Raw genomic sequence first — 93486 nt, forward strand, 5'->3', positions numbered from 1 at the left:
CAACGGGGCCTCCCTGGCAGTCTGTGTCGTGTCGCAACTACCAGTGTGTCAGACCGTCCCGTTGTCCGCCCCTCCCCGATTTTCCGTCATGAACCCGTTTTTTTGGGTCATCACGGAGGTTCGGGGTCGGCGGCCGTCGTCACGCCGACGCCACAACTCGGCGCGGGGCTCTTATCCTGTGTCGCCGGTCGCCGGCCGCCGGTCGGCGGATCAGGGGTCAGCGGGCCTGATTGTAGCTCTTGACCAGCTCGGTCAACGTCACGCCGATCTTGTCGCCTTCGGTGATGACCACCTCGCCGCGGGCGACCAGGATGTCGTTGGCGTAGATCTCGACCGGCTCGCTGGTCTTCTGTTCCAGCTCCACCACGGCGCCACGGCCGAGCTTGAGGAGCTGGTTGACCCGCAGGTTGGCCTTGCCCAGCACCACCGCGATTTCGACCGGGACGTTGTAGACGGCCTGGTGCTGGCCCGTGGGTCTGGTCTCGCTGGCCATGGCGGGGTCCGGTCTGGGGCGCCGCGTGGGGCGCCGGGGCGACAGGGAACGCGCGGTGCCCGTGGCCCCGCGTCCCTGCCACTGTAGTCCGAAAGCGTTAACGCCGCCTTACAGCCGATCGCTACAAACCGACATCGCGCCGCGAGTCCGGGCGCCGCGAGTCCGGTTTGTCGCAATCGGCTGCATCGCTGGTGACGGTCGGGTCCTGTCCGGGACCCGGCGCGACGGCGGCGGTCTGCTTATCACATGGGGGCCGGCGTGGCGCTCAGGCGCCGCCGGCACCCTCCAGCTCCTGCTTCAGCGCGGTCGCGTAGGAGCCCCGCGCGACCTGGAACATCGCCGCCTGGGCCTGGGCGCGGGCGATTTCCTGGTCGGCGGTGCGCAGGGCCTGGATCAGGCCCCGAGCCTTCTCCGACAGGCTGTCCAGCGGGTAGTCCTTGCCGTCGATCGTCACCGTCTGCTGTTCGGCCATGGTGCGGTCCTTTCGTCTCGATGGGGCTGGGATGATGCAGGGTGGGGACAGGTCCGCCCCGCCCCGACCAACCGGCGTGCGAAACGGCCCCCGGGAAGGGTCCCGGAGGCCGTCGGTCGGAGCGCGGGGCGACCGGAGGCCCGACTCGCGGCCGCCACGATGCGGCCGTCCGGGTCGGGCCGGCGCCTACTTGAGGCCGAAGCCGGCGAACCGCTTGTTGAACTTCGCGACCTGGCCGCCCGTGTCGACGAGGCGCTGGACGCCGGTCCAGGCCGGGTGGCTCTTGGGGTCGATGTCCAGGCGCAGCGACTCGCCCTCGTAGGTCGACCGGGTCTTGAACTCGGTGCCGTCGGTCATGACGACGGTGATCTCGTGGTAGTCCGGATGAATATCGGCTTTCATGGTGCTCTCCCGCGCAAGAAGCGGCCCTTATAGCGGCCCGCCGGCACGGCTTCAAGACCGGATCCCGGCGTTCGGCGCCGGCCGCCGATCGCAAGCGGGCGTTCCGCTCTGAAACCAACAGATCGCGCCGAGTCACGCTCGAAATCGGCCCCACCCCGGTGGTTCCGATTTCGAGCGATCGGCGCTAACGCGCCTGTGGGAGAGTTGTCGCTGGGGCCGGGGGTGCCTACACTCAAAGGAACGACCTGCGAAGGAGTGACGAGGATGGGCGCGTTCGCGCGCGGCGACGGCGCATCTGGTGCCGTTGCGGTCCGCAAGCCTGGCACGATGAAGACTGGAACGGGTGTGGTCGCCGTGGTTGCGGCCGCCCTCTGGGTGGTCGCGCCGGGCGCGGCGGCCCGGGCCGCGGACACGGACACGGACACGGACACGGGGGCGGTCGCATCAAGCGCCAACCCGGCTGCCGCACCGTTGGCGGGGCCGACCGGGGCGCCGACGGACGGCCTGCGGCTGGTGACGCCCCTCGACGTCCCGGGCGCGGGGGCCGGGACCAGGACCGCCGCGCCCTGTGCCGGCGGCGGTGTGACGCCGCTGGCCGGCTGCCTGAGCCTGGGCGGTGGCCTGGAGCGCGCGCCGGGGGCGTTCGGCGTCGGCCTGGCCTACGGCCTGGACGGCTGGTTGTCGGTCGGTCTGGGCGTCGGCCTGGCGCCGGGCGTGGGTCCGGCGGATGGCGGTGCGGTCTCCAGCGCGGCGCCGCGACAGGCGCTCGCCCCGGCCACCGAACGGCTGGCCGGCAGCCTCAGCGCTCTGGTCGACCTCAACGCCGCCACCGGCCTGGACCTCTGGGGCTTCCGCTCCTATGTCGGCGCTGGTCTGGCGGCCGGGACCGTCAGTACCGCCGGCGGCATCCACCGCGACGACGCCGGGGGCGCCGTTGCGGTCGCGCCGCAGGACGGCATGGGCGTGGCCTGGGGTGCCGCCGCCGGCACCAACCTCAGTCTCGGCGACGGCCTGAGCCTCGACTTCGCCGTCCGCTACACCGACCAGCGCGCGCAGGGGTCGCTGGCGCAGGGCCTCACCCTCGGCGCCGGCGGTGGCCCGCGGTCCGCCGCCGGCGGCGACTCGGAGGGCGGGGATCACGGCATGTCGCTCGGGCTTCGGTTGCGGTTCTGAGTTCGTCGTGTGTTTCACGGCGTGTGGGCGGGGGCCGCCGCCAGCGCGGCGGCCTGCGTGCGGCACAGGTCGGCTATGCCCTGTTGGGCCAGCGCCAGCAGGGCCAGGAACTGGGGTTCGGCGAAGGGCGCCGTTTCCGCCGTGCCCTGGATCTCGACGATGCCGCCGGCCTCGGTCATCACGAAGTTGGCGTCGGCCTGGGCCCCGGAGTCCTCGGCATAGTCCAGGTCCAGCACCGGGATGCCGTCCACCAGGCCGCAGGAGATGGCCGCGACCTGCCCGGTCAGCGGCACCGTGGCGATCATGCCGAGCGCCTGAAGGCGGCGCAGCGCCAGGGTCAGCGCCACATAGCCGCCGGTGATGGCGGCGGTGCGGGTGCCGCCGTCGGCCTGCAGCACGTCGCAGTCCACCTTGATCTGAATCTCGCCGAGCGCCGCCAGGTCGGTGACCGCGCGCAGGCTGCGCCCGATCAGGCGCTGGATCTCCTGGGTGCGGCCGGTTTGCCGGCCGCGGGCCGCCTCGCGGTCGGTGCGGGTGTGGGTGGAGCGGGGCAGCATGCCATACTCGGCCGTGACCCAGCCCTTGCCGCCGCCGCGCAGCCAGGGCGGCACGCGCTCGTCGACGCTGGCGGTGCACAGCACGTGGGTATCGCCGAAGCGGGCCAGGCACGAGCCTTCGGCGTGCTTGTTGACCCCGGTCTCCAGGGCGATGGGGCGGAGCTGGTCGGGCCGGCGGCCGGACGGTCTCATGCGGGCGTCCTCCGTGTACGGGAGCCGGTCGCGTGCAAACGGACTCACAAAGGTGAGAGGGTCTGGCCCGTGAAACGGCCCCAAGACGAATCAGTCAGAGCGGCGGCGGACGCTAATGCAGAACGCGGCCGCTGGGAACCCGTGCCGGACGCACGTTGCCGTACGCGACCCGCCGCGCGCGACACACCGGCCGGGGCACGTTGACGGGGTTCGAGGGGCTCCCTAGATTTTCGCTCGGCCCGACTTCCCGGGTCCGATCCAGCGGGATCGGCCCGGATCAAGGGGATGGTACCATCCGATGGTCACCCACACGACACCCCTCAAGGACCTGGACGCCCGCTCGCGGGAGGTGTTTCAGCGTCTCGTCGACACCTTCGTCGAGACCGGCGAGCCGGTGGGCTCGCGCACGCTCTCGCGCATGATGTCGGTCAGCCTGTCGCCGGCCACCATCCGCAACGTCATGGCCGACCTGGAACACGAGGGCCTGCTGTACGCACCGCATGCCTCGGCCGGCCGCCTGCCCACCGAACTGGGCCTGCGCATGTTCGTCAACGGGCTGCTGGAGGTGGGCGCGCTGGACAGCGACGAGCGGGTGCGCATCGAGACCATGTGTCAGGCCGCCGGGCGCAGCCTGGAGGGCATGCTGGAGGAGGCCACGACCCTGCTGTCGGGCCTGTCGCGCTGCGCCGGGCTGGTGATCGCGCCCAAGACGGACGCCGCGGTCAAGCACATCGAATTCGTCCACCTGGGGCCGGGGCGCGCCCTGGTGGTCATGGTCGGGGCCACCGGGGTGGTCGAGAACCGCGTCGTCGAGGTGCCGCGCGGGGTGCCGCTGTCGGCGCTGGCCGAGGCCACCAACTATCTGAACGCGCGGTTGTGCGACCGTACGCTGGACGAGGCGCGCGAAGCCATCCTGGACGACCTGGAGTCGGACCGCAGCCTGCTGGATGACCTGTCGCGCAAGGTGGTGGCGGCCGGGCTGGCGACCTGGTCCGACGACAAGCCCGGCGCCGCGCTGATCGTGCGCGGTCAGGGCAACCTGTTGACCGAGGTGAGCGCGGCCCGCGACCTGGAGCGCATCCGCGCCCTGTTCGAGGTGCTGGAGACCAAGGAGCAGGTGCTGCGCATGCTCGACCTGGTGATCGGCGCCGAGGGCGTGCAGATCTTCATCGGCGCCGAGAACGACCTGTTCACGCTCGCCGGCTGCTCGCTGATCGTGGCGCCCTACCAGAACAGCCGCGAGGAGATCGTGGGCGCCATCGGTGTCGTCGGCCCCACGCGCATCAACTACCGGCGCATCGTGCCGCTGGTGGACTACACCGCCAAGGTGATCGGCCGCCTGCTCGGCTGAGGGCCGATCACCGGCCGGCGCCGCCTTCTTCCCTGCATTTCTGGATACGGACACGCGATGACCCAGAACACCGCCAAGGACCAGACGCAGCGCGAGGCTCCCGCCGCCGGCGCCGATCCCGACATCGTGGTCGGCCCCGAGGACATGCTGAACTATGACCGTCCGGGCGCGGATGCCTCCGCGCCGGGCGCCGACGCGGGGGCGAGCGACGGGACCGCCGACTCGGGCGAGGCCGCGCCCGCCGACCCGGCGGCGCGCATCGCCGAGCTGGAGGCCGAGGTGGCGCGGTTGAAGCGCGACCATCTGAACGCCCTGGCGGAGGCGGAGAACGCCAAGCGCCGGGCCGACAAGCGCATCCAGGACAACACCAAGTACGCGGTCGCCAACCTGGCCAAGGCCATCCTGCCGGTGGCCGACAACATGGAGCGGGCGCTGGCCGCCGCGCCGGAGCAGGCCCGGGTGCTCGACCCGCACCTGAAGAACCTGGCGGTCGGGGTCGAGATGACGGCCAAGGAGCTGATGAACGCCTTGGCGCAGTACGGCGTCCAGCGCATCGAGGCGCAGGGCCAGCCGTTCGACCCCAACCTGCATCAGGCCATGCAGGAGATGGAGAACCCCGACGTGCCCGCGGGTACCGTGGTGCAGGTCTACCAGGAGGGGTACGTCATCCACGACCGTCTGTTGCGGCCGTCGATGGTGGTGGTCTCCAAGGGCGGCCCCAAGCGCACCGCGCAGACGCCGCCGCCGGGGGGTGATGCGGGCACCAGCGGCTCGACGGGTGGCGGTGGCGGCGGGCGCGTCGACACCAGCGCCTGACGGCGCCGCGCCGCGGCGTCCGACCCTTTGGACGCGGGGGCAAGGGGTCTATACTGGACCGACTCCCAGGCGGTCCCAACAGCAGGGAGACCCCGACCCATGACCACAGCGCCCGTTGCCTCCGGTGCCTCCGGTGTCGCCCCCGGCCCGGTGCGGCCGCCGGCCATCGCCGGCGCCTTCTATGCCGGCGACGCCGCCGCCCTGCGGCGTGACGTGGCCGCCATGCTGGAGGCCGGCCGCGCCGCGCGCGCCGCCGAGGCCCCGGTGCCCAAGGCGGTGATCGCGCCGCATGCCGGCCACGTCTACTCGGGCGCGCTGGCGGCGCGGGCCTACGCCCGGCTGGAGCCGGCGCGCGAACGCCTGCGCCGTGTTGTGCTGATCGGCCCCGCGCACCGGGTGCCGTTCCACGGAATAGCTCTGTCCGGTGCCGCCGCCTGGCGCACGCCGCTGGGCGACGTGCCGCTGGACCAGGCGTGGGCGCGCGAGCGGCTGGCGGGGATTGCGGGCGTGGCGGTGCGTGACGAGGCCCACGCCGCCGAGCATTGCCTGGAGGTGCATCTCCCGTTCCTTCAGGCGACGCTGGGGGATGCCGCCCTGGTGCCGCTGCTGGTCGGCCGGGCGGAGCCGGCCCAGGTCGCGCGCGTGCTGGAGGCACTGTGGGACGGCCCGGAGACGGTCCTCATCGTCAGTTCCGACCTCAGCCATTTCCTGGACTACGACCGCTGTTGCAGCCGCGACGCCGGCACCGCCGCCGCCATCGAGGCCCTGGACAGCGCGGTGATCGGTCCGCACGAGGCCTGCGGCTGTACGCCGGTCAACGGCCTGCTGAGCCTGGCGCGCGCGCGGGGCCTGCGGGTCGAGCGGCTGGGGCTGTGTAATTCGGGGGATACCGCCGGGCCGCGCGACCGTGTGGTCGGGTACGGCGCCTGGGCGTTCCACGATCCCGACGGCGACCGCGCCCGTGTCCCCGGCGCGGCCGCGGCCGCGGCGTCCGAGCCGGGGGACGCGGCCGCCGCGCACGCGGATCCCGCGGCGGGCACGGAGGCGCTGGTGCGCGCCCATGCCGCCGCCCTGATCCGCCTGGCCGCGGGCGGGCTGGAGCACGGGGTGCGTCACGGCCGCGCGCCGGGGCTGGATCTCGACCAGGTGCCGGCAGCCCTGCGGGCGCCCGGCGCCGCCTTCGTCACCCTGACCCGGGCCGCGGACGACCGCCTGCGCGGCTGCATCGGCTCGGTCGAGGCGGCGCGTCCGCTGGCCCTGGACGTGCTGGCGCATGGCTACAACGCCGGCTTCCGCGACGGCCGCTTCCCGCCGGTGACCGCGGAAGAGCTGGCGGGGCTGTGCGTCTCCGTGTCGGTGCTGACGCCGGCGGTGGCGCTGCCGGTGGCCGACCGGACCGACCTTCTGGGCCGCATGCGGCCGGGGGTGGACGGGCTGATCATCGAGGACCGCGTGGGCGGGCAGGTCCGGCGTGGCCTGTTCCTGCCGCAGGTGTGGGAGCAGCTCCCCGATCCGGCCCTGTTCCTGGCCCACCTGATGCGCAAGGCCGGCCTGCCGGAGACGCATTGGTCGGCCAGCGTGCGCGTCTCCCGGTTCGAGACGCGCGGCGTGAAGGCCACCCCGTGGGCCGGCTCTGGGGCCGGCTCTGGGGTCGGCCCCGGGGTCGGCTCTGGGGCCGGCTCTGGGGCCCTGAAGGCGACGGCATGATCCAGCCCCAGCGCAGCGGCCCGCCCCTGTGGCAGATGATCGTGGGCACGGCGGTGGCGCTGGGGGCGTCGGCGGGGCTGGTGTTCTGGCTCGATTCCGTGTCCCAGAAGACCGCCGACTCGGCGTCCGGGGAAGGGGTCGAGAGCGCCGACGGCTGGACCACGGAACTGCCGGCCCGGTTCGAGGGCACCTGGGTCGTGGGCGGGGCCTGCGACAGCGACAGCGCGCCGCTCATCGTGCTGTCCAACGGCGGCTACCGCTGGCGCGACGGGCCGACCAACTGGGGCTTCGCGCGCGGCCGCTACCACTACGACAGCCCGGCCTCCAACCGGGTGATGTTCCGGCTCAACAAGCTCAACAGCCCGCACGACGGCACGGCGGACTACGTGCTGACGGTGTCGGGACCGCAGCTCAAGAAGTACAACCTGAAGAGCCGGACCACGGTCGAATACGAAAAGTGCGATTAGAGCCGATTGTTCGAAATCGGACCCGCAGATGCGGTCCGGTTTCCAACGTGAATCGGGTCTAAATTATTGATTCTACAGCCGATTATCGCGACGAACCGAAATCGTGCCGCGAGGCCGGTTTGTCGCAATCGGCTGTAGGGGCGCCGCCTCAGGCCCGATGGTAGGGATGCCCGCCCAGGATCGCCTGGGCGCGGTAGATCTGCTCCGCCAGCATGGGGCGCACCAGCCGGTGCGGCCAGGTCATCGCGCCCAGTGAGAGGGTGAGGTCGGCGCGCGCCAGGACCGCCGCGTCGTGGCCGTCGGCGCCGCCCACCAGGAACGCGACCGTGCGCGTGCCCCGGTCGCGCACGCGGCCCAGATGGGCGGCGAACGCGGCGCTGGACAGCGTGCGGCCGCCGCCGTCCAGCACGACCACATGGGCGCCCTCCGGCACCTGGTCCAGCACCAGCCGGCCCTCGCGGGCGATGCGTTCGGCCGTGGGGAGGGGGCGGCGCTCGTCCACCTCGCGCAGCGTGAGTGACCAGCCGCGCAGCCGGCCGGCATAGTCGCGCAACAACGCCACGTCGGGGCCGTCCTTGACGCGCCCAACGGCGATCAGAAGCAGGTTCACGCCTCAACCCAGCGCGCGGCTCAGCGCGACGCCGCCATCATCAGGGGCGTCGGCGGGGCGGCCATCCCGGGCACGGCGGCACCGGGCGTCGCCCCGTAGGGCGCGGTCGCGCCGCCGGCGGCCCGGGTCGGTCCGGGGACGCCCCACATCTTTTCAAGGTTGTAGAAGGCCCGGACTTCCGGTCGGAAGACGTGCACCACGACGTCGCCGGCGTCGATCAGCACCCAGTCGCACTGGGGCATGCCCTCGACGGTGGGCCGCAGGCCCTCGCCCTTCAGGGCCTCCACCAGATAGTCGGCGAGGGCGCCGACATGGCGGGCCGACTGGCCGGAGGCGATGACCATGGCGTCCGCGTAGTCGCTTTTGCCCGCCAGGTCGATGCGGACCACGTCCTCGGCCTTGTGGGAGGCCAGATTGGTTTCGATCGCGTCGACGATGTGGTCCACGCTCGTCGGATCGAAGGCTGCGGTAGCGATGGGTCGGTCCTTTCTCGCTTATCGGGTCTCGCCGTTGGGATGCAGGTTCTTGCTCAATGTGCGCCAGAGGATCACGCCACGCCTGCGTGGGGGCGCGCCACGGCCCGCATCGCCGGCCCCGCACCTCACGCAACCCAGCCATCCCGTGCGCGGATGGCGGTGGCGGACGCGCTGTGGCGCCGGATCGGCAGAAACACCCACGCCGGTGGAGGGGCGAGCGCCAGCCGAGTCGCGGCCCGCTCGGGCCGGCGGCCGGCCGCATAACGCCGCGCCGCCCGCGCGGACACCGGTACCAAAGAGTACCCTGGGCGGTCGAAGACCGCAACCGGAACGATTTCCATGAGCGTGGTCCAGGACCGCCAGCGTGGCAACTGGGCCAGGTTGTCGGCCCCCATCAGCCAGACGAAGCGGACGCGCGGGAAGCGCCGCTGCAACAGCCGCACCGTGTCGACGGTGTAGCGCGTGCCCAACTGGGCCTCGATCCCGGTCGGCACGATACGCGGGTGGCGCTGCACCGCCTGGGCGCGGGTCAGCCGGCGCGCCATCGGGGCCATGGGCTGGCCGGTTTTCAGCGGGTTGCCGGGCGAGACCAGCCACCAGACCTGATCCAGGTCGAGCCGGCGCAGCGCCTCCAGGCTGACGTGGCGGTGGCCGGCGTGGGCGGGGTTGAACGAGCCGCCCAGCAGGCCGATGCGGACACGGCGGCGGTCGCCGTAGGGCGGCGGGGTCAGGAAACGCGGCATGGCGACCGGGTGTGGAAGCATCGGGGCGAGCGGGTACAGGCCGGGATCGAACCACGCCCGCGACCGCCCCGGCAAGCGAAAGCGGGCGGCGCACGGAGGCAGACCCTGTTCGCGCGCGGGGCGTACCGGCCGTCCGCCCGCCTTGCGCGGCGGCGCGCCTGGGATTAGGTCAAAGGGCACCAATCCCTTTCTCGCGCCGGCCCGGGGCCGTTCCCCGGCCCGGACCGGGCGCGCCCCGACCGCGAGATCCGCCCCGATGAGACAGCCGTGAGAAAACGGACCCCCGAGATGCCCCCGCGCGCGCCCGAGGGTGTGCGCGGCGACTGGCGTGTGCTGCGCCGCCTGCTGCCCCACCTGTGGCCCAAGGATGCCCCCGCCCTGCGTGCCCGCATGGTTCTGGCCATGGGGCTGCTGCTGCTGGCCAAGGTGGCCACCGTCTATGTTCCCATCTTCTACAAGGAGGCCGTGGACGCGCTGTCGGTGCCGGCGACCATCACCGCCGTCCCGGTGCTGATGATCGTGGCCTACGGGCTGGCGCGGGTCGGGGTGGTGCTGTTCAACGAACTGCGTGATCTGGTGTTCGCCCGCGTGGTCGAACGCGCCATGCACGTGGTCGGGCTCGACACCTTCCGCCACCTGCATGCGCTGTCGCTGCGCTTCCACATGGACCGCCAAACCGGCGGCCTGTCGCGGGTGATCGAGCGCGGCACCCGGGGCATCGAGATTGTGCTGCGCCTGTTCGCTTTCCGCGCCGGTCCGGCGCTGATCGAACTGGCGATGGTCTGCGGCATCCTGTGGTGGTTGTACGACTGGACCTTCGCCGCCGCCATCGTGGTCACCATCGCCGTCTACATTCTCTGGACGCTGGCGATCACGGACTGGCGGCTGGCGTTCCGGCGCACCATGAACACCCACGACGCCGAGGCCAACACCAAGGCCATCGACAGCCTGCTGAACTACGAAACGGTCAAGTATTTCGGCAACGAGGAGCACGAGGCGCGCCGCTTCGACCGCGCCCTGACCGCCTACGAGGACGCCGCGGTCAAGTCACACAGCTCGCTGTCGCTGCTCAACATCGGACAGGGGGCGATCATCTCCGTCGGCCTGGTGGTCATCATGTCGATGGCCGGGCGCGGCATCGTCGCCGGCACCATGACTCCGGGCGACTTCGTGCTGGTGAACACCTACCTGCTCCAGCTCTATCAGCCGCTGAACTTCCTCGGCATGGTCTACCGGGAGATCAAGCAGGCCCTGGTCGACATGGAGGTCATGTTCGGCCTGCGCGACCAGCCGCCGGAGATCGCCGACCCGCCCGGCGCGCCCGCCCTCGACGTGACCGGGGGCACGGTGCGGTTCGAGGGCGTGCGCTTCGCTTATGGGCCGGAGCGCGACGTGCTGCGCGGCATCGACCTGGAGGTGCCGGCCGGTCGCACCGTGGCCATCGTCGGGCCGTCGGGGGCGGGCAAGAGCACCATCGGCCGGCTGCTCTACCGCTTCTACGACGTCACCGGCGGCCGCGTGACCATCGACGGCCAGGACGTCCGCGCCGTCTCCCAGGCCTCGCTGCGCCGGGTCATCGGCGTGGTGCCGCAGGATACGGTGCTGTTCAATGACACCATCGGCTACAACATCGCCTACGGCAATCCGGACGCCCCCTGGTCAGAGGTGGAGCGGGCGGCCAAGCTGGCCTCCCTGCACGACTTCGTGCGCATGCTGCCGAAGGGGTACGACACCACGGTGGGGGAACGCGGGCTGAAGCTGTCCGGCGGCGAGAAGCAGCGCGTCGCCATCGCCCGCGCCATTCTCAAGGATCCGGCGATCCTGCTGTTCGACGAGGCCACCAGCCAACTCGACAGTCACACCGAAAAGGACATCCAGGCCGCCTTGCGGCAGGTGTCGAGCGGGCGTACCACCCTGGTGATCGCGCACCGTCTGTCGACGGTGATCGACGCCGACCGCATCGTGGTCCTGGACGGCGGCCGGGTGGCGGAAAGCGGGACCCACGAGGACCTGCTGGCCCTGGGCGGACGCTATGCCGCGCTGTGGCGCAAGCAGCAGGAGGCCCAGGCCCTGGAGGCGCGCCTTGAAGTGGCGGCGCGCGATCCCGACACCGACCAGGAAGCGCGCGCGCACGACGCCCCCGCCTGAGCCCACCCGGGGGCGGGGCCGCACCCTGCGGCGGTCGCGGCCCGTTGGCGCGGGCCGGCGATCGGGCTACCATGCGGTCCACCGGTCGGCCCGCGGCGCGGTGGTCGTGGTCCGGCGTCGCCGAGGGGGAAGAGCCATGCGTCGCCTTGTTCCGTTCCCGAACGCCCGCCGTCCCCGGCCGGGCCGCGCCATCGCCCCCGCGCTGCTGGTCGCGCTGACGGTCGCACTGACGGTCGCGCTGACGGTCGCCGCGGTCCCCACGCTCGCCGCCGACCCGCCCCGCAAACAGCCGGCGTTGCCGCCGCTGCCGACGCTGGACCGCACCCTGGACCCGGAGATCGGCATCGGCCGCATCGCCGATCTGGTGCGCCAGCGGGTGGTTGGCGCGCTGAGCCTGCTCGGCTCGCTGACCGAGGGCGATATCATCGCCACCGAGGGTCCGATCACCGCCAGCGAGACGCCCGACGGCGGCGCCCGGGTGCTGTTCGAGGACCTCACCATGCGGGCCGGCACGGCGCAGGGCGTGCCGGTGGTGATCGCCTTCGGCGATGTCAGCGTGGACGCCACCGACGCCGGCGGGGGCCGGGTCGCCTACCGCTCGTCCGTGCCCGGGCCGATCCTGATCTATCACGAGGGGGCGCCGGTCGCGGAACTGACGATGGGCACCCTCGACCTGCAGGGCGAGATCGACCCCGAGACTCCACTGTTCGGCCGCGACCGCATCCGCATCGGCGATGCGCGGCTGCGCCTCGACGATCAGGCCCGCGACGCGCTGCTGCTCACGCTCACCGCCGCGGACCTGGAGTCCCGCTCGGACGTGGCCGAGGACGGGACCCTGGAGGCGACCCTGACCATGAGCGGGAACGGGCTGGGCGTGGCGCGCGGCGAGCGCGACCCGACCATCGCCGTCGCCACCCTGGAGGCCACCAACGTCTACGACGGGGTGCCGGGGGCCTGGCTGGAGGTGCTCGACTTGATGGCGGCCACGGAGCGGCTGCCGACGCTGGAGGCGATGACCGCCACGGTGGCCCGGGTGATGGGGCAGAACGAACTGGGCAACAACGACTCGCGCCTGGAGACCACCGGCATCGAGGTGTTCGTCTCGCCGACGGAGTCGGTCACCATCGACCGGCTCGGCGTCGACATGGTGATGGACGAACCGATCGGGGGAACGCCGCGCGGGCGGTCGGTCCTGACGTTGGACGGGCTGCGCACCCGCGGCCGCGATCTGCCGGTGGCCATCGACCTCGGCGCGCTGCGTCTGACCAGCGAGGGCCAGGGCCTGGAGGTGGGACGGCTGCGGGCGTTCATGGCGGAGACCATGCAGACGGTCTCTGCCCTCGACCTGGACCCGCAGGCGCCGCCGCAGCCGCTGCCGCCGGCGGTGGAGGCCCGCCTGATCGACGGCATGCTGGCGCTGGTGCGCGACCTGGGGATCGGCGACGCCGAGGTGACGATGGCGCTCTCCGGCCTGTCGGTGCGTCAGGCCCGCACCCAGGTTCTCGGGCTGGAGCGGCTCCAGATCGGGGGCGGCTGGACCGAGACCGCGGCCGGGCGCCTGGACGGACCGGGCACCCTCGACCTGCGCGGGCTGAGCGTCAACGACCCCAGCCTGGGCCTGCCCTGGCGGGTGGACCGGGTGGCGGTGGACAGCGTGACCCGCGGCTTCGATCTGCGCGCCGTCCGGGAGTTGATCGTGCTGTTCGCAGAGGCCGGCAGGGTCACCGGCGGACCGCCGACCGCCGGGGATCTCGCGGCGCTGGCCGACGGCATGGCGATCGCCGGCGGGTCGCTGCGGGTCGGCCTGGAGGGGGTGGCCGTGGGCTCCGAGATGAACCCCATGGGTGGCCTGGGTCGCGCCGACCTGACGGTCGAGATCGACCCGGCGGAGCCCGGAGAGCCGGTGTCCGACGCCCGGCTCACCTTCGACCTCGCGGCCCTGGACGCGGGGCCGAGCGCCGCGCGCACGCTGCCGCCGGCGCTGATTCCGTCCGAGGCCGGCCTGGCCCTGCGCGGCGATGACCTGCCGCTGCCGGCCCTGACCCGGCTGGGCATGACGACGCCGGCCGACCCGATGGCGGCGGACGCCGCCATGGAGCGCGCCACGGCGGCGCTGATGGCCGAACACAGCCCCGAGGTCACGCTGGAGACCCTGGGCGTGGCGGCGCCGGCCTATGGGGTCGAGGGCCAGGGGCGCCTGACCATGGCCGGGGTCGGTCCGCAGGCCATGGAGGGCGCCATGTCCCTGGCGATCCAGGGGCTCGACGACACCATGACCCTGTTGCAGGAGCGCGCCCGCACCGACCCTGCGATGCAACAGCCGCTGCTGGCCCTGCTCGCGCTGCGCGGCCTGGGTCGGGTCAGCGCCCCCGGCACCCATGTCTACGATATCGTGATGACGCCGGACGCGGGCCTGCTCATCAACGGTACACCGGCGGCCGCGCTGCTGGCCGCTCCGCCGGGCGAAGCGGCGCCGCAACCTGGGGACGCGCCGGACGCCCGGCCGGACGAGCCGCCGGCGGAGTCCACCGGCCCGCAGAAGCCGCGTCGGACACCCGAGTAGAGGGCCGGACGAGGGGCGCGCGTGACGGCGGATTGTCACGGTTTTACGGTGAGTTGACTGGCAAAGTCTGATATGGTGATGGAAACTCGCCGTGGCCCCGCCAGGCGCGCACCGGTCAGGCGTGACTCGCGCCCGGCCCACGGTTCGCGGGTCGGGGCCGACGGGCGCGGGATCCATCGCATCAGCAAGCCCTCACCCCTCCGGCGACGGGGGCGGGCGGGAAGACGGCGGCCATGACAGCGTCCACTCTCGACCACTTCGCCTTTGCAGAGCAGCCCTTCGCGCCGAGTCCGAATCCGGCCCACCACTTCGTCGCCGAGGGCGGGACCGACGTGCCGGCGACCATCATGGCGGCGCTGGATCGGGGCGAGGCCCTGATCAAGCTCACCGGCGACCCGGGCACCGGCAAGACCCACACCTGCCAGGTTCTGGAAACGAAGCTGCACGGGACCTGGCCGGTGGCGCTGGTGACCGCCCCGCCCAACGACGAGGGCCGGTCGCTGCTGGGCGCCGTGTGCCGCGGCTTCGGGCTGTCCGAGCGGGACACCTGGGCCGAGATGACGGGCACGCTGGGCACCTTCCTGGAGGATATCGAGGCGCGCGGTGAGAACGCCGTGCTGATCGTGGACGAGGCCCAGGTCCTGGACGTCACCGGCCTGGAGGCGCTGCGCCTGCTGACCACGCTGGAGGTGCGCGACGCCCGGGTGCTGCGGATCGTCATGGTCGGCCAGCCGGCGTTGGACGACCTGTTGGAGCGTTCGGCGCTGCGCCAGCTCGCCGAGCGCGTCGACCTGGCGCTGACCACCGAGCCGTTCACGCCCGACCAGGCGTTGGCCTATATCGACCACGAGATCGACCTGTGCCGGCGCGAGGGCGTCGATTTCGACCCCATGACCGCCGACGCGAAACAGAAGATCGCGGCCGCCTCCCGCGGTGTCCCGCGGGCCCTCAACGCGCTGTGCGACCGGGCGCTGAATCTGGCCGCCGAAGACGGGGTGCCGCGCGCGACCGGCGCGCATGCCGAGGCCGCGATCGCCGCCGTGGCCGAGCCGGCGCCCGGCGCCGCCGCCAGCTCCCGAGACCGCGCTGGGCGGCGGGGTGGGCGCCGCCTGGCCCTGGTGGCGTCGCTGCTGGGCCTGCTCGCGATCGGCGGGGGTGCGCTCTGGGTCGCCGGCCACTCGGACTCCATGGGTGTGCTGCTGCCTCCGGCCCCGGGCGACAGCGACGGGGCCGACGGGGACTCGGCGGTGCCCGTGCTGAGGGGGATCCCGTCGGAGGCGCGGCCGGAGGCGGATCCCTTGCCGCGCCGCGTTGATGCGGCGGCGCGGGACACGGAGGCGTCCGAAACTGTGGCCGCCGAGACCGCGACCGCAGAGGCCCCGGATGAGACCCCCGCTGAGACCCCCGCGCGCGAGGCCCGCCCGGCGGACGCGATGCCAGAGGATGACACGGGCACGGCGCCCCCGGAGCCCGTCACCGGGCGCGAGGCCCCCGCGCCGACCGTGCCCGCGACATCGGCGCCGCCGGAGACGGCCATGGCGACGTCGGCCCGACCTGAGCCGGACCCTGACTCTGAGCCGGAGCCTGAGCCGGCCGCCCCGGTCCCGGAGCCGGCCGACCTGTCGCCGCCGGATATCCCGCTGTCGCCCGGAGCTACCGCCGAGGACGCGCGCGTGGCCGAGGCCCTCGCCCGCCTGCGCGGCCTGCGCGCCCGCCAGGCCGAGTCCGAGGGGGCGGCCGGGGGGGCGACCGCCGTGGCCCCGTCCGTACCGACGGATCCCGGGACATCGAGCGGGCCGGTTGCCGGGACCGGGGCGGCGACACCGGCGCCGGCGCAGCCGAACGGCGACCCGGGAGCTGTGGCGGGAGCCGTGGCGGGATCCGAGACGGACGCGCCGCCGCCAGCCGGAACCGAAGGGCCGCCGCCCACGGCCGTGCCGGGACCCGACACCGCCCCCGGGTCCGTGGCCGAGCGGGCGCGGACGCAGACCGCCCCGGTCCGGCCGGACGGCGCCGCGTCCGAGCCGGGGGCCTCGCTTCCGGGTGTGCTGCAACTCGTGCCGGGCGCCCTGCGCGCGGCCGGGGCGCCCGAGACCGCGCGGCCCGACCAACTCGCCCGCGCCGCCGCGATCGTGCCGCCGCCCCCGCCCAAGCCGCCGGTGCCGGCGCGGCCCGCCGCCGAGCGAACGCCCGCACCAGCGCCCGCGTCCGCGCCGGCTGCGGTTTCTGCTCCTGCTGCGGTGCCGCAGGGTCGCGACGCGGCGGCGCACGCCGCCGCCCGCGAAGCCGATGCACGTGATACCGCGACCCTCAACAGCCTGAGCCTGCGAGCGGCCCGCGAAGGCCGCACGCCGCCGGTCCAACCGCAGCGCCCGAATGGCACCGGCGCGGTGCCCCAGGACCCGGCACGAGTCGGGTCGGCCCCCTGGTCTCCGGGGACGTCGGCCCCGCAGCCGGCGCGGCCGGCGGAGGCCCGGCCGGACGGCATCGAGATCCCGCCCAATCCGCCGTGGCCCGGCGCGGTGCGGCCGTGATCCGATCGCGCCACGCCGCGCCGCGCGGTCCCGGGGGCGCCCAACCTTGAGATATTTTAGTCGTTGGGATGCCCTGAATACGTAGAGGCGTTGAAACAATAATCGGTCCAGGTCGGACCCGCCTTGCGGATCATTGCTTTTCGGTGTCCCGGAATCGCACTATCGTGACCCGTGATCGACGCGGGGCGTCTGGCGGGCGGCGCCGACCCTGGCCGGATGTTCCCCCGGATGCCCGCGTCGCCCTGGATCAGTCTGCCCGTGCGGCGGCCGGCCAGAGCCTGTCCGGCTCGCCGGTGGTGCGTGTCGCCGCGCCACCGCGCCACAGCCTGTCCGGTGTCGCGGGCCGGTCGGCGGCCGTCCGGGGGGCGGCAACCGGTCGGCACCAACCGGTCGGCACCAACCGGTCGGCACCAACCAACGAAGTCGTAAGGGAGGAACCATGATGAACCGTGTCATGACCACGCTGGCCACCGCCGGCGTCGCCGTCGGTCTGGCCCTGACCACGTCGGCGCCGGCCTGGGCGGCCTGCGATGACGGCGAAATCGTCATCAAGTTCAGCCATGTCACCAACACCGACAAGCATCCGAAGGGCATCGCCGCGTCGCTGCTGGCCGACCGGGTGAACGCCGAGATGGACGGCCAAGCCTGCATGGAGGTCTTCCCGAACTCCACCCTGTACAACGACGACAAGGTGCTGGAGGCGATGCTGTCCGGCGACGTGCAGCTGGCGGCCCCCTCGCTGTCGAAGTTCGAGAAGTTCACCAAGCAGTTCCGCCTGTTCGACCTGCCCTTCGTGTTCGAGGATATCGAGGCGGTCAACCGCTTCCAGACCTCCGAGCACGGCCAGGCGATGCTGGACTCCATGCAGCGTCGCGGCCTGCAGGGCCTGGCCTTCTGGCACAACGGCATGAAGCAGATGTCGGCCAATCGGCCGCTGCTGGCGCCGGAGGACGCCGAGGGCCTGAAGTTCCGCATCCAGCAGTCCGACGTGCTGCAGGCCCAGTTCGAGGCGCTCGGCGCCAACCCGCAGAAGATGGCCTTCTCCGAGGTGTACGGCGCGCTGCAGCAGGGCGTGGTGGACGGCCAGGAGAACACCTGGTCCAACATCTACGGCCAGAAGTTCTTCGAGGTGCAGGACGGCATCACCGAAACCAACCACGGCATTCTCGACTATCTGGTGGTCACCTCCACCGAGTGGCTGGACGGCCTGGACCCTGAGGTGCGCGATCAGTTCCTGACCATCCTCGACGAGGTCACGGAAACCCGCAACGCCGAGTCCTTCGCCGTCAACCAGCGCAACAAGGACCTCATCGTCGAGGCCGGCGGCGTCGTGCGCACCCTGACGCCGGAGCAGCGCCAGCAGTGGGTCGCGGCCATGCAGCCGGTGTGGGATCAGTTCATGGACGACATCGGCGAGGACCTGCTGAGCGCGGCCCTGTCGTACAACTCGACCAACTGACCGACCCCACCCAACCAGACCAGAGACGGACCGAACCGATGGCCCGGCCACCACGCCGGGCCATCGTGCCGTTTGCCGTCCGCCCATGGTGCGCTGCACAGGGGAGGGTGGGCGCGCGGCCGGTTCGGGGACCCGTCACCGCCGGGAGGACGCGTTCATGCAGGCCAGACCCACCGAAGGGACGGGTGGGGTGATCGACGACATCGAGCGCATCGGCATCGCCACGGTGCTGGGCCTGATGACGCTGGTCACCTTCGCCAACGTGGTGGCGCGCTATGTCTTCAACTCGAACATCCTGTGGGCCCTGGAGACCACGGTCTTCCTGTTCGCCTGGCTGATCCTTCTGGGCGCCTCGCACGGCGTCAAGATTTCGGCGCATATCGGCGTTGACGTGATCCTGAACCTGCTTCCCCCAGGTCTGCGCAGGGCCATGGTGCTGCTGTCGGTGGGTCTGTGCCTGGTGTTCAGCGGCCTGTTGCTGGTCGGGGCCTGGCAGTACTGGTGGCCGTTCGCCACCACGCGGGCCTGGTTCGAGGTCAATGACATTCCGATGGTCTTCTTCCCCGATCTGATGGCCGAGCTGTTCAACGAAGGGGAAGAGTACGAGAAGATGCCGCGCTTCATCCCCTACGCGGCCCTGCCCATCGGCCTGTTGCTGTTGACGCTGCGGTTCCTCCAGGCCGGCTGGCAGATCGCCACAGGGCGCCGGGACATGCTGATCGCCAGCCATGACTCCGAGAGCGAAGAGATGATGGCCGAGATGAGCCGCGAGGCCGACGCCGGCACGCTGGACCAGGCCTTGCACCCCTCACGCCGGGACGGGGAGCGCTGAGCCATGTCCGTCGTCCTTCTCTTCGTCATGGTGATCGGCTTCATGCTGCTGGGCGTGCCGGTCGCCGTCTCCCTGGGCCTGTCGAGCACCATCTTCCTGCTGGTCTATTCGGAGGCCTCGCTCGGCTCCATCGCCCAAACGCTGTTCAGCGCCTTCGACGGCCACTACACCCTGCTGGCCATCCCGTTCTTCGTGCTCGCCTCGGCCTTCATGTCGACCGGCGGCGTGGCGCGACGCATCATCCGCTTCGCCATCGCCTGTGTCGGCCATTTCAAGGGCGGTCTGGCCATGGCCTGCGTGTTCGCCTGCACGCTGTTCGCCGCCCTGTCGGGGTCGTCGCCCGCCACCGTGATCGCCATCGGCACCATCGTCATCGCCGGCATGCGCGAGGTGGGCTATACGCGCGACTTCGCCGCCGGCGTCATCGCGAACGCCGGCACACTGGGGATCCTGATTCCGCCGTCCATCGTCATGGTGGTCTATGCCGCGTCGGTCGATGTGTCGGTGGGGCGCATGTTCCTGGCCGGCGTCATCCCGGGGCTGATCGAAGGCCTGATGCTGATGACCGGCATCTACATCATCGCGCGCATCCGCAATCTGCCGTCGCAGGACTGGGCGGGATGGCGCGAGATCCTGGCCTCGGCCTGGGACGCGCTGTGGGGTCTGTTCCTGATCATCATCATCCTCGGCGGCATCTACGGCGGTGTCTTCACGCCCACGGAGGCCGCCGCCGTCGCGGCGGTGTATGCCTTCCTGATCGCCCACTTCGTCTACCGCGACATGGGGCCGTTCAAGGACGGGCTCGGCCGGCTGTCGCTGGTCCCGGTCAAGGCGCTCAGCGTGCTGTGGCACAAGGACACCCAGCATGCGCTGTACGAGGCCGGCAAGCTGACCATCATGCTGATGTTCATCATCGCCAATGCCTTGATCCTGAAGCATGTGCTGACCGAGGAACGGATCCCGCAGATGATCGCGGAGGCGATGCTGGGCGCCGGCCTGGGCCCGATCCTGTTCCTGGTCATCGTGAACATCATCCTGCTGATCGGCGGCCAGTTCATGGAACCGTCGGGCCTGATCGTCATCGTCGCCCCGCTGGTCTTCCCGATCGCCATTGAACTGGGGATCGACCCCATCCACCTGGGGATCATTATGGTGGTGAACATGGAAATCGGCATGATCACCCCGCCGGTGGGGCTCAACCTGTTCGTCACCTCGGGGGTGGCGAACATGCCCATGCTCGACGTGGTCCGGGCACAGCTCCCGTTCCTGATCATCTCGTTCATCTTCCTCATCCTGATCACCTACTTTCCGGTGCTCTCCACGTGGCTGCCGACCACCCTGATGGGACCGGAGTTGATCACGCAATGATGCGGCGATGGGGCAGGGGGGCGGTGCCGCTGCTGGCGGCGGCCCTGACCCCGGCCCTGGTGGCCGGGTGCAGCCCGGTCGGCATGGCGGTCGGCGCCGGCGCGGTGGCCGCCACCGCCGCGTCGGAGGAACGCGGCCTGGGGGGCGTGGTGGACGACGCCGCCATCCAGGCCGAGATCAACCGGCTGTGGCTGGAGCACGATCTGGATCTGTTGCGGCGCGTCGACATGACGGTGCGCGAGGGGCAGGTGCTGTTGACCGGGGCGGTCGCGGCGCCGCGCACCCGGGTGGACGCGGTGCGGCTGGCCTGGCGGGCGCGCGGGGTCAAGGCGGTCATCAACGAAATCGAGATCGACGAGGGCGCCACCGTGGTCGATCAGGCCGCGGACGCCGCCATCGCCCAGAAGATCGAGGCGCGGCTTCTGTTCGACCGCAAGGTGCGGTCGATCAACTATACCGTCGATGTGGTGAACGGCACCGTCTACCTGCTCGGTGTGGCGCAGAGCCGGGAAGCCCTCGACCGGGCCATCGCCTATGCGCGGGATACCCGGGGTGTACGCCGCGTCGTCAGCCACGTGCGCATCAAGGGCGAGGACGCGCCCGCCGGAACCGGCGCCGACCCCTCGGCACCGATGCTCTGAGGGGCGCGAACCGGTTCCACGCCGGAGCGTGGGACCGAGAAAGGGGGCTCGCGCCCACGCTCCCGTGGGGGCGCCGGTCTTGGGATGACACGGTGCGATCAGCGCAAAGGATAGCGGGCCAGCGGCGTGTACTGGGCGCCGTCGCGCGTCAGGTGACTCTCGAAGAGCACCACCGCCTCGGCCGTGAACGGCGGAAAGGCGCGGTCGTTGTGGGCGCCGATGAAGCCCGCCAGCCGCGTCGGATCCGGGTTGCGCAGGCGGGCGAGGGTGACATGCGGCGTGAACTTGCGGCCCTCCGGCGGGAAGCCGGCGCGCACCGCGGCCCCCTCGACCCGTTGCTGTAGGGTCAGCAGGGCCGGGTCCTTCGCCGCCGCCACCCACACCGCCGTGACCTTGCGGCCCTGGCCGAAGGTGCCGATGCCCTGCAGGTGGACCGGCGCGGGTGGCCCGCGCAGGGTTGCCAGCTCGGCGTCCAGGTCCTCCGCCTGGGCCGGGTCGGTCTCGCCCAGGAAGCGCAGCGTCAGATGCAGGTTGTCGGCCTCGACCCAGCGCGCCCCGGGCAGGCCGATGGCCAGGGCGGCCAGCGTCTGGCGCAAGTCGTCCGGTGGTTCGATGCCGAGGAACAGGCGCATCACTCCACCCGATCCAGCAGGGCCTCGACCTGGGGCAGGATGCCCTCGACCATCACCGCGACGCCGTCGGCGGTGGGGTGGATGCCGTCGGGCTGGTTGAGCGCCGGATCGGCGGCCACGCCCTCCAGGAAGAACGGATAGAGCAGGGCGCCGGTTTCCTCCGCCACGTCGGGAAAGACGCTGTTGAACGCCTGGCCGTAGTCGCGGCCCAGGTTGGGCGGCGCCTTCATGCCGGCGATCAGGACCGGGATGCCCGCGTCCTGGAACCGCGTCACGATGGCGGTCAGGTTGGCGCGCGTGTCCGCGGGATCGAGCCCGCGCAGCCCGTCGTTGCCGCCCAGCGCCACGATGGCGGCGTCCGGATCCTGGGCCAGCACCCAGTCCAGCCGCGCCCGCCCGCCGGCGGTGGTGTCGCCCGAGACGCCCCCGTTCAGGACCGTGACATCGTGGCCGCGGTCGCGCAGGGCCTGTTCGAGCTGCACCGGGAACGCGGCCTCCTGGGGCAGGTTGTAGCCGGCCGTCAGGCTGTCCCCGAACGCCAGCAGGCGCACCGTGTCGGCCCAGGCCGGTCCCGGCCGGCCGATCAGCCCGGCCAGAAGCACGAGCGCGACCGCCAGGCCGCCGGCGCGCGCCCGCCGCGCGTTGATCCCGGGGTTATGGAGCCCATATGCCGGCTGTGCGTTTCCGGTATGGGTGGCGTCCTGAGCCGCCCCGCCGCGTGATCGGCGCGCGGGCGGGCGCACGTATACCGTCTTGCCCGGACCCGTTTTCCGCTGACGAAGGACTGCCAGGACCATGAGCCACTCCCCGACGCCGCCGACCATCCGCCTGCGCGGCCTGGACCTGACCCTGACGGGTCCGGCCGGCGCGGTCAACATTCTGCGGGGTGTCGACCTGACCGTGGATCAGGGCGCGGCGGTCGGCGTCGTCGGCCCGTCCGGGGCCGGCAAGTCCAGCCTGCTGATGGTCATCGCCGGACTGCAACGACCCACCGCGGGCGCCGTGACGGTCGCCGGGCACGATCTGGGCGCGATGGACGAGGACGCGCTGGCGCGCTGGCGGCGCGCGCACGTCGGCGTGGTGTTCCAGGGCTTCCACCTGATTCCGACCATGACGGCGGAGGAGAACGTGGCCGTGCCGCTGGAGTTCGCCGGCCGCCGGGATGCCTTCGACGTCGCCCGCGGTCAGCTTGAGGCGGTCGGTCTGGGACACCGCCTCGGCCATTACCCGGGGCAGCTCTCCGGCGGCGAGCAGCAGCGTGTGGCGCTGGCGCGGGCCTTCGCGCCCGGCCCCCGCCTGCTGCTGGCCGATGAGCCGACCGGCAACCTCGACGGCGAGACCGGCGCGCTTGTCATGGACCTGCTGTTCCGCCTGCACGCCGAACAGAACACCACCCTGATGCTCATCACGCATGACCTGGCCCTGGCACGGCGCTGCGACCGGACCATCCGCATCGAGGACGGCCGCCTGACGGATTCGGGCGCGAGCCGGGCGGCGGCGGAATGAGCGGCGCGCTGCCCCTCTCGGTCCGGTTGGCGCTGCGCGAGATGCGCGGTGGCTTGGCCGGGTTCCGTGTCCTGGTCGCCTGCCTGGCGCTGGGGGTGTTCGCCATCGCCGCCGCCGGCTCGCTGAACCGGGCCATCCAGGCCGGCCTGGAAGCCGACGCCCAGGCCCTGCTCGGCGGCGATCTGGAGGTGGAGCGGCGCTATCAGCCGCCCGACGCCGAGCAGATGGCGCTGATGCGCGCGGTCGCCACGGTCGCCGAGACCGTGGACATGCGCGCGATGGCGATTGCGCCGGGGCCGGACGGGGCGCGGGCGCTGGTGGAGCTGAAGGCCGTGGGCGACGGCTACCCGCTCTACGGCCGCATGGTCCTTTCGGGCGGCGGGGCGCTGGCCGACGCGCTGGCCGAACGCGAGGGCACCTGGGGCGCCGTGGCGGATCCGAACCTGCTCGACCGCCTGGGGCTGTCGGTGGGCGACCGCCTGCGCATCGGCGAGGCCACGGTGCGGGTGCGCGACAGCATCGTGCGCGAGCCGGACCGGGTGGCGAGCATGTTCACGCTCGGGCCGCGCCTGATGATTCACCGCGACGCGCTGCCGGCTACCGAGCTGATCCAGCCCGGCAGCCTGGTGACCTTCGACACCCTGTTGCGTGCCGACCAGGGCGTGACGCCGGCCGAGATCCGGACCCGTCTGACCGACGCCTTCCCCGACGCCGGGTGGCGCCTGCGCGGCACCGACCAGGCCGCGCCCGGCCTGACCCGGTTCCTTGAGAACCTGACCCTGTACCTGACCCTGGTCGGGCTGACGTCGCTGTTGGTGGGCGGCATCGGGGTGGCGAACGCGACCCGCGCCTATCTGCAGGGTCGCATGACCACCATCGCCACGCTGAAGTGCCTGGGGGCGCCGGCGGGCGTGATCTTCCGTATCTACTTCATCCAGATCGGGTTGCTCGCGCTGCTGGGCATCCTGCTTGGCGTCACCGCCGGCGTGGCGGCGCCGTTCCTGGCCCAGGCGGTGGCCGGGGACTGGCTGCCGGTGCGGCTGCGGGTGGCGGTCTACGCCGAGCCGGCGCTGCTGGCGCTGGCGAGCGGCGCGCTGGTGGCGTTGGTGTTCGCGGTCTGGCCGCTGGCGCGGGCGCGCGATATCCCGGCGCTGGCGATCTTCAAGGGCGCCCTGGCCGAGGCCGGCGGCTGGCCGCGGCGGCGCTATCTGGTGCTGCTGGGGGGGGCGCTCGCGGCGTTGGTGGCGCTGACCATCCTGACCGCCGTCGATCCGCGCTTCGCCGCCGTGTTCGTCGCCGGGGCGGCGCTGTCCATGGCGCTGTTCGGGCTGGCGGCGCTGGCGGTGCGCGACCTGGCCCGCCGCGCCGGGCGGTTGGCGCGCGGCCGGCCGGGCCTGCGGCTGGCGCTGGCCAACCTGCACCGGCCGGGGGCCGCCACCGGCTCGGTGGTGCTGTCGCTGGGTCTGGGGCTGTCGGTCCTGGTGATCGTGGCGCTGATCCAGGGCAACCTCAACCGCCAGATCGACGAGCGCCTGCCGGCGGAGGCGCCGTCGTTCTTCTTCATCGACATTCAGCCGCCGCAGCTCGACGGCTTCAAGGCGGTGCTGGCCGAAACCGAGGGGGTGGGGCGCACCGCCTTCGCCGACATGGTGCGCGGCCGCATCACCGCGCTCGACGGGGTGCCGGCGGCCGAGGCCGAGGTCCACCCCGACGCCCGGTGGGCGCTGCGCGGTGATCGCGGCTTCACCACGGGGGACGCCGCGCCGGAGGACGCCGAGATCGTGCGCGGGGCCTGGTGGCCGGCGGACTACGACGGCCCACCGCTGTTCTCCCTGACCGAGGAACTGGCGCAGGGCTTCGGCCTCGACATCGGCGACACGCTGACGGTCAACATTCTGGGCCGCGAGATCACGGGCGAGGTGGCGAACACCCGCAAGGTCGACTGGGGCTCGTTGCGCATCAACTTCACCTTCATGGTCTCGCCCAGCGCGCTGGCCGGGGCGCCGCGCACCTGGATCGCCACGGTGCGGGTCGACGAGGCCCATGAAACCGCCCTCGAACGCGCCGTCACCGATGTCTTCCCCAATGTCTCCGCGATCCGGGTGAAGGGGGCCCTGGAGACGGTGCGTGGGATCCTGGATACCGCGGCGCGCGCCATCACCGCCACCGCCGCCGTGACCCTGGTGGCCGGCGCCCTGGTGCTGGCCGGGGCCTTCGCCGCCGGGCATGGGCGGCGGGTCTACGAGGCGGTGGTGCTGAAGGTGGTGGGGGCGACGCGGGGCGCGCTGCTGCGCGGCTACCTGCTGGAATACGGCCTGCTGGGGCTGGCGACCGGGCTGATCGCGGCCGCCGTGGGCACCGTCGCGGCCTGGGCGGTGGTGGTGTTCGTCATGGATGCCGGCTGGGTGTTCCTGCCGGACGTGGTGCTGGGGACGGTGGTTGCCTGCGTGCTGGTCACGTTGGCGGCCGGCTACCTGGGGACGTGGCGGGCGCTGGGCGGACAGGCGGCCCCCTACCTGCGCAACGAGTAGGGGCGGCCCTCAGGCCCGCCGCAGCACCAGCGCGAGCAGGCCCAGCACCGCCAGCGGCCCCAGTTGAAGGCCGGTGGCCTCGGCCAGGGGCGCCAGCAGCAGCGGCGCACTCCAGATCACCGCCAGTGCGGCGCGTTCGCCCGCGCGCCACCCCGTCCGTGTGGCGTCCAGGGCGACCAGGCCGAGCGGCAACGCCAGCAGCACCAGATCGTGATCATTGACGTGCGGCGGCACCAGCAAGAGGGCGCAGATCGTCGCCGCGAGGGTCATCGGCGCGGCGGGGCGGCATGCCCAGAGCCAGGTTGCCACCGCCGCGCCGATCAGCGCGGTCATCGCCTGGCCGGCATAGGCGACCGCCACGGGCGCCCCGGTCAGGCGCAGCGCGGCGAAGGCGCTCGGCATCTTGTCCCAGGGAACGGCCCCCGTTTCGAGCAGGGCAGTGGTCTGGCCCAGGTGTCGGAGGAAGGCCGACCATGGATCGGGACCCAGGACGAGCAGGCTCAGGGCGATGAGGCCGGCCACGACGGCGGTCGCCGCGGCGAGGGTGCGCCACTGTCGGCCGGCCAGCAGGGCGAGCGGGATCACCAGCCCCAGGTGGGGCTTGAAACAGGCAAGTCCGATCAGCCCGCCAGCCAGCAGCGGACGCCGGGGCACCAGCCACAGGCCGCCGCCGAGCAGAGCCAGGCTGAAGACTCCCGTCTGACCCTGAAGCAGGTTCACGAAAGCCGCCGGGAACGCCAGCGCGAGCATCACCGCCAGCGTACTCCGCATGAGTGGGCGCAGCGCCGTCAAATAGGCCGCCAGCCCCAGCCCGCTCCACACCGCCAGGGCCCAGGCCCAAGGCAGCAGGCCCAGCGGCATCAGCAGGAGCTGGAACACCGGGGGATAGGAGAAGACATAGCCGAGGGTGACCTCCGGGAGGGCCTGGCGGCCGGCCTCGAACAGGTGACCGATGTCCCAGGCCGCCGCAGGCTCGCCCGCCACGGCGAGGCGGGCGGCGCTCCAGAAGGCGAGGAAATCGTTGCCCAACGGCCGTCCGAGCGGGTCGAGGCCGTCGGGAGACACCGCCACAAACACCACCAGTGTGACCGCGTACAGCACCAGCACGATCCGCATGTAGGCCGAGACGCGCTGCGCGTTGAGCCAGGGGGGGCGTGTCATCGGGATTCCGGTCTTCGTCTGGTCGGCGGCGTGTTGGCGCGATCCGTCGCGTGTCGTGGCGAGGATGGTGGCTCCCCGCCGGTACGGCAACCCGTATCCCTTGACGGCGCGGTCCGCACCGGTGCCAATACGGGGGTTGGCCCTCCGCCCGGTATGGTCCATGGCTGCCTTGATCCGTCTGTACGTCGCCGTCACCCTGGATGGGTTCCTCGCCTCGCCCGATGGCGGGGTGGAGTGGCTCGCCCCCTTCGACGACCAGGATTTCGGCTACGCGGCGTTCTACGAGCGGGTCGGGCTGCTCATCATGGGCCGCGAGACCTACGACCAGACCCTCTCGTTCGGCCCCTGGCCGTACGGCGCCCGGACCTGTCGCGTGCTGACCAGCCGGCCGCTGGGCCGTGACGCCCCGCCCGGCGTGGCGCGCTGGGACGGCAACACTGCCGGCCTGATCCGGGCGGCGCGCGGGCACGACGACGGCGACGTGTGGGTCGTGGGCGGGGCGCGCACCATCGGGTTGTTCCTGCGCCACGGCGTGGTCGATCAGATTGACATGTTCGTGATGCCGGTGTGGTTGGGTCGCGGCCTCAGGCTGTTTCCGGAGACGCCGCCGCGTCTGCTGCCGACCCTGGTGCGCACCCAGAAGCACGCCAGCGGGGTGGTGCAGCTCACCTACCGCACCCGGCCGCCGTTCACCGTCACCGCGGCGCCGGGGTGACGGGGGGTGACGGGGGGTGCCGGGGGTGCCGGGGGTGACGGGGGTGACGGGGGTGACGGGTCGGTCTACGCCCCCTCCGGTCGCACGGTGCCGCTGTGATGGGCGTAGGTCGCCCAGGTTGGCCGGTAGTCCGCGTCGGCCTGGTCACCCCAGCCGGTCCAGCCCGGGCGTTCGCCGCGCGCGAACAGCTCCAGGCGCGGCCCGGGCGAGCAGGCCTCGATCAGATCATACAGTTCGTCCGGCTTGCGGGAGTGTTCGCGCTTGCGGGTCGCGAGCAGGTTCACCTGGCGGCGGGCCGGGGCGAGGGTGCGGGCGTTGCGGCCGCGCACGCCGAACAGCACCAGTTCGGTGACGTTGCGGAAGTAGAACCCGACCCCGCGCCCGTCGCTGCCGCCGTCGGCCCGAACCTTGTGCCAGACCAGATTGGTCTTGTAGGTGAAGCCCCAGGCCGCCAGCACCGCCAGGCCCTCCGGCAGCAGGGCGTTGGGGACCCAGAGGTAGCAGTGCGCCGGATCGGTGGTCAGCTCGGACACCGGCAGAGCGGCGATCTCGTCCACCGTCAGGGTGCCGTAGCGCGACAGCCGGCGATGTTCCGGGGCCATCTTGCCGGTGCGGTTCACGAACCGCCAGGGCGGATCGGCGAGGACCGTGGCGAACCGGGTGGCCCCCGCGCGCGCGCGCAGGTCGGCCGCCGCCTGGGCGGCGACCTCCGTCATGCCCCGGTCTCCGCCGCCGGGCCATCGGTCGCGGGGGCCTGGTCGTCGGGGTCGGGTGCGACCCGGGGCAGCCGCAGACTGATGCGGGTCCCGGCGCCGGGGCTGCTGTCCACGATCAGGCTGCCCCCGAGCACGTGGGTGGTCTGGGTCAGCGCGATACCCATGCCGAGCCCGGTATTGCCGCCGGCGCGGTTGGTGGTCTGGAACGGCTCAAACAGCCGGTCCTGGATCGCGGGGTCGATGCCGCGGCCGTCGTCGGTGATGTCGACGCGGACATGATCGGGGCCGTCGGCGCGGGCCGAGACGGTGATGGTGCCGGGGGCGGCGCCGGCGCCGCCGGCCTTGGTCTCGGCGGTCTCGGCGGTCTCGGCGGTCTCGGCGGGCGCAAAGGCGTGGGTGAGGGCGTTGAGGACCAGGTTGGTGACCACCTGCGACAGGGCGCCCGGGTAGCTGTCCATGCTCAGGCCGGGGTCGGCGCGCAGGCCGACGGCGTGCGGGCTTCGCCGCAGCCGCGGCCGCAGGCTGATGAGAACCTCGGCCAGGTATTCCGAGAGATCGAAGGGGCGGCGCTGGGCACTGGCGCGGTCGACCGCCACATCGCGCAGGCTGGCCACCAGTTCGGCGGCGCGGCCCAGGTTGCCGGCGGCCAGGGCGCTGGATTCCGCGCAGTCGGCGAGCGCGCGGTCCAGGTCGGCCTTGCGCAGATCCCCGCGATCGAGGGCGGCTTGGGCCTCGCGGGCGCGGCTCTCCGCCAGCGACACGGCCGTCAGGGCGGTGCCGATGGGCGTGTTGACCTCGTGCGCCACGCCCGCCACCAGCCGCCCCAGCGAGGCCATCTTGTCGGACTGCACGAGATGGGCCTGGGCGGCCTCCAGGGTCTTCACCGTGCCGTTCAGCGTCTCCAGCGTGCGGTCGCGGGCCAGGCGCAGGCGCACGCTCTCGGCCACCGTGTTCTCGTTGATCTTGGCGAAGGACACGATGAACGCGGCGAAGATCAGCATGCCGAGGCCGTAGGTCACGTCGATGGCCGTCCCCTGCAGCAGCCCGTAGACGGCGATCGGCGGCACCGCCAGGGCGGCGAAGCCGGCCACCAGCAGGAAAGACGCGCTCTCCGCCGCCAGGCTGCCCGCGACCATGCCCAGGATCATTGCCGCGACCAGGAACCGCTCCGGTTCGGGCGCGCTCGCGAACACCCACAACCCGCCCAGGCCCCAGGCCAGGCTGTTGCCGAGCGAGACGAGGAAGAACAGGCGGTGCCAGCGGACGGCCGCCGTCACCGGACCCGGGTCGGCGCGATAGCGGCTGTAGACGCGGTGGGCGATGGTGTTGTTGAGCGCCAGCAGGGCCACCAGCGCCCCCAGCGGGGGCAGGGCCGCCGTGTTCCAGAGCGGCAGCACCAGGAGCGAGGCCGTGAAGGGGTTGGCGGCCAGGGACAGCGGCGTGCCCTGGCGCACCAGCAGGTCGTTGAGCGCCTTGCGCACCGCCAAGGGGTCGGGACGGGGGCCGTCGTCCGGTGTCGGGTCCGCCATCGTCATCGCGGCCTCACCACGTCACCAGGCCGACCACGGCCCCGGTCATCAGCGTCGCCAGGGTGCCCGACAGGATGGTGCGCCCGCCCAGCGCCACGATGTCGCTGCGGCGCTCCGGGGCCATCGCGGTGAGGCCGCCCAGCATGATGCCCAGGCTGCCGAAGTTGGCGAAGCCGCACAGGGCATAGGCCATGATGAGTTCGCTGCGCGGCGACAGGGCGTCGTCGGGCAGCCGCGCCATGCCGGCATAGGCCAGCAGTTCGTTGAGGATGGTCTTGATGCCCATGAGAGACCCGGCCGTCGCCGCCTCCGCCCACGGGATGCCGATCAGCCACACCACCGGCGCCATCACCCAACCCAGCATGCGTTCCAGGGTCAGCGGCTCGCCCGCCACGGCCGGCAGCACCCCGAGGATCTGGTTCAGCAGGCTGACCAGCGCGACCATGACCAGCAGCATGGCCGTGACGTTGATGAGCAGGGAGACACCGTCGCGCGTGCCCAGCAGCACCGCCTCCATGGTATTGTTGGCCTCCGGCGGCGGCAGGCTGAGGCGGGCTTCGGTCGGCTGCTCGTCCGGGTCGCCGGGCACCAGCATGAGCGCCAGCGCCAGCGCCGCCGGCGCGCTGATGAGCGAGGCGATCAGGATATGGGCCAGGGGGGTGTCGAGGATGCCGTCGAGGAAGCTGGCGTAGAGCACCATGACGGTGCCGGCGATGGTGGACATGCCGACCGTCATCATCATGAACAGTTCGGCCCGCGTCATGGCGGCGATGTAGGGGCGGATGAACAGCGGTGCCTCGATCATGCCGACGAACACGTTGGCACCCGAGGACAGCCCGACCGCGCCGCCGACCCGCATGGTGCGGTTCAGCACCCAGGCCATGGCGCCGACCACCAGCGGCAGGACACGCCAGTAGAACAGCACCGAGGTGATCGCGCTGACCACCAGGATCAACGGCAGGGCCTGGAACGCCAGCACGAAGGCCGCGCCCGGCCAGGGTTCGTCAAAGGGGCGCTCGCCGCCGCCCAGATAGCCGAACACGAAGGTGGTGCCGGCCTCGGTGGCACGTTGCAGCGCCAGCACTGCCTGGTTGAGCCACACGAACACGGTGGCGGCGCCCGGGGTCTTGAGCAGGATCAGCGCCAGGACCGGTTGCAGCGCCAGCCCGATCAGCACCGGGCGCCATCGGATGTCGCGGCGCCGTTCGCTCAGCGCCCAGCACAGGGCGACGATGGCGATGATCCCCAGCAGTCCCTGCGCCGCCCCCATGCGCCCGTCCCCCTTCGCTGGCCTGGTTCCGCGGAGGGGCAGTATAGGCGCCTGGGGTCGGGGGGCAACAGGCGCGGCGGTCGCTGCCCCGCGCCCGCGGCCGTCAGTTCGAGGCCGCGACCCCCTCCGGCTGGCCCACCACCACGGTGGTCAGCGCCGCCGGATCCATCAGGCGGTCGGCGACGCGGCGGGCGTCGTCCAGGCTCACGGCCTCGATGTAGGCGTTGCGCTCCTCCAGGTAGGCCGGCGGCAGGTCCTCCTTCTGCATCGCCACCAGGATGCGCGCGATCGCCCCGGTCGAGGTGAAGCGCAGCGGCCAGGCCCCGGTCAAGTAGGTCTTGGCGTCGGCCAGTTCCTCGGCGGTCGGCCCCGCGCTGGCCATGCGCGCCCATTCGGCGCGGATCAGGTCCAGGCTCTCGGCGATGCGGGCGTTGCTGGTCGCCACCCCGCCCATCCAGACCGGGGCGTGGTCCAGCGGCAGGAGGTAGCTGTACACCGAATAGGCCAGCCCGCGCGCCTCGCGCACCTCCGCCATCAGGCGGGACGAGAAGCCGCCGCCGCCCAGGATGTAGTTGACCACATAGGCCGCATACCAGTCGGGGTCCGCCCGGTCGAGGCCGCCGTGGCCGAACAGGGCGACGCTCTGCGGCACCGGCCGGTCGATCACGACGGTCTCGCCCGTCGCCCGGGCCTCGGCCTCGGGCACGTCCGGCAGATGCGCGGAGGCCGGCAGGTCGCCGAACGCGGTGTCCACGAGGTCGGCCAGCCGCTCCGGGGTCACGTCGCCGGCCACCCCGATCATCAGGCGGTCGCGCGTCATCTGGCGGCGGGCGAAGTCCTTCAGGTCCGCGCCGGTGATGGCGGCGACGGTCTCGGGGGTGCCCTCGGGGGCACGGCCATAGGGGTGGTCCGGGAACAGGGCGGCGAACCAGGCCCGGCGCGCGATCTCCTGCGGGTCGTTCTGATCGTAGCGCAGCCCGGCCAGCACCTGACCGCGGATGCGCTCGACCGCGTCGGCATCGAAGCGCGGGCTGGTCACCGCCAGCCGCAGCAGGTCGATGGCCTCGTCCAGGTTCTCCGTCAGGGTTCGGAGGGTGCCGCCGAAGGAGTCGCGGCCGGCGTCGAAGTCGAGGTCGATCGCCAGGTCCGCTAGCCGGCGCTGGAACGCCTGGGAGTCCAGGTTGCCGGCGCCTTCGTCCAGCAGCCCGGCGGCCATGGTGGCGAGGCCAGCCTTGCCGTCGGGGTCGAGGGCGGCGCCGCCGGCGAAGGCGAACTCGATCGTGACCATGGGGTTGGCGTGGTCCTCGACCAGCCAGGCCTCCAGGCCGCCGGGGCTGGTCACGGTGGCGACGTCGATGGCACGGGCGGAGGGAACGGCGGCGACCATCAGCGCGAGGGCGCCGGCCAGCGCCCCCAGGATGCGCGAGGGCAGGGGCATGGGTCGGGCTCCTCTCGTCAACTCGTGGTCTCGGGCAGCAGGATGGCGGTGGCGCTGCTGGCGCCGCCGAAGACGGCGCGGGCGGCCGCCATGACGTCCTCCGGGGTGACGGCGGCGATGTCCTCGGGCCAGCGTTCCACGTCGTCCACGGTGCTGCCGGTGGCCAGGGCGGCCCCGATGATGCGCGCCGCGCCGAACACGCTGTCGCGGGCGTAGACCACCGACGCCTTCAGCCGGCGCTTGGCGCCGGCCACCTCGGCGTCGGTGACGCCCTCGGCGAGCAGGCGGGCGATCTCCGCTTCGACGGCGGCCTGCACGTCGGTGGGCGTGCGGCCGGCGGCCGGCGTGGCGGAGAGGGTGAAGGTGCCGTAGTCCACCGCGCGGCCATCGTAATAGGTGCGGGCGGACACGGCCACCTCGTCCTCGACCACCAGCCGCTCGTACAGCCGGCTGACCGGGCCGCCGCCCAGCAGTTCGGCCAGCACCTGGAGGGCGGGGTAGAGGGCGGTGTCGCCGGCATTGCGGCTGGGCGCGACGATGCGCCGCCACCAACTGGCCTGGCCGACCTGGGGGTGGTCCATGGTCACGGTCACGTCTGCCGCCGGCGGCAGGTCGCGCACCCGAGCCCGCGCCGGCGTCTCCGGGGCCGCCGGCACACGCCCGTAGGTCCGCTCGGCGATCGGTCGCAGCGCCTCGGCCGTGACGTCGCCGGCCACCACGACGACCGCGTTGTTGGGGGCATAGAAGCGATCGTAGAACGCCAGCGCGTCCGCCCGGTCCAGCGCGGCCAACTCGTGCGCCCAGCCGATCACCGGGTTCTTGTAGGGGTGCACGACCCACAGCGCCTGATCCAGCCGTTCGCCGAGCAGGGCGGCGGGCTCGTTCTCGGTGCGGCTCAGGCGCTCCTCGATCACCACCGAGCGCTCGGTCAGGACGTCGTCCTCGGCCAACCGCAGATTGGCCATGCGGTCGGCCTCCATCTCCATGACCAGGTCGAGCCGGTCGCGGGCGATGTTCTGGTAGTAGCCGGTGAAGTCACTGCTGGTGAAGGCGTTGTCGCGGCCGCCATTGCGCGCGATGATCTTGGAGAACTCGCCGGGCGGGATCGTCTCCGTGCCCTTGAACATCAGGTGTTCGAGCAGGTGGGCGATGCCGGACTTGCCCGGCGGCTCGTCGGCCGCGCCGACCTTGTACCAGACCATATGCGTGACGACGGGCACACGGTGGTTGGGCACCACCACCACCTGCAGGCCGTTGTCCAGCGTGAAGGTCTCCGGCTCGAACATCTGGGCGCGGGCCGTGGCCGGGGCGAGCAGCAGGGCCGCCAGCAGCGTCAGCGCCAGCAGGACGCCGGACCACAGGGCGAAGCGGGCGCGGGCCTCGGCCTGCGCGCGGGCGGAGACAGCGATGGCGCGGGCGCGCCGGCGGGCGGACGGAGGGTTGGACGGCATGGACGACCCCTGTGGCAAGTCGGACGGGAACGCTCGGCCTTTATATGGTCGGTGGTCGGGTTTGGCTCAACGGCGAGAGGGGGCGCCCACCAGAGCTTGCAGTCCTCCGCCGATACTCCAATTATCCTCCTTGAAGGAGGGGACCTGGAGAGGGTCCATTTCGACGGGGACATGTCACGATGACCAAGGCCCGCGTTCAGTTCGATCTGACGCCCGAGCGGCTGGCGGAGCTGGACCACCTGATGGCGGTGTGCGGCTTCGAAACCCGCAAGGAGCTGTTCAACACCGCGCTCTCGTTCTTCGAGGCGGCGGTGGAGGAGGCCCGCAAGGGCAACGACATCGCCGCCGTGAACGAGGAGGCCCAGACCTACAGCCGCCTGGTCCTGCCAGCGCTGGCACGGGTGACACGCTCCGCCCGGCGCGACGTGGCGGCGGAATAGCGATGCGCCGCACACCCTGGCGGAAACACGGGACCGGCGGTAGCATCCGGTCCCTTCCCTCTCGCCAGAAAGGACCCGCCATGGCCACCGTTGCCCCGCCCGCCGACCCCGAGGCCGATCCGCGCGTCAAGGCCGTCTTCGACGACATCCGCGCCACCCGCGGTACCGACTTCATCAACAACGTCTGGCGCTATCTGGCGTTCGACCCGGCGCTGCTGGAGAGCGTGTGGGCCGACATCAAGGCGGTGATGGCGACCCCGTCGGCGCTCGATCCCAAGACCAAGGAGATGCTCTACGTCGCCGTCTCGATCGCCAATGGCTGCGACTACTGCACCCACTCCCACACCGCCGCCGCCCGCACCAAGGGCATGACCGACGCCGAACACGCCGACCTGCTGCGCGTGGTGGGGACCGCGTCGCGCCTGAACGCCTTGCTGAACGGCCTGCACGTCCCGGTGGATCCGGCATTCGAGCGTGCCCCCCGGCCCTGAGCCCCCCGTCCGCTGGGTGATCCGCGGCCCTCCGCCGGGAAAGCGTTGCGGGGGGCGTCCGAAGATATTTCGATGACTGTGAAAATGAGCTGGACATCCAGCCTCAATTCGACGAATATCGAAATATGGATCCGACGCTGATCGCCGAGATGATGGCCGCCCTGGCCGCCGAACCCCGCATCCGCGCCCTGCAGGCGCTGGTGCGGGCGGGGGCGAAAGGCGTGCCGGCCGGGGACCTGGCCCGCCGGTGCGGCGTCGCGCCCTCCACCATGTCCTTCCATCTGACCCAGATGCGCACCGTGGGTCTGGTGGAAAGCCGGCGCGAGGGGCGCACGCTGCACTATGTCGCCAACCTGATCGCCCTGGAGGCCCTGGGGCACGGCGTCATGACGGGGTTCTGTCCGGCCCTGCTGCCGGGCGCCGCTGCCTTGCCCACCATCGCGCCTGGAGACCCCGCCATGCCCGCCAACGATGGACACCGGCCCCTGAATGTCCTGTTCCTGTGCAGCGGCAATTCGGCCCGCAGTCAGATCGCGGAGGCCATCCTGACCCGCGAGGGCGCCGGCCGGTTCCAAGCGTTTTCCGCCGGGTCCCACCCGCGCGAGACCGTCGACCCGCAGGCCCTGGCGGCGTTGCGCCGGGCCACCCTGCCGACCGCGGGGTTGCGGCCCAAGAGCTGGGACGACTTCGCGCGCCCGGACGCGCCGCGGATGGATTTCGTCTTCACCGTCTGCGATGACGCCGCCGGCGAGACCTGCCCGGTCTGGCCCGGTCAGCCGATGACCGCCCACTGGGGGGTGCCCGATCCGGTCGCCTTCACCGGGTCGGACGCCGCCAAGGCCGCCGTGTTCAATGACACGGTCCGCATGCTCTACACCCGGATCGCGATCTTCGTTCAACTTCCGGTCACTTCTCTGGACCGACTCGCCCTTCAGCACAAGGTCGATGCCATCGGGGCCATGCCCCGGGACCCCGAGGCCACCGCGCCCGTCGCGGCGTCGGGGCCCGCGTGACGGCCGGTCCGGACGCCACCCCCAAGGATCGCCTGATGACTCTGCGGATCGGCATCAACGGCTTCGGCCGCGTGGGCCGGCTGGTCGCCAACATTGCAGGGGCGCTGCCATCATGAGCGACGTCAAGGCCTATGCCGCCATCACCGCGGCCTACTGGGCGTTCACGCTGACCGACGGCGCCCTGCGCGTGCTGGTGCTGCTGCACTTCCACACCCTGGGCTATGGCCCCCTGGAGGTGGCGACCCTGTTCCTGCTCTACGAGGTCATGGGCATCGTCACCAATGTTGCGGGCGGCTGGCTGGGGGCGCGCTACGGCCTGCGGCTGACGCTGCTGCTGGGGCTGGGGGTGCAGGTGGTGGCCCTGGTCATGCTGTCGCTGGTCCGGCCCGACTGGGCGGTGGCGCTGTCGGTGGCCTACGTGATGGTCGCGCAGGCGCTGTCCGGCGTGGCCAAGGACCTGACCAAGATGAGCAGCAAATCCGCCGTCAAGCGGGTGGCGGGCGAGGGCGCGCTGTTCCGCTGGGTGGCGATGCTCACCGGCTCCAAGAACGCCCTCAAGGGTGTCGGCTTCCTGCTGGGCGGGGTGCTGTTGCAGACGCTGGGCTTCCAGGGTGGCCTGTGGCTGATGGCGGGGGCCCTGGCGCTGGTGCTGGTGGCCTCGCTGGTCACGGTTCACGACACGCTGGGCCGCGCCAAGGAAAAGGCGCTGGGCCGCCACCTGTTCAGCAAGACGCGCGAGATCAATCTGCTCTCGGCGGCGCGGATCGTGTTGTTCGCCTCTCGCGATGTGTGGTTCGTGGTCGGCGTGCCCCTGTTCCTGTACGAGCGCATGGGCTGGAGCTTCGCCGGTGTGGCGGGGTTCCTGGCGGCGTGGATCATCGGGTACGGCCTCGTGCAGGCGGCGGTCCCGGCCCTGCTGCGCGGCACCACGACTGCCGCGACGGCGGCCAAGGCGACGCGGCTGTGGGGCTTCGTGCTGGCGGCCGTGCCGGCGCTGATCGCGGCGGCGCTGACGCCGGACCTGCTGGGCGGCTGGGTCGACGACCGGGTGGCGCTGATCGGCGGGCTGGCCGTGTTCGCCCCCCTGTTCGCGATCAACAGCGCGCTGCATTCGTACCTGATCGTGGCCTATTCCGACGCCGACAAGGTCGCGCTCAACGTCGGCTTCTACTACATGGCCAACGCCGTCGGGCGCCTGGGCGGCACGGTCCTGTCCGGGCTGGTCTATCAGCTTGCCGGACTGGCGGCCTGTCTGTGGGTCTCGGCCGCGCTCCTGGTGGCGGCGGCGGCGGTGGCCCTGGCCCTGCCGACGACACCGCAGGCGGACCGGCGCCCGCTGGCGGTGTGACGCGGGTCGCGACGCCGCGCCGGCCGGCGCGGACCGGCACGGCGGGCGGGGCCGTTGCGGGGCGGGACTCCGGTGCGGAAAAAAGTGTCGCCCGCCCCCTTCCCATGGCACCGACCCTGTGATACACACCCTCCCCCGGCCGGGCCGCCCATCGGGGCACACGGCCGAAGCCGGGGTCGCGCACGGCGGTGGTTGATCACCGATCCGGGCCGGGCAAGCGGCCACTCCCCTGCTGGGGGATAGTTTAACGGTAGAACAGCGGACTCTGACTCCGTCAGTCCAGGTTCGAATCCTGGTCCCCCAGCCACTGATTTTGTTACGCTTTTTTGCCCCCGCCGCGCCACTTCGGGCGGGCGGTTGGCAGCCGGTGTTTCCGCCCTGTTCCAGCAGCGCCATGGCCGCCTGAGTCAGGCGGCGCGCATCGACCCGGTCGGTGTATCGGGCCGTCATCTGCGCTGTCGCGTGGCCGAGCCAATGCTGGGTCTCAGGGGAAATCGCATTTGAAAAGTCGTGGTCGCGTTTGGGGATGAAACGGATTCTTTAGGGGACTCCCATTCCAGGTTCGGGAGGCTCCGTGTCCTGGTTTCTGGATGCGTTTGGCGACGTGCCGGACCCTCGGGCGTCAAACGCGCGGCATGATCTCCTTGAAGGTCTGACGATTGCCCTGATGGCGTCGATCTGCGGGGCGGAAGACGGCTCGGATTTCGGGGATTTCGCGGTCGACCGCGAGGCCCTGTTCCGCGAGTTTCTGACCCTGACGCACGGGATCCCGAGCCACGGCACGTGTTCCCGGATCGTCCTGGAGCGCGGCGGGATGACCTGTTCCGACTGAAGACCAACCGGCCCGCCCTGCATGACATGATCGCCGGATCCTTCACCGCGCCCGACGGGACGGCCGACCTGCCGGTCGCCGAGACCACGGACGCCGATCACGGTCGCATCGACGTGCGCCGGGCCATGGTGGGCACCGATCTGTCCTGGCTGCGCGGCACCAAGACGTCCTGCGCCGAACCGGCCCTGAACGTCCTTCGGCGCGCCACGCCGGGCATCTCCATTCGCCGCAAGCGCAAGCGCAAGCGTTGCGGATGGACCAACGAGTTCGCAAGAACCATCATCGGCCAAATGCGATGGCCCTGGACGTGTCGGGCCGCCCCCTTGACGCGATGCCCCGGCGGCCCGACCTTGCCGCCTGTCCCGGGCGCGCACGCCCGCCTCTGCCGCGGAGTCCCGCATGGATGCCCCCACCGCCTACGCCCGCCTGAAGACCCGCTTCGGCCGCCTGTCGCACCTGGGCGACGCCACCGAGATGCTGCATTGGGACCTGTCCACGGTGATGCCGCCGGGCGGGGCCGAGGCCCGCGCCGCCCAGCTTGCCACCCTGCGCGCGCTCGGCCACGACCTGCTGACGGCCCCGGAGGTGGGCGACCTGCTGGACGCCGCCGAGACCGGCGAGGCGGCCGCCCTCGACCCCTGGGACCGCGCCAACCTGGCGGAGATGCGCCGGGCCTGGCGGCACGCCACGGCGCTGACCGGCGATCTGGTGGAGGCCCACTCGCGGGCCTGCTCGGCGTGCGAGATGACCTGGCGCGCGGCCCGCGCGGCCGACGACTTCGCCGCCGTCAAGGGGCCGCTGCGGACGGTGCTCGACCTGACCCGCGAGATCGCGGCCGCCAAGGCGGAGTCGCTCGGGCGGACGCCCTATGACGCGCTGCTCGACGAGTACGAGCCGGACGCCGCCGCGGCCGAGATCACGGCCGTGTTCGACGACCTTGCGGCCGACCTGCCGGGGTTGCTGGACGACGCCCTGGCGGCGCAGGCGCGCGACGAGGGCGGGGCGGCGCCGGCTCCCCCGCCCGGTCCCGTGCCGGCGGCGCGGCAACGCGCCCTGGCGGCGCGGCTGATGACGGCCTTGGGCTTCGACTTCCGGCACGGCCGCCTGGACGAGAGCCTGCATCCCTTTTGCGGCGGTGTACCCGACGACGTGCGCATCACCACCCGCTATGACGAGGCCGATTTCACCGGCGCCGTCATGGGGGTGCTGCACGAGACCGGCCATGCCCTGTACGAGCGCGGTCTGCCGGCCGCCTGGCGCGACCAGCCGGTGGGTCGGGCCCTGGGCATGGCGGTGCACGAAAGCCAGAGCCTGCTGATGGAGATGCAGGCCTGCCGCTCGCGCGCCTTCCTGTCGTTCGCCGCACCGCTGATGGCGGAGATGCTGAACGGCGGCCCCGGCCCGGGCTGGGATGCCGAGACCCTGTACCGTCTCTACACCCGGGTGCGGCCCGGCCTGATCCGGGTGGATGCCGACGAGGTGACCTATCCGGCGCATATCATCCTGCGCTTCCGGCTGGAGCGCGCGCTGTTGAGTGGGGACCTGGCGCTCGACGACCTGCCGGGCGCCTGGCGCGACGGCATGCAGGATCTGCTTGGCGTGACGGTGCCGGACGACCGGTCGGGGTGCCTCCAGGATATCCACTGGTACGACGGCGCCTTCGGCTATTTTCCCACCTACACCCTGGGGGCGATGACGGCGGCCCAGCTCTTCCGCGCCGCCGTCGCGGCGGTGCCGTCGATCCCCGACGATCTGGCGCGCGGCGACATGGGCGGGCTGCTGGGGTGGCTGCGCACCCACGTGCACGGCCTGGGGCGCAGCGTGTCGGCGCGCGAGATGCTGGTGCGCGCGACCGGCGCGCCGCTCGACGCGGCGGTGTTCAAGGCCCACCTGCGCCAACGCTACATCGAGCGGGCGGGGTAGGCGACGCGATGACCCGCGCGGCGGCCCTGGATCCGCTGATCGCCGCGTGTCGGGCCCGGCTGGCCCGGCTGCGGGCGGACCGGTCCCCGACGGGCGGTGCGGCCGCCGCGGCCGGATGGGCCGGCGTGCCGCAGGAGGCGGCCTGTTTCCGGGATGGCCTGGTGTGGCGCACGGAGGAACTGGGCCGCTGTGCGTGCGACTGCTACGGCCGGGGCGACACGGTGGCCGCCGTCATTCTGACGCGTGGCGTGATCGAGGATACGGCCGCCCTGTGGTACCTGAAGGCCCTGATGCGCCGGACGCTGGACGCCGGCCCCGTGCAGGATCGCGACGTCGTGGAGGCCGCGTTCATGGCCCTGCTGGTGGGCCGCAAGGATGGGCCGCACGGCGCGCCCCGGGGCGTCAATGTCCTGACCATGCTGCGGCACCTGGAAAAGGACCGGCCGGACTTCGGGACCCTGTACGACGCCCTGTGCGAGATCGCCCACCCGAGCGGGGCCGGCACCGCCGGGGCCTACGGCGGCCTGGTCGACGACGGGGGGACATCGGCCGAAGCGGGCCATCTGGCCGAGACCGGGCTGGGGTTCCTGCTCCGCGCGCTCGATCTGTTCGAGGCGCTGCACGCCGAGGTCACCGCGCTGCTGCCGGCGCTGGCGGCGCTGTGGGCGGCGCTGCCGGATCGGCCGGCGCGGTGACGCGGCTCCGTCGTGCGGCAGCGTTGATTGGATCGGGCGGCGTCGCTACGTTCGAGCCAACCCCATACGGCCCCGCACGGAGGACCCGCGACCATGACGTTCACCGGCACCCAGACCTATGTCGCCACCGAGGATCTGGCGGTGGCCGTCAATGCCGCCGTGCGGCTGCAACGGCCGCTGCTGGTCAAGGGCGAACCCGGCACCGGCAAGACCGTGCTGGCGCAGGAGGTCGCGGACGCGCTCGGCCTGCCGCTGATCGCCTGGCACATCAAGTCCACCACCAAGGCCCAGCACGGCCTGTACGAATACGACGCGGTCTCGCGGCTGCGCGATTCCCAGCTTGGCGATGAGCGGGTGCACGACATCCGCAACTACATCAAGCGCGGCCGCATGTGGGACGCCTTCACCCACGACGGCGGGGCGGTGCTGCTGATCGACGAGATCGACAAGGCCGACATCGAGTTCCCCAACGACCTGCTGCTGGAACTCGACCGCATGGAGTTCCATGTGCACGAGACCGGGGAGACGGTGCGGGCGGCGACGCGGCCGGTGGTCATCATCACGTCGAACAACGAGAAGGAACTGCCGGACGCCTTCCTGCGCCGCTGCTTCTTCCACTACATCAAGTTCCCCGACCCGGAGACCATGGAAGAGATCATCGCGGTGCACTTCCCCGACATCAAGGCCAACCTGGTGCGGGATGCGTTGCGGGTTTTTTACGACGTGCGCGAGGTGCCGGGGCTGAAGAAGAAGCCGTCGACCAGCGAACTGCTGGACTGGATCAAGCTGCTGATGGCCGACGACGTGACGGCCGAGGCGCTGCGCTCCGGCGACGTCAAGAAGGTGCTGCCGCCGCTGCACGGGGCGCTGCTGAAGAACGAGCAGGACGTGCACCTGTTGCAGCGCCTGGCCTTCCTGGCCAAGCGCGAGCGGCGCTGACCCGGGCGCGGGATCGTCGGGCGGATCGCATCCCCTGCGACCCGGAGAGCGGGTCACAGGGGACGCGTGAATGATCCCTCACTAGTAGACGCAGGTCTGCAGAGTTACGCGCCAAAATGGGACCGGGGCGCGATTCCAAGTTGGCGCGATCTGCCCTAGTCCTTGTTGGCCTGGAAATAGGCCCTGCTGATGGCGAACACGGTGCCACTGAGGGCGATCAGCGCGATCAGGTTCGGGATCGCCATCATGGCGTTCATGATGTCGGCGATGGTCCAGATCAGGCCCAGGTTGCCGATGGCCCCGACGACCAGCGCCAGCACCCAGATGACCCGGAACGGCATCTTGATCCGCGGCCCGAAGATGAACTGGGCCGCGCGTTCGCCGTAGTAGCTCCAGCCGAGCACGGTCGTGAACGCGAACACCACCAGGCCGAGGCTCACGATCCAGTGGCCGCCGGGCAGGCCGGTCTCGAAGGCCAGGGCGGACAGCTCGGCGCCGGTCTCGCCGCTGGTCCAGGCCCCGGTGATGATGATGACCAGGGCGGTCATGGTGCAGACGATGATGGTGTCGATGAAGGTACCCAGCATGGCGACGCAGCCCTGGCGCACCGGGTCGTTGGTCTTGGCGGCGGCATGGGCGATGGGGGCGCTGCCCAGGCCGGCCTCGTTGGAGAACACGCCGCGGGCGACGCCGAACTGGATGGCCGCGACCACGGCCGCGCCGGTGAAGCCGCCGGCCGCCGCCGTGCCGGTGAAGGCGTCGGTGAAGATCATGCCGAGCGCCGCCGGCACCGCGCTGTAGTTGGCGCCCAGGATGATGAGGGCGCCCGCCACGTACAGGATGGCCATCAGCGGCACCAGGTGCTCGGCGACGCTGCCGATGCGCCGCACGCCGCCGACGATGACCAGGAAGGTCAGGACCGCCAGCACGAGACCGGTCGCGAGGGTGGGCACGCCGAACGAGCCCTCCAGCGCCTTGGCGACCGAATTGGCCTGCACGGTGTTGCCGATGCCGAAGGCGGCGATGGTGGCGAAGAAGGCGAACACCCAGCCCAGCCAGGCCCAGCGACCGCCCAATCCGTTGCGGATGTAGTACATCGGGCCGCCGACGTAGCGCCCGGTCTCGTCGGTCTCGCGGTAGCGCACCGCCAGCACCGCCTCGGCGTACTTGGTGGCCATGCCCACCAGCGCCGTCAGCCACATCCAGAACACCGCGCCGGGGCCACCCAGGTAAATGGCCGTGGCCACGCCGGCGATGTTGCCGGTGCCGATGGTGGCCGACAGCGCCGTGGTGAGCGCCTGGAACGGTGTGATCTCGCCCTCGTGGCCTTCCACCACCTTGCGGCCGCCCAGCATGAGCCGGAACCCGTAGCCCAGCTTGCGCACGGGCAGCAGGCGCAGGCCGAGGGTGAGGTACAGGCCGGTGCCGAGCAGCAGCACCAGCATGACCGGTCCCCAGACGAAACTGCTCACGTCTCCCAGAAGAGATGACACATAGTCCATGTCGACTGACCTCTAAGACTGGAATGAATCAAAGTCTTGCGCGGGCGCGCGGACGGGCCTGGCGAGGGATGCCGTCGGAGCGGTCCCGCCGAGGACCACAGCCGCGGCCTCTGGCCTCTCCGGTCCGGCGGCCCGCCGCGGCCGGCGCCGGCGCGGAGACTGCGCGTCGGTGGCCACCCTCTGTCAACTGTCGAAGACTCGGGCCTGGAGCCGGAGGGGGACCGCGGGCGCCGTCGGTCGACCGGGACAGCGCGTGTCGGCATGCGCAAAGCTGGCACCGGCCATGCTTGATTGTTGACCCTGTGAAGGGGAGACCCGGCCCGCTGTGGGCACGGGCGCGGCGGGCGCGGCGGGCACGGGGGGGCCGGGGCAATGCGACTCGACCGTGCCCGCATCGTCGGCATCGCCCACGCAGGCGGTCGGGTAAGGCCCGATGGGCGGGTGACGGCCCGGCCTGCCCGGTGGTTGGCCCCTCATATACAAGGATTTTTCTGTTGCGGGTGCGAAAGGCCAGGGTTTCGAAATTCGAATGGCGGAACTGGGATAAAGGATGTCGGATTCAAGATAACCGCCGGTGCGGGCGGCTGGCACGGTTGCCGTGTCAAGACCTTTCCCACGAGCGGAGCACGGATCCATGGACACGCCCCTTTCCCCCGATACCCCCGTCGTGAATGCCGCCGCCGCCACGGTCGAGGCCGCCGTGGCTGCCGCCAGCCTCGATCCGACCACCCGCCAGTGCCCGACGGTCGACCAGTCCGACCGCACGGTGCCCATCAACCTGCGCCAGAGCGGGCCGACTCCGGTGCAGATGCTGATCTCCACCCGGGTCCGGAAGTCGCCGTACTGGCACCTGGCGCACAAGGCGGGCTGCTGGCGCGCCACCGTCTACAACCGCATGTACCACCCGCGCGGCTATGTGCGGCCGGAGGACGGCGGCGCCATGGTCGAGTACGACGCGCTGGTCAACCACGTCACCATGTGGAACGTGGCCGTCGAGCGGCAGATCCAGGTCAAGGGGCCCGACGCCGAGGCGTTCGTGAACACGGTCGTCACCCGCGACGTCACCCGGATCGCGCCGATGCGGGGCAAGTACGTGATCCTGTGCAACGAGGAGGGCGGCATCCTCAACGATCCCGTTCTGCTCCGCCTGTCCGAGGACGAGTTCTGGTTCTCGCTGTCCGACAGCGACCTTGAGATGTGGCTGCGCGGCGTGAACCTGGGCCTTGGCATGGATGTGACCATCAAGGAGATCGACGTCGCCCCGGTGCAGATTCAGGGACCCAAGTCCAAGGCGCTGATGGAGGATCTGGTTGGTCCGGCGATCCGGGACGTGCCCTACTACGGCCTGCTGGAGGCCCAGGTGGGCGGCCGTGACGTGGTCATCTCGCAGACCGGGTTCTCGGGCGAGGCCGGCTACGAGATCTACCTGCGCGATGCCACCCTGTACGCCGACGACATGTGGAACGCGGTCCTGGAGGCCGGGCAGAAGCACAACCTGATGGTCATCGCCCCCGCCCACCACCGCCGCATCGCCGCCGGGATCCTGTCCTGGGGCCAGGACCTGGACCAGGAGACGCTGCCGTTCCAGTGCAACCTGGGCTACCAGGTGCCGCGCAAGAAGACCGCCGACTACATCGGCAAGGCCCGCCTGGAGCAGGTGCGCGCCGAACTGGAGGCGGGCGGTGAGCCCTACGCCATGCAGCTCGTCGGCATGGTCCTGGGCGGCCAGCCGATCACCGACTACGCGCCGGACTTCTGGTTGATCTCCGGCGCCGATGCCGGCGCGCCCCTCGGCTACGTCACCTCGCCCTGGTACTCGCCGGAGCTGGGGACCAACATCGCCATGGGCTATGTCCCCTATGGCCTGCGGCACGAGGGCACCCGGCTGACCGTGTGGCTGCCCGACGCGTACGCCGAGACGGCCGGCGCGCCGGTCAACGCGCAGGTGGTGCCGATGCCGTTCCGGGCCTCGGCCAATCCCAGCGCGCGCGAACTGGCGCGCGGTCAGGGCCGCGACAGCGCCTATTAATGGTCTGATGGCCCGCCGAACCCGGGCCGGGAACCCAGGCGGGGTTCGTCCCGGGTTCCGCCCGGCGCTGCGCCGCATCGGTGTGCCACATCGGTGCGGGGCGGCGCGGGGCGGGGCCGGCCCCGCCTGGGACCAGCGTCCCAAGACACGCGCCGCACCACGCGCGGCAGCCCCGCACCCGCCGGAGGGGATCATGCCTTACGACAGTCTCCATGCCGCTCCGGTCGCCGCCCGGGCGGTCGCGCCGGCCGCGGTGCCGGACGGCGTCTCGCTGGAGGTCACGCCCGGCGTGGCCGCGAAGATCCCGTCCTTCGCCGCCCTGCTGCCGCCCGGCACGGCGGTCTATGTCACCAATCTGCCCGGAACCGACGTGGCCCAGGCCATGACGCTGTGCCGGCGGCTGCGCGACGAGGGCCTGCGCCCGGTGCCCCATCTGGCGGCGCGCGGCCTGAAGAGCCGGGCCGATCTGGCCGACTGGCTCGACCGGGCCGTGCACCAGGGCGGCGCGCGGCAGATCCTGTTGATCGCCGGCTCCGGCGACCGTCCGGCCGGGCCGTTCCGCGACACCCTGGCGGTGCTGGACAGCGGTCTGCTGGAGGCCGCCGGCCTGGAGGGCTTCGGCGTCGCGGGCCATCCGGAGGGCCATCCCAACGCCGGCCCGGCGGTCCTGCGCGAGGCCCTGTTGCGCAAGCAGGCCTTCGCCGAGTCGCACGGCCTGTCGGCCTGGATCGTCACCCAGTTCGCGTTCAGCGCCGCCCCGGTGCTGCGTTGGGCGGAGGGGCTGGCGGCCGCCGGCGTCACGCTGCCGATCCGCGTCGGTCTGCCGGGACCGGCCAAACCCGCCACCCTCATCACGTATGCGCGCCAGTGCGGCGTCGGCGCCTCGTTGCGGGTGCTCACGCGCCGGCCGGATGTCATGGCCGGGCTGTTGCGGGCCTGGACGCCGGACGCCATCGTCGCCGATCTTGTCCGCGCCGGACGGTCCGAGGGGCCGGCGCGCATCGCTGGGGTGCACCTGTTCCCGTTCGGCGGCTTCGCCAAGGCGGCGGGCTGGGCCGGCGCCGCCCTGGGCGGGCCGGCGGGCGCGGCCGTGGCGGCGGCCCACTGACGGCGGGACATGCGTCCCACGGCATCACGCGATCCATTGTCGCGCAGAGGGGGTTTCCATGACCTATCACACGGTGGGCGCCGCCCAGGCTCCCTTCGACGTCACCTCGCCCGGCCCGGCGGTGGCCCCGGCCGCCCGGCCGGTCGAAGACGACGGCCTGCCGCCGCCAGGGACGCCGGATATCGAGATCGCCCGCGCCGCCCGGCCGCGTCCGATCCTGGCGCTGGCCGAGGATCGGCTGGGCCTACCGGCCGAGGCGCTGATCCCGCACGGCCACACCAAGGCCAAGGTGACGCTCGACCATATCGCCGGCCTCAGGGCGCGCACGCGCGGCAAGCTGGTGCTGGTGACCGCGATCACGCCGACCCCGGCGGGCGAGGGCAAGACCACGACCACGGTCGGGCTGGGCGACGGCCTCAACCGCATCGGCCACCACGCCGCGGTGTGCCTGCGCGAGCCGTCGCTGGGGCCGTGCTTCGGCATGAAGGGCGGGGCGGCCGGCGGCGGCCGTGCGCAGGTGATCCCGATGGAGGACATCAACCTCCACTTCACCGGCGATTTCCACGCCATCGGCGCCGCCCACAACCTGCTCGCCGCGTTGATCGACAACCATCTGCACTGGGGCAACGCTCAGGATATCGACCTGCGCCGGGTGAGCTGGCGCCGGGTGATGGACATGAACGACCGCGCGTTGCGCACCATCACCCTGGGCCTCGGCGGCGCGGCCCATGGTGTGCCGCGCGAAGGCGGCTTCGATATCACCGTGGCCTCGGAGGTGATGGCGATCCTGTGCCTGGCGACGGATCTGGCCGACCTGGAACGCCGCCTGGGGGACATCGTCATCGGCCAGCGCCGCGACCGCACGCCGGTGTTCGCCCGTGATCTGGGGGCCGCCGGGGCCATGGCGGTGCTGCTCAAGGATGCGCTGGCGCCCAATCTGGTGCAGAGCTTGGAGGCCAACCCGGCCTTCATCCATGGCGGGCCGTTCGCCAATATCGCCCACGGCTGCAATTCGGTGATGGCGACCGACACCGCGCTGCGCCTGGCCGACGTGGTGGTGACCGAGGCCGGCTTCGGCGCCGACCTGGGGGCCGAGAAGTTCCTGCACATCAAGTGCCGGCAATCGGGCCTGCGGCCGCATGCCGCGGTGGTGGTGGCGACGGTGCGGGCGCTCAAGATGCACGGCGGCGTCGCCAAGGGCGACCTGGGTACACCCGATGCCGACGCCGTGCGCCGCGGCGGCGTCAACCTGCGCCGCCACGTCACCAACCTGCAGCGCTTCGGGCTGGCGCCGGTGGTGGCGGTCAACCGTTTCACCGGCGATGCCGACGCGGAACTCGATGCGGTGCGCGCCCTGTGCGATGACCTGGGGGTGCCCATGGCGCTGGCGTCGCACTGGGCCGAGGGCAGCCACGGCAGCGCCGAGCTGGCCCGGCTGGTGGCCGAGCGCCTGGACGGACCGGCACCCGAGGTGCGGTTCCTGTACGACGAGGCGACGCCGCTGGCGGACAAGATCCGCGCCGTGGCGACTCAGCTCTACGGCGCCGCGGACATCGCGCTGGATCCGGCAGCGGCGCGCCGTCTGGCCGAGATCGCGGACCTGGGCTACGGCCACCTGCCGGTGTGCATTGCCAAGACCCAGTACAGCTTCAGCAGCGATCCGGCCGCCAAGGGCGCGCCCGTGGGCCACGTCCTGCCGGTGCGCGAGGTGCGGCTGGCCGCCGGGGCGGGGTTCGTCGTGGCGGTCTGCGGCGACATCATGACCATGCCGGGGCTGCCGCGCGATCCGGCGGCGCTGCACATCGGCTTGGACGCGGGGGGCGAGATCGTGGGCTTGACGTGATCCGTGCGGACTCGCCGCGCGCGTTCGAGGACGCCGCGCCGGAGCGCCTCCCCGGCGCGGCGTTCCTCCTCCGGATGCGTGTCGCCCGCGCTACTCCATCAGCGCCGCCTCGACGGCCGGCAGCCCGGGTGCGCCGTCGACCGTGGTCACGCCCTCCAGCCACGGCGCCAGCAGGTCGGGGTTGGCGGCCAGGTACTTGGTCGCCGCACTTTCGGCGGTCTCGCCGTGGTCGAGGATCGCGCCCATCAGGATGTTCTCCATCTCCACCGTGAAGGCGAGGTTATTCAGGAACCGGGCCAGGTTGGGGCATTCGTCCGACAGGCCCGCGCGGGTCAGGGTGTGCACGGTGGCGCCGCCCTGGTTCGGCCCGAAGTAGGCGTCGCCGCCGGTCAGGTAGACGATGTCCATCTTGGTGTTCATCGGATGCGGCGCCCAGCCCAGGAAGGCGATCCACTCCTCGGACTGCCAGGCGCCGCGGGCCTGCAGCAGCATGCCGGCCTCGGAGCTTTCGATAAGCTGCCAGTCGGCCAGCCCGAAGGCGTCGGCGTCGATCATGTCCTGGATCAGCAGGTTGCCGTCGTTGCCGGGCTCGATGCCGTAGATCTTGCCGCCGAACCTGTCCTTGTGGGCGTCCAGGTCGGCCAGGTCGGTGACGCCGGCGTCGGCGGCATACTGCGGCACCACCAGGGTGTACTTGGCGCCCTCCAGGTTGGTGCGCACACGGTCGATGGCGCCGCTGTCCAGGCGCTCCTGGACCATGCCGGCCATGGACGGCATCCACAGCCCCAGGAAGACGTCGATGTCGCCCTGTTCCAGGCCGATGAAGGTGAGCGGCACGCTGGTCACCTTGACGTCGGTGTCGTAGCCCAGCGCATCCAGCACGGTGGTGGCGACCCCCGTGGTGGCCTGGATATCGGTCCAGCCGACCTCGGCCAGGCGGACCTGACGGCAGGACTCGGACACCTCGGCCAGGGCCGGGCCGGCGGCGGCCGTGGTGGCCAGCGCGCCCAGGGTCAGGGCGGCACCGGCGAGCGTGGTCTTGGTCTTGGTCTTGGTTGGGGTCATGGGTGTTGCTCCCTGTGGGGCTTGTCTGTGTGTCGGCGGCGGACAGTCTGACCCGTTACGGGGTCGCATTGAAGGGGCGGTCGCTCCTTGACCGCTGCCGGGTCTCCCAGCCCTCGACCAGCGAGACCGGCGCCGCCTCGGGCGGCAGCGGCGTCCGGCCCCGGATCACATCGGCCAGCTTCTCCGCCAGCATGATCGTGGGGGCGTTCAGGTTGCCGGAGACGATGCTCGGCATGATCGCGGCATCGACGACGCGCAGGCCCTCGACCCCGTGCACCCGGCCCGCCGGCGAGACGACGGCCATCGGGTCGCTGTCCGGCCCCATGGCGCAGGTGCAGGAGGGGTGATAGGCGCTCTCCACCAACTGCCGCGCCCAGGCGTCGATCTCGGCGTCGGTGCGCACGTCCGGTCCCGGCGCCACCTCGCCGTCGTTGAAGGGCGCGAGGGCCGGCTGGGTCATGATCTCGCGCGTCAGCTTGATGCCGTCGCGCATCTCGCGGCGGTCGCGCTCGGTGGAGAAGTAGTTGAACTGGATCCGCACCTTGTCGCGGGGATCGGCCGACCGCAGCCTGACCCAGCCGCGGCTCTCGGGGCGCATCGGCCCCACATGGGCCTGATAGCCGTGCATGTCCTGCATGCCGCTGCCGTCGTAGGCGGCGGCGACGGGCAGGAAGTGGTACTGGATGTTGGGGTGCTTCACGCCCGGCTCGGAGCGGATGAAGCCGCCCGCCTCGAAGTGGTTGGTGGCCCCCGGGCCGGTGCCGCGCAACAGCCATTCCAGGCCGATCCGAAGCTGATTCTGCGGCTTCAGGACACCGTATAGGGTCTCGGCCGTCTTGCAGCGGTACTGCACGTAGACCTCGGGGTGATCCTGGAGGTTGGCCCCAACCCCCTTCAGGTCCACCAGCGGGTCGATCCCGTGTTCGCGCAGCGCGTCGGCATCGCCGATGCCCGACAGCATCAGCAGGTGCGGTGAGTTGAAGGCGCCGCCGGCGAGGATCACCTCCCGCGTCGCGCGCGGGCGCTTGGTGCCGTCGGGGGCCTTCAGTTCCACGCCGACCGCCGTGCGGCCCTCGAACAGCACGCGGCCCACCAGCGCGCGGTCGATCAGGGTCAGGTTGCGCCGCTTCAGGGCCGGGCGCAGGTAGCCGACGGCGGTAGACGAGCGCCGGCCCTTGCCGACGCTCATGTCCATGGGGCCGAAGCCCTCCTGGCTTTCGCCGTTCAGGTCGTCGGTGCGGCGGTAGCCGGCCTGCACCCCGGCCTCGATGAAGGCATCGTAGAGCGGGGTCCAGCGGGTGCCGCGGGTGACCTTCGTCGGGCCGCCGACCCCGTGGTAGGGGTTGGGGCCGACCTGCGGGAAGTCCTCGCTCTTCTTGAAGTAGGGCAGGCAGTGGGCGTAGTCCCAGGACGGATCCCGGGTCTGTTCGGCCCAGCGGTCGTAGTCCAGGGCATGGCCCCGGATGTAGCACATGCCGTTCACCGAGCTGGACCCGCCCCACACCTTGCCGCGCGGCTGATACATGCGGCGGCCGTCGACGTGGGGTTCGGGCTCGGTCTCGTAGGCCCAGTTGAACGTCTTGGTCTTCAGCGGCCAGGCGAAGGTCGCCGGCATGTGGATGTACAGGCTCCAGTCGCGCCAGCCGGCCTCGATCAGCAGCACGGAGACATCGGGGTCCTCGGTCAGCCGGTTGGCCAGCACGCAGCCGGCGGATCCGGCGCCGACGATGATGTAGTCGTAGCGGCTCTTGAGGGCGGGCATCAGTAGGGGGCCTCCAGGGGTCCGGGTTCCACATAGACGCTCTTGACGCGGGTGACGTGCTCCAGCGCGGCGCGGCCGTTCTCGCGCCCCAGGCCGGACTGTTTCACGCCGCCGAAGGGCATCTCGATCGGGGTGATGTTGTAGGTGTTGATCCACACCACGCCGGCCTCCAGGCGGGCGGCGACGCGGTGGGCGCGGGTCAGGTCGCGGGTCATGACGCCGCCGGCCAGGCCGACGGGCAGGCTGTTGGCGCGGGTCACCGCCTCGTCCTCGGTGTCGAACGGCAGCACGGTCATGACGGGGCCGAAGATCTCGTCGCGGCACAGGGGCAGGGCGTCGTCCTCGGCCAGGAACACCGTCGGGCGGACGAACGGCTTGCCGGCGAGCGCCGGATCATCGGGAGCGCCGCCGCCGGTCAGCAGCCGGGCGCCGTCGGCCCTGGCGCGGTCGATATGGGCCAGGACAGACCGATGGTGCTCGGGCGAGATCAGCGGCCCCATCTGGGTCGCCGGATCCAGCGGATCGCCCAGCCGGATGGCCTCGGCACGCGGCAGCAGGCGGGCCAGGACCGCGTCCAGGATGCCGCGCTGCACGAACACCCGGGTGCAGTTGGTGCAGATCTGGCCCTGGGTATAGAAGTTGCCGAGGATGGCGGCGGAGACCGCGTCGTCCACGTCGGCGTCGTCGAACACCAGCAGCGGCGACTTGCCACCCAGTTCCAGCGTCAGGACCTTGAGCGTGGCGGCGCTGTCGGCCATCACCGCCTTGCCGGTGTTGATCTCCCCGGTGAAGGAGATCTTGGCGATGCCCGGGTGCGCGGTCAGCATCCGGCCCACCGCCGCGTCGCCCTGCACCAGGTTGAACAGGCCCGGCGGCGCGCCGGCCTCGTGCAGGACCTCGGCCAGGATGGTGGCGGACAGCGGGGTCTGTTCGGCCGGTTTGAACACCATGGCGTTGCCGGCGGCCAGGGCCGGGGCGGTCTTCCAGCACGCGATCTGGAACGGGTAGTTCCAGGCGCCGATGCCGCCCACCACGCCCAGGGGCTCGCGCCGGGTGTAGAACCAGGGGCCGGCGCCGTCACCGGACAGGGTCTGCGTCTCGCCGCCGATGGTGGGCGCCAGCGCCGCGAAATACTCCAGGCAGTCCGCCCCCGAGTCCACGTCGGCCTCCGGCGTCTCCTGGATCGGCTTGCCGCCGTCCAGACTTTCCAGGCGGGCGATCTCGTCGCGGCGGGCGCGGATCAGATCGGCGGCCCGGGCTAGCACGCGGCCGCGTGCCGCGCCGCCCAGTGCCGCCCAGGCGCGTTGCGCGTCGCGGGCGGCGGCCACGGCGGCGTCGACATCGGCCGCCGATGCCGTCTGTACCGTGGCGATCACGTCCCCGCTGAACGGGCTGCGGGTCTCGAAGGTGGTCCCCGAGGTCGCGGGACGCGGGGCGCCGCCGACGAACAGGGGCCTGGGATCGGGGGGGGAGTCGGTCATGGTGATGCCTGTTTCGAGTCCTGCGCCTCACGGAGGGCGGTGTGCAGATAGTGGACGGCCAGCGCCCGGGTCTCGGCCGGGTCGATGCCGCCGTGGTCGAGGGCGGCGCGCAGCCACAGGCCGTCGATCAGCGTGGACAGCCCCAGGGTGATGCGCGCCACGGCCTCCGGATCGTCGGGCAGCAGCGCCTTCAGCGCGTGCCGCAGGTTGCTGTGCAGCCGGGCGCTGTTGATGCGCTGGATGCGCGCCAGCCGCGGGCTGTGGTTCAACCGGCCCCAGAACGCCAGCCAGACCGCGCTGGTGTCGGGGCGGAACTGGTCCGGCCCCAGGTTGGCGTCGATGACCGCGTGCAGCCGCTCCAGCGGGGTGGTCGCGGCGGCCAGCCGGCGCGCCGTCTCGCGACCCAGCTCGCGGCCGATGTGGCCCATGGTGGCCTCCATCAGCTCGGCCTTGTCGCCGAAGTAGTGCCCGACGATTCCCGCCGTCAGGCCGGCCCTCTTGGCGATGCGGGCCAGACTGGCGGCCTCCGGGCCGTCCTCGTGGATGGCCTGGATGCAGGCGCGGATGAGGTCGCGGCGGCGCTGGTCCTTGAGGCTCGGTCGACCCATGGCGATACGGTGCCTTTATTTGATTGTTCATGCAAACAAAAAATTCCGGGAGGGGAAGGCGGACGGGGAGCCGCGCGAGCGTCTCGGCCCCAGGCGCCCGCCGAGTCCGCCGGCATGCCCGACGCACAGGCGTCCGTTGACGGTCACGGGGGCAGATCGCGCCAAAATGGAATCGCGCCGCGGTCCCATTTTGGCGCGCGACTCTGCTTTAAAATCAATAATGTAGAGCCGATTCATGCCCGAAATCGGCTCGCGGGGAAGCCCCGCAGCGGCACGGCACCGGGCGCTCTGGCCGGATCGGCCCGTGCGCGTGCAGGGGCGAGGGCGGCAAGGGTGGACGACGACGGGGCGCTCAGCCGGTCGCGGTGCCGTCCTGGCCGGCGCCGTCCGGCGTCGTCTCCAGGATCCGGCGCAGCAGGGCGTAGCCGGTCTCAAGGTCGGTGGCCTCGTCCTTCCGCTGCGCCAGGAAATCCTCGATCATCGGATAGTAGTGGATGGCGGCATCCACCTCCGGGTTCGAGCCGGCGCGGTAGGCGCCCAGGCGGATCAGTTCCGCCATGTCCTCGTAGGTGGTGATGATCCTGCGCGCAGTGTTGACCAGCAGGGTCTGGTCATCGGTGTTGCAGGCCGGCATGGTGCGCGAGACCGAGCGCAGGATGTTGATGGCCGGATAGCGGTTGCGCTCCGCGATGGCGCGGTCGAGCACGATATGACCGTCGAGGATGCCGCGCACGGCGTCGGAAATGGGCTCGTTGTGGTCGTCGCCCTCCACCAGCACCGTGAACAGGCCGGTGATCGACCCGGTGCCGGGCACGCCCGGCCCGGCGCGTTCCAGCAGGCGCGGCAGTTCGGCGAACACGGTCGGGGTATAGCCCTTGCTGGCCGGCGGTTCCCCGGCCGAGAGGCTGATCTCGCGTTGGGCCATGGCGAAGCGGGTCACGGAATCCATCAGGCACAGCACGTTGCGTCCCTGGTCGCGGAAGTACTCCGCCACCGTCAGGGTGGCGTAGGCGGCCTGGCGGCGCATCAACGGTCCCTCGTCGGAGGTCGCCAGCACCACCACGCTGCGGGCCAGGCCGGCCGCGCCCAGGTCGTCCTCGATGAACTCGCGGGCCTCGCGGCCGCGTTCGCCGACCAGCCCGATGACCACCACTTCGGCCTTGGAGTGGCGGATCAGCATCGACAGCACGGTGGACTTGCCGACCCCGGAGCCGGCGAAGATGCCCATGCGCTGGCCCTCGCAACAGGTCAGGAAGGTGTTGAGCGCGCGCACCCCCAGGTCCAGCTTGCCGCCGACGCGCCGGCGCTGGTGCGCTGGCGGCGGCTGGGCGCGCACGGGGTAGGGGTGCTCGCCCAGCGGCATCGGCCCCTGGCCGTCCACCGCCTCGCCGAAGGCGTTGATGACGCGGCCCAGCCAGGTGTCGGTGGGGCGCAGCATGGGGGCGCTTTCGGTCAGTTCGGCCCGGCAGCCGAGTCCCACCCCGTCGAGCCCGCCGTAGGGCAGCAGCAGCGCGTGGCCGGCGCGGAATCCGACCACCTCGCAGGGCACCGACCGGTCGTCGCGCGCGATCACCCGGCAGCGGTCGCCGACCGACAGGTTGCCCTGGACGCCGCCGATCTCGATGACGAGTCCCCGCACACTGGCGACTCGGCCGAACAGCCGTTCCGTCGGCAGACGCTCGATTTCGCCGATGAGGGTCTGGATCAGGCCGACCATCGCAGACGCTCTCCGCAAAAAACCGCACGATCGGTCACCGTGGCATGGCGTGGAACCCGAAGCAACCGAGTCGCGTTGACCAACACCGACCCCCATGCTAAAGCTTAACGAAAGTTAAGACCTGGGGAAACAAGACCCGATGCGGGTGTCCGGCAGGGCCGGCGCCTGAGTGCAACGCGGGCCGGGGGGCTGCTTTCTTCAACCGGCAGGGGCTGGCAGCATGCGGGTTCTCATCATCGAGGACGATCCGGCCACGGCCGAGGGCTTGGCGCTGATCCTGCGGCGCGAGGGCTGGGTGGCCGACACCACCGATCTCGGCGAGGACGGCCTGGAGATCGGCAAGCTCTACGACTACGACATCATTCTGCTCGATCTGATGCTGCCCGACATGGACGGGCTGGACGTCATCCGCGGGCTGCGCGCGGCGCGCGTCGAAACGCCGGTGCTGATCCTCTCGGGCATCGACGAATCGTCGCGCAAGGTCAAGGGGCTGGGCATCGGCGCCGATGACTACCTGACCAAGCCGTTCGACCGCGGCGAACTGCTGGCGCGCATCCAGGCCATCGTCCGCCGCGCCCGCGGCCATGCCCAGCCGGTGGTCCGGGTCGGGCGCCTGACCATCAACCTGGAAACCCGCGCCGCCGAGGTGGACGACCAGCCGCTGCATCTGACGGGCAAGGAGTACGGGATCCTGGAACTGCTGGCGATGCGTCGCGGCAGCACCCTGACCAAGGAGCAGTTCCTCAACCACCTGTACGGCGGCATGGATGAACCAGAGTTGAAGATTATCGACGTCTTCATCTGTAAGCTGCGCAAGAAAATCGCCAAGGCCACCGGCCAGGAGACCTATGTGGAGACGGTCTGGGGCCGGGGGTACCGCCTCTGCGAGCCCAGCGACACGCCCTCGGCCAAATCGGCCTGATCCAAACCGGCCCGGACCCAAGCCGGCCTCACAGGGCAGTCGGTCGCGTTATCCTGTCCGCAGCAGGCGGTTGAGCCCCAAGAACGCCGGGTTGGGGTGGGTCACCACGCGGGTCGGCACGCCCGCCAGATAATCCCGGAAGCGACCCTTGGCCTCGAAGCGGGCGCGGAACGGCGAGGCCCGGAACAGCGGAAGCGTCGCCGGCACGATGCCGCCCAGGATGTAGACCCCGCCCAGCGCCCCCGTGCTCAGCACCAGGTTACCGGCCACCGTGCCCAGCAGGGCGAACACCATCGCCACCGCCCGTGCCGCCAGCGGGTCGTTGCCGTCCAGCGCGGCGGCGGTGATGGCATCCGGGCTCTCGTGGAACGGCCCCTCGGCGCCCAGCGCCCGCAACGTGCGGTGCAGCAGCAGCAGGCCCGGCCCACTGATCAGCCGCTCCGCCGAGACGTGATCGTGCGTCTCCCACAGGCGGGCGATCACCGCCGCCTCGTCCGCGTTGCCGGGGGCCAGGGTGACGTGACCGCCCTCGGTCGCCAGCGCGCGGTAGCCGCCCGCCCCCTCGGGCACCAGCAGCGCCACGCCCAGGCCGGTGCCCGGGCCGAGCGCGGCGATGGGCGCGTCGGCCTGGCCCGGTCCGTCCGGTCCCACCGCGACCCAGTCGGACGCCGCGAGGTCCGGGATCGCCAGCGCGTTGGCGACGAAATCGTTGACCACATGCAGGGTCTTCAGGCCCAGCGCCGCCCGGGCGTCGCTGATCGAGAAGGTCCAGTCGTGGTTGGTCAGGGTGACGGTGTCGCCGGTGACCGGACAGGCCACGCACCAGGCGGCGCGGTCCGGCGGCGCGTCGGGCGCGTGGCGGGCGACGACGGCGCGGGCGGCGGCCACCGGGCCGTCGAAGTCCCGGGTGGCGACGCGCTCCCGCGCCAGCACGGCCCCGGCCTCGTCCACCAGGGCGAAGCGGGCATTGGTGCCGCCGATGTCGGCGATCAGGGCCGGCCGCGCCGGCCCGACCGGGGGCGGGGCCGGTGCCGTCATCCGGCGTCCGAGGCGGCGGGGGCCGCGGTGGTCGCGGTGCCGGCGCGCCGCTCCGCCAGCGTCGGCACGGCGCGCAGCACGGACAGGAAGGCCTCGCGCCAGTGTTCCAGCGAGTTGTCGCGCACCTTGGCGATCATGCTTTCCCAGCGCTCCCGGCGCTCCTCCAGCGACATGACCAAGCCCTGGTGCAGCGCCGCCGCCACGCCGTCGTGGTCGTAGGGGTTGACCAGCAGGGCGGCGTCCAGCTCACGCGCGGCGCCCGCAAAGCGCGACAGAACCAGGACGCCGGGATAGCTGGGGTCCTGACTGGCGACGTATTCCTTGGCCACCAGGTTCATGCCGTCGCGCAACGGTGTGACGACGCCGACCCGCGACAGGCGGAAGAAGCCGGCCAGGGTCTCGCGCTGGAAGTTCTTGGTCAGGTAGTGCAGCGGCATCCAGTCGAAGTCACCGTAGCGGCCGTTGATGTAGCCGGCGAGCCCCTCCAACTCGTCGCGGATGGCCTTGTACTCCGGCACCTCGGAGCGCGACAGCGGCGCGATCTGCATCATCGACACCTGGCCGCGATGGTCCGGGTAGGTCTCCAGGAAGCGTTCGAACGAGCGGAAGCGTTCCGGAATGCCCTTGGAGTAGTCCAGTCGATCGACGCCGATCATCAGGCTGCGATTGTGCAGGGTGCGCTCCAGGCGCCGCGCCGCGCCCAGCTCGACGGCCCGGGCGGAGGCCTCCTCCATCTGACCGCGCTCAATGCCGATGGGGAAGACCTCGGCCCGGACCACCCGGCCGTAGGCGTGGAAGGTCTGTTCGTCGATCAGTTCGCCCTTGGTCTCGTAATGGATGTAGTCGCGGAAGGCGCGCAGGTCATTCTCGGTCTGGAAGCCGATCACGTCATAGGCGCACAGGGACTTGACCAGCAGCGCGTGACTCGGCAGCGCCAGCAGCACCTCCAGGGCCGGGAACGGGGTGTGCAGGTAGAAGCCCATGGGGTGCTCGACCCCGAGCGCGCGCAGCTCCCGGCCCAGCGGGATCATGTGGTAGTCGTGCACCCAGATGTGATCGTCGTCCTCGATCAGGGGGCGCAGCTTGTCGGCGAACAGCGTGTTGACGCGCAGGTACCCGGTATAGTTCTCGTGGCTGAACTCGGCCAGGTCGAGTCGATAGTGAAACAGGGGCCAGAGGGTGCGGTTGGCGAAGCCGTTATAGTATTCGTTGTAGTCCTTGCGGCCCAGATCGAGTGTGGCGTAGGTCACCGGCCCGACCTCGGTGATCGCGGGCTTCTCGGCGGTCTGGGCCGCCGTCTTGCCGCTCCAGCCGAACCAGACGCCGCCACAGCTTTGCAGCGCATCGCGCAGCGCGACCGCGAGGCCGCCGGCGGTGGCCGACTGGGCATCGGGCACGGCGACCCGGTTTGAGACCACCACGAGACGAGACATGGATCCTCCTTGCACACCAGAACCGCGGGCGCCTCGTCGAGCCGACGCGCCGGACCCGGCGATCCGGCCATATCCCCACCGCCGGGTCTCATCACTCTAGAGCCGATTGTTCGAAATCGGAACCGCAGATGCGGTCCGATTTCGAACGTAAATCGGCTCTAAATTATTGATTTTACAGCCGATTATCGCGACAAACCGAAGTCGTGCCGCGAGTCCGGTTTGCCGCAATCGGCTGTAGTGCAGCCGACGCCCGATGGGAACCGCGAGGGTTTGCGCTGCCCTGGAAAATATCCTTTTTACAATGGATTAGGTGTTCTGCCGGGGCATGGTCCGGCCGCCGGCGCGGGCCCCGGGGGTCAATCCGCGGCCGCCCGGCCGACCTCGGCGGCGCCGCCGCCGGACAGGTTGAAGGTCACCGACTCACCCGGTTGCAGGTCGCGGGTCTCGCCGCGCACGCAGATGGTCAGCGGCTGCGCCCACCCGGTCTGGGCGGCCACCGTCATCTCGTCCTGCTGCATGGTCACGTGCAGCCAGCTTCCCAGGTGGCGCAGCTTGAGCTTGAGCGTGCCCATGCGCTCGACGAACACCGGGTCGAAATGCAGGGCGCCGTCGCGGACGTCCAGGCCGGTGAAGCAGCGTTGCACCAGGTCGACGGTGCCGGCCATGGCGCCGAGGTGGATGCCCTCCGGCGTGGTGCCGCCCTGGATGTCGTCGATGTCGGAATGCAGCGCCTGGGTGAACAGCTCCCAGGCCTTCTCCGGGTGGCTGCGCGCCATCACGGCGGCGTGCACCATGTAGGACAGCGTGGAGCCGTGCGACGTGCGGGCCAGGTAGTAGTCGATGTTGCGCTGCCACTGCTCCAGCGTCAGGGGTTCGTAGCCCAGGCGCTGCATCAGTTCGGACAGCTCCTCGCGCGAGAACAGGTAGAACAGCATCAGGACGTCGGCCTGCTTGGACAGCTTGTAGCGGTTGGCGCTGTCGCCCTCGGCCTCGAGGATGCGGTCCAGGCGCTGGATGTCGCCGTACTTCTCGCGGTAACCCTCCCAGTCGAACTCCTTCAGGTTCTCGTAGCCCTCGAACTGGCTGATGATGCCGTCGTCGTGGAAGCAGACGGTGAGCTTGCGGCTCATGTCGTCCCACAGCGCGAGTTCGCGCTCGTCCAGCATCAGCTTGTCCATCAGCTCGTCGCGGTGGGCGGCGTCCAGGCTGGCCAGCACCCGCATGGCCGAGGTGCACAGCCACGCCACCATCACATTGGTATAGGCGTTGTTGTTCAGGCCCGCGGTTTCGGTGTCGGGATAGGCTTCGTGGTACTCGTCCGGCCCCATGACGCGGTGGATCTCGTACCGTCCGGTCTGGGCGTTGAAGTGCGTGAGCGAGGCGAAGAAGCGGGTGATCTCCAGCATCAACTCGGCACCGCGCAGCTCCAGGAAGTGCTCCGAGCCGGTGATCTGGTAGTGACGCCAGACGTTATAGGCGATGGCCAGGCTGACGTGGCGCTGGATCGAGCTGTTGTCCGGGACCCAGCGGCCCGAGCGCGGGTTGAGGTGGACCTTCTGGCTTTCCTCGCGGCCGTCGCTGCCCGACTGCCACGGGAACATGGCCCCCTTCAGGCCGGCTTCGTAGGCAGCATGGCGCGCCGCCGGCAGGCGCAGGTGGCGGTAGCGCAGGCACGAGCGCGCGATCGCCGGCAGCCGGAAGTTCAGGAACGGCAGGATGAACAACTCGTCCCAGAACACGTGCCCGCGATAGGCCTCGCCGTGCCAGCCGCGCGCCGGCACGCCCACGTCCAGGTCGATGGTGTTCGGCGACAACGTCTGCAACAGGTGGAACATGTGCAGCCGGAGGATCATCTGGATGCGGCTGCTGCGGTCCAGCACGATGTCGCAGCGGTCCCACAGCATGCACCACATCCGCTCGTGGTCATGCGCGAGCCGCTGGAACGCCGGCGCGTGGATGACCGCCTCGCGGGCCGCGACGCCCGGCTCGGAGATGGCCGTGTCGCGGGAGTTGTAGAGACTCGCGAGCTTCTCGACCACGAGGGTCTCCCCGTGGCCCACATCGACGCGGATGGTCTGACGGGCGTAGCCGGCCTCGGTCTCGGTCGACGACTTGGCCTCGAAGGCGTGCGGGTTCGAGACCACCCGGGTGCGCGCCGCCTGAGAGACCCGCAGATGCGACTGCTTGGTTTCGACCAGCAGGTGCAGCATGGTCTCCCCGGTGTCCGGGTTCTCGAACGGCTCGGCGGCCACCGGGTTGATGTGCGAGCTGTTGAGATCGCGGTAGCGGCGCACGCCGGCGTTGATGACGCGCCCGTCGAGGCCGGACAGCACCTCGACCCGGCCCGACCAGTTGTGCGCGGTGAGCGACAGTTCCAGCCCGCCCAGGTGCTTTTCCGCCATGCTGGCCAGGCGCCGGGTCTGGAGCGTGCTCTCGCGGCCCTTCTTGTCCGTGAACCGCACCTCGACCTTGAGAATGCCCCGGTAGAGGTCCAGTTCCTGGCGGAACGATTCGACCGAGACGGCCTGGATGTTGAACCAGTCGCCGTCGTCGATGCGGAACGTCAGCGCCGACCAGTTCGGCAGGTTGACCAGGTCCTCGTTCTCGATGATGCGGCCGGCGATCTCGGTCTGTGCCCGGTTGTACCCGCCGGCCAGGTAGGTCGCTGGATAGTGGGTCTCGTCCGCCATCACCCAGCAGAAGGCGCCGCGGGTGACGTAGTAGCCGTTGCCGGTGGCGCACAGGGCCTCAAGCAGACCTTGGTTCTTCGGATCGAACTGGTCGTAGACCAGGGACCATTCGGACATGGGTCGCGGACCTTTCGTGGCTGGGCGTGGCTTTGGGTGTGGCGGGGACGGGGTCGGGTTCTGCGGCCGGTGGGCCGGACGCCGGCGCTAGGGGGTCAGGCGGCGCAGCAGGTCCAGCACCTGCCCGGGATCGTCGACGCGGAAGTCGGCGGCCGAGACGCGGCCGGTGTCGCTGTCGCTGGCCGGCGCGGCCAGCACGCCGATGCCTCCCATCGTCTGTAGCGCCTTGAACGCGTCCTCGTCGGTGACGTCATCGCCGAAGAACATCGGCACGTGGCCCGGATCGTCCAGGCGCAGGGTGGCGAGCAGGTGACTGACCGCCTTGCCCTTGTCCCAGTCGATATCGGGCTGGATCTCGAACACCTTCTTGCCCGGCTTTTCCTTCAGGTCAGGGACGGCGCCCAGGAGCCGGTCCAGCACGCTGCGGAACACCGGATACTCCTCGTCGGCCACCAGCCGGTAGTGGGCGGCCACCGAGAACTTCTTGCGCTCCACCAGCGCCCCCGGGATCGAGTCGAGCCCCGCCTTAAGGCGCCGCTCCACCTCGTCCATGAGCGCGGTGTAGTCCCCGATGCCCTCCAGCGTCAGGGTGCCGTCGTCGGGGGTGTGGATATCGAAGCCGTGACTGCCGGCGAAGATCAGGCTGTCGATGCCGACCAGCTTCTCGACGTCGGGCCGGTCGCGGCCGCTGACCACCGCCACCGGACGCTTGCGCGCCAGGGCATCGACCACCGCGCGGCCCTCGTCCGACAGGATGGCATCCTGGGGCCGGTCGACGATCGGCGTCAGGGTGCCGTCGTAGTCCAGGAAGATGGCCGGCTCGCGCCCCTTGAGGGCGGCCGTCAGGGTGTCGAACGCCTCCAGGGCGTGCGGCAGGTCGCGCACGGAGCGCAGCCGGGGTTCGGGGGTCTCAGGCGTCACGGAGAAAGTCTCCCAAGTCCTTGACAACAATGTCGGCACCGTTCTCGCGCAGGGCGTCTTCGCCCAGCCCGCGGTCGACCCCGATGACCAGCCCGAAGCCGCCGGCGCGGCCGGCCTGGACGCCCACGATGGCGTCTTCGACCATGATGCTCTCGGCCGGTGTCACGCCCACCAGACGGGCGCCTTCGATGAAGGTGTCGGGCGCGGGCTTGCCCGGCAGGCCCTTCGCGGCGGCCGAGATGCCGTCGACCTGGGCCTCGAACAGGTCGGTCAGGCCGGCGCTTTCGAGCACGGGGCCGCAGTTCTTGGACGACGAGACGACGACGGCATGCAAACCGTCGGCGCGCAGGCGCCGGATCAGCGCCACGGCGCGGTCGAAGACCGTCACGCCGTCGCGTTCGATCACCGCGTTGAACTCCAGGTTCTTGCGGTTGCCGAGGCCGCAGACGGTCTCGGCGTCGGGGGGATCGTCGGGCGTTCCCTCCGGCAGGGTGATGCCGCGCGAGGCCAGGAAGGTGCGCACACCGTCGTAGCGGGGCTTGCCGTCCACGTGCTGAAGGTAGTCGTCGTGGGTGAACGGCACGAACGGGGCGCCGGTCTGGTCCGACCGGGCCTTCAGCACCCCGTCGAACAGGCGTTTCCAGGCCGCGGCGTGCACGGCGGCGGTGTCGGTGACCACGCCGTCGAGGTCGCAGATGATGGCCTTGAGGCCCTTGCCCTCCCACGGCCAGGGTGTCGGGTGCGTCATGTCCCCCCTTCCTTGGGTGCGGGCCGGCGCCTCCGTCACGGGACGGACGCGCGGGCGTCGGATGGCGGATGAGCGGGCCGTCCTCGGACAACCGGCGGGATGCGCCGACGACGGGCGATCGGGCCGCGCACGACAAATCCCCCGGCGCGCGAGCCCAACGACGACGGCCCGAACATCATAACGGCATTCCTCGGGTCAGGTCACCCCCTTGGCGGGCGGTTGTCGCCGGACTGACACGACGGCCGGTCGCCCGGGGCGGACGATCGGGCCATCGGGCCTTGCAATGATCGCGTCGGACGGGCACTTTGGTATGATAGTGCCCACTTCTTTAGAATGAGCCTTTTGGAATGAGCCTTGCCCGCTGACCCTTGCCAGCGAGGCCGTCCCGGGGCGGGGTCGGTGGGCAAGGCCGCCCGTGGTCCCGGATCCCGCAGCGTCGGGTCTGGTGGGTCGATGGGGGCGGGCCAGAGGAGGTGCCGAACCATGTTTCCGTTCTTCCCGTTCGGGTTCGTCCCGCCGTTTCCGTTCCTGTTCCCGTTCGCCGCGATGGCCGGCGGGCGGGCATTCGGCCTTGGTGCCACCGACGCCGAGACCGGGGACGGGGAGGGCGACGGGGCAGAGGCGCGCCCCGCCGGGCCGTCGTTCGGCCTCGCGCCGTCGGCACTGATGGGCATGGCGATGATGCCGGCGATGGCGCCGTTCGCCCTCGGCAGCCGGCTGGCCCGGGCGGTCGAGGACGCCGGCCAGGTGGCCGCGCAGGTGCGCGAGTCCCTGCAGCGGGACGAGGGGCCGGTGCACGTGATGGTCGGCGATCCGAACGGGCCGCTGGGCCTGGCCATCGGGCTGACCTTCATCAAGGGCACGGCGCGCCCGGCCCTGCGCGATGCCACGGCCACGGCATCCGCGCCGCGCCTGGAGGACATGGTGGACGTCACCCCGGCGCGACACCCCGCCTGAGCGCCGTCGCCGGCCGGCGGGAAGGGCTGGTCCTGTCCGCCGGGCGGCGGCCGCGGGAGCCCGGTCAACAGTCCGGTCCGTAGTCCAGCCTGGTCAGTAGTCCAGATAGATCTCGGCGCGGCGGTTGCCGGCCTCCCCGGTCGGCATGATCTCGTAGTACACCGGCTGGCTGTCCGAGACCGCGCCCACGTACAGGAAGCGGCCCGGCACGCCGGCGCTCATCAACGCGTCGGCCACCCGGTTGGCGCGCGCCAGCGAGATGTTGAAGTTGACCAGCTTGTGGCGGGCGATGTCCATGGCCCCGGTGCGGCTGGAGGCATGCCCGACCACCCGCACCACGCCGCCGTACTGCCGCTGCAGGGCCGCGACCTGCTCCAGCACCTGGCGGTCGCGGCCGGACAGACCGGCCGAGCCGTTGCCGAAGTAGATCACCGCCACGCGCTGGCTGCGGGCGCCGCCGAGCGGACCGTAGGCCGACAGCGGCTGGGCGCCGGCGGGCGCCATGGCGGCCGGACCGGCCGCCGCGACCGTCGGACCGGCCACCGGATAGGGGCCCGGCGTGGTCAGGGGGCCGCCCGGCCCCAGGGTGGTGACACCGCGCGAGTCGACCACGATCGGCCCGCCGCCGTACGGCGCCGCGCTTGGCCCTGCGCCCGGACCCGCGGCCGCCATGCCGGCCGGAGGAACCAGGGGCGCGGTCTGGCGCGGCATCGGGGCGCCGGGGGGGGGACCGTCCGGCACCGCGCGCGCCGCTGCGGTCGGGTCGGCAAGCGGGGGCGGCGCCCCGGGCTCGAAGGCGCCGGGCACGGGGGTGCCGGCGGGCACGGCGGCGGCGCTGCGCGCCGCGCCCTCCGGCGCCGGCAGGTCGCGGCGCACCGGGCTGGCGGCGGGTGCCGGGGGCTGCTCGCCAGCGTCGAGGCGCGCCGCCGGCGGCGTCTCGGCGGGCGCTGCGGTCTCGGGCGGCGGCGTGAACTCGGGGGGGCGGACCTCGCTGGAGCGGCGGCGCTCGCCGGTCTCCTCGATGTAGCGGTCTGCGCGCCGGTCGGCGCGCAGCCCCTCCGCCACCTGTTCGCGCTCCCGGGCCGGGGCCACGTCGGGCCGCTCGGACGGACTGTCGGCGATGTCCGGATAGGCGCCGGATGCCTCGGGCGGCGGATCGCCGGCGCAGCCGGCCAGCGCCAGGGCGCCGCACAGGACCAGCGCCGGGCCGGTCCGGGGGCGCCGGGACGGACGCCGCGGCCCGCCGTACGGTGTCCGCCCGTGGGCGGGGTCGGTCCGGGTCTGCCGGGGCCGCTGTGTTGTCACGCCCGTCCTCTCCCCAACTTAAGACGTCATCTCTGATACCCAGGCCGTTCTGATATCCAGGCCGTCGCCGCGCCGATCCGCGCCCGCAGGCGGGCGGTGCCGAGGGTGGCGGCGTCGCCCGGTGCCGATCGCGCGGCCGTTTCTGTCGCGGACCGCTCGGTTCGGCTTGCTCGTCGCGTCGCATTGACCCATCTTTGGGAGACAGCCGCGCCCCGTCGCAAGCCTCTTGGCCGGCACGGGATCATACCCCACAATGCACGTCAAATCCCCACCGACGGGGTCAGGTTCAACGCCCCCGGACCCTCAGTGCGCAGCGGATGATAGAGGAAGGGACGATGGCCGATCAACAGGGCAAGACCGACGACATTCCGAAGCATCCGGACCCGCAGGAATTCGCGCGCTCGATGCAGGAGATCGCCGAGCACGGCCAGCGTCTGGTCAGCGACTTCCTGAGCCGCCAGGCGTCCGGTCAGCCGACCATGCCGTTCGGCGACCCGCTGAACGTGGGCGAGGCGTTCCTGGACATGACCGCCCGGATGATGGCGAATCCCTCCAAGATCATGGAGGCCCAGTTCAATCTCTGGCAGGAGTACATGGCGCTGTGGCAGAACGCGGCCCAGCGCTGGCTCGGCCAGGAAACCGAACCGCTGGTGCAGCCGGAGAAGGGCGACTATCGGTTCCGCGACGAAATGTGGCAGGAGAACGAGGTCTACGACTTCATCAAGCAGTCCTACCTGCTGACGTCGCGCTGGATGCTTGGGCTGGTCCACGACGTCGAGGGCCAGGACAGCCCTGTCGCGAAGAAGGTGGACTTCTACACCCGACAGTTCGTCGACGCCATGGCGCCGACCAACTTCGTCATGACCAACCCCCAGGTTCTGCGCACCGCCATCGAGACCAACGGCGAGAGCCTGCTGCACGGCCTGGAGCACATGCTGGCCGACCTGGAGCGCGGCAAGGGCCAGCTCCGCATCACCATGACCGACGAGGAGGCGTTCAAGGTTGGGGAAAACATCGTCACCACGCCGGGAAGCGTGGTGTACGAAAACCGGCTGATGCAGCTCATCCAGTACAGTCCGACGACCGAGATGGTGAACAAGCGGCCGCTGCTCATCGTCCCGCCCTGGATCAACAAGTATTATATTCTGGATTTGCGCGAGAAGAACTCGTTCATCCGCTGGGCCGTCTCGCAGGGCCACACCGTGTTCACGATCTCATGGGTAAATCCTGACGAGAGCTACCGTGACGTCACGTTCGACGATTACCTGATGGAGGGGCCGGTCGCCGCCCTGGATGCCATTGAGGAGGCCACGGGCGAGCGCACCGTCAACGCCATCGGATACTGCCTGGGCGGCACGCTTCTGGGCGTGCTGCTGGCCTGGTTGCACGCCAAGGGGCAGGGGGACCGGGTCGCCTCGGCGACGCATTTCACGACCATGCTCGACTTCTCGGACCCCGGCGAACTGGGTGTGTTCATCGACCCGACCACGCTGGAGCACCTGGAGAAGGAAATGTTCGAGCGCGGCTACCTGGACGGCGCCGAGATGGCGACGACGTTCAACATGCTGCGCTCCAACGACCTGATCTGGTCGTTCGTGGTCAACAACTATCTGATGGGCAAGGAGCCCTTCCCCTTCGATCTGCTGTACTGGAACTCCGACAGCACGCGCATGCCCGCCGCCATGCACAGCTTCTATCTGCGGCGATTCTATCTGGAGAATGCGTTGCGCGAGCCGGGGGCGGTGCGGGTCGCCGGTGTCGACGTCGACCTGAGCAAGGTCAAGACGCCGGCCTACTTCCTGTCGGCGCGCGAGGATCACATTGCGCCCTGGATCTCCACCTTCCGCGGCTCACACCTGTACAGTGGGCCGGTCAAGTTCGTGCTGGCGGCCTCGGGCCACATCGCCGGCGTCATCAACCCGCCGGCGGCCAACAAGTACTGCCATTGGACCAGTTCCAGCCGGTCGAAGAACCCGGAAACCTGGCTGGGCGCCGCTACGACACACCAGGGGTCGTGGTGGCCGGACTGGGCCAAGTGGGTCGACAAGCACGGCGGCGGACCGGTGCCCGCGCGCCATCCCGGCAACGGTCTGGCGGCGATCGAGGACGCGCCCGGCCGCTACGTCAAGATGCGGGCGGTGTAGGGCCGTGGCGTCGGCGGCCCTCCCGGTCCCCAGCAGGGCCGTTGTGGCGATGCTGGCCTTGGGTCTCGCCGCCGTCGCGGGTCCGGGGAGCGCGGCGCGGGCGCAGACATCCCCCGATGCCACGGTTGACCGCGCCCCGGTTGACCGCGCCCCGGGTGCCGGCGCGCCGGTTGACAGTCTGTCGCCGACGGAGATGATGGCCCGGTATCAGGCCGAGTGCGCCGGGACCGCCGGCCAGGGCGCGGCCGCGGCGGGCGCGTCGCAGGCCCGGGCGCACGGCGAGCGGTGCGACGCCCTGGCCGCCGCCATCCAGGCGCTGGATCCGGGCGACCGCCGCGCCGGCAGCGCCGATCTGGCGCGCCCCGACTTCTACACCCCCGGCGCCCGGTGATCGCCGGACCGCCGTGTCGGCCCACGGCCGGCCGGCCGCCGGGCAGCACGCAGGATCCGACCGACCCATGAAGATCAGCACGATGAGTCTGGCGACCGGTGGGGCCGCCGCCGATGCGGCGGCGGGCGGCCCGCAAGAGGTGCGGGTTGACCTCAATGACCGCTGCTTCCTGTTTCCCGCCGGCAAGGGCCTGTCCCATGTGTCGGTAACGGCCGACCGGGACAGCGGCGTCGAGTTGCGGGCGGTGTTCGCCTTCAACCAGAGCCGGACCGACAGCACGATCGACGCCTTCACCCTGGACGAGGCCCGCGACCTGGCGCGGTCCATGGTGGAGGCGATCTACCAGGCGCGCACCCAGACCGTGTTTCTGGACGGTCGGCGGCTGGCCCTGGTGTGCCATTCGAACGGGTTCGTCATGGTCGGACACGACGACGCCTACGAGCTGTTCATCTCCGGCCAACTCATGATCAACGTGGCCCAGGCGATTCTCCGCGCTGTCGACAAGGTGGCGCCGGTCGAGGCGCATTGATCGCCCCAATCCTCGCGGCCCCCGCCGCCTACCGCCGCTCCCCCGCCCGGGGGGACAGGCCATAGGGTTCCACCAACCGCCACGCATGGTCCGGGATCATGTGCTTCATGCGCCGGGGCTGCTCGCGGCGCAGGTGGATGACGCTTTCCGCCGCCTTCATCTCCAGGCGGGCGCGGGCGATCTCCAGGCCGCGCGGCCCGACCTTCGGCATCAGCCATCCCATCAGCGGGCGCAGCCAATTCGGCATGCCCCGCACCGGCAGGCCGCCGGCCGCCTTCTCGGTGTTGGTGATGAAGCCCTGCACCGAGCTGGCGCGCTGGCCGGCGCTGGTCACGGCTTCGGTGCGCACCTCGTCGCCCAGCAGATCCAGCAGCGCCTCGCCGGCCTGGTTGCGCACGATCAACCATTGCTCGCCGCGGCCGGCCAGATAGCCCACGGTGATGTCGGCCAGTGCGTTGGTGTAGTCCGCACAGGTGCGGCAGGTGAGCGGGAAGAAATCACGCGGCAGTTTCGAGATCGGCAGTTTGAGGAACGGGATCAGCGTGACCCGCCCGTCCGTGAACCGAAGTTCCACATGGAAGTCGGCGCGGAACTCCAAGTAGGTCACGTCTTCGGGCCGCTCGGTCAGCAAGCCGAGAAAGGTGTGGAAGTTCTCGGTCGTCGTGTTGTCCGAGCACGGCGTGCCAATGACGTAGAGCCGCTCCAGCCCCAGGTCGGCTTCCAGCGCCCGCAGCGCATGCACCTGGCACGGGATGCCGATCACCGCCAGCCGGCGGTAGCCGCGCGCGAGGGCCGGCTCCAGCAGCGCCAGCAGCGGCGCATAGCCCATGCGCATGCCGCGACAGGCGGCCATGTCGGCCGGGTCGGTGACGATCACCGGGCGCGGCCGCCAGCGGTCGCCCGCATCGGCGGTCATGGTCAGCACCGCGTCCACCTGGCCCGTTTCCAGCAGGCGCTGGCCGATCCGGGTCGTGATGCCGGTCCACTGCGCGCCCGGGCGCGGGTCCTTCAGCGCCGCCCTTAGCATGCGGCGGTAGGGGCCGAAGAACAGCTCGTCGCCCCGCGCCGGATCGCGCGCCCGGCCCTGCACCCGGGCCTCGGCGGCCGGATAGTCCGGCTTGATGAACTGGCAGGCCTCGGCGCAGCGGCGCGGGTCGGCCATGCGGGAGACGCCGCAGTCGGTGCACAGACCGCGCGGCGCCGGCTCGGCCAGCGGCGGGGTCCACAGGGTCGAGGGATCGGCGGGGTCGGGAAGGTCGCGGGCCAGGGTATCCATGGGGCGGGCTCATGTCGTGCAGGAGCGGGACTGATGCCGGCCATTGTGCGCCAAACCGGCGCGCGGCTGAAGGGCCGGATGACGCGCTGCGCGGTTCAGGCCGGAGGGCAGGGAACTCGACCGGCCGCCGTGCGTTGAGCGGGCGAGGCCGGTCGACACGGCCGGTTTCGCACATGCTCTCATCGGACACCCACGAGACGGAGGATCGTCATGACACGGACGCTCACCGCCATCGTCGCTGCCCTGGGAGCCACGGGTCTCGTCGCGGGTCCCGCCCTGGCGGCCGAACCCTATGCCAAGCCGGACGACGCCTGGATCACCCTCAGCGGGACGGTGGTCGGCGTCGCCCCCTCGTCCTTCACCCTGGACTACGGTGACGGCGTCATCCTGGTCGAGATGGACGATTGGGACAGCGACGCGGACGCCTTCGGCCTCGTCGACGGCGACACGGTGACCGTCTACGGCGAGGTGGACCAGAACCTGTTCGCCGCCTCCACCATCGAGGCCCAGAGCGTCTACGTCCAGGACCTCAACACCTACTTCTACGCCAGCAGCGCGGACGAGGAGGGCGCGGACACCTGGGTGACCAGCGGGCCGGTGGTGGTCAGCGAGGCCCGCGTCAACGGGCTGGTCACCGCAGTCACGGAGTCGGAGCAGAGCTTCGTCCTCGACGTGGGGCCCGGCGACATCACCGTCGAGACCGACCTGCTGGACTACAACCCTCTCGATGACAAGGGCTTCCAGCAGATCGAGGAAGGTGACCGGGTCAGCGTGGCCGGCCTGATGGACAACGATTTCATCGAGGGCCGTGTGCTGGAGGCCACATCGGTGGTGACCCTGGTCGACAACACGCCGGAGTCCTGATCCGGCTTCATTCGTCGGCTGGTACGACCGCGGGCCGTGTCGGGGAAAGCCCCGACCGGCCCGTTTCCGTTGCGCGGCCGGGAACGGAGCCGACTCACGCCGGGACCCCGTCCCCGTCCACCAGCGTCCGCAGGTGTGCGGCGTTGAGGGCGGCGTAGCCGGCCTCGTCGTTGTCGAAGAAGACATAGACGTCGCGGCCGCCGTCGCGCCATTCGGCGATGCGCGCGGCCCAGGTGGCCAGCGCGGCCGCGTCGTAGGACCCCTGGTAGGGCGCGCCGGGTCCGTGCAGCCGCACATACGCGAAGTCCGCCGTGACCTTGACCGGCGCCGTGTGGCCGTCGAGGTCGTAGACCGTGAACGCGGCGCCATGGTCCGCCAGCACCGTGTCGACGGCCTCGGTGAACCAGCTCTCGTCCCGGAACTCGACCGCGCAGCGCTGGCCCGGCGGCACCACCGCCAGCAACGCGGCCAGACGATCGACGTTGCAGCGCCAGCGCGGCGGGAGCTGGAACAGCACCGGGCCGAGCTTGTCGCCGAGCGGTGCGATCGACTCCAGGAATCGCGGCACCGTCTCGGCGGCGTCCTTGAGCTTCTTCATATGGGTGATGTAGCGGCTGGCCTTGCACGCGAACACGAACCCGTCGGGGGTCTGCGCGCACCAGTGCCGCAGGGTGGACGCACGCGGCAGAGAGTAGAACGTGTTGTTCACTTCGGCGGCACGGAAGGCGCTAGCGTAAAAGGCGAGTCGATCGCCAGCCTGGACGTCCGATGGATAGAAGGGCCCCGTCCAGTGTGTATAATGCCATCCAGAGGTCCCGATCAGAACGCGGGCCATGGGGGCGGTCTCCTTCGGTCCGGGCGCCGGGTCTCGCGGCGGGCGCGGGGCTGTCGGGATGCCCCGCCACCGGTCCGCAGGGCATACAGAGGGGGCCATGATGGCCATGGCCGCAACCGGCGGCACAATGGCGCGGACCATTCTCGCGCTCGAACACCCGTCGGCCAAGGATGCACGCGACGGCCTGATCCACGCCGTCGCCGAGTTCCCCCTCAACCACCTGGGTCTGGTGGTGCGCCATCACAGTCTGCTCGACCCGTTGCCGGATCCGGACACACTCGGCGATGTCCGGGCCGTCCTGACGTGGCTCCGCGGCGAGACGCTGCCGGACGCGGCGGCGCTGCTGCGCTGGGCGGTCGCGATGCAGGCCCGTGGCGTGCGCTTCGTGGTGCTCGGCGATCTGCCGTTCACCGAAGCCCTCAACACTCCCGAAACGCACGCGCTGGCCGCCCGGTTCCTGGCGACGCTCGGGGTGCGTGCCGAGGACCGCTGGATCGCGGCGACCTACGGCGTCACGTTCCCGGTGCGCGAGCCGTGGATGATGGACTACGAGCGGCGCATCGGCGGCATTCTGCCCGGCTATCCGGTGGTGCGGCCGGCGGGCGGCGACACCCGGTCCTGGCTGGTCGCCCGTACGGGTGAGGACGCGACCCTGGACAGCCACCTGGTGGTGACCGGCCCGGGGGGCGGATTCGCGGCCGCCGGCTACGAACTGTTCACGGCCGACGCGCCGTCGGGGGCGGTGCCGGGCGCGATCGACCCCCTGGGGCTGCGGGCCTGGCTGATCGACCCGTTCCTGTTCTTCGGGCAGGCCCTGGGGCTCGACGGTCTGCCGCGTCCGGATGTCACCACGCTGGTGGGGCGGCGGCTCTACTTCAGCCACATCGACGGCGACGGCTGGAACAGCAAGGCGGAACTGCCCGGCTACGAGGAGCGCGGCGCGATCGCCGCCGAGGTCATCCTGCGCGAGGTCATCGCCCCCTGTCCCGATCTGCCGGTCACCGTGGGGCCGATCGCGGCCGAGCTGGACCCGGACTGGCGGGGCGGGTCCCCGTCACAGGAGATGGCGCGGGCGCTGTTCGCCCTGCCACAGGTGGAGCCGGCGAGCCACACCTACACCCATCCCTTCCACTGGGCCTTCTTTGCCGACTACACGCCGGAGAAGGAGGCCCCGTTCATCGCCGCCCTGGCCGAGCGCGGCACCCTGGACACTTACGATGGCGGCGCCCTCGACCAGGAAATCCTGGACCTGGGGGCGACCAACCTGGCCGACGGCTACGCGCGGCCCCGCGCGTTCATGGACGCGCCGTTCGACCTGGAGACCGAGATGGGCGGCGCCGCCGCGTTCATTGGCCGGTTCGCGCCGCCGGACAAGCCGGTCCGGGTGGTGTTGTGGTCGGGTGACACGACGCCGTTCCCCGAGGCCCTGGCGGTGGCGCGCGCGGACGGCCTGCTCGCGATCAACGGCGGCGATACGCGCTACGACAGCGCGTTTCCGTCCGTCGCCTGGGTGTCGCCGATCGGCTGCCTGACCGGCGGCGAGTGCCAGATCTACACCGCCGCCAGCAACGAGAATACCTATACCGACCTGTGGCGCGACCGGTTCTTCGGCTTCCGCTACCTGACCGAGACCTGGGACCGGAGCGGGACGCCGGCCCGGCTGAAGCCGATCAACCTCTACTATCACATGTATTCGGGCAGTAAGGTTGCCAGCCTGAACGCCTTGCTGCACAACCTGGACTATGTGCGGACCCAGCCGGTGTGTCCGGTGACCACCAGCCACTACGTGCGCATCGCGGGCGGCTTTTTCGACGTTACGCTGGTCGAGGTGGCCCCGGCGCGCTGGCGGGTCGAGCAGCGCGGCGCCCTGCAGACGCTGCGCTTCGACGCCGCGACCGTCCGGGCGGTCGACATGGCGGCGTCGGTTGGCGTGCTGGGCCAGCGGCACGCCCAGGGCAGCCTGTACGTCGCCCTGGATTCGGCGGTGGTCGCGCCGGAGGTTGCCTTGATGGACTGGCCGACGCCGGACCGGGCGCCGCCCGGCGCCGCCGTGCCCTATGTGATCGAGAGCCGCTGGCCGCTGTGGGGTCTGACCCGCACCCCGGGCGGTGTGACGGTGCAGGCGCAGGGCTTCGGCGACGGCACGATGGCGTGGCAGGTCGCACCGGGCGCCCGGACCCACGTCACCGTGACCGACGCCGACGGGGCGGCGGTGGTGCGCACAACGGCCGTTGCCGATGCAGAGGGCCGGCTTGACCTGACGCTGCCGCCGGTGGCCATGGCCGGCGCGACGGTCACCCTGCGGTTTGGCGGCACCGGCTGACGGCCCGGCACCGCGCCGCGCTCAGGCGGCGTAGGCGCCCAGGGCGGCCTTCTGGTTGGCCTGTGCCTGGGCCAGGAACGCCGCCTGCGCCGCCGGGGTGTTGTCGTTGTCGCCGGCCCAGGTGCGCAGCGCCGCCTGTTGCAGGGCGCGCCCGTAGGAGAAGCTGAGCGGCCACGGCGCCCCGATCTTCAGGGCCAGCACGTTGATGGCGTCGAGGTTGATGGTCGCCTGCTCGTCGCCCTGGCCGCCGGACAGGAACACGATGCCCGGCACCGCCGCCGGCACCGTGCGCAGGAAGCAGGCCAGGGTGCGCTCCGCGACCTCCTCCGGCGCGGCCTGGGTCGCGGCCTCCGCCCCGGAGATCACCATGTTCGGCTTCAGCAGCATGCCTTCGAGCAACACCCGCTGGCCCGCCAGTTCCTGGAACACCGCGCGCTGCACCAGCTCGGTGGCTTCGAAGCAGGCGTCGATGTCGTGGTCGCCGTCCATCAGCACTTCCGGTTCGACGATCGGCACCAGACCGGCCTCCTGGGCCAGCGCGGCGTAGCGTGCCAGGGCATGGGCGTTGGCGTGGATGCACTGGGCGCTCGGGCGGCCGTCGCCGATGCTGTAGACCGCGCGCCACTTGGCGAAGCGCGCGCCCATGCTGGCGTATTCGTCGAACCGCTCGCGCAGCCCGTCGAGGCCCTCGGTCACGGTCTCGCCACTGCCGAACGGGGCCAGCGGCTTGGCGCCCCGGTCGACCTTGATGCCGGGGATCATGCCGGCGGACTCGATCAGCCGGACCAGCGGGGTGCCGTCGGCGGCCTCCTGGCGCAGGGTTTCGTCGAACAGGATGACGCCGCTGATGTGGTCCCCGACGCGCGGGGTGCGCACCAGCATCTCGCGGTAGTCGCGGCGGCTGCGTTCGGTCGACTCCACGCCGACCGCGTCGAAGCGCTTGCGGATCGAACCGGTGCTTTCGTCGGCCGCCAGCAGGCCCTTGCCGTCGGCGACCAGGGCGCGGGCGGTTTCGGTCAGTCGCACGTGGTCCATGGTTCACCTCTTCGTCTCGGTCGCGCTCGGCCTGCCTCGCGATGTCGGAGCCCAGGTCGCTGCCGAAGAGGTAGGGTGTGTGCCGGGGTGCGTAAAGCATCGTCCGGGGCGGCCGCGGGCCTTGCCCCAACGGCACAGGGGCCGGTGGCGGCGCCACCGGCCCCCGGCCGGGTTCCGGTCGTCGCGACAGACGGCTAGGCGCCGCGGCCCAGCATGCGGGTGAAGGTCACGTCGTGGTTCACGTAGTGGTGCTTGACGCTGACCAGGGCGTGCCCGGCAACCGCCGCCACCATCGCATAGCCGACCACCGTGTGCACCGTGCGGGCCGGCCCGGCCAGACCCGGGTTCTCGCCCCAGGCCGGGATGGTGAACAGGCCGAACACGTTGACCGGATGGCCGCTGTTGATGGACATCAGGACGCCGGACAGCGACAGCAGCACGGTGCCGACCAGCAGGACGATATGCATGGCGTTGCGGGCGCGCGCCTCCAGGGCCGGTGTGCCGGGCACGGCGCCGGGCCGGCCCCGCTGCACCTGCCACCACAGCACGACCCAGGCCACCAGGACCGCGACCAGCACGCCGATCGCCTTGTGCAGCGGGATCAGGGCCGCGCGGCCGGCGTCGGGCAGCACCTCGGCGATCAGCAGGCCGGACGCCAGCAGGCCGATGACCACGACCACGAGGAGCCAGTGATTGGCGATGGAGACCGCGCCGAAGCGGTCTTGGCTATCGAAGAGCTTCATGAAACACCTCCAGGATCCTGGTCCGTTTCGGGACTCGATGGCCGGAGGGTCGGGTATTCGGCGTGCGGGTGCATTGACGGACGTCGATTCCACCGCGCCGTGCCGTCTTGCGCCGGGCTGCTATGCGTGGGGCGCCGAGGCGGCGGGCTGCAGGATGCCGAGTTGGACCAGCTTGGCCACCCGGCCGGTCGCCTGCAGCGCGTCCAGGCGCTCGTCCAGCAGCGCCTCGGCCTCGGCATCGCTGGCGCGGCGGCCGTCGTGCTGCATCTCGCGCCCGGCGGCGGCCATGGCGCGCACCGTCCAGCGCGGCGCCTCGCTGCGGCCCGCCTCCGCCAGGCCCATCAGCAGCAGCGCGTCAACGGCGCCCACGTCCACCACCGCGCCCAGGGCCGGGGCGGCCAGCGGCACGCGCGGCGCCACCGCCGACAGCCGAGTGCAGGCCACCCGGTTGAACGGCAGCGGCAGGCTCAGCCGCCCTCCGGCGAGTCGTGCCGCCGCGGCCGCGTCGGGCAGCGCGGCACCGGGCGCGGGCGCCACCGGGTCGACCAGCCGTGCGGCCAGCAGCAGGCGCGCCACCTCGCGCGCGGTCTCGCCCGGCAGGTCGGGCAGCGGGTGTCCCGGGTGGGTCTCCCAGTAATCCAGGGCGGCGTCGAACGGCGGTCCGGTGAAGCTGACCCGCACGCCGCCGAAGGCCACGTCGCGGTCGAGGCCGGCCAGCGGCTCGGTGACGGCGAGGCGCTGCGCGTCCATGGCCGCCTCCCAGGCCGCCAGGTCGTCCAGCCCGGCGCCCTTGACGTAGACGTCGCGGCGGAAGCCTTCGTTGCGGACGAAGTCGCGCCGGGCCTCGAACTCGGCCCGACTGGCCGCGCCGGTCAACTCGTCGTGCAGGGCCTCGGGCGCGGCCAGATCGGCGATGTTGAGGAACATCTCGGTCCGGCCGACGAAGCTGGCGCCGCGCGCCGCCAAGGCCTCGTTGACCTGCGCGAAGGCGAACGGCCACAAACCGGCGTTGAGGTACTCGTGGGCGATGTACGGAAGCTGGTCGTCGCGCAGGTCATCCACCAGGCGGCCGAGCGCCGGGTTGTCGCGGAAGAACGTCGCGCCGCCGGCCTTCATCCGGCGCAGCCAGTCCAGGGCGGCGCGGGCGCGCCCAAGGCTGCCGCCCTCGACGTCGCGGGTGACCGCCACCATCATGTCGCGCATGACCTTCTGCGCGGCCCAGCCGGGCAGGGCGTCGTACGAGGCCATCAGCAGCCCGCCCGGCTTCAGGTCGGCCAGCACGCGGTCCAGCAGCCGCTCGCGGGTCGGGCCGTCGACCCAGGACAACACGCCGTGCAGGACCGCGAAGTCCAGCGGCGGCACGGCCCCGGCGGGCAGGGCGGCGTGATCGCCCTCCAGAAAGCGCGCGTTGGTCAGGCCGGCGGCCTCGGCGATGCCGCGGGCGAACGCGATGTGGCGCGGGTTGAGGTCGACCCCGATCACCGCCACCTGGGGCAGGGCGGCGGCGATGGCGAGCGCGGAGACGCCGTTGCCGCAGCCCACGTCACACCAGGTCGTCCCCGCCTCCAGGGGGCGCGGCCGGGCGCCGGCGAAGGCGGCGACGGCGTTGAGATGCACCGGGCTGTGGTCGGCATACAGTTCGTACAGGTAGGCCGTATCGAGCACATAGCCGCCGGCGCCGTGCGGGCTCTCGGGTGACATGGCGGCCTCGCTCATGACGCTGCCCCTTCTCGACGGTGAGCGGTCCCCTGCCTCGTGGAAGCCCCCATAGCGAACGCCCCGCGCCGGTCGACAGCGGACCGGGCGGGGCGGAACGCGATCGCGGCCGGGGTGGCCGCCTGGATCAGACGACGGACTCGACCCACTCGAACAGCTTGCTCTTGGGCAGGGCGCCGATCTTGGTGGCCGCCACCTGGCCGCCCTTGAACACCATCAGCGTGGGGATGCCGCGCACGCCGTATTTGTTGGGGGTGTTCGGGTTTTCGTCGATGTTGATCTTGGCGACCGTGACCTTGTCGGCCATGGTCTGATCCAGTTCCTCGAGCGCCGGCGCAATCTGCCGGCAAGGTCCGCACCATTCGGCCCAGAAGTCCACCAGCACGGGGGCGCTGGACTTCAGAACGTCCTCTTCGAACGAGGCATCGGACACGTGCTTCATGGGGGGGTCGTCCTCTGACGGGTTTCGGGGCGGGGTCGGCGCCGCAGTCCTGGGCAAAGCCCCGCTCATCGTGCGTCAAATCTAGGGCGGCACCGGGAGGAGCGTCAAGACGACGGGCGATCCCGGCGCGCGGGTGGATGCTGGCACAGATCAAGCATCGCGCGTAGGGTCTCGTCGTCCAGGTCGCGCAGCCGCGCCGCCAGGGTGTTGGCCAGTTCGGTGGCCAGCGGCGACAGCCCGCCGGTGTCGAGGGTCACCCGCGGCGCCGAGACGGCGGCCAGCGCCTTCAGGTGCTCGGCCTCGTCCCAGATCAGGTCCAGGGCACCGCAGATCTGCATCACCAGGCCGGGCTGGGGGCGCCCCCGGTGGCCGTGCTCCAGCGCCGACAGATAGGCCGGTGAGACGGTCAGACGCGCCGCCAGCTCGTTCAGGGTCAGGCCGCGCGCGGCCCGCAGCGCGCGCAGGCGGGCGCCGAACGGGGTCATCGGGCGCGACCTCCCCCGGCGGGACCGCGGTCGCGGCGCCGGCGCAGCAGGACGTACAGCGCCCCCTCGCCACCGTCGCGGATCTGGGCATGGGTGAACGACAGCACCAGACCGCGCAGCGTTCCCTGGTTGAGCCAGTGCGGAACGTCGCGGCGCAGCACGCCGCTGCCCTCGCGGCCCGTGCCCTTGCCGGTGACCACCAGCACGCAGCGGGCGCCGCGCTCGTAGGCGCGGTGCAGGAACACCGACAGCGCCTGATGGGCGCGTTCGCGCGTCATGCCGTGCAGGTCCAGGCGCCCCTCGATGGCCATGCGGCCGCGCCGGAACCGGTCGTGGGTGCGGCGGTCGATGCCGGCGCCGTCGCCGGGCCGGATCTCCCGGCTCGGCGCCCGGGGCGGCGCCGCGGGGCGGGCCGCCGTCGGCGTGGGCGATGGGGGGGGCGCGGCGTCCGGTGAGGTGGCCGGCGCAGGCGCAGGCGCAGGTGGAGGCGCGGCCGAGGCCGGCGGCGGGCGCCCCGGCAGCGGGGTGGCGCTGCGCGTCACCTCCTGCCACAGGCGCAGGTCGGAGTCCGAGATCAGGGCCTTGCCGGCACGCCCGCGCCGGTCAGGCGGCGGGGGCGTCCGGGTCGTCATCCACGAGCACGATATGCAGGCGGCGCGGGCCGTGTGCGCCAAGCTGAAGGGTCTGTTCGATGTCGCCGGTGCGCGAGGGCCCGGTGATGAAGTGGACCGTGCGGGGCGGTCCGTCGGGATGGGCGGTCCGCAGGCGCGCCCAGCCGTCCTCCAGGCCGCCCACCACGTCGCGGGCGCGCACGACCACGATGTGGGTGTCCGGCAGCATGTTGAGGGTGGACGGGCTGTCCGGGCCGGAGGCCATCAGCAGCGTGCCGGTTTCCGCCAGGCCGGCCAGGGCATGACCCACGCCCACGGCGTCGTCGCCGGCGGGCGTGCCGCGCCGCTCGACGGTCAGCAGGCCGCTGTCGGCCAGTCCGTCCAGGCGGGCGTCGGCCGCCACCGCCACTCGGGTGGGCTGGTTATGGTCCCGCAGATAGGCCGCCACGGCCGGCCCGACCGCCGCGGGGGCGACCCGCGCCACCGTGGCGGCGGCGGCCTCGGCGTTGACGACGAAGCGGGCCACCAGCGCGGCGCGGCTGCCCCGGGCGATGGCGGGCACCACGGCTGGCGCGGGGGCGGCGAGGCCGCGGTCCAGCGCGGCCCGGGTCTCGGCCGGCAGCGGGCCGCGCCGAAGCGCGGCGCGGATGCCGTTCAGGATGCTGTCGCGGGCGGGGTCGGTCACGCCGCGGGGTCTCCTCGGTGCGGGGGGGTCGGGGACGGTCGGGGCATGCCCGCCGCGTCAGGCCGGTCGCTGGGCCGGGGTCGCCACGGGCGGCGCGCCCGGGGTGGTCTCGCCCAGGCCCGGCCCCAACTCCTGTGTGCCCTGGAACCGGCGCGCGAACGCCCGCCAGTCCCCGCCCGGCGACACCACGCCGATGCGCGGGTTGTCGGACAGGGTCACCACGACGCCGCCGTAGGACCACAGGACCTGCCAGTTGTGGGCGTTCTTGAGCATGTTTTCAATGGTGCGGGCGCGCAGGCGTCGGGCGATCCAGGGCCGCACCAGGAAGGCGTAGACGAACATCGCCCCGACGAGCACCAGAGTGCCGGCGACCAGATTGAACGGCATCACGGTCAGGCTGGCGAGGATCAGGGCCAGCAGGGGCAGGACGTTCTCCCACGGATCGAACACGGGCGAGCCGGTGCGGTTCAGGCGGTTGAAGTCCACCTGGATGCGGACCCGATCGGCCATGTAGGCCTCGGTCAGACGCTCGTGAAGGCGGTAATCCTGGGCCGCCTGTTTGGCCCGAACCATTGTCTGTGCGGACTCCCTACCTCGACCCGCGACACCCTGCCTGCCCCGGTCCGGCCATGCCCCGGAGGGGCGGACGGATCAGAGTCCCGGAGGGGCCGACGGATCAGATTAGTGCGTTTCGCGGCGCTTGTAACGCGCCATGAAGGTGCCGCCCGGCTCCGGCACCGGGAGGTCGCGCACCCGGGTCCAGCCGCCGGCCAGCGGCAGCCGGGCGAGCCGGCCGCGGCGTCCGCCCAGCAGGCGCAGGGCGCGTGCGGCCAGACCGGTGCCGAAGCGGTACAGCGCCGGCCGCCGGGCGGTGAAGGCCCACAGCCGCAGGCCCCAGCGCGCCCGCGCCGGCACCAGGTGGCGGGCGAACTCCTCCTCGCGCCAGTGCCGCAGCATGCGCGGCAGCGGGATCTTCATCGGGCACACCGCCTCGCAGCGGCCGCACAGGGTGGACGCGTTGGGCAGGTTGGCGGCCTCCTCCAGCGAGGCCAACCCGGGGGTCAGCACCGAGCCGATGGGGCCGGGGTAGACAGAGCCGTAGGCGTGCCCGCCCACCGCGCCGTAGATCGGGCAATGGTTGATACAGGCGGCACAGCGGATACAGCGCAATACGTCCTGGACCTGGGTGCCCAGCATGCGCGAGCGGCCGTTGTCCAGCAGCACGACATGGAAGTGCTCGGGTCCGTCCGGATCCTCCGGCCGGCGCGGGCCGGTCGAAAAGGTGGTGTAGGTGGACATCGGCTGACCGGTGGCCGAGCGCGCCAGCAGGCGCAGAACGATGCTGGAGTCCTCCAGGGTCGGCACCACCTTGTCGATGCTGGTGACCACGATGTGCACCCGGGGCAGGAGCTGGGTCAGGTCGCCGTTGCCCTCGTTGGTGACGATGACGGTCGAGCCGGTCTCGGCGATCAGCATATTGGCGCCGGTGATGCCGACGTCCGCCGTCAGGAACCGGTCGCGCAGCACCGTGCGCGCCTCGTCGAGCAGGTCGCGCGGCTCCTCCAACGGGCGGTCGGCCGGGAACTGGGTGTGGGTATCCCGGAAGCTGTCGGCCACCTGGTCCTTCCGCACATGGATGGCGGGGGCGATGATGTGGCTGGGCAGCTCGTGGCGGAGCTGGATGATGTATTCGCCCAGGTCGGTCTCGACTGGCTCGATGCCGTTCTTTTGCAGGAAGGCGTTGAGTTCGATTTCCTCGGCCACCATCGACTTGCCCTTGGTGACCAGGCGGGCGTTGTGGCGGCGGCAGATGTCCAGCACGGTCCGGCACGCGGCGTCGGCGTCCGGCGCCCAGTGCACGTGGCCGCCGCTGGCGGTGACCTTCTCCTCGAACCGCTCCAGGTAGTGGTCGAGGTGGGCCAGGGTGTGGTCCTTCATGGCCTTGCCGGCCTCGCGCAGGGCCTCGAACTCGGGCAGCGCGGCCACGGCGACGCCACGTTTGGCGCGGAAGCCGGTCTTCATGGTGGCCAGGGACTGGCGCAGGTTGGCGTCCGCGACGGCGCCGCGGGCGTTGTCCTTGAACTGGCGGCTGGTCACATGCATGGCGGTCCATCCCTGCGCTGGGGGAGGGGGCTTCAGCGGCCGTGTTCGACCGTGGGGTCGGCCTCGCCGATGGCCGGGCCGTCGGTCAGGCCGGCCAGCACCTCGGCGACGTGGCGGGCCTGCACCGCGCTGCCGCGCCGCTTGAGGTGGCCGGCGATGTTGAGCAGGCAGCCCAGGTCGCCGCCCAGCACCAGGCCGGCGCCGGTGCCGGCGATGTCGTCGGCCTTGTCGCCGACCATGCGGCCGGAGATGTCCGGGTACTTGACGCAGAAGGTGCCCCCGAAGCCGCAGCACTCCTCGGCCGCCGCCAACTCGCGCAGTTCCAGGCCCGCGACCTTCGACAGCAGGGCGCGCGGCTGGTCCTTGATGCCCAGTTCGCGCAGCCCGGAGCAGGTGTCGTGATAGGTGACGGCCGCGTCGAGGCGCGCCGTCACGTCGGTCCAGCCCCGCACGTCCACCAGGAACGACACCAGTTCGTGCGTCTTGTCGGCCAGATGCCGGGCCCGCGCCGCCAACGCCGGGTCGTCGGCCAGCAGCACCGGGTAGTGGTGGCGGATCTGGCTGGCGCAGGAGCCCGACGGCGCCACCACGTAGTCGACCGCCTCGGCGTTCAGGGCCTCGACCATCGCCTTGGCCTGGGCGCGGGCATCCGCGCGGTCGCCCGAATTATAGGCGGGCTGGCCACAACAGGTCTGGCCCTCCGGCACGCTCACCACGCAGCCGGCCTGCTCCAGCAGGCGCAGGGCGGCGAAGCCGACCGTCGGACGGAACAGGTCGGCGAGGCAGGTGACGAACAGCGCCACGCGCGGCGCGGCGGGCGGTGCTGGTGCGGACGGCGGGGAACTGGGGGCGGCTGAGGACTGCATCGTGCCGTCTCGGATACCTTGGGGAGAGCCGAAGGGAGGGCCGGCAGGAGGGCCGGGCCGACCCGTCGGACGCCGGCCTTCGGGCTGGCGTCGCGTCCTTCCTTATCGCAGTCCCGCGGTCCGGAGGGAAGCCCGCGGGCACCCTGTCGTGTTCGCGCCTGGCCGCCGGCCTTCACCGCGAATGTGATCCTGTCCAGAAGTCATACACCAACTGGGGCAATAGGTTAACCATTTCACCGATAGACTCCGATGGAAACCGTGTTACAGTTCTCAATGAACACTGAAGGGGGTGTCCAGACGGGTTGCATAGGCTCTGCTTCAGAAGACTATTCTTTAGCATCCAGGCGGCTGGGCAAACTTTTCCGAGGAACCCGCGCTCATCTTTGGAAACATGGGAAACTCCTGGAGCATTATCCATCTTGTCGGTGGTGTCATTCTTGGCGCCATGGTTTCGGCGGGCGTGGTGGTCGGTCTTCTGGCCGGCGCCGTGGAAGGCGGCGCCGCGGCATCGGGTGCGGGCAACGGCGCGGTTCCTGCGGCGGTCGCCGCCGCGGCGGCATGCCTTGGCCTGGTCCTGGCCATCGGCGTCTGGGCGGTGAGGCGGGCGGTCGTGCGGCCGCTGCGGCGCCTGGCGGCGGACATCGAGCGGCGGGCCGCCGATCCGACGGCGCCGCCCGACCGCGGGGCGCGGCCCCGCCTGCGGGAGTTCGCGCGGCTTGACGCCGCCGTGGACTCGATGGTGGAGGCTACGATGGCCCAGCGCGCCGCGCTGGCCGACCAGGCGGCATCGCAGGCGGAGGCACTGGCGCGGGCGCGCGACGTGGCCGAGGCGGCGCGCGTCCGGGCGGACGCGGCGAGCACCGCCAGGACCGAGTTCCTGGTGTCCATGAGCCACGAGTTGCGGACCCCGCTCAACGCGGTGCTGGGCTTCTCCGAGGTGCTGCGCGACGAACTCTTCGGGCCGCTGACGGAGCCGCGCTACCGCGCCTATGCGCGCGACATTCACGCCAGCGGCTGCCGGCTGCGTGACCTGATCGACAAGCTGTTCGACCTCACGCTGATCGAGAGCGGCGGCCGGCCGCTGACCCCCGAGTCGCTGGAGATCGCCCGCGAGATCGAGGCGTGCGTCCGCCGGTTCGACGACCTGGTGACCGAACGGGGCATGCGGGTGCACGCGACCGTGGCGCCGCACTTGCCGCCGCTGGTGGCCGACCGGTCCGCCCTGCGCCAGATCCTGAACAACCTGCTGTCCAACGCCATCAAGTTCACGCCGCCCGGCGGTATCGTCCGGATGGATGCGAGCTGGGCCGACGACCGCATCGTCATCAGCGTCTCGGATACCGGGATCGGCATCGCCAAGCCGTTCCACGACCTGGTGTTTTCAGCCCGTGACCGGGTCGTGAACGTCCACACCCGACAGCTCGACGGGACCGGCCTGGGGCTGGCGCTGGTCAAGGCACTGATGGATCAGCACGGCGGAACGGTCACGCTGGAAAGCCGGCTCGGCAAAGGGGCCACGTTCACCCTCGCCTTTCCGGTGCGTCCGACGGTTGTCATCTGGGAGGGGCGGGAGTGGGGCGCCACGCCGGGCGCGGCCGAATGAGGCGACGGGCCAAAGGGGGGAGTGGTGCGGGCGGCCGGGCTCGAACCGGCACGGGAGGCCCCAGGCGATTTTAAGTCGCCAGCGTCTACCTATTCCGCCACGCCCGCGTGAATCCCCCAGGCGGAAGTCCTGAAGGTAGAGGGCCGGGCGCGACAACGCAAGGACGTATTCGGGACGTCGGATGGCCCCTGACGAGACAGTCCGCGGCCGCCGTCAGGGCACCCCTCAGGGCAGAGGGGGCGCGTCGTCCGGTACGCCCAGGGGCGCGAAGTTCGTCCGGCCCTGCATGGCGCGGTGCTGGCGTAAGGCCCAGGCGACGTTGGGGTAGGCGAGCCGGTCCCAGGGCAACGCGTCCCAGGTCAGCAGCGCGACCTCGTGGCTCTCCGGCCCCGGGGCGCAGGCTGGCGACGTGAGGTGGCCCCGGTAGATCAGGTGCACCTGGCTGATGTGGGACAGGTTGTAGAGGGCCAGCAGATCGGTCAGGTCGACATGGGCGCGGGCCTCTTCCCAGACCTCGCGGGCGGCCCCCGCCTCGGTGCTCTCGCCCAGCTCCATGAAGCCCGACGGCAGGCACCACAGGCCCTCGCGCGGCGGGATGGCGCGGCGCACCAGGAGATAGCGGTCCTGCCACGTGCAGACCGCGCCGACGATGATTTTCGGGTTGTCGTAGCGGACGTAGCCGCAGTCGGTGCAGACCAGCCGCTCGCGGTCGTCGCCCTCGGGCACCATGGCCACGGTCGGACCCGCGCCGCCCCCGCCACCGGGGACGGACGTGAAGTAGGTTTTGGGAATCCGGTCGACACTCAAGGACGTGCTTGCCTGGCTGTCACCGCGGCCGCGAGCCATTCCGCGCCGGGAGCCCCGATCATACCACGATGTCGAGGTATGTCCCACGCGGGGCGAAGGGATCCAGGTCCCGCCCCTCGAACCGGATCACGGGGGGCGTGTGCGGATCCGCCCCGCTGGCCCGCGACGAGGGACCACTCCCGCCACCGCTGGCACGGCCGCCGTGCTCGCCGATCGCGGCCGCGCGCACGGCTCCCGTCTGCATCGACGACGTGGGGGAGGGGGAGCCGCTGGCGACACCCGGAACATCGGCCATGGGCGAGTCGGCCTCCGGTCGGTCATGCGGGCCGTCGGCCGGTCAGGACCGGTCCCGACCCGGGGAATCGGGTGCGAAGGGCTCAGGCGAGGATGTCGACGACCGCCCCCTTGCCCGGGGCCGCGGCCGGCGTGACGGCCTGACTCGGCGCCTGGGCCTGGCCGCTGTTGCGGTCCAGGAGGTCGGCCATGGCCTGATCGGCCTCGACCGACATGCGGAGCATGGAAGTCTGGGTGGACATCAGATTGGCGGCCTGCGCCAACAGGGTGCCGCCGGCCACGTTGGCGACGCTCATGCGGTCCTCCTTCGTCCGACGCCGGCTTCGGGTGCCGCCCGCCCACCCCGGATCCGCCGTCGGTCTCGACGGCGGCCAAGGCGCGGGTCCGGCGCCACCGGCTCGGGTGGCCACGGTTTCGTGACCACATCTACCTTAACAGGCCGGCCGGACCTGGACAAGAACACCGCCCTCGGCCAAAGGTCGATACCCGGAACGGCAGAAGCCCCGTGCGAAACGCCGCAAGACGATCCGCCGTGCCGCCAATGAGCTGCCGGTGTGGCGATCGCAGAACGAGCGTCAGGCGGCGGTGCCGTGACAGTGCTTGTACTTCTTGCCGGAGCCGCACGGGCAGGGCTCGTTGCGGCCGACCTTGCCCCAGCTCTCGGGATCCGCGGGATTGCGCGACTCGGGGGCGACGTGGCGCACCGGTTCGGCCGTGCGCACGGCGAGACCCTCGCCCTCCGGTGCCCCGCCGCCGACGGCCGGCTCGGGGCTGTCGTGGTGCGCCTGCATGCGGCCGGCGGCGCGCGGCACCAGGGCCTCGGGCGGCGGGGCCTCGCGCACCTCCACATGGGAGACGAACTGGGTGACGCGCTCGCGCAGGGTCTCCAGCATGGCCTGGAACAGCTCGAACGCCTCCTGTTTGTACTCGTTCAGGGGGTCCCGCTGACCGTAGGCGCGCAGCGAGATGCCCTGGCGCAGGTGGTCGAGCTGGAGCAGATGCTCCTTCCAGGTCTGGTCCAGGATCTGGAGCAGCAGGCTCTTCTCGATGGCGCGCAACGTCTCGGCGCCGAAGCGGGCCGCCTTCTGGGCGTGGTGCTGCTCGGCGGCTTCCAGGATGCGCTCCTCCACCTCGGCCTCGGCGATGCCCTCCTCGCGGCCCCAGTCCTCGCACGGCAGATCGAGCGCCAGGATGTCCTGGACCTCGCGGTGCAGACCGGCCATGTCCCATTCGTCGGGCATGGCCTTCGCCGGCATGTACTTCGGGACCATGCCCGCGACCACTTCCCGGCGCATGTCCACGACGGTTTCGCGCACGTCCGCGGCGGTCATCAACTCGCGGCGCTGTTCGTAGACCACCTTGCGCTGGTCGTTCATGACGTCGTCGAAGCGCAGCAGGTTCTTGCGGATCTCGAAGTTGCGCGCCTCGACCTTCTGCTGCGCCTTCTCCAGCGCCTTGTTGATCCAGGGGTGCTCGATGGCCTCCCCCTCCTGGAGCCCCAGCCGGCGCAGCATGCCGTCCATCCGGTTGGTGCCGAAGATGCGCATCAGGTCGTCTTCCAGCGACAGGAAGAACTGCGAGGCGCCCGGGTCGCCCTGACGACCGGAGCGGCCGCGCAACTGGTTGTCGATGCGCCGGCTCTCGTGGCGTTCGGTGCCGATCACGAACAGGCCGCCGGCCTCCAGCGCGGTGGCCTTGCGCGCCTCCACCTCGTCGCGCAGGGCGGCGGCCCGGCGCGCGTGCTCGGCCTCGTCCAGGTCGGCCGCGATCTCGCGCGACAGCCGCATGTCCAGGTTGCCGCCAAGCTGAATGTCGGTGCCGCGCCCGGCCATGTTGGTGGCGATGGTCACTGCCCCGGGCACGCCGGCCTCGGCGATGATCAGGGCCTCCTGCTCGTGGTGGCGGGCGTTCAGGACGTTGGACTTGATGCCCTTGGTCTTGCGCAGGGTCTGGGCCAGGAACTCGGACTTCTCGATCGACACCGTGCCGACCAGAACCGGCTGCTGGCGCTTGTGGCAGTCCTCGATCAGGTCGACGATGGCGTCGTATTTTTCCTTGGTGGTGCGGTAGACCTGATCGTCCATGTCGTCGCGAACCATCGGCCGGTGGGTCGGCAGGTCGACCACCTCCAGGCCGTAGATCTCGGCGAACTCGCCGGCCTCGGTCATGGCGGTGCCGGTCATGCCGGCGAGCTTGGGATAGAGCCGGAAGTAATTCTGGAAGGTGATCGAGGCCAGCGTCTGGTTCTCGTTCTGGACCGTCACACCCTCCTTGGCCTCCAGCGCCTGGTGCAGGCCCTCGGAGTAGCGCCGGCCCTCCATGGCGCGGCCGGTGAACTCGTCGATGATGACGATCTTGCCGTCCTTGACCATATAGTGCACGTCGCGCTCGAACAGGACGTGCGCGCGCAACGCCTGGTTCAGGTGGTGCACCAGCGAGACGTTGGACAGGTCGTACAGGCTGCCCGACTGGATCAGGCCGGCGTCCTTCAGGAGCTGTTCGGCCGTCTCGGTGCCCTCCTCGGTCAGGTTGACCGACCGTTGTTTCTCGTCCTTCTCGTAGTGCTCGTCGGTCAGCTTCGGGATCAGGGTGTTGACCTTGCCGTACAGCTCGGTGCTGTCCTCGGCCATGCCGGAGATGATCAGCGGGGTGCGCGCCTCGTCGATCAGGATGCTGTCGACCTCGTCGACGATGCCGAAGCGGAAGCCGCGCTGAACCATGTCCTCCAGGCGGAACTTCATGTTGTCGCGGAGGTAGTCGAAGCCGAGTTCGTTGTTGGTGCCGTAGGTGACGTCGCAGGCGTAGGCGGCGCGCCGCTCGGCGTCGGTCATCGCGTGGGTGATGCAGCCGACGCTCAGGCCCAGGAACTCGTAGATCTGGCCCATCCAGGCGGCATCGCGCTGGGCCAGGTAGTCGTTGACGGTGACCACGTGGACACCCTGGCCCTCCAGGGCGTTCAGGTAGACGGCCAGGGTCGAGACCAGCGTCTTGCCCTCGCCGGTCTTCATCTCCGCGATCTTGCCGCCGTGCAGGACCACGCCGCCCATGAGCTGCACGTCGTAGTGGCGCTGGCCCAGGGTGCGCTTGGCGCCTTCGCGCACGGTCGCGAACGCCTCCACCAGCAGATCGTCCAGGCTCTCGCCCTGGCCCAGGCGGTCGCGGAACCAGGCGGTGCGGGCGCGCAACGCGTCGTCGGACAGCGCCTCCAACTCCGGTTCCAGGTCGTTGATGGCGGCGACGGTCTTTCCGAGGCCCTTGATATAGCGGTCGTTGGCGGTACCGAAGAGCTTTCGGGCGATGGCGCCGAACATGGGACAACCTCGGAAGCGGAGACGGAGACGGGGCGAAGCCGGCAGCCGGGAGGCGACGCGGACGGGGGCACGACGCCCCAGGGACCGGGGCGCGGGACCGGCAAGACATAGAGAGCGGCGCTGGGGCTGTCAACGACGCCCCATTTCGCCCCAAAACCGTCAAGAACGGGCTCTATGGCAAGGGTCTTCGCGACCACGGGCGCCGGTGCGGCCGGCCGGCGGGCGGTTGACGGCGGCATCGGGACGGGTCAGGGTTCCGGCCACGCCGTCGGGACGCCGCCCGGGCGAGTGGTGGGTGCGCCCGCCGCCCTCGGTGCCCGCGCCGCGATCCCATCCCTGCCATTCACGAGGACACACGACATGGTTCGTACCGCCCCCCGCGCCCTGGCTCTCGCGGCCGGCCTGTCCCTGGCCGTGCTGGCGAGTCCCTCGCTGGCGCCGGCGCAGCAGCAGATCGACCCGGACACCGTGGTGGCCACCGTCAACGGGCACGACATCACGATGGCCGAGCTTCAGGCCGTGCGCGCGCGCGACCCGCAGTTGTCCCAGGTGCCGCTGGCCATGCTTTACGACTCGCTGGTCAACCATCTGGTCGAGGGGCGCCTGATCGTCGATAAGGCGAAGACCGAGGGGTACGCGGACCATCCGGACGTGGCCGAGCGGCTGAACGCGGTGCGCGACGAGATCATCCGCAGCGTCTACCTGACCAATGTGGTGGAAGAGGCGGCCAGCGAGGAGGCCCTCCAGGCCCGCTACGAGGCCTATAAGGCGGAGAACCCCCCGCAGGAGGAGGTCAAGGCCTCGCACATCCTGGTGGACACCGAGGAGGAGGCCCGGGCGCTCATCGGCCAGCTTGAGGATGGTGCCGACTTCGCCGAACTCGCCAAGGCCGAGTCGACCGGCCCGTCGGCGCCCAACGGCGGTGACCTGGGCTACTTCAAGCGCGAGGGGCAGATGGTCGAGCCGTTCGCCAAGGCCGCCTTCGACCTGGAGGCCGGCGCCTATACCACCGAGCCGGTGAAGACCCAGTTCGGCTGGCACGTCATCAAGGTGACCGACCGGCGCACGGCCGAGCCGGCGAGCCTGGACGAGGTGCGCAACCAGCTCACCACCGAGATCGCGCAGGAGACCATCGCCGGTCTGGTGGAAGACCTGCGCGGGGAGGCGGACATCAAGACCACTCCGATCGAGGACATCGCGCCCCAGGCGGAGTAGGCCGGGGCGCCCTGGCGGTCTGCCGACGGAGCGGATAGGCAAGGGGGCGGCGCCCGGCTATGCTGCCGCGCGAAACCGTCCCCTCTCGTTCGCGGATTGCCCGACCCATGGACCTGCCCGTCTCCCCGCTCGCCCCCGCCGCCCGTGTCGCGCCCGTTCCGGTGCCCGGCGTGCGCCTCGCCACCCGGGCCTGCGGCGTGCGTTACGCCGCGCGCACCGATGTGCTGTTGGCGCTGTTCGACCCCGGCACCACCGTGGCCGGGGTGCTGACCCGCTCCGCCACACGCTCGGCGCCGGTCGAGTGGTGCGCGCGCGGGCTCGCGGGGGGCCGCGCCCGGGCCCTGGTGGTGAACGCCGGCAATGCGAACGCCTTCACCGGCCGGCGCGGCATCGCCTCGGTCGAGGCGGTTACCTGCGCGGCGGCCGCCGTGGCCGGCTGCGCGCCCGACGCGGTCTTCATCGCCTCGACCGGGACCATCGGCGAGTTCCTGCCCGACGCGCGCATCACCGGCCCGCTGCCCGAGATGGCCGCCGCCGCCCGTCCCGACGCCTGGGGCGAGGCGGCGCAGGCGATCATGACCACCGACACCTTTCCCAAGACGGCGACCCGGGCGAGCCGCATCGGCGACGTGCCGGTCACCCTGTCGGGCATCGCCAAGGGCTCCGGCATGATCGCCCCCGACATGGCGACCATGCTGGCCTTCGTCGCCACCGACGCGGCGCTGCCGCCGGCGGTGCTGCGGGCGCTGCTGGGTCCGGCCGCCGACGCCTCGTTCAACAGCATCACGGTGGACGGCGACACCTCGACCTCGGACACCCTGCTGCTGTTCGCCACCGGTCAGGCCGACCACGCACCGGTGACCGACCCTGACGACCCGGCGCTGGCGGCGTTCCGGGCGGACCTGAACGCCCTGCTGCTGGACCTGGCCCACCAGGTGGTGCGCGACGGCGAGGGCGCGACCCGCTTCGTCGAGATCCGGGTCTCCGGGGCCGCCGACGCCGGCGCCGCGCGGCGCATCGGGCTCGCCATCGGCAACTCGCCCCTGGTCAAGACCGCCATCGCCGGCGCGGATGCCAACTGGGGCCGCATCGTCATGGCGGTCGGCAAGGCCGGCGAGCGGGCCGACCGCGACCGCCTCGCCATCCGCATCGGCGGTGTGCCGGTGTGCGCGGACGGGCTGGCGGTGCCGGACTACGATGAGGCGCCGGTCGCGGCGCACATGCAGGGGCGCGAAATCCTGATCGAGGTGGACGTGGGTATCGGCGACGGCCGCGCCACCGTCTGGACCTGCGACCTCACCCACGGCTATATCGACATCAATGCCGACTATCGAAGCTGACAGGGACGACGCGGACCGCCCGGCGGCGGCGGCCGGGCCGGCGATGCCGGGGCGCCTGCGCGTGGGCGGCTGTGACGCCGCCCTGCCGCTGGTGACCGATCGCCTCGTCCTGCGCCCCCCCACCGCCGACGACATCGCGCCGGTGGTGGCGATGGCCGGGGTCTGGGATGTCGCCCGCTGCACCGCCAAGATCCCGCATCCGCTCACCGAACAGGACGTGGCGGCATGGTTCGCGCGCGGCGCCCAGGACCTGGCCGGGGGCGCGGCCGTGGTGCTGCTGGTGACCGAGCGCGCGGGCGGGGCCGTGATCGGCGCGGTCGACATGAACTGGCGCGAGACCTGGCCGGCGGCGGAGATCGGCTACTGGATCGGGCAGCCCCTTCAGGGCCGGGGCTACGCCACCGAAGCGGTGCGGGCGCTGCTCGGCCTGGCCTTCGACACCCTGGACCTGGCCGAGGTGTTCGCCAGCGCCGAGGCCTGGAACGCGCCCTCGCTGCGGGTGATGGAAAAGGCCGGCCTGCGTCCCGACGGCCAGACCCTGACGGTGCCGGCGCCGGCCCGCGGCACCACCTGGCAGCACGACCGCCAGTCCATCACCCGCTCGCGCTGGTCGCAACGACGCGCCGAGGCCGCCCGCATCGTGCTGGTGGTCGCCGCCGCGCTGGTGGACCGCGACGGCCGGGTGCTGCTGACGCGGCGTCCCCCGGGCAAGCCGATGGCCGGACTGTGGGAGTTCCCCGGCGGCAAGGTTCACGACGGCGAGAGTCCCGAGCGGGCGCTGATCCGCGAACTGCACGAGGAACTCGGTATCGACGTTCGCCACGCCTGTCTGGCGCCCCTGACCTTCGCCTCGCATGCCTACCCGGACTTCCACCTGCTGATGCCGCTGTTCGTGCTGCGGACCTGGCACGGCCGCCTCACCCCGCGCGAGGGCCAGGAGGTTGCCTGGGTGCGGGCCGCCCGACTGCGCGATTACCCCATGCCGCCGGCCGATCCACCGTTGATCCCGGCGCTCCAGGACCTGTTGCTGGGATAGGCCGCCGATGACGTCGCTCGCGTCTCCCGAGTCCACGCCCACCGCCGCCCTGGTCATCATCGGCAACGAGATCCTGTCGGGCCGAACCCAGGACAGCAATGCCCAGGTGCTGGCCCAGCGGCTCGGGGCGCTGGGCATTCCCTTGCGCGAGATCCGGGTGGTGCCGGACGATCAGGCTGCGATCGTCGCCGCGGTCAACACCCTGCGGGCACGCGAGACCTACGTCTTCACCACCGGCGGCATCGGCCCGACTCACGACGACATCACCGCCGCCAGCATCGCCGCCGCCTTCGACCGGCCGCTGATCCGTCACCCGGAGGCGGTCCGGATCATGACCGCGCACTACGGTGATGCCCTCAACGGCGCCCGCCTGAAGATGGCCGAGACCCCGGAGGGGGCGACGCTGATCGACAACCCGGTCAGCGCCGCCCCGGGGTTCCGGGTCGAGAACGTGTTCGTGCTGGCGGGCGTGCCGGCGATCATGCGCGCCATGTTCGAGAGCCTGGCATCGGACCTGACCGGCGGGCCGCCGATCCTGTCGCGGGCCGTCACGGCGGCGGTGCGGGAGGGCCAGGTGGCCGCCTCCCTGGCGGCCATCCAGGCGCGCTGGCCGCAGGTCGACATCGGCAGTTATCCCTGGGCCCGCGGCGGCGCGCTGGGCACCACGCTGGTGGCCCGCGGCACCGACCGGGCGGTGCTGGAGGCCGTGGTCACCGATCTGGTGGCGATGATCGAGGACCTGGGCTACGCCGCGACCATCCTCGAGTCGGGCGCCGCCTGAGGGACCGGCCGGACGCGACCCGGATCCAGATCAATGCGGCCGGGTGATCGGCCGGCCCAGGCTGGCGCGTACCCTTCACCGGCTGCCGGATGACGCGACATCCGATATCGTCGACCGGCACGACCGGACCGGCGCCGCGACCCGACGGATGGCCCCTGATGGCCCCTGTCCCGACGCGTCAGACCGGGGGGCGACGGCTCTACGGATCCACCAGCGGAGTGTCCCGCCATGGCCCTGTCCAAGCCCGAGCGCGAGGCCATCGTCTTCATGGCCAAGCATGTGACCTACGGCTTCGCGGGGGCGTTGACCTTCGGCGTTGGCATCCTGGCCCTCGACATCGGCGGCATCGGCACGCTGGCGTTGGGATCCGAGCAGTGGCCGATCAACCTGCTGATGCTGTTCGGGGGTCTGTTCGTGACCTTCAGCAGCGTCGCCATCGGCGTCGGGGTGATGGGCCTGGCCGAGGACAAGTACTGACGGGCGGGGGCGCGCGCCGTCAGCCCTTGGTCTTCTTCGGCGAGATCATGACCATGAAGGGGATTTCGCCGCCCCTGACCCGCAGCGCGCCCATGGCCGTGACCACCTTGTGGTCGCGGTTCTTGAACGCCGAGAAGATCTCGTAGCCGACATCCTCCTTCGGCAACTCGATGTGGTCGACGTAGTCCATGAACTTGGCGATCAGTTCCATGCGCGGCCGGTCGAACAGGCCTTCATCCGCTTCGAACTCGTAGCTGGCGTCGGGTCCCTCGGCGGCGTCGATCATCTGCGCCACGTAGGTGATGTTGGCCATGGCGGGCGGCACCCTCCCGGTTGCGGACTCCGGGGCGCGGACTCCGGGGTGTGGATTCCGGGCGGGCCCCGCCCACCCGACGGGGGGCGCCCGCGCGGCGCTTCGAACACCCTAGAACATGGCGGGCCGGCCCTCCAACAGGGATCGCCGCCGCCCCGGCCGGAATTCACGGAATCGACATGGGGATCGGCCGGGACTCGGTGCCGCGGCCCGCTCGCCCCGCGCCGCTCACGGCCGATTGCGACACACCGGACGCGCGGCGCGATGTCGGTGTGCCGAAATAATCGGTTCATCACGGAATTCCGGGGAAGGCGGCGCGGATCTTGAGGAAGAAGTAGGCGTCATCGCGGAAGCCGTAGGCCATCCGCTTGATGACCTTGA

Annotated in this window: 81 protein-coding genes, 2 tRNA genes and 2 pseudogenes; 41 read left to right on the forward strand and 44 right to left on the reverse strand. The window is 71.5% G+C overall.

Annotation, left to right across the window (positions count from 1 at the left end):
* Positions 1 to 217: 217 nt before the first annotated feature.
* The 3 genes from fliN to rpmE all read right to left on the reverse strand — a co-directional run bounded on the left by fliN (position 218) and on the right by rpmE (position 1367).
* Positions 218 to 493: a flagellar motor switch protein FliN gene (fliN, locus tag GGD88_RS10910; protein ID WP_184435362.1), complete on the reverse strand. Its 276-nt coding sequence runs from the start codon at positions 491 to 493 to the stop codon at positions 218 to 220.
* Positions 494 to 758: 265 nt separating this feature from the next.
* The gene (locus GGD88_RS10915) at positions 759 to 965 is read right to left on the reverse strand and encodes a DUF6447 family protein (RefSeq protein WP_184435364.1); all 207 of its coding nucleotides are present in this window, start codon (positions 963 to 965) and stop codon (positions 759 to 761) included.
* 186 nt (positions 966 to 1151) lie between these two features.
* The gene (gene rpmE / locus GGD88_RS10920) at positions 1152 to 1367 is read right to left on the reverse strand and encodes a 50S ribosomal protein L31 (RefSeq protein WP_184435366.1); all 216 of its coding nucleotides are present in this window, start codon (positions 1365 to 1367) and stop codon (positions 1152 to 1154) included.
* A 264-nt stretch (positions 1368 to 1631) separates the two neighbouring features.
* Here rpmE and GGD88_RS10925 point away from each other — a divergent pair, with 264 nt between their 5' ends.
* Positions 1632 to 2540, forward strand: a complete 909-nt coding sequence (locus tag GGD88_RS10925) for a hypothetical protein (RefSeq protein ID WP_221237111.1) — start codon at positions 1632 to 1634, stop codon at positions 2538 to 2540.
* A 14-nt stretch (positions 2541 to 2554) separates the two neighbouring features.
* Here the strand turns inward: GGD88_RS10925 and rph are convergent, their stop codons facing one another.
* Positions 2555 to 3289 (reverse strand): ribonuclease PH, encoded by a 735-nt coding sequence (rph, locus tag GGD88_RS10930; RefSeq protein WP_184435370.1) that lies wholly within the window; start codon positions 3287 to 3289, stop codon positions 2555 to 2557.
* 298 nt (positions 3290 to 3587) lie between these two features.
* Here rph and hrcA point away from each other — a divergent pair, with 298 nt between their 5' ends.
* The 4 genes from hrcA (at position 3588) to GGD88_RS10950 (ending at position 7630) form a co-directional block, all read left to right on the forward strand.
* Positions 3588 to 4640: a heat-inducible transcriptional repressor HrcA gene (gene hrcA / locus GGD88_RS10935; protein ID WP_184435372.1), complete on the forward strand. Its 1053-nt coding sequence runs from the start codon at positions 3588 to 3590 to the stop codon at positions 4638 to 4640.
* Between the two features lie 57 nt (positions 4641 to 4697).
* The gene (gene grpE, locus GGD88_RS10940) at positions 4698 to 5456 is read left to right on the forward strand and encodes a nucleotide exchange factor GrpE (protein WP_246423704.1); all 759 of its coding nucleotides are present in this window, start codon (positions 4698 to 4700) and stop codon (positions 5454 to 5456) included.
* Between the two features lie 99 nt (positions 5457 to 5555).
* Positions 5556 to 7163 (forward strand): AmmeMemoRadiSam system protein B, encoded by a 1608-nt coding sequence (gene amrB / locus GGD88_RS10945; protein ID WP_184435374.1) that lies wholly within the window; start codon positions 5556 to 5558, stop codon positions 7161 to 7163.
* Positions 7160 to 7630 carry a hypothetical protein gene (locus GGD88_RS10950; RefSeq protein WP_184435375.1) on the forward strand — a complete coding sequence of 157 codons (471 nt, stop codon included), beginning with the start codon at positions 7160 to 7162 and terminating at the stop codon, positions 7628 to 7630. The genes amrB and GGD88_RS10950 overlap by 4 nt, the downstream gene beginning before the upstream one ends.
* A gap of 148 nt (positions 7631 to 7778) precedes the next feature.
* Here GGD88_RS10950 and rlmH read toward each other — a convergent pair whose 3' ends face one another.
* From rlmH to GGD88_RS10965, 3 genes are all read right to left on the reverse strand, one after another.
* Complete coding sequence (rlmH, locus tag GGD88_RS10955) at positions 7779 to 8240, reverse strand: 23S rRNA (pseudouridine(1915)-N(3))-methyltransferase RlmH (protein WP_184435377.1); 462 nt, start codon at positions 8238 to 8240, stop codon at positions 7779 to 7781.
* Between the two features lie 20 nt (positions 8241 to 8260).
* The gene (rsfS, locus tag GGD88_RS10960) at positions 8261 to 8686 is read right to left on the reverse strand and encodes a ribosome silencing factor (protein WP_343056342.1); all 426 of its coding nucleotides are present in this window, start codon (positions 8684 to 8686) and stop codon (positions 8261 to 8263) included.
* Between the two features lie 155 nt (positions 8687 to 8841).
* Positions 8842 to 9459 carry a nicotinate-nucleotide adenylyltransferase gene (locus tag GGD88_RS10965; protein WP_184435379.1) on the reverse strand — a complete coding sequence of 206 codons (618 nt, stop codon included), beginning with the start codon at positions 9457 to 9459 and terminating at the stop codon, positions 8842 to 8844.
* A 288-nt stretch (positions 9460 to 9747) separates the two neighbouring features.
* Here GGD88_RS10965 and GGD88_RS10970 point away from each other — a divergent pair, with 288 nt between their 5' ends.
* The 7 genes from GGD88_RS10970 to GGD88_RS11000 all read left to right on the forward strand — a co-directional run bounded on the left by GGD88_RS10970 (position 9748) and on the right by GGD88_RS11000 (position 21004).
* Positions 9748 to 11607 (forward strand): ABCB family ABC transporter ATP-binding protein/permease, encoded by a 1860-nt coding sequence (locus tag GGD88_RS10970; protein ID WP_184435493.1) that lies wholly within the window; start codon positions 9748 to 9750, stop codon positions 11605 to 11607.
* A 136-nt stretch (positions 11608 to 11743) separates the two neighbouring features.
* Positions 11744 to 14170 carry a hypothetical protein gene (locus GGD88_RS10975; RefSeq protein ID WP_184435381.1) on the forward strand — a complete coding sequence of 809 codons (2427 nt, stop codon included), beginning with the start codon at positions 11744 to 11746 and terminating at the stop codon, positions 14168 to 14170.
* 233 nt (positions 14171 to 14403) lie between these two features.
* Positions 14404 to 16704, forward strand: coding sequence for an ExeA family protein (locus GGD88_RS10980; RefSeq protein ID WP_184435383.1), 2301 nt, complete (start codon positions 14404 to 14406; stop codon positions 16702 to 16704).
* Positions 16705 to 17143: 439 nt separating this feature from the next.
* Positions 17144 to 18163, forward strand: coding sequence for a TRAP transporter substrate-binding protein (locus tag GGD88_RS10985; RefSeq protein WP_281392912.1), 1020 nt, complete (start codon positions 17144 to 17146; stop codon positions 18161 to 18163).
* 157 nt (positions 18164 to 18320) lie between these two features.
* Positions 18321 to 18995 carry a TRAP transporter small permease gene (locus GGD88_RS10990; RefSeq protein ID WP_184435385.1) on the forward strand — a complete coding sequence of 225 codons (675 nt, stop codon included), beginning with the start codon at positions 18321 to 18323 and terminating at the stop codon, positions 18993 to 18995.
* Between the two features lie 3 nt (positions 18996 to 18998).
* A complete protein-coding gene (locus tag GGD88_RS10995; RefSeq protein WP_184435387.1) occupies positions 18999 to 20363 on the forward strand; it encodes a TRAP transporter large permease in 1365 nt (454 codons plus the stop codon).
* A complete protein-coding gene (locus tag GGD88_RS11000; RefSeq protein ID WP_246423705.1) occupies positions 20360 to 21004 on the forward strand; it encodes a BON domain-containing protein in 645 nt (214 codons plus the stop codon). Before GGD88_RS10995 ends, GGD88_RS11000 begins: the two co-directional genes overlap by 4 nt.
* 98 nt (positions 21005 to 21102) lie before the next feature.
* Here the strand turns inward: GGD88_RS11000 and thpR are convergent, their stop codons facing one another.
* Both thpR and GGD88_RS11010 read right to left on the reverse strand, forming a co-directional pair.
* Complete coding sequence (gene thpR / locus GGD88_RS11005; protein ID WP_184435389.1) at positions 21103 to 21636, reverse strand: RNA 2',3'-cyclic phosphodiesterase; 534 nt, start codon at positions 21634 to 21636, stop codon at positions 21103 to 21105.
* Positions 21636 to 22238, reverse strand: coding sequence for an arylesterase (locus GGD88_RS11010; RefSeq protein ID WP_343056343.1), 603 nt, complete (start codon positions 22236 to 22238; stop codon positions 21636 to 21638). The genes thpR and GGD88_RS11010 overlap by 1 nt, the downstream gene beginning before the upstream one ends.
* Before the next feature lie 193 nt (positions 22239 to 22431).
* Between GGD88_RS11010 and GGD88_RS11015 the strand changes: the two genes are divergently transcribed.
* Both GGD88_RS11015 and GGD88_RS11020 read left to right on the forward strand, forming a co-directional pair.
* Positions 22432 to 23142, forward strand: coding sequence for an ABC transporter ATP-binding protein (locus tag GGD88_RS11015; protein ID WP_184435393.1), 711 nt, complete (start codon positions 22432 to 22434; stop codon positions 23140 to 23142).
* Complete coding sequence (locus GGD88_RS11020; RefSeq protein ID WP_184435395.1) at positions 23139 to 25673, forward strand: ABC transporter permease; 2535 nt, start codon at positions 23139 to 23141, stop codon at positions 25671 to 25673. The genes GGD88_RS11015 and GGD88_RS11020 overlap by 4 nt, the downstream gene beginning before the upstream one ends.
* A gap of 9 nt (positions 25674 to 25682) precedes the next feature.
* Here GGD88_RS11020 and GGD88_RS11025 read toward each other — a convergent pair whose 3' ends face one another.
* On the reverse strand, positions 25683 to 26834 hold the full coding sequence (locus GGD88_RS11025; RefSeq protein ID WP_184435397.1) for a glycosyltransferase family 87 protein: 1152 nt from the start codon (positions 26832 to 26834) through the stop codon (positions 25683 to 25685).
* 160 nt (positions 26835 to 26994) lie between these two features.
* Between GGD88_RS11025 and GGD88_RS11030 the strand changes: the two genes are divergently transcribed.
* The gene (locus tag GGD88_RS11030; protein WP_184435399.1) at positions 26995 to 27549 is read left to right on the forward strand and encodes a dihydrofolate reductase family protein; all 555 of its coding nucleotides are present in this window, start codon (positions 26995 to 26997) and stop codon (positions 27547 to 27549) included.
* Between the two features lie 65 nt (positions 27550 to 27614).
* On the opposite strand, the gene GGD88_RS11035 is transcribed toward GGD88_RS11030, so the two are convergent.
* The 5 genes from GGD88_RS11035 to GGD88_RS11055 all read right to left on the reverse strand — a co-directional run bounded on the left by GGD88_RS11035 (position 27615) and on the right by GGD88_RS11055 (position 33953).
* Positions 27615 to 28265, reverse strand: a complete 651-nt coding sequence (locus GGD88_RS11035; protein WP_184435401.1) for an MT-A70 family methyltransferase — start codon at positions 28263 to 28265, stop codon at positions 27615 to 27617.
* A complete protein-coding gene (locus tag GGD88_RS11040) occupies positions 28262 to 29800 on the reverse strand; it encodes a sensor histidine kinase (protein ID WP_184435403.1) in 1539 nt (512 codons plus the stop codon). The genes GGD88_RS11035 and GGD88_RS11040 overlap by 4 nt, the downstream gene beginning before the upstream one ends.
* Before the next feature lie 7 nt (positions 29801 to 29807).
* On the reverse strand, positions 29808 to 31064 hold the full coding sequence (locus GGD88_RS11045; RefSeq protein ID WP_184435405.1) for a NupC/NupG family nucleoside CNT transporter: 1257 nt from the start codon (positions 31062 to 31064) through the stop codon (positions 29808 to 29810).
* Between the two features lie 103 nt (positions 31065 to 31167).
* A complete protein-coding gene (locus GGD88_RS11050; protein WP_184435407.1) occupies positions 31168 to 32502 on the reverse strand; it encodes a M16 family metallopeptidase in 1335 nt (444 codons plus the stop codon).
* Between the two features lie 17 nt (positions 32503 to 32519).
* Complete coding sequence (locus GGD88_RS11055; protein WP_184435408.1) at positions 32520 to 33953, reverse strand: M16 family metallopeptidase; 1434 nt, start codon at positions 33951 to 33953, stop codon at positions 32520 to 32522.
* A 179-nt stretch (positions 33954 to 34132) separates the two neighbouring features.
* Here GGD88_RS11055 and GGD88_RS11060 point away from each other — a divergent pair, with 179 nt between their 5' ends.
* The 9 genes and pseudogenes from GGD88_RS11060 to GGD88_RS11100 all read left to right on the forward strand — a co-directional run bounded on the left by GGD88_RS11060 (position 34133) and on the right by GGD88_RS11100 (position 41634).
* On the forward strand, positions 34133 to 34393 hold the full coding sequence (locus GGD88_RS11060) for a hypothetical protein (protein ID WP_184435409.1): 261 nt from the start codon (positions 34133 to 34135) through the stop codon (positions 34391 to 34393).
* A gap of 80 nt (positions 34394 to 34473) precedes the next feature.
* Positions 34474 to 34884 (forward strand): carboxymuconolactone decarboxylase family protein, encoded by a 411-nt coding sequence (locus tag GGD88_RS11065; RefSeq protein WP_184435410.1) that lies wholly within the window; start codon positions 34474 to 34476, stop codon positions 34882 to 34884.
* A gap of 125 nt (positions 34885 to 35009) precedes the next feature.
* A complete protein-coding gene (locus GGD88_RS19395; RefSeq protein WP_184435411.1) occupies positions 35010 to 35897 on the forward strand; it encodes an arsenate reductase/protein-tyrosine-phosphatase family protein in 888 nt (295 codons plus the stop codon).
* Positions 35898 to 36009: 112 nt separating this feature from the next.
* Positions 36010 to 37245 carry an organoarsenical effux MFS transporter ArsJ gene (gene arsJ / locus GGD88_RS11075; RefSeq protein ID WP_184435412.1) on the forward strand — a complete coding sequence of 412 codons (1236 nt, stop codon included), beginning with the start codon at positions 36010 to 36012 and terminating at the stop codon, positions 37243 to 37245.
* A 233-nt stretch (positions 37246 to 37478) separates the two neighbouring features.
* Positions 37479 to 37552: transfer RNA gene (locus tag GGD88_RS11080), tRNA-Gln, on the forward strand.
* Between the two features lie 246 nt (positions 37553 to 37798).
* Positions 37799 to 38373, forward strand: a pseudogene (locus tag GGD88_RS11085) (transposase family protein); the annotation flags it as partial.
* Between the two features lie 103 nt (positions 38374 to 38476).
* A complete protein-coding gene (locus tag GGD88_RS11090) occupies positions 38477 to 40000 on the forward strand; it encodes a carboxypeptidase M32 (RefSeq protein WP_184435413.1) in 1524 nt (507 codons plus the stop codon).
* 8 nt (positions 40001 to 40008) lie between these two features.
* Positions 40009 to 40695 (forward strand): hypothetical protein, encoded by a 687-nt coding sequence (locus tag GGD88_RS11095; RefSeq protein ID WP_184435414.1) that lies wholly within the window; start codon positions 40009 to 40011, stop codon positions 40693 to 40695.
* 93 nt (positions 40696 to 40788) lie between these two features.
* On the forward strand, positions 40789 to 41634 hold the full coding sequence (locus GGD88_RS11100; protein ID WP_184435415.1) for an AAA family ATPase: 846 nt from the start codon (positions 40789 to 40791) through the stop codon (positions 41632 to 41634).
* A gap of 155 nt (positions 41635 to 41789) precedes the next feature.
* Here the strand turns inward: GGD88_RS11100 and GGD88_RS11105 are convergent, their stop codons facing one another.
* A complete protein-coding gene (locus tag GGD88_RS11105; protein ID WP_343056344.1) occupies positions 41790 to 43106 on the reverse strand; it encodes an alanine/glycine:cation symporter family protein in 1317 nt (438 codons plus the stop codon).
* A gap of 664 nt (positions 43107 to 43770) precedes the next feature.
* Between GGD88_RS11105 and GGD88_RS11110 the strand changes: the two genes are divergently transcribed.
* From GGD88_RS11110 to GGD88_RS11120, 3 genes are all read left to right on the forward strand, one after another.
* Positions 43771 to 45165 (forward strand): glycine cleavage T C-terminal barrel domain-containing protein, encoded by a 1395-nt coding sequence (locus tag GGD88_RS11110; RefSeq protein ID WP_184435419.1) that lies wholly within the window; start codon positions 43771 to 43773, stop codon positions 45163 to 45165.
* A gap of 193 nt (positions 45166 to 45358) precedes the next feature.
* The gene (locus tag GGD88_RS11115; RefSeq protein WP_184435421.1) at positions 45359 to 46273 is read left to right on the forward strand and encodes a methylenetetrahydrofolate reductase; all 915 of its coding nucleotides are present in this window, start codon (positions 45359 to 45361) and stop codon (positions 46271 to 46273) included.
* 58 nt (positions 46274 to 46331) lie between these two features.
* Positions 46332 to 48116: a formate--tetrahydrofolate ligase gene (locus tag GGD88_RS11120; protein WP_184435423.1), complete on the forward strand. Its 1785-nt coding sequence runs from the start codon at positions 46332 to 46334 to the stop codon at positions 48114 to 48116.
* A gap of 90 nt (positions 48117 to 48206) precedes the next feature.
* Here GGD88_RS11120 and choX read toward each other — a convergent pair whose 3' ends face one another.
* From choX to fliI, 5 genes are all read right to left on the reverse strand, one after another.
* Positions 48207 to 49181 (reverse strand): choline ABC transporter substrate-binding protein, encoded by a 975-nt coding sequence (choX, locus tag GGD88_RS11125; RefSeq protein WP_184435425.1) that lies wholly within the window; start codon positions 49179 to 49181, stop codon positions 48207 to 48209.
* 55 nt (positions 49182 to 49236) lie between these two features.
* Positions 49237 to 50943, reverse strand: a complete 1707-nt coding sequence (gene betA, locus GGD88_RS11130; RefSeq protein ID WP_184435427.1) for a choline dehydrogenase — start codon at positions 50941 to 50943, stop codon at positions 49237 to 49239.
* Entirely contained in the window at positions 50943 to 52424 is a 1482-nt protein-coding gene (betB, locus tag GGD88_RS11135) for a betaine-aldehyde dehydrogenase (RefSeq protein ID WP_184435428.1), read from the reverse strand. Before betB ends, betA begins: the two co-directional genes overlap by 1 nt.
* Positions 52421 to 53032 carry a choline-binding transcriptional repressor BetI gene (gene betI / locus GGD88_RS11140; protein ID WP_184435429.1) on the reverse strand — a complete coding sequence of 204 codons (612 nt, stop codon included), beginning with the start codon at positions 53030 to 53032 and terminating at the stop codon, positions 52421 to 52423. The genes betB and betI overlap by 4 nt, the downstream gene beginning before the upstream one ends.
* Positions 53033 to 53384: 352 nt before the next feature.
* Positions 53385 to 54749, reverse strand: a complete 1365-nt coding sequence (gene fliI, locus GGD88_RS11145) for a flagellar protein export ATPase FliI (protein ID WP_184435430.1) — start codon at positions 54747 to 54749, stop codon at positions 53385 to 53387.
* A gap of 220 nt (positions 54750 to 54969) precedes the next feature.
* On the opposite strand from fliI, the gene ctrA reads away from it, so the two are divergent.
* Positions 54970 to 55671 carry a response regulator transcription factor CtrA gene (gene ctrA / locus GGD88_RS11150; RefSeq protein ID WP_184435431.1) on the forward strand — a complete coding sequence of 234 codons (702 nt, stop codon included), beginning with the start codon at positions 54970 to 54972 and terminating at the stop codon, positions 55669 to 55671.
* Positions 55672 to 55719: 48 nt separating this feature from the next.
* Here ctrA and glk read toward each other — a convergent pair whose 3' ends face one another.
* The 5 genes from glk to GGD88_RS11175 all read right to left on the reverse strand — a co-directional run bounded on the left by glk (position 55720) and on the right by GGD88_RS11175 (position 62618).
* Complete coding sequence (gene glk, locus GGD88_RS11155; RefSeq protein ID WP_184435432.1) at positions 55720 to 56709, reverse strand: glucokinase; 990 nt, start codon at positions 56707 to 56709, stop codon at positions 55720 to 55722.
* Complete coding sequence (gene otsA, locus GGD88_RS11160; RefSeq protein WP_184435434.1) at positions 56706 to 58142, reverse strand: alpha,alpha-trehalose-phosphate synthase (UDP-forming); 1437 nt, start codon at positions 58140 to 58142, stop codon at positions 56706 to 56708. Before otsA ends, glk begins: the two co-directional genes overlap by 4 nt.
* 356 nt (positions 58143 to 58498) lie before the next feature.
* Positions 58499 to 60949: a glycoside hydrolase family 65 protein gene (locus tag GGD88_RS11165; RefSeq protein ID WP_184435435.1), complete on the reverse strand. Its 2451-nt coding sequence runs from the start codon at positions 60947 to 60949 to the stop codon at positions 58499 to 58501.
* Positions 60950 to 61036: 87 nt separating this feature from the next.
* Positions 61037 to 61870 carry a trehalose-phosphatase gene (otsB, locus tag GGD88_RS11170; RefSeq protein WP_221237112.1) on the reverse strand — a complete coding sequence of 278 codons (834 nt, stop codon included), beginning with the start codon at positions 61868 to 61870 and terminating at the stop codon, positions 61037 to 61039.
* Complete coding sequence (locus tag GGD88_RS11175; RefSeq protein ID WP_184435436.1) at positions 61860 to 62618, reverse strand: HAD family hydrolase; 759 nt, start codon at positions 62616 to 62618, stop codon at positions 61860 to 61862. Before GGD88_RS11175 ends, otsB begins: the two co-directional genes overlap by 11 nt.
* A 483-nt stretch (positions 62619 to 63101) precedes the next feature.
* Here GGD88_RS11175 and GGD88_RS11180 point away from each other — a divergent pair, with 483 nt between their 5' ends.
* Entirely contained in the window at positions 63102 to 63575 is a 474-nt protein-coding gene (locus GGD88_RS11180) for a hypothetical protein (protein ID WP_184435437.1), read from the forward strand.
* A gap of 93 nt (positions 63576 to 63668) precedes the next feature.
* Here the strand turns inward: GGD88_RS11180 and GGD88_RS19310 are convergent, their stop codons facing one another.
* The gene (locus tag GGD88_RS19310; RefSeq protein ID WP_184435438.1) at positions 63669 to 64880 is read right to left on the reverse strand and encodes an OmpA family protein; all 1212 of its coding nucleotides are present in this window, start codon (positions 64878 to 64880) and stop codon (positions 63669 to 63671) included.
* A 335-nt stretch (positions 64881 to 65215) separates the two neighbouring features.
* Between GGD88_RS19310 and phaC the strand changes: the two genes are divergently transcribed.
* The 3 genes from phaC (at position 65216) to GGD88_RS11200 (ending at position 67944) form a co-directional block, all read left to right on the forward strand.
* The gene (gene phaC / locus GGD88_RS11190) at positions 65216 to 67024 is read left to right on the forward strand and encodes a class I poly(R)-hydroxyalkanoic acid synthase (RefSeq protein ID WP_184435439.1); all 1809 of its coding nucleotides are present in this window, start codon (positions 65216 to 65218) and stop codon (positions 67022 to 67024) included.
* Positions 67025 to 67073: 49 nt separating this feature from the next.
* Complete coding sequence (locus tag GGD88_RS18500; RefSeq protein WP_221237113.1) at positions 67074 to 67415, forward strand: hypothetical protein; 342 nt, start codon at positions 67074 to 67076, stop codon at positions 67413 to 67415.
* Between the two features lie 67 nt (positions 67416 to 67482).
* Positions 67483 to 67944, forward strand: a complete 462-nt coding sequence (locus GGD88_RS11200) for a hypothetical protein (RefSeq protein ID WP_184435442.1) — start codon at positions 67483 to 67485, stop codon at positions 67942 to 67944.
* Between the two features lie 28 nt (positions 67945 to 67972).
* Here the strand turns inward: GGD88_RS11200 and GGD88_RS11205 are convergent, their stop codons facing one another.
* Positions 67973 to 69220, reverse strand: coding sequence for a Coenzyme F420 hydrogenase/dehydrogenase, beta subunit C-terminal domain (locus GGD88_RS11205; RefSeq protein ID WP_184435444.1), 1248 nt, complete (start codon positions 69218 to 69220; stop codon positions 67973 to 67975).
* Between the two features lie 210 nt (positions 69221 to 69430).
* On the opposite strand from GGD88_RS11205, the gene GGD88_RS11210 reads away from it, so the two are divergent.
* Positions 69431 to 70084: a hypothetical protein gene (locus GGD88_RS11210; protein ID WP_184435446.1), complete on the forward strand. Its 654-nt coding sequence runs from the start codon at positions 69431 to 69433 to the stop codon at positions 70082 to 70084.
* Positions 70085 to 70178: 94 nt separating this feature from the next.
* Here the strand turns inward: GGD88_RS11210 and GGD88_RS11215 are convergent, their stop codons facing one another.
* Complete coding sequence (locus tag GGD88_RS11215) at positions 70179 to 70919, reverse strand: DUF72 domain-containing protein (RefSeq protein WP_184435448.1); 741 nt, start codon at positions 70917 to 70919, stop codon at positions 70179 to 70181.
* Positions 70920 to 71016: 97 nt separating this feature from the next.
* On the opposite strand from GGD88_RS11215, the gene GGD88_RS11220 reads away from it, so the two are divergent.
* The gene (locus tag GGD88_RS11220) at positions 71017 to 73242 is read left to right on the forward strand and encodes a polysaccharide deacetylase family protein (protein WP_184435450.1); all 2226 of its coding nucleotides are present in this window, start codon (positions 71017 to 71019) and stop codon (positions 73240 to 73242) included.
* A gap of 21 nt (positions 73243 to 73263) precedes the next feature.
* Here GGD88_RS11220 and GGD88_RS11225 read toward each other — a convergent pair whose 3' ends face one another.
* The 10 genes from GGD88_RS11225 to GGD88_RS11270 form a co-directional block, all read right to left on the reverse strand.
* Positions 73264 to 74277 (reverse strand): class I fructose-bisphosphate aldolase, encoded by a 1014-nt coding sequence (locus GGD88_RS11225; RefSeq protein WP_184435452.1) that lies wholly within the window; start codon positions 74275 to 74277, stop codon positions 73264 to 73266.
* 194 nt (positions 74278 to 74471) lie between these two features.
* Entirely contained in the window at positions 74472 to 75020 is a 549-nt protein-coding gene (locus tag GGD88_RS11230; protein WP_184435454.1) for a cytochrome b, read from the reverse strand.
* A gap of 120 nt (positions 75021 to 75140) precedes the next feature.
* Positions 75141 to 76736 carry a class I SAM-dependent methyltransferase gene (locus GGD88_RS11235; protein ID WP_184435456.1) on the reverse strand — a complete coding sequence of 532 codons (1596 nt, stop codon included), beginning with the start codon at positions 76734 to 76736 and terminating at the stop codon, positions 75141 to 75143.
* 127 nt (positions 76737 to 76863) lie between these two features.
* Positions 76864 to 77178, reverse strand: coding sequence for a thioredoxin (trxA, locus tag GGD88_RS11240; protein ID WP_184435457.1), 315 nt, complete (start codon positions 77176 to 77178; stop codon positions 76864 to 76866).
* Positions 77179 to 77282: 104 nt separating this feature from the next.
* Positions 77283 to 77663 (reverse strand): helix-turn-helix domain-containing protein, encoded by a 381-nt coding sequence (locus GGD88_RS11245; protein WP_184435459.1) that lies wholly within the window; start codon positions 77661 to 77663, stop codon positions 77283 to 77285.
* Positions 77660 to 78295 carry a Smr/MutS family protein gene (locus GGD88_RS11250; protein ID WP_184435461.1) on the reverse strand — a complete coding sequence of 212 codons (636 nt, stop codon included), beginning with the start codon at positions 78293 to 78295 and terminating at the stop codon, positions 77660 to 77662. The genes GGD88_RS11245 and GGD88_RS11250 overlap by 4 nt, the downstream gene beginning before the upstream one ends.
* Positions 78267 to 78959 (reverse strand): LUD domain-containing protein, encoded by a 693-nt coding sequence (locus GGD88_RS11255; RefSeq protein ID WP_184435463.1) that lies wholly within the window; start codon positions 78957 to 78959, stop codon positions 78267 to 78269. The genes GGD88_RS11250 and GGD88_RS11255 overlap by 29 nt, the downstream gene beginning before the upstream one ends.
* A 57-nt stretch (positions 78960 to 79016) precedes the next feature.
* Complete coding sequence (locus tag GGD88_RS11260) at positions 79017 to 79532, reverse strand: hypothetical protein (RefSeq protein ID WP_184435465.1); 516 nt, start codon at positions 79530 to 79532, stop codon at positions 79017 to 79019.
* 108 nt (positions 79533 to 79640) lie between these two features.
* Positions 79641 to 81062: a LutB/LldF family L-lactate oxidation iron-sulfur protein gene (locus GGD88_RS11265; RefSeq protein ID WP_184435467.1), complete on the reverse strand. Its 1422-nt coding sequence runs from the start codon at positions 81060 to 81062 to the stop codon at positions 79641 to 79643.
* Between the two features lie 32 nt (positions 81063 to 81094).
* On the reverse strand, positions 81095 to 81928 hold the full coding sequence (locus GGD88_RS11270; protein WP_184435469.1) for a (Fe-S)-binding protein: 834 nt from the start codon (positions 81926 to 81928) through the stop codon (positions 81095 to 81097).
* A 391-nt stretch (positions 81929 to 82319) separates the two neighbouring features.
* Here GGD88_RS11270 and GGD88_RS11275 point away from each other — a divergent pair, with 391 nt between their 5' ends.
* Entirely contained in the window at positions 82320 to 83531 is a 1212-nt protein-coding gene (locus GGD88_RS11275; RefSeq protein ID WP_184435472.1) for a sensor histidine kinase, read from the forward strand.
* A 22-nt stretch (positions 83532 to 83553) separates the two neighbouring features.
* On the opposite strand, the gene GGD88_RS11280 is transcribed toward GGD88_RS11275, so the two are convergent.
* The 4 genes from GGD88_RS11280 to secA all read right to left on the reverse strand — a co-directional run bounded on the left by GGD88_RS11280 (position 83554) and on the right by secA (position 87943).
* Positions 83554 to 83638, reverse strand: a tRNA-Leu gene (locus GGD88_RS11280).
* Between the two features lie 118 nt (positions 83639 to 83756).
* Positions 83757 to 84266, reverse strand: a complete 510-nt coding sequence (locus GGD88_RS11285; RefSeq protein WP_343056345.1) for an NUDIX hydrolase — start codon at positions 84264 to 84266, stop codon at positions 83757 to 83759.
* Positions 84267 to 84715: 449 nt separating this feature from the next.
* A complete protein-coding gene (locus GGD88_RS11290) occupies positions 84716 to 84928 on the reverse strand; it encodes a hypothetical protein (protein ID WP_184435476.1) in 213 nt (70 codons plus the stop codon).
* A 279-nt stretch (positions 84929 to 85207) separates the two neighbouring features.
* Positions 85208 to 87943 (reverse strand): preprotein translocase subunit SecA, encoded by a 2736-nt coding sequence (gene secA / locus GGD88_RS11295; protein WP_184435478.1) that lies wholly within the window; start codon positions 87941 to 87943, stop codon positions 85208 to 85210.
* 360 nt (positions 87944 to 88303) lie between these two features.
* Here secA and GGD88_RS11300 point away from each other — a divergent pair, with 360 nt between their 5' ends.
* The 6 genes and pseudogenes from GGD88_RS11300 to GGD88_RS11320 all read left to right on the forward strand — a co-directional run bounded on the left by GGD88_RS11300 (position 88304) and on the right by GGD88_RS11320 (position 92792).
* The gene (locus tag GGD88_RS11300; RefSeq protein ID WP_184435480.1) at positions 88304 to 89158 is read left to right on the forward strand and encodes a peptidylprolyl isomerase; all 855 of its coding nucleotides are present in this window, start codon (positions 88304 to 88306) and stop codon (positions 89156 to 89158) included.
* 107 nt (positions 89159 to 89265) lie between these two features.
* Positions 89266 to 90498, forward strand: coding sequence for a bifunctional glutamate N-acetyltransferase/amino-acid acetyltransferase ArgJ (gene argJ, locus GGD88_RS11305; protein WP_184435482.1), 1233 nt, complete (start codon positions 89266 to 89268; stop codon positions 90496 to 90498).
* A 43-nt stretch (positions 90499 to 90541) separates the two neighbouring features.
* A pseudogene (locus GGD88_RS19400) lies at positions 90542 to 91009 on the forward strand (GNAT family N-acetyltransferase); the annotation flags it as partial.
* A gap of 81 nt (positions 91010 to 91090) precedes the next feature.
* Positions 91091 to 91534: a (deoxy)nucleoside triphosphate pyrophosphohydrolase gene (locus GGD88_RS19405; RefSeq protein ID WP_425502590.1), complete on the forward strand. Its 444-nt coding sequence runs from the start codon at positions 91091 to 91093 to the stop codon at positions 91532 to 91534.
* A 7-nt stretch (positions 91535 to 91541) separates the two neighbouring features.
* On the forward strand, positions 91542 to 92315 hold the full coding sequence (locus GGD88_RS11315; RefSeq protein ID WP_184435484.1) for a competence/damage-inducible protein A: 774 nt from the start codon (positions 91542 to 91544) through the stop codon (positions 92313 to 92315).
* Positions 92316 to 92543: 228 nt separating this feature from the next.
* Positions 92544 to 92792, forward strand: coding sequence for a hypothetical protein (locus tag GGD88_RS11320; protein ID WP_246423707.1), 249 nt, complete (start codon positions 92544 to 92546; stop codon positions 92790 to 92792).
* A gap of 19 nt (positions 92793 to 92811) precedes the next feature.
* Here GGD88_RS11320 and GGD88_RS11325 read toward each other — a convergent pair whose 3' ends face one another.
* Entirely contained in the window at positions 92812 to 93105 is a 294-nt protein-coding gene (locus GGD88_RS11325; RefSeq protein ID WP_184435486.1) for a hypothetical protein, read from the reverse strand.
* Between the last annotated feature and the right edge of the window lie 381 nt (positions 93106 to 93486).

The organism is Roseospira goensis (assembly GCF_014197795.1).
GTDB classification, from domain to species: domain Bacteria; phylum Pseudomonadota; class Alphaproteobacteria; order Rhodospirillales; family Rhodospirillaceae; genus Rhodospira; species Rhodospira goensis.

Bases quoted from the DNA above. Each gene is read 5' to 3' on its own strand.
- fliN (WP_184435362.1), bottom strand. From the start codon at position 493: ATGGCCAGCGAGACCAGACCCACGGGCCAGCACCAGGCCGTCTACAAC.
- GGD88_RS10915 (WP_184435364.1), bottom strand. From the start codon at position 965: ATGGCCGAACAGCAGACGGTGACGATCGACGGCAAGGACTACCCGCTG.
- rpmE (WP_184435366.1), bottom strand. From the start codon at position 1,367: ATGAAAGCCGATATTCATCCGGACTACCACGAGATCACCGTCGTCATG.
- GGD88_RS10925 (WP_221237111.1), top strand. From the start codon at position 1,632: ATGGGCGCGTTCGCGCGCGGCGACGGCGCATCTGGTGCCGTTGCGGTC.
- rph (WP_184435370.1), bottom strand. From the start codon at position 3,289: ATGAGACCGTCCGGCCGCCGGCCCGACCAGCTCCGCCCCATCGCCCTG.
- hrcA (WP_184435372.1), top strand. From the start codon at position 3,588: ATGGTCACCCACACGACACCCCTCAAGGACCTGGACGCCCGCTCGCGG.
- grpE (WP_246423704.1), top strand. From the start codon at position 4,698: ATGACCCAGAACACCGCCAAGGACCAGACGCAGCGCGAGGCTCCCGCC.
- amrB (WP_184435374.1), top strand. From the start codon at position 5,556: ATGACCACAGCGCCCGTTGCCTCCGGTGCCTCCGGTGTCGCCCCCGGC.
- GGD88_RS10950 (WP_184435375.1), top strand. From the start codon at position 7,160: ATGATCCAGCCCCAGCGCAGCGGCCCGCCCCTGTGGCAGATGATCGTG.
- GGD88_RS10965 (WP_184435379.1), bottom strand. From the start codon at position 9,459: ATGCCGCGTTTCCTGACCCCGCCGCCCTACGGCGACCGCCGCCGTGTC.
- GGD88_RS10970 (WP_184435493.1), top strand. From the start codon at position 9,748: ATGCCCCCGCGCGCGCCCGAGGGTGTGCGCGGCGACTGGCGTGTGCTG.
- GGD88_RS10975 (WP_184435381.1), top strand. From the start codon at position 11,744: ATGCGTCGCCTTGTTCCGTTCCCGAACGCCCGCCGTCCCCGGCCGGGC.
- GGD88_RS10980 (WP_184435383.1), top strand. From the start codon at position 14,404: ATGACAGCGTCCACTCTCGACCACTTCGCCTTTGCAGAGCAGCCCTTC.
- GGD88_RS10985 (WP_281392912.1), top strand. From the start codon at position 17,144: ATGATGAACCGTGTCATGACCACGCTGGCCACCGCCGGCGTCGCCGTC.
- GGD88_RS10990 (WP_184435385.1), top strand. From the start codon at position 18,321: ATGCAGGCCAGACCCACCGAAGGGACGGGTGGGGTGATCGACGACATC.
- GGD88_RS10995 (WP_184435387.1), top strand. From the start codon at position 18,999: ATGTCCGTCGTCCTTCTCTTCGTCATGGTGATCGGCTTCATGCTGCTG.
- GGD88_RS11000 (WP_246423705.1), top strand. From the start codon at position 20,360: ATGATGCGGCGATGGGGCAGGGGGGCGGTGCCGCTGCTGGCGGCGGCC.
- thpR (WP_184435389.1), bottom strand. From the start codon at position 21,636: ATGCGCCTGTTCCTCGGCATCGAACCACCGGACGACTTGCGCCAGACG.
- GGD88_RS11015 (WP_184435393.1), top strand. From the start codon at position 22,432: ATGAGCCACTCCCCGACGCCGCCGACCATCCGCCTGCGCGGCCTGGAC.
- GGD88_RS11020 (WP_184435395.1), top strand. From the start codon at position 23,139: ATGAGCGGCGCGCTGCCCCTCTCGGTCCGGTTGGCGCTGCGCGAGATG.
- GGD88_RS11025 (WP_184435397.1), bottom strand. From the start codon at position 26,834: ATGACACGCCCCCCCTGGCTCAACGCGCAGCGCGTCTCGGCCTACATG.
- GGD88_RS11030 (WP_184435399.1), top strand. From the start codon at position 26,995: ATGGCTGCCTTGATCCGTCTGTACGTCGCCGTCACCCTGGATGGGTTC.
- GGD88_RS11035 (WP_184435401.1), bottom strand. From the start codon at position 28,265: ATGACGGAGGTCGCCGCCCAGGCGGCGGCCGACCTGCGCGCGCGCGCG.
- GGD88_RS11040 (WP_184435403.1), bottom strand. From the start codon at position 29,800: ATGACGATGGCGGACCCGACACCGGACGACGGCCCCCGTCCCGACCCC.
- GGD88_RS11045 (WP_184435405.1), bottom strand. From the start codon at position 31,064: ATGGGGGCGGCGCAGGGACTGCTGGGGATCATCGCCATCGTCGCCCTG.
- GGD88_RS11050 (WP_184435407.1), bottom strand. From the start codon at position 32,502: ATGCCCCTGCCCTCGCGCATCCTGGGGGCGCTGGCCGGCGCCCTCGCG.
- GGD88_RS11055 (WP_184435408.1), bottom strand. From the start codon at position 33,953: ATGCCGTCCAACCCTCCGTCCGCCCGCCGGCGCGCCCGCGCCATCGCT.
- GGD88_RS11060 (WP_184435409.1), top strand. From the start codon at position 34,133: ATGACCAAGGCCCGCGTTCAGTTCGATCTGACGCCCGAGCGGCTGGCG.
- GGD88_RS11065 (WP_184435410.1), top strand. From the start codon at position 34,474: ATGGCCACCGTTGCCCCGCCCGCCGACCCCGAGGCCGATCCGCGCGTC.
- GGD88_RS19395 (WP_184435411.1), top strand. From the start codon at position 35,010: ATGGATCCGACGCTGATCGCCGAGATGATGGCCGCCCTGGCCGCCGAA.
- arsJ (WP_184435412.1), top strand. From the start codon at position 36,010: ATGAGCGACGTCAAGGCCTATGCCGCCATCACCGCGGCCTACTGGGCG.
- GGD88_RS11090 (WP_184435413.1), top strand. From the start codon at position 38,477: ATGGATGCCCCCACCGCCTACGCCCGCCTGAAGACCCGCTTCGGCCGC.
- GGD88_RS11095 (WP_184435414.1), top strand. From the start codon at position 40,009: ATGACCCGCGCGGCGGCCCTGGATCCGCTGATCGCCGCGTGTCGGGCC.
- GGD88_RS11100 (WP_184435415.1), top strand. From the start codon at position 40,789: ATGACGTTCACCGGCACCCAGACCTATGTCGCCACCGAGGATCTGGCG.
- GGD88_RS11110 (WP_184435419.1), top strand. From the start codon at position 43,771: ATGGACACGCCCCTTTCCCCCGATACCCCCGTCGTGAATGCCGCCGCC.
- GGD88_RS11115 (WP_184435421.1), top strand. From the start codon at position 45,359: ATGCCTTACGACAGTCTCCATGCCGCTCCGGTCGCCGCCCGGGCGGTC.
- GGD88_RS11120 (WP_184435423.1), top strand. From the start codon at position 46,332: ATGACCTATCACACGGTGGGCGCCGCCCAGGCTCCCTTCGACGTCACC.
- choX (WP_184435425.1), bottom strand. From the start codon at position 49,181: ATGACCCCAACCAAGACCAAGACCAAGACCACGCTCGCCGGTGCCGCC.
- betA (WP_184435427.1), bottom strand. From the start codon at position 50,943: ATGCCCGCCCTCAAGAGCCGCTACGACTACATCATCGTCGGCGCCGGA.
- betB (WP_184435428.1), bottom strand. From the start codon at position 52,424: ATGACCGACTCCCCCCCCGATCCCAGGCCCCTGTTCGTCGGCGGCGCC.
- betI (WP_184435429.1), bottom strand. From the start codon at position 53,032: ATGGGTCGACCGAGCCTCAAGGACCAGCGCCGCCGCGACCTCATCCGC.
- fliI (WP_184435430.1), bottom strand. From the start codon at position 54,749: ATGGTCGGCCTGATCCAGACCCTCATCGGCGAAATCGAGCGTCTGCCG.
- ctrA (WP_184435431.1), top strand. From the start codon at position 54,970: ATGCGGGTTCTCATCATCGAGGACGATCCGGCCACGGCCGAGGGCTTG.
- glk (WP_184435432.1), bottom strand. From the start codon at position 56,709: ATGACGGCACCGGCCCCGCCCCCGGTCGGGCCGGCGCGGCCGGCCCTG.
- otsA (WP_184435434.1), bottom strand. From the start codon at position 58,142: ATGTCTCGTCTCGTGGTGGTCTCAAACCGGGTCGCCGTGCCCGATGCC.
- GGD88_RS11165 (WP_184435435.1), bottom strand. From the start codon at position 60,949: ATGTCCGAATGGTCCCTGGTCTACGACCAGTTCGATCCGAAGAACCAA.
- GGD88_RS11175 (WP_184435436.1), bottom strand. From the start codon at position 62,618: ATGACGCACCCGACACCCTGGCCGTGGGAGGGCAAGGGCCTCAAGGCC.
- GGD88_RS11180 (WP_184435437.1), top strand. From the start codon at position 63,102: ATGTTTCCGTTCTTCCCGTTCGGGTTCGTCCCGCCGTTTCCGTTCCTG.
- phaC (WP_184435439.1), top strand. From the start codon at position 65,216: ATGGCCGATCAACAGGGCAAGACCGACGACATTCCGAAGCATCCGGAC.
- GGD88_RS18500 (WP_221237113.1), top strand. From the start codon at position 67,074: ATGCTGGCCTTGGGTCTCGCCGCCGTCGCGGGTCCGGGGAGCGCGGCG.
- GGD88_RS11200 (WP_184435442.1), top strand. From the start codon at position 67,483: ATGAAGATCAGCACGATGAGTCTGGCGACCGGTGGGGCCGCCGCCGAT.
- GGD88_RS11205 (WP_184435444.1), bottom strand. From the start codon at position 69,220: ATGGATACCCTGGCCCGCGACCTTCCCGACCCCGCCGATCCCTCGACC.
- GGD88_RS11210 (WP_184435446.1), top strand. From the start codon at position 69,431: ATGACACGGACGCTCACCGCCATCGTCGCTGCCCTGGGAGCCACGGGT.
- GGD88_RS11215 (WP_184435448.1), bottom strand. From the start codon at position 70,919: ATGGCCCGCGTTCTGATCGGGACCTCTGGATGGCATTATACACACTGG.
- GGD88_RS11220 (WP_184435450.1), top strand. From the start codon at position 71,017: ATGATGGCCATGGCCGCAACCGGCGGCACAATGGCGCGGACCATTCTC.
- GGD88_RS11225 (WP_184435452.1), bottom strand. From the start codon at position 74,277: ATGGACCACGTGCGACTGACCGAAACCGCCCGCGCCCTGGTCGCCGAC.
- GGD88_RS11230 (WP_184435454.1), bottom strand. From the start codon at position 75,020: ATGAAGCTCTTCGATAGCCAAGACCGCTTCGGCGCGGTCTCCATCGCC.
- GGD88_RS11235 (WP_184435456.1), bottom strand. From the start codon at position 76,736: ATGAGCGAGGCCGCCATGTCACCCGAGAGCCCGCACGGCGCCGGCGGC.
- trxA (WP_184435457.1), bottom strand. From the start codon at position 77,178: ATGAAGCACGTGTCCGATGCCTCGTTCGAAGAGGACGTTCTGAAGTCC.
- GGD88_RS11245 (WP_184435459.1), bottom strand. From the start codon at position 77,663: ATGACCCCGTTCGGCGCCCGCCTGCGCGCGCTGCGGGCCGCGCGCGGC.
- GGD88_RS11250 (WP_184435461.1), bottom strand. From the start codon at position 78,295: ATGACGACCCGGACGCCCCCGCCGCCTGACCGGCGCGGGCGTGCCGGC.
- GGD88_RS11260 (WP_184435465.1), bottom strand. From the start codon at position 79,532: ATGGTTCGGGCCAAACAGGCGGCCCAGGATTACCGCCTTCACGAGCGT.
- GGD88_RS11265 (WP_184435467.1), bottom strand. From the start codon at position 81,062: ATGCATGTGACCAGCCGCCAGTTCAAGGACAACGCCCGCGGCGCCGTC.
- GGD88_RS11270 (WP_184435469.1), bottom strand. From the start codon at position 81,928: ATGCAGTCCTCAGCCGCCCCCAGTTCCCCGCCGTCCGCACCAGCACCG.
- GGD88_RS11275 (WP_184435472.1), top strand. From the start codon at position 82,320: ATGGGAAACTCCTGGAGCATTATCCATCTTGTCGGTGGTGTCATTCTT.
- GGD88_RS11290 (WP_184435476.1), bottom strand. From the start codon at position 84,928: ATGAGCGTCGCCAACGTGGCCGGCGGCACCCTGTTGGCGCAGGCCGCC.
- secA (WP_184435478.1), bottom strand. From the start codon at position 87,943: ATGTTCGGCGCCATCGCCCGAAAGCTCTTCGGTACCGCCAACGACCGC.
- GGD88_RS11300 (WP_184435480.1), top strand. From the start codon at position 88,304: ATGGTTCGTACCGCCCCCCGCGCCCTGGCTCTCGCGGCCGGCCTGTCC.
- argJ (WP_184435482.1), top strand. From the start codon at position 89,266: ATGGACCTGCCCGTCTCCCCGCTCGCCCCCGCCGCCCGTGTCGCGCCC.
- GGD88_RS11315 (WP_184435484.1), top strand. From the start codon at position 91,542: ATGACGTCGCTCGCGTCTCCCGAGTCCACGCCCACCGCCGCCCTGGTC.
- GGD88_RS11320 (WP_246423707.1), top strand. From the start codon at position 92,544: ATGGCCCTGTCCAAGCCCGAGCGCGAGGCCATCGTCTTCATGGCCAAG.
- GGD88_RS11325 (WP_184435486.1), bottom strand. From the start codon at position 93,105: ATGGCCAACATCACCTACGTGGCGCAGATGATCGACGCCGCCGAGGGA.